General features: G+C 54.8%; 70 protein-coding genes, 1 tRNA gene and 1 other RNA gene. 47 read left to right on the top strand and 25 right to left on the bottom strand.

The window, feature by feature from the left end:
- Nucleotide 1: 1 nt before the first annotated feature.
- Together ssrA and smpB are read right to left on the bottom strand one after the other, a co-directional pair.
- Nucleotides 2–364: a transfer-messenger RNA gene (gene ssrA / locus ENI00_RS04220) on the bottom strand.
- Nucleotides 365–434: 70 nt separating this feature from the next.
- Nucleotides 435–917: an SsrA-binding protein SmpB gene (smpB, locus tag ENI00_RS04215; RefSeq protein WP_304099238.1), complete on the bottom strand. Its 483-nt coding sequence runs from the start codon at nt 915–917 to the stop codon at nt 435–437.
- A 256-nt stretch (nt 918–1,173) separates the two neighbouring features.
- Between smpB and ENI00_RS04210 the strand changes: the two genes are divergently transcribed.
- The 3 genes from ENI00_RS04210 to ENI00_RS04200 are packed head-to-tail and all read left to right on the top strand — an operon-like array spanning nt 1,174 to nt 3,404.
- The gene (locus ENI00_RS04210) at nt 1,174–2,625 is read left to right on the top strand and encodes a sodium-dependent transporter (protein WP_414674209.1); all 1,452 of its coding nucleotides are present in this window, start codon (nt 1,174–1,176) and stop codon (nt 2,623–2,625) included.
- Between the two features lie 36 nt (nt 2,626–2,661).
- The gene (locus ENI00_RS04205) at nt 2,662–3,105 is read left to right on the top strand and encodes a type II toxin-antitoxin system RatA family toxin (protein WP_304099234.1); all 444 of its coding nucleotides are present in this window, start codon (nt 2,662–2,664) and stop codon (nt 3,103–3,105) included.
- Entirely contained in the window at nt 3,105–3,404 is a 300-nt protein-coding gene (locus tag ENI00_RS04200; protein WP_304099232.1) for an RnfH family protein, read from the top strand. The genes ENI00_RS04205 and ENI00_RS04200 overlap by 1 nt, the downstream gene beginning before the upstream one ends.
- Here ENI00_RS04200 and ENI00_RS04195 read toward each other — a convergent pair.
- Nucleotides 3,398–3,724 carry an outer membrane protein assembly factor BamE gene (locus ENI00_RS04195; protein WP_304099230.1) on the bottom strand — a complete coding sequence of 109 codons (327 nt, stop codon included), beginning with the start codon at nt 3,722–3,724 and terminating at the stop codon, nt 3,398–3,400. The two genes, ENI00_RS04200 and ENI00_RS04195, sit on opposite strands and share 7 nt — an antisense overlap.
- Before the next feature lie 122 nt (nt 3,725–3,846).
- Here ENI00_RS04195 and fur point away from each other — a divergent pair, with 122 nt between their 5' ends.
- The gene (gene fur / locus ENI00_RS04190; protein ID WP_304099228.1) at nt 3,847–4,257 is read left to right on the top strand and encodes a ferric iron uptake transcriptional regulator; all 411 of its coding nucleotides are present in this window, start codon (nt 3,847–3,849) and stop codon (nt 4,255–4,257) included.
- A gap of 103 nt (nt 4,258–4,360) precedes the next feature.
- On the opposite strand, the gene recN is transcribed toward fur, so the two are convergent.
- Nucleotides 4,361–6,040 carry a DNA repair protein RecN gene (recN, locus tag ENI00_RS04185; protein WP_304099224.1) on the bottom strand — a complete coding sequence of 560 codons (1,680 nt, stop codon included), beginning with the start codon at nt 6,038–6,040 and terminating at the stop codon, nt 4,361–4,363.
- Nucleotides 6,041–6,284: 244 nt separating this feature from the next.
- On the opposite strand from recN, the gene grpE reads away from it, so the two are divergent.
- The 7 genes from grpE to greA all read left to right on the top strand — a co-directional run bounded on the left by grpE (nt 6,285) and on the right by greA (nt 16,116).
- Nucleotides 6,285–6,887, top strand: a complete 603-nt coding sequence (grpE, locus tag ENI00_RS04180; protein WP_304099222.1) for a nucleotide exchange factor GrpE — start codon at nt 6,285–6,287, stop codon at nt 6,885–6,887.
- A gap of 102 nt (nt 6,888–6,989) precedes the next feature.
- Entirely contained in the window at nt 6,990–8,915 is a 1,926-nt protein-coding gene (gene dnaK, locus ENI00_RS04175) for a molecular chaperone DnaK (protein WP_304099219.1), read from the top strand.
- 77 nt (nt 8,916–8,992) lie between these two features.
- Nucleotides 8,993–10,126 carry a molecular chaperone DnaJ gene (dnaJ, locus tag ENI00_RS04170; protein ID WP_304099216.1) on the top strand — a complete coding sequence of 378 codons (1,134 nt, stop codon included), beginning with the start codon at nt 8,993–8,995 and terminating at the stop codon, nt 10,124–10,126.
- A gap of 24 nt (nt 10,127–10,150) precedes the next feature.
- Entirely contained in the window at nt 10,151–10,951 is an 801-nt protein-coding gene (dapB, locus tag ENI00_RS04165; RefSeq protein WP_304099214.1) for a 4-hydroxy-tetrahydrodipicolinate reductase, read from the top strand.
- 244 nt (nt 10,952–11,195) lie between these two features.
- A complete protein-coding gene (carA, locus tag ENI00_RS04160) occupies nt 11,196–12,326 on the top strand; it encodes a glutamine-hydrolyzing carbamoyl-phosphate synthase small subunit (RefSeq protein ID WP_304099211.1) in 1,131 nt (376 codons plus the stop codon).
- A gap of 87 nt (nt 12,327–12,413) precedes the next feature.
- Nucleotides 12,414–15,644 carry a carbamoyl-phosphate synthase large subunit gene (gene carB / locus ENI00_RS04155; protein WP_304099208.1) on the top strand — a complete coding sequence of 1,077 codons (3,231 nt, stop codon included), beginning with the start codon at nt 12,414–12,416 and terminating at the stop codon, nt 15,642–15,644.
- A 10-nt stretch (nt 15,645–15,654) separates the two neighbouring features.
- Nucleotides 15,655–16,116, top strand: a complete 462-nt coding sequence (greA, locus tag ENI00_RS04150; protein ID WP_304099249.1) for a transcription elongation factor GreA — start codon at nt 15,655–15,657, stop codon at nt 16,114–16,116.
- 71 nt (nt 16,117–16,187) lie between these two features.
- Here the strand turns inward: greA and yhbY are convergent, their stop codons facing one another.
- Nucleotides 16,188–16,499: a ribosome assembly RNA-binding protein YhbY gene (gene yhbY / locus ENI00_RS04145; RefSeq protein ID WP_304099204.1), complete on the bottom strand. Its 312-nt coding sequence runs from the start codon at nt 16,497–16,499 to the stop codon at nt 16,188–16,190.
- Nucleotides 16,500–16,818: 319 nt separating this feature from the next.
- On the opposite strand from yhbY, the gene ftsH reads away from it, so the two are divergent.
- The 13 genes from ftsH to pnp all read left to right on the top strand — a co-directional run bounded on the left by ftsH (nt 16,819) and on the right by pnp (nt 31,421).
- A complete protein-coding gene (gene ftsH / locus ENI00_RS04140; RefSeq protein ID WP_304099201.1) occupies nt 16,819–18,762 on the top strand; it encodes an ATP-dependent zinc metalloprotease FtsH in 1,944 nt (647 codons plus the stop codon).
- A 126-nt stretch (nt 18,763–18,888) separates the two neighbouring features.
- A complete protein-coding gene (folP, locus tag ENI00_RS04135) occupies nt 18,889–19,719 on the top strand; it encodes a dihydropteroate synthase (protein ID WP_304099199.1) in 831 nt (276 codons plus the stop codon).
- The gene (gene glmM, locus ENI00_RS04130; RefSeq protein WP_304099197.1) at nt 19,719–21,062 is read left to right on the top strand and encodes a phosphoglucosamine mutase; all 1,344 of its coding nucleotides are present in this window, start codon (nt 19,719–19,721) and stop codon (nt 21,060–21,062) included. Before folP ends, glmM begins: the two co-directional genes overlap by 1 nt.
- 76 nt (nt 21,063–21,138) lie before the next feature.
- Nucleotides 21,139–21,897 carry a triose-phosphate isomerase gene (gene tpiA / locus ENI00_RS04125; protein ID WP_304099195.1) on the top strand — a complete coding sequence of 253 codons (759 nt, stop codon included), beginning with the start codon at nt 21,139–21,141 and terminating at the stop codon, nt 21,895–21,897.
- Between the two features lie 24 nt (nt 21,898–21,921).
- Entirely contained in the window at nt 21,922–22,302 is a 381-nt protein-coding gene (gene secG, locus ENI00_RS04120; protein ID WP_304099191.1) for a preprotein translocase subunit SecG, read from the top strand.
- Between the two features lie 7 nt (nt 22,303–22,309).
- Nucleotides 22,310–22,394: transfer RNA gene (locus ENI00_RS04115), tRNA-Leu, on the top strand.
- Nucleotides 22,395–22,714: 320 nt separating this feature from the next.
- The gene (gene rimP / locus ENI00_RS04110) at nt 22,715–23,176 is read left to right on the top strand and encodes a ribosome maturation factor RimP (protein ID WP_304099189.1); all 462 of its coding nucleotides are present in this window, start codon (nt 22,715–22,717) and stop codon (nt 23,174–23,176) included.
- 55 nt (nt 23,177–23,231) lie between these two features.
- A complete protein-coding gene (gene nusA, locus ENI00_RS04105; RefSeq protein WP_304099186.1) occupies nt 23,232–24,725 on the top strand; it encodes a transcription termination factor NusA in 1,494 nt (497 codons plus the stop codon).
- Between the two features lie 17 nt (nt 24,726–24,742).
- Nucleotides 24,743–27,304, top strand: a complete 2,562-nt coding sequence (gene infB / locus ENI00_RS04100) for a translation initiation factor IF-2 (RefSeq protein ID WP_304099184.1) — start codon at nt 24,743–24,745, stop codon at nt 27,302–27,304.
- Nucleotides 27,304–27,726: a 30S ribosome-binding factor RbfA gene (gene rbfA / locus ENI00_RS04095; protein ID WP_304099181.1), complete on the top strand. Its 423-nt coding sequence runs from the start codon at nt 27,304–27,306 to the stop codon at nt 27,724–27,726. Before infB ends, rbfA begins: the two co-directional genes overlap by 1 nt.
- Nucleotides 27,723–28,652, top strand: coding sequence for a tRNA pseudouridine(55) synthase TruB (gene truB / locus ENI00_RS04090; RefSeq protein ID WP_304099180.1), 930 nt, complete (start codon nt 27,723–27,725; stop codon nt 28,650–28,652). Before rbfA ends, truB begins: the two co-directional genes overlap by 4 nt.
- Nucleotides 28,653–28,728: 76 nt before the next feature.
- A complete protein-coding gene (rpsO, locus tag ENI00_RS04085) occupies nt 28,729–28,998 on the top strand; it encodes a 30S ribosomal protein S15 (RefSeq protein ID WP_304099177.1) in 270 nt (89 codons plus the stop codon).
- Between the two features lie 308 nt (nt 28,999–29,306).
- On the top strand, nt 29,307–31,421 hold the full coding sequence (pnp, locus tag ENI00_RS04080) for a polyribonucleotide nucleotidyltransferase (RefSeq protein ID WP_304099247.1): 2,115 nt from the start codon (nt 29,307–29,309) through the stop codon (nt 31,419–31,421).
- A gap of 52 nt (nt 31,422–31,473) precedes the next feature.
- Here the strand turns inward: pnp and ENI00_RS04075 are convergent, their stop codons facing one another.
- The 8 genes from ENI00_RS04075 to ENI00_RS04040 all read right to left on the bottom strand — a co-directional run bounded on the left by ENI00_RS04075 (nt 31,474) and on the right by ENI00_RS04040 (nt 39,985).
- The gene (locus ENI00_RS04075) at nt 31,474–32,382 is read right to left on the bottom strand and encodes an alpha/beta hydrolase (protein ID WP_304099175.1); all 909 of its coding nucleotides are present in this window, start codon (nt 32,380–32,382) and stop codon (nt 31,474–31,476) included.
- Nucleotides 32,352–34,217 (bottom strand): DUF4105 domain-containing protein, encoded by a 1,866-nt coding sequence (locus tag ENI00_RS04070; RefSeq protein ID WP_304099172.1) that lies wholly within the window; start codon nt 34,215–34,217, stop codon nt 32,352–32,354. The genes ENI00_RS04075 and ENI00_RS04070 overlap by 31 nt, the downstream gene beginning before the upstream one ends.
- Before the next feature lie 87 nt (nt 34,218–34,304).
- On the bottom strand, nt 34,305–34,769 hold the full coding sequence (locus ENI00_RS04065; protein WP_304099170.1) for a DUF3015 domain-containing protein: 465 nt from the start codon (nt 34,767–34,769) through the stop codon (nt 34,305–34,307).
- A 274-nt stretch (nt 34,770–35,043) separates the two neighbouring features.
- The gene (locus ENI00_RS04060) at nt 35,044–35,745 is read right to left on the bottom strand and encodes an ABC transporter ATP-binding protein (protein WP_304099244.1); all 702 of its coding nucleotides are present in this window, start codon (nt 35,743–35,745) and stop codon (nt 35,044–35,046) included.
- A gap of 9 nt (nt 35,746–35,754) precedes the next feature.
- Nucleotides 35,755–36,510 (bottom strand): high-affinity branched-chain amino acid ABC transporter ATP-binding protein LivG, encoded by a 756-nt coding sequence (gene livG, locus ENI00_RS04055; RefSeq protein WP_304099168.1) that lies wholly within the window; start codon nt 36,508–36,510, stop codon nt 35,755–35,757.
- A 6-nt stretch (nt 36,511–36,516) separates the two neighbouring features.
- Nucleotides 36,517–37,788, bottom strand: a complete 1,272-nt coding sequence (locus tag ENI00_RS04050; RefSeq protein WP_304099166.1) for a high-affinity branched-chain amino acid ABC transporter permease LivM — start codon at nt 37,786–37,788, stop codon at nt 36,517–36,519.
- Nucleotides 37,788–38,711, bottom strand: coding sequence for a high-affinity branched-chain amino acid ABC transporter permease LivH (livH, locus tag ENI00_RS04045; RefSeq protein WP_304099164.1), 924 nt, complete (start codon nt 38,709–38,711; stop codon nt 37,788–37,790). Before livH ends, ENI00_RS04050 begins: the two co-directional genes overlap by 1 nt.
- 161 nt (nt 38,712–38,872) lie before the next feature.
- On the bottom strand, nt 38,873–39,985 hold the full coding sequence (locus ENI00_RS04040; RefSeq protein ID WP_304099162.1) for a branched-chain amino acid ABC transporter substrate-binding protein: 1,113 nt from the start codon (nt 39,983–39,985) through the stop codon (nt 38,873–38,875).
- Nucleotides 39,986–40,333: 348 nt separating this feature from the next.
- On the opposite strand from ENI00_RS04040, the gene ENI00_RS04035 reads away from it, so the two are divergent.
- Nucleotides 40,334–40,834 (top strand): MarR family winged helix-turn-helix transcriptional regulator, encoded by a 501-nt coding sequence (locus ENI00_RS04035; RefSeq protein ID WP_304099159.1) that lies wholly within the window; start codon nt 40,334–40,336, stop codon nt 40,832–40,834.
- A gap of 22 nt (nt 40,835–40,856) precedes the next feature.
- Here the strand turns inward: ENI00_RS04035 and lon are convergent, their stop codons facing one another.
- Nucleotides 40,857–43,307, bottom strand: a complete 2,451-nt coding sequence (gene lon, locus ENI00_RS04030) for an endopeptidase La (protein ID WP_304099155.1) — start codon at nt 43,305–43,307, stop codon at nt 40,857–40,859.
- 165 nt (nt 43,308–43,472) lie between these two features.
- Here lon and trxA point away from each other — a divergent pair, with 165 nt between their 5' ends.
- Nucleotides 43,473–44,348 carry a thioredoxin gene (trxA, locus tag ENI00_RS04025; RefSeq protein ID WP_304099152.1) on the top strand — a complete coding sequence of 292 codons (876 nt, stop codon included), beginning with the start codon at nt 43,473–43,475 and terminating at the stop codon, nt 44,346–44,348.
- Nucleotides 44,349–44,426: 78 nt separating this feature from the next.
- Here the strand turns inward: trxA and ENI00_RS04020 are convergent, their stop codons facing one another.
- The gene (locus ENI00_RS04020) at nt 44,427–45,791 is read right to left on the bottom strand and encodes a KamA family radical SAM protein (protein ID WP_304099150.1); all 1,365 of its coding nucleotides are present in this window, start codon (nt 45,789–45,791) and stop codon (nt 44,427–44,429) included.
- 641 nt (nt 45,792–46,432) lie between these two features.
- On the opposite strand from ENI00_RS04020, the gene aceE reads away from it, so the two are divergent.
- Both aceE and aceF read left to right on the top strand, forming a co-directional pair.
- A complete protein-coding gene (gene aceE / locus ENI00_RS04015; protein WP_304099147.1) occupies nt 46,433–49,096 on the top strand; it encodes a pyruvate dehydrogenase (acetyl-transferring), homodimeric type in 2,664 nt (887 codons plus the stop codon).
- 10 nt (nt 49,097–49,106) lie between these two features.
- Nucleotides 49,107–50,813: a dihydrolipoyllysine-residue acetyltransferase gene (aceF, locus tag ENI00_RS04010; RefSeq protein ID WP_304099142.1), complete on the top strand. Its 1,707-nt coding sequence runs from the start codon at nt 49,107–49,109 to the stop codon at nt 50,811–50,813.
- Between the two features lie 389 nt (nt 50,814–51,202).
- On the opposite strand, the gene ENI00_RS04005 is transcribed toward aceF, so the two are convergent.
- Nucleotides 51,203–52,393 carry a DcaP family trimeric outer membrane transporter gene (locus ENI00_RS04005; protein ID WP_304099139.1) on the bottom strand — a complete coding sequence of 397 codons (1,191 nt, stop codon included), beginning with the start codon at nt 52,391–52,393 and terminating at the stop codon, nt 51,203–51,205.
- Nucleotides 52,394–52,563: 170 nt separating this feature from the next.
- On the opposite strand from ENI00_RS04005, the gene ENI00_RS04000 reads away from it, so the two are divergent.
- The 6 genes from ENI00_RS04000 (at nt 52,564) to astB (ending at nt 60,317) form a co-directional block, all read left to right on the top strand.
- Nucleotides 52,564–54,015, top strand: a complete 1,452-nt coding sequence (locus ENI00_RS04000; RefSeq protein ID WP_304099135.1) for an exonuclease domain-containing protein — start codon at nt 52,564–52,566, stop codon at nt 54,013–54,015.
- 98 nt (nt 54,016–54,113) lie between these two features.
- Entirely contained in the window at nt 54,114–55,328 is a 1,215-nt protein-coding gene (locus ENI00_RS03995; protein WP_304099132.1) for an aspartate aminotransferase family protein, read from the top strand.
- 8 nt (nt 55,329–55,336) lie between these two features.
- A complete protein-coding gene (locus ENI00_RS03990) occupies nt 55,337–56,365 on the top strand; it encodes an arginine N-succinyltransferase (protein WP_304099131.1) in 1,029 nt (342 codons plus the stop codon).
- Nucleotides 56,359–57,423, top strand: a complete 1,065-nt coding sequence (gene astA, locus ENI00_RS03985; protein ID WP_304099129.1) for an arginine N-succinyltransferase — start codon at nt 56,359–56,361, stop codon at nt 57,421–57,423. The genes ENI00_RS03990 and astA overlap by 7 nt, the downstream gene beginning before the upstream one ends.
- Nucleotides 57,424–57,460: 37 nt before the next feature.
- The gene (astD, locus tag ENI00_RS03980; RefSeq protein WP_304099126.1) at nt 57,461–58,939 is read left to right on the top strand and encodes a succinylglutamate-semialdehyde dehydrogenase; all 1,479 of its coding nucleotides are present in this window, start codon (nt 57,461–57,463) and stop codon (nt 58,937–58,939) included.
- A gap of 37 nt (nt 58,940–58,976) precedes the next feature.
- Complete coding sequence (astB, locus tag ENI00_RS03975) at nt 58,977–60,317, top strand: N-succinylarginine dihydrolase (RefSeq protein WP_304099123.1); 1,341 nt, start codon at nt 58,977–58,979, stop codon at nt 60,315–60,317.
- 61 nt (nt 60,318–60,378) lie between these two features.
- Here the strand turns inward: astB and ENI00_RS03970 are convergent, their stop codons facing one another.
- Nucleotides 60,379–61,023 carry a TetR/AcrR family transcriptional regulator gene (locus ENI00_RS03970; protein WP_304099120.1) on the bottom strand — a complete coding sequence of 215 codons (645 nt, stop codon included), beginning with the start codon at nt 61,021–61,023 and terminating at the stop codon, nt 60,379–60,381.
- Between the two features lie 179 nt (nt 61,024–61,202).
- Between ENI00_RS03970 and ENI00_RS03965 the strand changes: the two genes are divergently transcribed.
- Together ENI00_RS03965 and ENI00_RS03960 are read left to right on the top strand one after the other, a co-directional pair.
- Nucleotides 61,203–62,294: an efflux RND transporter periplasmic adaptor subunit gene (locus ENI00_RS03965; protein ID WP_304099118.1), complete on the top strand. Its 1,092-nt coding sequence runs from the start codon at nt 61,203–61,205 to the stop codon at nt 62,292–62,294.
- Nucleotides 62,294–65,320: an efflux RND transporter permease subunit gene (locus tag ENI00_RS03960; protein WP_304099115.1), complete on the top strand. Its 3,027-nt coding sequence runs from the start codon at nt 62,294–62,296 to the stop codon at nt 65,318–65,320. Before ENI00_RS03965 ends, ENI00_RS03960 begins: the two co-directional genes overlap by 1 nt.
- Before the next feature lie 28 nt (nt 65,321–65,348).
- Here ENI00_RS03960 and astE read toward each other — a convergent pair whose 3' ends face one another.
- The 6 genes from astE to ENI00_RS03930 form a co-directional block, all read right to left on the bottom strand.
- Complete coding sequence (gene astE / locus ENI00_RS03955; RefSeq protein ID WP_304099112.1) at nt 65,349–66,380, bottom strand: succinylglutamate desuccinylase; 1,032 nt, start codon at nt 66,378–66,380, stop codon at nt 65,349–65,351.
- 17 nt (nt 66,381–66,397) lie between these two features.
- The gene (locus tag ENI00_RS03950) at nt 66,398–67,120 is read right to left on the bottom strand and encodes an ABC transporter permease (protein ID WP_304099111.1); all 723 of its coding nucleotides are present in this window, start codon (nt 67,118–67,120) and stop codon (nt 66,398–66,400) included.
- A gap of 2 nt (nt 67,121–67,122) precedes the next feature.
- Nucleotides 67,123–67,827, bottom strand: a complete 705-nt coding sequence (locus ENI00_RS03945; RefSeq protein ID WP_304099109.1) for an ABC transporter permease — start codon at nt 67,825–67,827, stop codon at nt 67,123–67,125.
- Nucleotides 67,828–67,883: 56 nt separating this feature from the next.
- On the bottom strand, nt 67,884–68,660 hold the full coding sequence (locus tag ENI00_RS03940; RefSeq protein ID WP_304099106.1) for a transporter substrate-binding domain-containing protein: 777 nt from the start codon (nt 68,658–68,660) through the stop codon (nt 67,884–67,886).
- A gap of 84 nt (nt 68,661–68,744) precedes the next feature.
- Nucleotides 68,745–69,515: an ABC transporter ATP-binding protein gene (locus ENI00_RS03935; RefSeq protein WP_304099103.1), complete on the bottom strand. Its 771-nt coding sequence runs from the start codon at nt 69,513–69,515 to the stop codon at nt 68,745–68,747.
- Between the two features lie 155 nt (nt 69,516–69,670).
- Nucleotides 69,671–70,429, bottom strand: coding sequence for an FCD domain-containing protein (locus tag ENI00_RS03930; protein WP_304099100.1), 759 nt, complete (start codon nt 70,427–70,429; stop codon nt 69,671–69,673).
- A gap of 374 nt (nt 70,430–70,803) precedes the next feature.
- Between ENI00_RS03930 and dctP the strand changes: the two genes are divergently transcribed.
- The 9 genes from dctP to ENI00_RS03885 all read left to right on the top strand — a co-directional run bounded on the left by dctP (nt 70,804) and on the right by ENI00_RS03885 (nt 80,233).
- Nucleotides 70,804–71,829, top strand: coding sequence for a TRAP transporter substrate-binding protein DctP (dctP, locus tag ENI00_RS03925; protein ID WP_304099241.1), 1,026 nt, complete (start codon nt 70,804–70,806; stop codon nt 71,827–71,829).
- A 106-nt stretch (nt 71,830–71,935) separates the two neighbouring features.
- A complete protein-coding gene (locus ENI00_RS03920; RefSeq protein WP_304099096.1) occupies nt 71,936–72,640 on the top strand; it encodes a TRAP transporter small permease subunit in 705 nt (234 codons plus the stop codon).
- Complete coding sequence (locus ENI00_RS03915; RefSeq protein ID WP_304099094.1) at nt 72,637–74,172, top strand: TRAP transporter large permease; 1,536 nt, start codon at nt 72,637–72,639, stop codon at nt 74,170–74,172. Before ENI00_RS03920 ends, ENI00_RS03915 begins: the two co-directional genes overlap by 4 nt.
- Before the next feature lie 19 nt (nt 74,173–74,191).
- Nucleotides 74,192–74,617, top strand: a complete 426-nt coding sequence (locus ENI00_RS03910; protein WP_304099091.1) for a GlcG/HbpS family heme-binding protein — start codon at nt 74,192–74,194, stop codon at nt 74,615–74,617.
- A gap of 38 nt (nt 74,618–74,655) precedes the next feature.
- Nucleotides 74,656–76,131 carry an FAD-linked oxidase C-terminal domain-containing protein gene (locus tag ENI00_RS03905; RefSeq protein ID WP_304099089.1) on the top strand — a complete coding sequence of 492 codons (1,476 nt, stop codon included), beginning with the start codon at nt 74,656–74,658 and terminating at the stop codon, nt 76,129–76,131.
- Nucleotides 76,124–77,200 (top strand): glycolate oxidase subunit GlcE, encoded by a 1,077-nt coding sequence (gene glcE, locus ENI00_RS03900; RefSeq protein ID WP_304099087.1) that lies wholly within the window; start codon nt 76,124–76,126, stop codon nt 77,198–77,200. The genes ENI00_RS03905 and glcE overlap by 8 nt, the downstream gene beginning before the upstream one ends.
- A gap of 18 nt (nt 77,201–77,218) precedes the next feature.
- Nucleotides 77,219–78,427: a glycolate oxidase subunit GlcF gene (gene glcF / locus ENI00_RS03895; protein WP_304099085.1), complete on the top strand. Its 1,209-nt coding sequence runs from the start codon at nt 77,219–77,221 to the stop codon at nt 78,425–78,427.
- Between the two features lie 85 nt (nt 78,428–78,512).
- On the top strand, nt 78,513–78,956 hold the full coding sequence (locus ENI00_RS03890) for a DUF4124 domain-containing protein (RefSeq protein WP_304099083.1): 444 nt from the start codon (nt 78,513–78,515) through the stop codon (nt 78,954–78,956).
- 71 nt (nt 78,957–79,027) lie between these two features.
- Entirely contained in the window at nt 79,028–80,233 is a 1,206-nt protein-coding gene (locus ENI00_RS03885; protein WP_304099079.1) for a multidrug effflux MFS transporter, read from the top strand.
- On the opposite strand, the gene ENI00_RS03880 is transcribed toward ENI00_RS03885, so the two are convergent.
- Complete coding sequence (locus ENI00_RS03880; RefSeq protein ID WP_304099076.1) at nt 80,230–81,969, bottom strand: SulP family inorganic anion transporter; 1,740 nt, start codon at nt 81,967–81,969, stop codon at nt 80,230–80,232. The two genes, ENI00_RS03885 and ENI00_RS03880, sit on opposite strands and share 4 nt — an antisense overlap.
- 221 nt (nt 81,970–82,190) lie before the next feature.
- On the opposite strand from ENI00_RS03880, the gene ENI00_RS03875 reads away from it, so the two are divergent.
- Nucleotides 82,191–83,771, top strand: coding sequence for an FAD-binding domain-containing protein (locus ENI00_RS03875; protein ID WP_304099074.1), 1,581 nt, complete (start codon nt 82,191–82,193; stop codon nt 83,769–83,771).
- 103 nt (nt 83,772–83,874) lie between these two features.
- On the opposite strand, the gene ENI00_RS03870 is transcribed toward ENI00_RS03875, so the two are convergent.
- Entirely contained in the window at nt 83,875–85,008 is a 1,134-nt protein-coding gene (locus tag ENI00_RS03870) for a Fic family protein (RefSeq protein WP_304099071.1), read from the bottom strand.
- A gap of 80 nt (nt 85,009–85,088) precedes the next feature.
- Here ENI00_RS03870 and ENI00_RS03865 point away from each other — a divergent pair.
- On the top strand, nt 85,089–85,305 hold a 217-nt coding region (locus tag ENI00_RS03865; protein WP_304099068.1), incomplete at its 3' end, for a hypothetical protein.

The raw sequence follows: 85,305 nt of genomic DNA, 5'->3' as shown, positions 1-85,305 counted from the left end.
TTGGTGGAGACGGCGGGGATCGAACCCGCGTCCGCCAGCACTATGCCTTGAGATCTACATGTTTATGTCCTTCTATTGATTTAACCTCGAGCGACCCGAAGGCCAGGGTGCAAGAGGCGAGTTCTTTAAATCTTAGCCGTTAGCCAGTGAACTCTGGATAACGGAGCATCCCGTAAGCGATGACGTCCTGAGATGTAGCTCTGGGCTACGGGCGACCCAGTCAGGACGACTAGCAGCTTACGCTGCTAGTGAGTAGTTTTCGTCGTTTGCGACTATTGCGTTGCAGCTTTGGATTAACGAGATTGGCTGCCATCTCGACATGCACCCAAGGGTTCGCCACCAGCGTCGAAGCCATGTCGTCCCCTTATGAACAGTATATGCGGCCCCAGTCTGCAAACTCAAGGCCTAGCCAGCTTTGTTTTGGGATTGCAGCTTCAAGAGGCGTTGTTTTCCCGCATAATGCGTTGCTTCTGGCGATCCCAGTCGCGCTCTTTCTCGGTTGCGCGCTTGTCGAACAGTTTTTTGCCTTTCACCAGAGCGATTTCGCATTTTACTTTATTGTGCTTCCAATACATCGCCATGGGCACGCAGGTTTGGCCGGCCTGACTTGTTTCTCCGATCAGCTTGGCCAGTTCTTTGGCGTGTAGCAGCAGCTTGCGGGTGCGGGTAGGATCGGCGATAACATGGGTGGAGGCTTCGGTGAGGGGCTGGAAATGCCCGCCTAGCAGGAAGGCCTCACCGTCTTTCAGCAAAACATAAGCGTCTGTTATCTGCGCTTTGCCAGCCCGCAGTGATTTTACTTCCCAGCCAAGCAAAACCATCCCCGCCTCGAAGCGTTCTTCTATGTGGTATTCGTGTTTCGCCTTTTTGTTCAGGGCGATGGTACTGCTCGGCGTACCGGGCTTTTTATTGCTCATGGATCAAGTATCCGGGTTCGGACGAATGAACGAGCCGACCGGAATCGGGTCGGCAAAACGCGTATTGTAGCCCAGTATTGCAGGGCCGGTCACGAAATGGCCTTCGGCGGCTTGTTCGGGTCGTACGTATGCAAGCCCTTCGGCTACAATGACGGGCCAGACACTTTCAGGGTCGAGAATGCCTAAGCCGTACCGTACACATATCGGGTCATTTGCCCGTAAATCAACCTTTTTCTGGGCCTCAGTTGGTGCAACTGTGGGTCTGGCTAATCTTTGGCAATTTCCTTATCTGGCGAGCGTGCACGGTGGCGGGTTGTTTATTCTGCTGTATCTCGGCTGTGTGCTCTTGGTGACATTGCCTTTGATGGTTACTGAAGCCTCTATTGGCCGGTATGCGCGCCATGGAATTGTGCTGGCAATGGATAGTTTGACTCGCAGTGCCAAAAGCTCAAGGGGGTGGATGGCCGCCGGGCGGCTTAGCATAGTGGCGGCCTTTCTGGTGCTGTCGTTTACGGCTGTTTTCGGTGCCATCGCTCTGGCCTATGTGTTTTTTGGCGCTTTGGGGCGGTTCTCCGGTGTTGGTCAAACGGAGGCCACCGAAATTCTTGCAAAGATGGTGTCTGACCCAAAGGCTTATCGCGTGTTTATGGGTTGGCATTTGTTCTTTCTGGTCACCGTATTGTGGGTCTCTGGGCAAGGTGTGGTCGGAGGGCTTGAGCGAGCATTCAGAATTGTTGTGCCGGGCACGCTGATACTCTTGCTCGCATTGTTCGGGCTTGCGGTTTGGTATGGTCGCATTGACGGCGCTATCAGTCAGATTCTCGAGATGCACCCGGAGGATCTTACCTGGGCCAGTCTCAGTGCCGCGTTGTTCCATGCGTTTTTTACCTTGGGCCTGGGAATGGGAGTCTGGGCGGTTCTGGGCGCCTATACGGCACCGGAAACACAGCTAAAGCGATCCATTCTGGCCGCTGTACTGATGGATACGCTGGTTGCAATTCTGGCCGGGCTGATGATTTTTGCCATGGCAACGGAAAACAGCGCTTTTGACGGCGAGCGAGGGCTCAGCTTGTTGTTTATTTCGCTGCCCGTGACGCTTGCGGAGTTACCGGCAAGCCAGTTCGTTATCGCGGCCTTTTTTGTAGTGGTCGTGATGATTGTCTGGGCGACGGCGTTGGCGCTGTTGGAACCTGTTGTTGGCTGGTTTCGCGAATGGACCGGCGCCCCGCGTGGGCGGTCTGTTGCGTTGGTGGGACTGGCAGTTTGGCTCGCAGGGTTGGCCTCCTTATGTTCGTTCAACGTGTGGGCGGATTACCGGGCCGGTGGCGCAACAATTTTTCGATGGCTGGAACTGCTAACGGGCGGATTGATGATTCCCGTTGTGGCGATTCTCATCGCACTTTTTACCGGTTGGTGTCTGACGCACAATCTCTCAAAAACCATGCTTGGCGGCGCCCCGAAGCTTTTCGGAACAATCTGGTTCTGGGTTATGCGTCTGGTGTTACCTCTGGTTGTTGCCTATATCGGTATACATTACACCGCAGTTTCTTTGATAAACCTGTGCGATAGCGGCAGCCAGGCGCTGTGGTGTGAGCCGGAGGAAGATCTGGCCCCGGCAGGGCAAGCGCTTACAATTAACGGCAACACACCGCCATTGCAGTCTGAAAATGCCCCTGAAGACGACAATATCCTTTATCATAGCGCTTGATTGCCGCCACGTTTGCAAGCAGGACAACCGGTTCCAATGCCCCATCAGATTGATAAGACAGCCCTGGTTATGCACTCAGCCGAGCGCATGTTCAACTTGGTGAATGACGTTGCCCGTTACCCCGAATTCCTTCCCTGGTGTGCAAGTGCAGAAGTTCACCAACAGGGTCCGGATCAGATTATGGCGTCGCTGGAAATAGCCAAGGCAGGAGTGCGGCACACACTGACTACTCGCAATCAGTTGCAGATGCCGGAAGCGATAGAAATGAATCTGGTTGATGGTCCCTTCCGCAACCTCACGGGCCTTTGGCGCTTCAAGGCGCTGGGTGAAAATGCCTGTAAGGTGACTCTGACGTTGGAGTTTGAATTCTCGGGTTCGCTGTCGCGTATGACCTTCGGGCCGGTGTTCAATCAGGCTGCAACCTCCATGGTAGATGTCTTTTGTCGTCGCGCAGATGATCTCTACAAAGGCGATGCCTGATGCCTCAGGTTGAAGTGGCGTACGCGCGGCCAGACAAGCAGCAGATCCTCTGTGTACGCGTGCAGGAAGGCGCAACCGCTATCACAGCCGTCAAGTTATCCGGGATTGCCGTCATCTTCCCGGAAATTGATGTGGACACGATCGATATGGGAATATTCGGGAAAATTATCAAAAATCCTGCGGATCATAAGCTGCGTGACGGGGATCGGGTAGAGTTGTATCGCCCGCTCCGGATTGACCCGAAACAGGCGCGCCTGAACCGGGCCAACAGGAAATCCGCGCCACGCTCAGATCAGTAGGCTGGCGTTTCGTCCAATAGTTGGGCTTCATAGTGGGAGTAAAGGTTGTCGTCGTAATACACGATGAGGCGTTGCTCTTCGATATCACCGCCTCGGCGTTGGAACGTGTAAACATAGTATTCGCGAGAGCTGTCAACCGGATTCAGCATGAGTGGGCTGCCAAGCAGTGCCCGCACCTGGCTGCGAGGCATACCCTCGTTGAGTTTGGTCAGCTCTTCATCGGTAACTATGTTGCCTTGCTGGACGTTGATCTTGTAAACGCCCGGGAAAGCACAGCCGGACAGAATAAGGGTGAGAATGAGAGCTGTGAGCTTTTGCATCGCCGGAGGAAATCCTCTATCTTGAAATCGCCTGCCAAGGGCAGGTGTGGCACGGGTTAACCGTAAAATGGCGGCTTCATCATACCGGAAGCCGTGAGGCACACCAAAGAGTGAATGGTAACATGGCATCTGAAAACGCCGAACTGCGAAAAGTCGGTCTCAAAGTCACTCTGCCAAGAGTGAAGATTTTTAACATTCTGGAAAACGCCAAGGACCATCACCTTAGCGCTGAGGACGTCTATAAGCGGCTTCTGGATCAGGGAGATGACGTAGGGCTGGCCACCGTATATCGGGTGCTCACACAGTTTGAGACGGCAGGTCTGGTGCTGCGGCATAATTTTGAAGGCGGCCATGCGGTGTTCGAGATGGCACGCGAAGATCACCACGATCATATGGTGTGTACTCAGACGGGGCAGGTGATCGAGTTTGTTGACGACGTAATCGAAGAACGCCAGCAAAAAATAGCGAAAGAACACGGCTATGAGATTGTAGAGCACAGCCTGATTCTTTACGTTAAGCCCATCAAGTCTTAAGCATCAAGCAGCTCCCCCCCGTTAGTGCAAAAAAAGGGGCAGGCCATTAAGCCTGCCCCAACAGCTCTCAGGGGCGAGAGGGGGAATGGTGACTGCCACCACGTCAGTGGTGGGTTGCCTGTCCTTTGGAAAACATCTCTGTAGCGTGGGCAATGGTGTGGTCAGTCATATCTACGCCACCCAGCATTCTTGCAACTTCGCTGATTCTTCCTTGGTCGTCCAGCGATTCGATTTTTGAGTAGGTTGTGTCTTGCAGGGTGAACTTGCTGACAAACAGATGCTGGTGACACTGGGCCGCAACTTGTGGCAAGTGGGTTACACAGATAACCTGGCCGTTGTCGCCCAAAGCCCTCAGCAGTTTGCCTACTACCTCTGCGGTGCCGCCGCCAATACCGACGTCAACCTCGTCAAAAATCAGGGTTGGCGTTGTCGATGTCTGCGCAACGACTACCTGTATCGCAAGGCTGATTCTTGATAGTTCACCACCGGAAGCAACCTTGGCCAGTGGCCTTGCCGGTTGCCCGGGATTTGCGCTGACCAGAAACTCAATTTCTTCCAGGCCGTGAGACGCTGGATCGCCCTGATTGTTGCGATTCAGGTGCGTGACAAACTGCATTGTTGGCATGCTCAATTGGGCCAACTCGCCCGCAATACGCTGGTCCAGTTCCACGGCGGCCTTGGCCCGGATTTCAGAAAGCTGACCGGCCAGTTCGTCAAAGCCTTTGCGCTGGCTGTCCAGTTCCGCTTCCAATTTCTCCAGGCTGCCCTCTCCGCCATCAAGCTCCGCCAACTCCTCGCGTAACCGTTGTTGGAATTCCGGTAGCTCCTCAGGGTTGATGCGGTGCTTGCGCGCCATTTGGTAAATGGCGCTGAGCCGTTCCTCGACGTCTGTTAAGCGTGCGGGGTCTGCTTCATAGTCATCAACAAAATGCCGGAGGTTATCGCCGGCTTCAGTGATCTGAATCTGGGCTTCACTGAGCATCTGAATGGTGTCGGCCAGTGCAGGAATCGCGACCGGAAGCTGTTCCAGTTGCTGCAGCGCTTGGCGAATCAGGTACGCTGCGCTGGTTTCATCTTCGGTACACAGAAGCGCTGCCTGATGGCTGCTATGCAGAATTGTATCGGCCTGGCTCAGCTGCGCCTGTTCTTGCTCCAGTTGCGTTTGTTCGCCAGTCTCAAGCGCCAAGCGATCCAGCTCTTCTACCTGATAACGCAGTAATTGCAGTCTTGCTTCGGATTCTTCTGCGTTCTGCTGGCGCTGGCTCAGTTTTGTTCGAATCTGGTTCCAGGCTTTCCACGCCTCGCGGGTCTGTCCGGCTAGGTCTTCTGCGCCTGCGAATTCATCAATCAGTTTGCGATGCGTTTCTTTGCGCAAAAGTGACTGATGTTGGTGCTGGCTGTGAATGTCCATCAACAGTCCGCCCAGGTCTTTCAGGTGGGCGAGGGGGCAGGGCTGGCCGTTGATGTAAGCCCGTGATCGCCCGTCTTTGCTGATGACCCGGCGCAGAATGCAGTCGCTGTCGTCATCCAGTTCATGGTTTTCCAGCCATTGGAGGGCCTCGGATATGCCCGAGACATCAAAGGTGGCGGTTATGTCCGCGCGCTTCGCGCCATGGCGTACAGCCCCTGCATCGGCGCGGCCACCCATCGCAAGCCCCAATGCATCCAGCACAATGGATTTCCCCGCGCCCGTTTCGCCCGTGAGCGCCGTCATGCCTTTGTTGAATTGCAGTTCTACTCTTTCGGCAATTGCGTAATTGGAAACTGTGAGCTGTGTGAGCATGCAGATAACCTCCGCCTTCAAAATATACTGTTCGTGCATACAGTTACTGTTAATATATACAGTGATTTTCCGGTTTGCAAACACTTGAGCGTGATTTTTTCAGGGATGCGCGCTTTGATGGTTGAAACCTGAGTGCTGAACCCCATATTCATTCGCAATAACATTCTTTCGGCTCTGCGGGGCCGAAGCCTATGTTCAATTGGCCGCGTTGAAGCCGGCCACCGAAGATCTGGCAGGAGTAGTCATGAGCACTGAGGAAAACCGCAATGAGCAAGCAGAAGAGTTGAAAGATGCCGCTGAGGCGTCGGTAGAAGAAGTGCTTGCGGGCGAACAGGACACGGAGCAAGGCGAGGTTACTGAGCTGGATTCGCTAAAAGCGCAGGTTCAGGAGTTTCAGGAGCAGATGCTGCGCACCCAGGCCGAAATGCAGAACATTCGCCGCCGGGCTGAGATGGACGTTGAGAAGGCGCACAAGTTTGCGCTGGAAAAGTTTGTCAAAGAGTTGTTGCCGGTTGCAGATAGCCTTGAGAAGGCAGTTGAGAGCACTGAGGGTCAGGAGAATGCTGGTGATCTGGTCGCATCGATCCGGCAGGGCGTGGGTATGACGCTGAGCTTGCTCGAGTCGAGCCTGAAGAAATTCAACGTTGAACCGTTGAATCCGGTTGGCGAACCGTTCAATCCCCAGCAGCACGAAGCCATGTCGATGGTTCCGGCACCGAATGCTGAGCCAAACAGCGTGGTGGCTGTGGTGCAGAAAGGCTATCTGCTGAATGGCCGTGTGGTTCGCCCGGCAATGGTGATGGTCGCGAAGGCTCAGGATGCACCAAAAATTGATGAGCAGGCTTGAAAAATCAGGTTAAGCGCCAATATAGCCATTAAACAGCAGTAGCCGGAGTAGACGTGTCCGGGCAACTATTCAGTACAGCATTCAGAAGAACGGAGTGATTCAATGAGCAAGATTATCGGTATTGACCTTGGAACGACCAACTCATGCGTAGCCATCATGGATGGCGACAAAGTTCGGGTTATTGAAAACGCGGAGGGCGATCGTACCACCCCGTCAATCATCGCTTACACCGATGACAGTGAAATTCTGGTAGGCCAGTCGGCCAAGCGCCAGGCGGTCACCAATCCGAACAACACGATCTATGCCATCAAGCGTCTGATCGGTCGCCGTTTTAAAGATGACGTTGTTCAGAAAGACATTAAAATGGTGCCCTACAAAATTGCCGAAGCGGATAACGGTGATGCGTGGGTAGAAGTGAAAGGCCAAAAAATGGCACCGCCGCAGGTGTCTGCAGAAATTTTGAAGAAGATGAAGAAGACGGCGGAAGACTATCTGGGCGAGAAAGTGACCGAGGCGGTTATTACCGTGCCGGCTTACTTTAACGACAGCCAACGTCAAGCGACCAAAGACGCTGGCAGAATAGCCGGCCTAGACGTAAAGCGCATCATAAACGAGCCGACGGCTGCGGCCCTGGCTTATGGTCTGGACAAGAAAACCGGTGATCGCACCATAGCGGTATACGACTTGGGTGGCGGAACCTTCGACCTTTCCATTATCGAAATTGCGGACGTTGACGGTGAGCATCAGTTCGAAGTTCTGGCAACTAACGGTGACACGTTCCTGGGTGGTGAAGACTTCGATATGAAAATTATCGAATTCCTGGCTGACCAGTTCAAGAAAGACAGTGGTATTGATTTGCGGGGCGATTCCCTGGCCATGCAGCGCCTGAAAGAAGCGGGCGAGAAGGCCAAGATCGAGCTGTCCAGCAGTCAGCAGACCGACGTAAATCTGCCGTACGTTACCGCAGATGCCAGCGGTCCTAAGCACATGAACGTGAAGCTGACCCGCGCCAAGCTTGAATCGCTTGTCGAAGATCTGGTTCAGCGCAGCCTTGAGCCATGTAAAGTGGCGCTTAAAGATGCGGGCATGAAGGCGAGTGAAATCGACGAGGTTATCCTGGTGGGTGGTCAGACCCGCATGCCGCTGGTGCAGGAAAAAGTTAAAGAGTTCTTCGGCAAAGAAGCCCGTAAGGACGTAAACCCGGACGAAGCCGTTGCCATGGGTGCAGCGATTCAGGCGGCCGTGCTCTCGGGTGATATAAAAGATGTGTTGTTGCTCGACGTGACTCCGTTGACCCTGGGTATTGAGACCATGGGTGGTGTTGCTACGCCGCTCATCGACAAGAACACGACGATTCCGACCAAGAAGTCGCAGACGTTCTCGACCGCGGACGATAGCCAGACGGCCGTAACCATTCACGTGGTTCAGGGCGAGCGAAAGCAGGCGACGCAAAACAAGTCGCTGGGTCGTTTTGATCTAGCCGATATTCCGCCCGCACCGCGCGGCGTCCCGCAAATCGAAGTGACCTTCGATATCGATGCTAACGGTATTCTGAACGTTTCTGCGAAAGACAAGGCGACGGGTAAAGAGCAGTCCATTGTGATCAAGGCGTCTTCTGGCCTGAACGACGATGAAATCGAGAAAATGGTTCAGGATGCTGAGGCTAACGCCGACGAAGATCGCAAGTTTGAAGAGCTAGTCCAAGCTCGCAACCAGGGCGATGCCATGGTTCACGCCGTACGCAAGACTCTGAAAGACGCAGGCGACAAAGTCAGCGACAGTGAGAAAGAGTCTATTGAAGCGTCGATCAAGGATCTGGAAGAGGCATTGACCGGTTCTGACAAGGACGACATCGAAGCCAAAACCCAGAAGTTGACGGAAGTGTCGGGCGAACTGGCACAAAAGATGTACGCGGATCAGGACGGTCAGGCGCAGCAAGCTGACGGTCAGGAAGGCGCGCAGTCGCAAACTGCTGACGATGCAGTGGACGCCGAGTTCGAAGAAGTCAAAGACGACGAAAAGAAGTAAATCTGACGTACATCAGGTAGTTGGAAAACGCGGATCAGCTCCGCGTTTTCCGCGTTTAAAAAACAGGGTTTTAAAGCATGGCCAAGCGCGATTATTACGACATTCTCGGACTTTCCCGGGACGCGGATGAGAAAGAAGTCAAGCGGGCGTATCGGAAGCTCGCGATGAAGTACCATCCCGACCGTAATCCGGAAGACAAAGACGCCGAGAACAAGTTTAAAGAGGCCAGTGAAGCCTATGAAATACTGGCGGACCAGTCCAAGCGAGCGGCTTATGACCAGTTCGGTCATGCCGGCGTGGATGGTCAGGCCGGAGGTGGCTTCGGCGGTGGCAGTGGCAACTTCTCTGACATTTTTGGCGATGTGTTTGGCGACATTTTTGGCGGTGGCGGTGGCGGCGGCCGTGGACGCAACACTCGTGGTTCTGACCTGCGTTACACGCTGGAGCTGGATCTGGAAGAGGCGGTTAAGGGAAGAACCGTAGAGATCACAATCCCCGGACACCGGGAATGTGGCACGTGTGACGGCAGTGGCGCTGAAAAGGGCTCTCGTCCTGAAGCCTGCAGCACCTGTAAGGGTATGGGGCAGGTGCGAATGCAGCAGGGCTTCTTTACCGTGCAGCAGGCTTGCCCTACCTGTCGGGGCGCCGGCCAGATTATCAAAAATCCCTGTAAGGTTTGCCACGGTCAAGGCAGAGTTCAGGAAGAAAAGACGCTTTCCGTCAAAGTGCCCCCGGGCGTGGATACCGGCGATCGTATTCGCCTCTCTGGTGAGGGCGAGATGGGCGTCGAGGGCGGCCCCTCCGGCGATCTGTACGTGCAGATGTCGGTTCGTGAGCACTCGATCTTCACGCGCGATGGTCGCAACCTGTATTGCGAAGTGCCGATCAGCATCATCGATGCCACGCTGGGCGGCGAGTTGGAAGTGCCGACGCTGGATGGGCGCGTGAAGCTTCGTATTCCCGAGGAAACCCAGACTGGTAAACTCTTCCGGCTGCGCAACAAGGGCGTCAGCCCGGTTCGCGGAGGCCCCTCCGGCGATTTGTTGTGTCGTGTGACGGTTGAAACGCCGGTCCATCTGACCAAGCGCCAGAAAGAACTGTTAGAGGAGTTTCAGACAACCCTGGATGGTAGCAACGGCACGAACCACGCGCCAAAGAAAACGTCCTGGTTTGAGGGTGCCAAGAGCTTCTTCGACGAAATGAAATTCTGACCAGCTGCATATAGGGAGCAAGCCATGAGGGTAGCAGTCATTGGCGCCGCCGGGCGCATGGGTAAAGTGCTCATCGAAGCGGTTGATGGCACAGAAGGGTTGGACCTCGGTGCGGCCGTCGTTGAGCCTGATAGTAGTCTTATTGGCGCCGATGCCGGCGAGATGAGCAGCATCGGTAAAACCGGCGTCAAAATGGCAGGTACCCTTGAGGACGTGAAAGACGATTTTGATCTGCTTATTGACTTCACGTTCCCGGATCTGACGCTGGAAAATGCCGAATTCTGCAAAGCAAATGGCAAAATGCTGGTCATTGGTACCACCGGTATGTCAGACGCCGAAAAAGCACAATTGGCTCTTGTGGCAGAATCCACACCGATCATGTTTGCGCCCAACATGAGCGTCGGCGTCAACGTGATGCTCAACCTTCTTCGTACCGCGGCAGCGACGCTGGGGGACGACTACGACGTCGAAATCATCGAAGCTCACCATCGCCACAAAAAAGACGCGCCCTCGGGTACAGCCCTGCGCATGGGCGAAGTGGTTGCCGACGCGCTTGGCCGAGATCTTAAGGAATGCGCCGTTTATGGCCGTGAGGGCTTCACGGGCGAGCGCACCCGTAAAGAAATCGGTTTCGAAACTATCCGTGCCGGTGACGTGGTGGGCGATCACACCGTGCTTTTCGCCACTGAAGGCGAGCGCATCGAGATTACCCACAAGGCGAGCAGCCGTATGACCTTCGCCAAAGGTGCCATGCGGGCCTCGCTGTGGCTGGCGGATAAGCCTTCCGGTTTGTACGATATGCAGGATGTTCTATCGTTGAAGTAGTGTCCCGTGAACATTTTACATGGACAAAAAGCCGCATATTCCATACAATAAGGCGGTTTAACTGCACCAAGCGTAGGCTTCGAAAAGCCCAAGGAACAAAAGACAGTTCCTGGATAACAAAAAGCGGGACGGGGTTTTTACTCCCTCTCGCTTTTTTGCGACCTGGATTTGCGCTTGCGTTCCTGTTCGTGGAAAACCGATACGTCGTGAAAAACCGATACGCCACTCGATGAGGATACAAGCCTTGAGCACACCTGCAATTCTTGCACTCGCAGACGGAAGCCTGTTTTACGGCACCGCTATTGGCGCTAACGGCGAAACCAGCGGTGAAGTGGTGTTTAACACCGCCATGACCGGCTATCAGGAAATACTGACCGACCCATCATACGCCCGCCAACTCGTTACCCTGACCTATCCCCACATTGGTAACACGGGAGTCAATGAAGAGGATGTCGAGTCCGGCCGCATTCAGGCCGCCGGTCTGATTATTCGCGACCTGCCTCTGATGGCCAGCAACTGGCGCAGCACCGGGTCGCTGGATGAGTATCTGCGAAGCAACAATGTTGTCGGAATGGCTGATATAGATACCCGGCGCCTGACACGGATTCTCCGAGACAAAGGCTCGCAGAACGGCGCCATTGTGGCGGGTGCCGATGCGACCGCTGAGCGCGCTCTGGAGTTGGCCAAGGCGTTTCCGGGGCTTAAAGGCATGGATCTGGCCAAAGAAGTGACCTGCGACAAAATCTATAACTGGACCCAGGGAGAGTGGACGCTCGACAAAGGCTACGGTGAGGCGGGCGAAACCAGGTTCAAGGTTGTGGCGTGGGACTACGGCGTCAAGTTCAACATCCTGCGCATGCTCGCGTCCCGCGGCTGCGATATTACCGTTGTGCCGGCGCAAACCTCGGCTTCGGATGTGCTGGCGATGAATCCGGACGGCATATTTCTGTCCAACGGCCCGGGTGACCCTGAGCCCTGTGATTACGCAATCAAGGCAATTCAGGAAGTGCTGGAAACGGAGATTCCGGTGTTTGGTATATGTCTGGGGCACCAGCTTCTGGCACTGGCCAGCGGCGCGAAAAGTATGAAAATGAACCACGGTCACCATGGCGCCAATCACCCGGTTCAGCGTCTTGAAAACGGCACCGTCATGATTACAAGTCAGAATCACGGTTTTGCAGTGGATGAGGCTTCCTTGCCTGCGGTGCTGGAAGTGACCTACAAGTCACTGTTTGATGGCACTTTGCAAGGCGTTCGTCGCACTGACAAACCAGCGTTCAGCTTTCAGGGGCACCCTGAGGCGAGCCCTGGTCCCTGCGATGTAGCCCCCCTGTTTGATGAGTTTATCCGCCTGATGGAAGTCCGAACGGGGTAGCTGGCATACGCACAGTTGCACCATCCCAGGCACGCGCTGCTTTTTGCGCTACAAGAATTTAAATGCTGCTGACAGGTTTACCAAGACATGCCAAAACGGACCGATATTAAAAGCATCCTGATTCTAGGCGCAGGCCCGATTGTGATCGGGCAGGCGTGCGAATTTGACTATTCCGGAGCGCAAGCGTGTAAAGCCCTGCGCGAAGAGGGTTATCGGGTCATCCTGGTTAACTCGAATCCGGCCACCATCATGACGGATCCGGTGATGGCGGATGCCACCTACATTGAGCCAATTACCTGGCAGACCGTCGCCAAAATCATCGAAAAAGAAAAGCCCGATGCTTTGTTGCCTACCATGGGCGGCCAAACAGCACTGAATTGCGCGCTGGACCTCGAAAAGCACGGGGTTCTGGCTGAGCACGGCGTGGAAATGATCGGCGCCAACGCCGACACTATTGATAAAGCCGAAGATCGAAGCCGTTTTGACAAGGCCATGAAGGCCATCGGCCTCGAGTGTCCTCGTGCCTCTATTGCCCACACCATGGCAGAAGCCTGGACAGTCGCTGAAGACATCGGCTTTCCATGCATCATTCGGCCGTCGTTTACCATGGGTGGATCTGGCGGTGGTATTGCTTATAACCGGGACGAGTTTGAAGAAATCTGTACCCGAGGCCTGGATCTTTCTCCTACCAGCGAATTGCTCATCGACGAGTCGCTGATCGGCTGGAAAGAGTATGAGATGGAAGTGGTCCGCGATAAGGCAGATAACTGCATTATTGTTTGCGCGATCGAGAATTTCGACGCCATGGGCGTGCACACCGGTGATTCCATCACGGTTGCGCCAGCTCAGACGCTTACCGATAAAGAATACCAGATCATGCGCAACGCCTCTCTGGCAGTGCTGCGCGAGATTGGGGTGGAAACCGGCGGCTCCAACGTACAGTTTGGTATCAATCCGGACAACGGCCGCATGGTTGTCATTGAGATGAACCCAAGGGTTTCGCGCTCATCGGCATTGGCCTCCAAGGCAACCGGTTTCCCGATTGCCAAAGTGGCGGCCAAGCTGGCGGTTGGCTACACGCTGGACGAACTGCGTAATGAGATAACCGGCGGTGTGACGCCTGTGTCGTTCGAGCCCAGTATCGACTATGTGGTTACCAAGATTCCCCGGTTTACCTTTGAAAAATTTCCGCAAGCCGACGCTCGCCTGACCACCCAGATGAAATCGGTGGGTGAAGTCATGGCCATTGGCCGCACGTTCCAGGAATCTCTGCAAAAAGCCCTTCGGGGTCTGGAAGTGGGTTCGGACGGTTTTGACGAGCAGCTTGAAGAGTTCACCTCGGAAAGTTCCCGTGAAACCCTCACCCGCGAGCTCAGTGTTCCCGGTGCCGAGCGTATCTGGTACATAGGTGACGCCTTCCGGGCTGGCCTGAGCGTTGATGACGTTTTCGAATACACCAAGGTGGATCCCTGGTATCTGGTGCAGATCGAAGATCTGATCCGAGAGGAACAGGCTTTGAAATTCGCCGGTAAGGCGGATATGGATCATGCCACCCTTTTCCGCCTCAAGCGCAAAGGTTTCTCCGATGCCCGGTTAGCCAAACTGTTGGGCATAACCGAAGTGAGCCTGCGCAAACTGCGGCATGAGCTGAACATTCGTCCGGTTTACAAACGGGTCGATACCTGCGCCGCAGAGTTTGCCTCTGACACCGCTTACATGTACTCCACCTATGAAGAGGAGTGTGAGGCGAATGCCACCGACCGCGAGAAAATCGTGGTTATCGGGGGTGGTCCTAACAGGATCGGCCAGGGTATCGAATTTGATTACTGCTGCGTGCATGCCGCGCTCGCCATGCGCGAGGACGGTTATGAAACCATCATGATCAACTGCAACCCTGAGACAGTATCAACAGATTACGACACCTCAGACCGATTGTATTTTGAGCCGGTTACGCTTGAGGACGTGTTGGAAATCATCAACGTTGAAAAGCCCAAGGGCGTTATCGTTCAATACGGTGGCCAGACCCCTCTGAAACTGGCCCGTGGCCTGGAGGCGGCAGGCGTGCCCATTATCGGCACCAGCCCGGATGCGATTGACCGTGCGGAGGATCGTGAGCGGTTTCAGCAGATGATTAATCGCCTGGGGCTCAAACAGCCGGAAAACGCGACGGTGCGCAGCCATGAGGAAGGTATTCTGGCGGCCCGTGAAATCGGTTATCCGTTGGTGGTGCGCCCGTCTTATGTGCTGGGCGGTCGAGCCATGGAAATCGTGTACGCAGAGGAAGAGCTGACGCGTTACATGCGCAGCGCTGTACTGGTCTCAAACGACAGTCCAGTGTTGCTGGATCATTTCTTAAATGCCGCCATCGAGGTGGATATTGATGCCATTTGCGACGGCAAGGACGTGGTCATTGGTGGCATCATGCAGCATATTGAGCAGGCCGGCATTCACTCCGGTGATTCGGCTTGTTCCTTGCCGCCCTACACGCTGCCGCCCGACGTCCAGGACGCTATGCGTGAGGCCGTCAGGAAAATGGCCATCGAGCTGGGGGTTGTGGGACTGATGAATGTTCAGTTGGCCTGGCAGGATGACGAGATTTACGTGATTGAAGTTAACCCGCGCGCTTCGCGGACAGTGCCCTTCGTATCCAAAGCGATCGGCGTGTCGTTGGCCAAGGTGGCTGCACGGGTCATGGCCGGGACTTCTCTTGCGGATCAGGGTTTTACAAAAGAAGTGATACCCAGCTACTACGCTGTGAAAGAGTCGGTATTCCCGTTCAATAAATTCCCGTCGGTTGATCCGATTCTGGGTCCGGAGATGAAGTCCACAGGCGAGGTTATGGGGCTTGGCGACAGCTTTGATGAGGCTTTTGCCAAGGCTTCACTGGCCATTGGAGAGCGGTTGCCCTCCACAGGGAGGGCGTTCATGTCGGTTCGCGATGTGGATAAAGCCGGCGCCATTCAGGTCGCCCGGGATCTGGTAGACACAGGCTTCAAGCTTGTAGCCACCACCGGCACCGCGAAGGCCCTTCGCGAAGCGGGTATTGAGGTGGAGCGAGTTAACAAGGTGGGCGAGGGGCGTCCCCACATAGTGGACGCTATCAAGAATGGACAGGTTCAACTGATTATTAACACAACAGAGGGTCGCAAAGCGGTGTCAGATTCGGCACAGATTCGCCAATCGGCTTTGCAGACCAAAGTAGCTTATACAACAACGCTGGCCGGCGGCGAAGCTTTCTGTCGGGCCATCAAGTTCGGCCCGGAGCGCACAGTACGCCGCCTGCAAGACCTTCACGCAGGGAAGTATGATCATGAGTGAAAGAGTACCTATGACAAAGTTGGGCGAGTCCCGTCTTCGTGAGGAGCTTCGGACGCTGAAATCCGAGGACCGGCCCCGGGTTATTGCCGCGATTTCGGATGCACGCGAGCATGGTGACCTGAAAGAAAATGCCGAATACCACGCGGCCCGTGAGCAACAGAGCTTCATTGAGGGGCGGATTCAGGAAATTGAAGGCAAACTTTCCGACGCTCAAGTGATCGACGTTACTGCGATGGAAAACACGGGCCGGGTTATCTTCGGAACCACCGTTCACCTGATGAACATGGATACGGATGAGCAGGTGGTCTACAAGATCGTTGGTGAAGACGAGGCAGACATCAAGCAAGGCAAGCTGTCCATTTCATCACCGATTGCCCGCGCGCTGGTCGGCAAGAGTGAAGACGATGTGGTCGCTATTCGCGTGCCATCGGGCACCGTGGAGTACGAGATCGAAAAGGTGGAGTACATCTGACTCTGTTTTAGCGCTGCAAACAAAAAACCGGCTGTGTTTAGCGCAGCCGGTTTTTTTATGTTCAGGGGGCGTCAGTGTTTGTGGCGCAGAAGGTTGGACAGCTTTGGGTTGGGCTTCTTTGACCGGCGCATAATCACCGCAATTTTTCCGATGGTTTGCACAATTTCTGCGCCACTGGATTCGCAGAGGGCGGTGATCGCTTCCTGGCGCGCTTCACGGTCCTGGTTAGCCACCTTGACCTTGATAAGCTCGTGGTCGTTCAGGGCGCGCTCCAGTTCTTCCTGAAGGCTCTCCGTCAGGCCCTTGTCACCCACAATAATGACGGGTTTCAGGTTGTGGGCGATAGCCCGGTACTCCCGGCGTTGCTCCGGTGAAAGGCTCATGATGTAATCTCTTTATCGGTGCGATTAACAAAAGGTCAGCGGCATATTCGCTGGCGACGACGTATAATTTGCGGATTGTAACAGACAACCTCGTGTAACCGATCACCCTGCGGGAGTTGTAATTTTCGAGATGGGGCCCACATACAAGTAACAAGAGGATTTGTCTGGCGTTCAAGAGCGTCTGCAGATTGATCCGCAGCTACGTTTTTCTGCGGCTGGTACGAATAGGCCGTTTCTGGTGGATAGACGTACAATTGGTGTAAGGTGTCAGTAAAGGGCGGTGCTTCAGGCCTGCTTTTCAATTCACAGGTGATGATCCTTGAACGATATGGCAAAAAATCTGGTTCTTTGGCTAATAATAGCCGCAGTACTGTTGATGGTGTTTCAGAATTTCTCTCCCACCACCAGCGGTCAGCAAGTCAATTATTCCCAATTCGTTGAAATGGTCCAGCAGGGTCAGGTCAACAAAGTCACCATTGATGGTCTCGAAATTCAGGGCACCCGCGGCGACGGTTCCCAGTTCGAGACAATTCGCCCGCAGGTGTCAGACAATAAGCTGATGGACGATCTGCTGGCGAACAAGGTAGAAGTGATTGGTAAAGAGCCGGAGCGTCAGAGCTTGTGGACTCAGTTGTTGGTCGCGGCGTTCCCGATCCTGATCATAATCGCGTTGTTTGTGTTCTTCATGCGCCAGATGCAGGGCGGCGGCGGTGGCAAAGGCCCCATGTCGTTTGGCAAGAGCAAAGCAAAGCTGATGAGTGAGGATCAGATCAAGACCACCTTTGCCGATGTGGCCGGTGTTGATGAGGCCAAAGAAGATGTGAAGGAGTTGGTCGACTTCCTCCGGGATCCCAGCAAATTCCAGCGTCTGGGCGGCAGTATTCCCAAGGGCGTTTTGATGGTGGGGCAGCCGGGTACCGGTAAAACACTGCTTGCCAAGGCTATCGCTGGTGAGGCAAAGGTTCCGTTCTTCTCGATTTCCGGTTCCGACTTTGTTGAGATGTTCGTAGGCGTTGGTGCATCCCGTGTGCGGGACATGTTCGAGCAAGCCAAGAAGCAGAGCCCCTGCATTATCTTCATCGACGAGATCGATGCGGTCGGTCGCCATCGTGGTGCCGGCATGGGTGGTGGTCACGATGAGCGTGAGCAGACATTGAACGCGCTACTGGTTGAAATGGACGGCTTTGAAGGTAACGAGGGCGTTATCGTTATTGCTGCGACCAACCGCCCGGACGTACTTGATCCGGCACTTTTGCGCCCTGGCCGTTTTGACCGTCAGGTCGTGGTTGGGTTGCCCGACATCATCGGTCGTGAACAGATTCTCAAAGTTCACATGAAGAAAGTCCCCCTGGATGAAAATGTCGAGCCCGCATTTATTGCGCGTGGCACGCCAGGCTTCTCCGGTGCGGATCTTGCAAACCTGGTTAACGAAGCAGCGCTGTTTGCGGCTCGTCGAAATATGCGCCTTGTCTCCATGGAAGAGTTTGAGCTTGCGAAAGACAAGATCATGATGGGCTCTGAGCGTAAGTCCATGGTTATGAGCGAAAAAGAAAAGCTCAATACGGCTTATCACGAGTCAGGTCACGCTATTGTTGGTCGATTGACCCCCGAACATGACCCGGTTTACAAAGTCAGCATTATTCCACGTGGCCGTGCTCTCGGCGTGACGATGTTCCTCCCTGAGGAAGATCGATACAGCCACAGCAAGCGCTTTTTGATCAGTTCTATTTGCAGCCTATTTGGTGGCCGTATTGCCGAAGAGCTGACGCTGGGTTTTGACGGTGTCACTACCGGTGCATCGAATGACATCGAGCGCGCTACCAGCATTGCCCGTAACATGGTTACTCGCTGGGGGCTGTCTGAGAAACTCGGGCCATTGCAGTACGATACTGACAGTGAAGAACCGTTCCTCGGACGCTCAGCCGGTCAGGCTCAAACGGTTTACTCGCCCGAAACGGCACAGCGTATTGATGAAGAAGTTCGCAACATCATCGATACCTGTTATGAGAAAGCCACGCAGATTCTGGTGGACAACCGGGATAAGCTGGACAACATGGCCGGGGCGTTGATGAAGTATGAAACCATTGATCGTCATCAGATTGACGACATCATGGAAGGCCGCACACCGCGTCCGCCGAAAGGCTGGGACGACAGAGGTTCCGCCGGTGGTGTCAAGGCCGAGGATCCGGAGCAGGCTCCCGCAGCAAAGCCTTCTGATGATGGCCAAAGGCCAGATGTTGGTCGGCCGGCGGGAGAGCGTTAACGCTCCCGGATTCAACTGATCTGAGTCGTTTTATGTTGCATCGCGCCGCCCTGATTATGGGCGGCGTTTGCTTTTATTCGGCGTGGTTTTTCAGCTTTTGGTGTGCGTGCGCGGGAAAGGTTTGTTATGGAAATGACGTTTGGCCGGCGAATGCTGGATATGTCTCACTGCCATGTAATGGGCGTTCTTAACGTTACGCCGGATTCGTTTTCCGACGGTGGCCAATACAACCGGCTGGATGCAGCGCTTTTCCGCGCCCGCGAAATGGTCAAACACGGCGCTGCGTTTATTGATGTGGGTGGGGAGTCTACTCGCCCGGGCGCCGCCAGCGTTTCAGTTCAGCAAGAGCTGGATCGGGTCTGCCCTGCAGTAGAGGCTATTGCCCGGGAATTGGATGTGATCGTATCGGTAGATACCAGCACGCCCGAGGTGATGGCTCAGGCGGTGGGGTTGGGCGCAGGGCTGATCAACGACGTGCGCGCGCTGCAAAGAGACGGCGCATTGGTCGCGGCAGCAAGTGCAGGTGTGCCGGTGTGTATCATGCACATCCAGGGTGAGCCTGAGACCATGCAGAACCGGCCCGAGTATCAGAATATACTGCGCGAGGTCAGTGAATTTCTTACCCTGAGGATCCGTGCTGCGGAACAAGCCGGCATCCCCACGCAGAATATCATTCTGGACCCCGGGTTCGGGTTCGGGAAAAATATCGAGCATAATCTGCGGCTTCTTGCTTCGCTCGAGCAGTTGCAGGTTCTTGGACATCCCCTTTTAGTGGGGCTGTCGAGGAAATCCATGCTTGGCCAGATCACGGGCAGGGACGTTGATGAAAGGTTGCCGGCGAGCCTTGCGGCCGCGACAATATCGGCTATGAAGGGTGCAAGCATTATTCGCGTGCACGATGTCAGGGAAACCGTTGATGCCGTCAAGGTAGTGATGGCCGTAAAGGAGACAGTTTGATGGCCGGAAGAAAGTATTTTGGTACGGATGGAATACGTGGCAGGGTAGGTGAACACCCGATTACCCCGGAATTCATGCTGCACCTCGGATGGGCTGCGGGTCAGGCCTTCAAGAAGGCGGGTCAGCGTAACAGCGTACTGATTGGCAAGGATACCCGGTTGTCGGGTTACATGTTCGAGTCTGCTTTGGAGGCCGGGTTGTCGGCGGCCGGGGTGGATGTAAAGCTGTTGGGCCCTATGCCAACACCGGCCATTGCCTATCTGACTCGCACGTTTCGCGCTTCGGCGGGAATCGTTATCAGCGCCTCTCACAATCCGCACCATGACAACGGCATCAAGTTTTTCTCCGCCGACGGCACCAAGCTCGACGACGCCCTGGAGGCCGAGATTGAGCGCTGGTTGGATAAGCCTATAGAGGTTTGTGGCGCCGGCGAGCTGGGAAAGGCGTCGAGGGTGGAAGATGCGCCGGGGCGCTACGTCGAGTTCTGCAAAAGTACGGTTCCGAACCAGTTCACATTGGATAACCTGAAAATTGTTCTGGATTGCGCTCATGGGGCGACGTATCACGTTGCCCCGAAAGTGTTCCGTGAGCTGGGCGCGCAAGTGTCTGTTATCGGAGCGGAGCCGGACGGGCTCAACATCAATCTGGATGTCGGTTCTACGCATTTGGGTAGGCTCAAGCAGGCTGTTATTGATAAGGGTGCAGACTTGGGCATTGCCTTTGATGGCGATGGCGACCGGGTACTTATGATTGATCGCGACGGTTCAGAGGTCGACGGTGATGAGTTGTTGTATGTGATCGCGTCCCAGCGATTTGCCGAAGATCGCCTCAAGGGCGGCGTGGTTGGCACGCTAATGACCAATCTGGGTGTTGAGCTGGCCCTCACAGAAATGGGCATTACATTCGAGCGTGTGAATGTCGGAGACCGTTATGTGATGGAGCGCCTGCTGGCTAACAACTGGGTTCTGGGCGGAGAGGGTTCTGGTCACATGGTCATCCGCGATTGCACCAGCACGGGCGACGGCATTGTGTCTGCGCTTCAGGTGCTGCTGTCGATCGGGAAATCGGGTAAAACTCTCGCCGAATTGCGACAGGGTATGAGCAAGTTGCCCCAAACAATGATCAACGTGCGCGTTGCCCAACGGTTTGACCCGTTCAGTCGCGCCGATATTGTTTCGGCGGTTCGCAAGGCGGAATTGGAGTTGGGCAGTTCTGGCAGAATCCTGCTGCGGGCCTCAGGAACAGAGCCTCTCATCCGGGTAATGGCAGAAGGCCAGAGTGCGGGCGATATTCGTCGCGTTGCAGAAGCGCTCGCCAAGATTGTGGAAAACTCAACGCCCTGATTTTGTTGGTTTCGGGCGGTTGTCTGTTACGAGGGACTGCTGTATAGTGCGCCCTCCCTTACATATGGGAACTGTTATGCGACGCAAGATTGTAGCCGGCAACTGGAAAATGAACGGGTCGAAAGACCTCTCGGAAAAGTTGGTTGGTTACGTGCGGTCTGAGTCTGTATCTCTTGATAAAGGCGTAGAGGTTGTTATCATTCCTCCCGCCATTTATATCGGAGATGTGGTGAGAGAAGCTCAGGGCAACATCTCAGTAGGCATTCAAAATGTAGCCCGGTGGCAGTCTGGCGCCTACACGGGGGAAGTGTCCTCGGAGATGGCGAAAGATTCAGGGTGTTGCTTTGCGCTTGTAGGCCATTCCGAGCGCCGTCAGCTTTTTGGTGAAACCGACAAAATGGTTGCCGAAAAGGTTTCGATTGTTGTTGGTAGCGGTTTAACAGCGATCGTGTGTGTGGGTGAAACGCTTGAAGAGCGAGAATCCGGGCGGGCTGAAGTGGTCGTTGCGGGTCAGGTGCGCGAAGGCTTGTCATCAGTCAAGCAGGGTGATTGGCAAAATATCGTATTAGCCTACGAGCCAGTTTGGGCGATAGGCACCGGTAAAACAGCAACATCTGATGACGCCCAGGCAATGCACGCTGCCATACGCGATGTTTTGAGAGATATGGGTGCACCGGCTGATGAGATTGCTTTGCTTTACGGTGGCAGTGTAAAGGCCGATAATGCAGCGGATCTTTTTTCAGAGCCGGATGTAGACGGCGGTTTAATTGGCGGCGCATCGTTGGTCGCAAAAGAATTTATGAGTATCTGCCGGTCTTTGTCGGCAGGCACCTAAAATTAAAGGTTCGCGAGAGTCGATATGGATTGGATAGAAACACTGGTAGTCGTTGTGCACGTGGTAATCGCGGTGGCGCTGGTGGGTCTGGTGCTGATCCAGCAGGGTAAAGGTGCAGACGCTGGCGCAGCCTTCGGTGGTGGCGGCGCGTCTCAAACCGTATTCGGCAGTCAGGGCAGTGGCAATTTTCTGACCCGCATGACAACGTTGCTCGCACTGGTATTTTTTGTAACGAGTTTCTCGCTGGCGGTGTTTGCCAAGCAGCGTGCAGAGGTTGCAGGTGAGGCAGGTATTCCGGTCGTTCAGGAATCCAGTCAGGTGCCGGCCCCAGACGCTGCTGACAATGGCGAAGGCGTCAAAAGCGAAACCGGGGACGGGAAGTCTGATCTTCCTGCACTCGAGTGAGGAGTTTGCCCAAGTGGTGGAACTGGTAGACACGCTATCTTGAGGGGGTAGTGGCGAAAGCCGTGCCGGTTCGAGTCCGGCCTTGGGCACCAATTACGAAGTAAAGCGGCTTGGATTTTCCAGGCCGTTTTTTTGGTCAGTCCTTGACCAGCCCGTTCAGCGTCTCTATACTCCGGCCGATATTGGAGTCTGACATTCTTTATTGTCGGGTTTTTGGCAGGCAAGGTGCCTGTCAGCAGGAAGCGGTATACCGGTTTGCTTCTTGCGAGTTCTCGCAACAAAAAGCCTCGGTTACCGGGGTTTTTTGACTAAGGGGCCTGACGCAGCGGCCCTTGGTGCGTAAAAAGGGCTGATTGAACAGCCCTTTTTTTGTTTTTAATGCCGGTAAATTTCACAACGGAGACCGCCTAACTTGTCAGGCAAGCTTAAACAACTGGAAGACATTCTTCGGCCTGTAGTGGAAGGTTTGGGATATGAGTTCTGGGGCATCGAGTACCGCTCCCAGGGCTATCAATCGCTTCTTCGAGTCTTCATAGACGATGTCGAAAACGGCATTGGCGTCGATGATTGCGAAAAAGTCAGCCGTCAGATCAGCGGCGTGATGGACGTCGAAGATCCTATCCAAACCGAGTACACACTGGAGGTTTCTTCCCCAGGCATGGATCGTCCCCTTTTTCGGCCTGAACAATATCAGGAGTTTGTGGGGCATCAGGTACAAATCCGTTTGCGAATGGCGTTTGAAGGCCGTCGCAAGTTTCAAGGGCTTATCAAGGGTGTGGAAGGCGATGATGTGGTTGTGGTCGTTGACGATCACGAATATCTGTTGCCTTTCGATAGCATCGACAAAGCTCAAATCATTCCGGTATTCGAGTGAGCCAATTGAATAACTCAGTAGATGCACAGTTTTATTTCCAGAGCAGGGCAATCCAATGAGTAAAGAGATCTTGCTGGTCGTTGAGGCCGTCTCGAACGAAAAAGGCGTCGAGAAGGAAGTCATTTTCGAAGCGATCGAGTTGGCGCTGGCCACCGCTGCCAAAAAACGTTACGACGATGAAGAGTCAGACGTGCGCGTATCGATCGACCGTCGCACGGGTGAGTATGAAACCTTCCGCCGTTGGCTGATTGTTGATAACGATGCTGTGCCAGCACTGGGCACCGAGCTGACGTTTCAGGAAGCCGAGGAAATTGATCCTGCGCTGAAGCCGGGCGATACTTACGAAGAGAAGGCAGAATCTGTTGCGTTCGGCCGTATCGGCGCACAGGCTGCGAAGCAAATCATTTTCCAGAAAGTCCGTGAAGCCGAACGCAGCAAAATCGTCGACAGCTATCGTGATCGCGTAGGCGAATTGGTTTCCGGTACTGTGAAGAAGGTGACTCGCGATAACGTCATCGTAGATCTGGGCGCGAACGCCGAAGCCTTGCTGCCAAGAGAGAACCTGATCCCCCGTGAAACCTTCCGCATGGGCGACAGGGTGCGCTCTTTGCTGCTGGAGATTCGCACTGATCACCGTGGCCCTCAACTGATTCTGAGTCGCTCTTCATCACAGATGCTGATTGAGTTGTTTCGTATTGAAGTGCCAGAAATTGCAGAAGAACTGATTGAGATTCGGGGCGCAGCCCGGGATCCCGGCTCCCGCGCAAAGATTGCGGTGAAGACTAATGACCGTCGTATCGATCCGGTTGGCGCCTGCGTTGGTATGCGCGGCTCCCGGGTTCAGGCTGTATCCAATGAACTGGGCGGCGAGCGTGTCGACATAGTGTTGTGGGACGACAACCCCGCGCAACTGGTTATAAACGCAATGGCGCCAGCAGAAGTGGCCTCCATCGTGATGGATGAAGACGGCCACACAATGCAAGTCGCTGTTGCAGAGGATAATCTGGCGCAGGCTATTGGGCGTAACGGGCAGAACGTGCGCCTGGCGACCGAGCTTACCGGCTGGACCCTGAACGTGATGACCGAAGAAGAAGCCGGTGAGCGCCAGGAGCAGGAGTATAATACGTTGGTTGAGCACTTTACCGCTCACCTCGACGTGGATGAAGAATTCGCCGGCGTGCTGATTGATGAGGGCTTTACGTCCATCGAAGAAGTCGCTTATGTACCTATGGATGAGATGCTGGCAATTGAAGGTTTTGATGAAGATACCGTCACTGAATTACGTCGCCGTGCCAAGGATGCTCTGTTGAATCAGGCCCTGGCCAGTGAAGAAGCCCTCGACGGCGCCGAGCCGGCCGAAGATCTTCTGGGTATGGACGGAATGGATCGCAGCCTGGCGTTCAAGCTCGCAGGTATGGGTGTGCGGACCATGGAAGATCTGGCGGAGCAGTCGGTAGACGACTTGCTCGATATCGAAGGTATGGATGAAGAGCGTGCAGGTCAGCTGATTATGACTGCACGCGCCCCCTGGTTTGAAGACCAGGCTTAATTCGGGAGGAGACCAATATGGCTGAAGTAACGGTAAAACAACTGGCCGAAGATGTAGGCGCTCCCGTGGATCGTTTGCTGAAGCAGATCGTGGAGGCAGGCTTGAAGGCCCGCTCGGAAAGCGACGCTGTATCCAGCGATGAGAAACAGCAGTTGCTGGCCTATTTGAGAAAAACCCACGGTGAAGCAGACGCTGAGCCGCGCAAGATTACGTTGAAGCGCAAAACCACGACCACGCTCAAGGCAGGTAAGGCAAAAAGCGTCAATGTGGAGGTGCGTAAACGTCGCACCTACATAAAACGCGACGAGCCGACGGCCGAGTCGGAAGCCGATGCTCCGGAAGTGATTCATGAAGAGCAGAGCGCAGAGCAACCGCAGGCAGAACCGGTCGTAAGTGCCGCAGTTGATCAGACCCCTGAGGTTGGTGCTGAGGCGCCGGCTGAAGCAGCAAAGGCAGAAGAGCCCGTTGCTGAAGACAAGGTGGTTACCGAGAAAGCTGAGCCGAAAAAAGCGCCAGAGCCGAAGCCTGTTACCGTTCCGGAAGATATGCCGATTCCGCCACCGGCAGATGGCGAAGGCAAGGATCGGAAGCCGAAGAAAAAGAAAGAAAAAGTTCGTGAACGTGGCGACGAAACGGACGATGGCAAGCCCAAGAAGAAGCAGGCCGGCCACCGTGGCCCGCGTGGTCGCTCCGCAGACGAACCGCTGGTGATTTCGGACGACGACGATGACACCACGTTGCGCAAACCACTGCGTGCGAAAAAGAAACCCAAAGAGAAGCGTCATGGCTTCGAGAGGCCGACCAAACCAATGGTCAGAGAAGTAGAAGTTCCCGAAATTATTACCGTTGGCGATCTTGCCCAGCGGATGGCCGTCAAATCCGGTGATGTCATCAAAACGTTGATGGGCATGGGCGTGATGGCAACCATCAATCAGCCGCTTGATCAGGCAACATCAACTCTGGTGGTTGAAGAGTTGGGCCATAAGGCCAAGCCGATCAGCGACGATGCCTTCGAAGAAGGTGTGCTCAGCGAATTCAGCGTTGAGGGTCAGGTCAAGTCCAAACGTGCTCCGGTCGTAAGTGTAATGGGGCATGTTGACCATGGTAAAACATCGCTGCTGGATCATATCCGGCGCACCAAGGTGGCCTCAGGCGAATCAGGTGGTATTACTCAGCACATTGGGGCATACCACGTAGAAACCGACCACGGCATGATCTCGTTCCTGGATACGCCGGGCCACGCGGCTTTCACCTCAATGCGCGCCCGTGGCGCTCAGTGCACCGATATCGTTATCCTTGTGGTTGCGTCAGACGATGGCGTGATGCCGCAAACCAAAGAAGCGGTTCAGCATGCCCGCTCTGCGGGCGTGCCGATCGTTGTTGCCATCACCAAGATGGACAAAGAACAGGCAGACCCCGACCGCGTGAAGAACGAGCTCGCGGCAATCGACGTTATCCCGGAAGACTGGGGTGGCGACGTTCAGTTTGTACCGATCTCCGCTCACTCAGGTGAGGGCGTCGACAATCTGCTGGAAGCCGTGTTGCTGCAGGCTGAGATTCTTGAGCTGCAAGCATCGCCGGACGCGCCTGCTCAGGGCGTTGTGGTTGAATCCAGCCTCGAACGTGGTCGTGGCCCCGTTGCGACAGTGCTGGTGCAGAATGGTACGTTGCGCCAGGGCGATATGGTTGTTGCAGGCGCCTGCTTCGGCAAAGTGCGTGCAATGACTGACGAAGCTGGCAAACAAGTAAAAGAAGCGGGACCGTCTATTCCTGTTGAGATCCTTGGCCTCAATGGCACGCCGAATGCGGGCGACGAGTTTTTCGCAGTCGCCGATGAGCGCAAAGCCAAAGAGCTGGCGGAGTTCCGTCACGTTCGTGAGCGCGAGCAGCGGTTGCAGCGCCAGCAAGCTGCCAAGCTTGAGAACCTGTTTGAAAACATGGGCAAGGATGAAGTTAAAGCCCTTAACGTTGTTCTTAAAACAGACGTTCGCGGCTCCCTTGAGGCGATTACCAAGTCGCTGATGGATCTGGGTAACGAAGAAGTTCAGGTCAAGATTGTGTCTTCTGGTGTTGGTGGTATTGCCGAGACGGACGTAAGCCTTGCGATGGCAACCAGCGCCGTGATTTTCGGCTTCAACGTGCGTGCTGACACTGCGTCTAAACGTCTGGTTGAGCAGGAAGGCCTGGATCTTCGCTATTACAGCATCATCTACAACCTGTTAGACGATGTGAAAGCTGCGCTGACTGGCATGTTGGCACCGGAATTCCGCGAAGACATCATCGGTATTGCAGACGTTCGCGATGTGTTCCGTTCACCGAAGTTTGGCCAGGTTGCTGGCTGCATGGTGATCGAGGGCAATGTCTATCGGAACAAGCCGATCCGTGTACTGCGTGATAACGTGGTTATCTTTGAGGGTGAGCTGGAATCCCTGCGCCGCTTCAAGGATGACGTGCCAGAAGTTCGCAACGGCATGGAATGCGGTATCGGTGTGAAAGGCTACGATGTGAAGGTCGGTGACCAGATCGAAGTCTTCGACCGTGTCAGAGTCGAGCGTAAACTCGAATCTACGGGGGCCTGATGCCTAGAGAGTTCAGTCGTATTGATCGCATTGGCGATCAGATGCAGCGAGAGCTTGCCCAGCTGATTCAGCGCGAGGTCAAGGATCCGCGGTTAGGCATGGTAACGGTCAATGCAGTCAAGGTCAGCAAAGACCTTGGCTACGCTGATATTTATGTCTCGCTGCTGACCACGGAGGAGCTCACGGCTGAGTCTCCGGAGGTCAAGGACTCGATCTCGGTACTGAACAGGGCTGCGGGGTTTCTTCGCGGCCAAGTGGGAAGAGCGATGAAGCTGCGGGTCATACCGCAGCTTCGGTTCCACTTTGATGCGCTGCAGGGCTACAGTCGCAGAATGGACAGTCTTATCCGTGAAGCGGTTGGTGATAAAACAGCTGTTGAGCAGAACGATAACAACCCGAATGATCCGGAGTCGACCGTTTGAGCCGCAGACGCAAAGGCCGTGATGTTAATGGCATTCTGGTGATCGACAAGCCGTTGGGTATTACCTCCAACGGTATCCTTCAGGAGGTCAAACGTCTTTACGGCGCAGCCAAGGCGGGTCATACCGGTGCACTGGATCCGCTGGCGACCGGCGTGCTTCCTCTTTGCTTTGGTGAAGCGACCAAGTTTTCGCAGATGATGCTGGACAGCGATAAAGCATACATTGCAACCGCGCGGCTCGGCGAGCGCACAGAAACCGGTGACAGCGAAGGCGAAGTGGTTGAAAAAAGACCCGTGCCGGCTGGCTTGTCCCCAGACGTGCTTGAACCAATGCTCGAGCAGTTCCGGGGCAATATCCAGCAAATCCCCTCTATGTATTCCGCGCTCAAGCACAATGGACGTCCGCTTTATGAATATGCCCGTGAGGGTATTGAAGTGGAGCGCCCGGCGCGCCCTGTCACCATTTACGAGTTGCGCTTGCTTGACGTGCGTGAAAACGAAATAGACATCGCCGTAAAGTGCACCAAAGGTACGTACATCCGCTCACTCGTTGAAGACATAGGCGAGGTTCTGGGCTGCGGAGCTCATGTGATCGAACTGAGACGCACGCTGGCCGCCGGCTTCACTCTTGCCAACGTGCACGCAGTGCCGGATCTTGAGGCAATGCGGGAGCGTGGCGAAAGCCTGGATAGCCTCCTTGTTGCGCCGGATGCAGCGCTTTCCATGTTTCCTGAGCACCGTTTGTCAGGACAGCCATTGGTGTCGATATTGAACGGGCAACCGGTTAGAATACCGGGCCGGGCCTACGAGGGCTTCGTGCGAATTTATGGCAACGAAGGGTTTGTAGGGTTGGCAGAAGCATTGCCGGAAGGCGAGGAAACCGAACTGGTGCCTCGTCGTCTGGTAAGTAGCAGCGGCAAACACTAGTTTACCGCTGCTTAGCCGGGCTGTAGAGATGCGCGGTTCGGCCGGATTTAACAGCATCGCAAACATGAGGTGATTTATGGCATTAGATGCCAATGAAAAAGCACAGATCGTTCAGGATTATCAGCAGGCTGATGGTGATACGGGTTCCCCGGAAGTGCAGGTTGCACTGCTGAGCGCCAACATCAACAAACTGCAGGGTCACTTCAAGATCAACAAGCAGGATCATCATTCCCGCCGTGGTCTGATCCGGATGGTAAACCAGCGTCGTAAACTGCTGGACTACCTCCGCCGGAAGAACGGCGATCGTTACCTGGAGCTGATCAAGCGCCTGGGACTACGTCGCTAAGTCCGGTCTTGCGACCTGACGGCTGCTCCGTATTTTTCGGTTGCAGCCACCAGCCGGTGGGCTCCCAAGGGGGCCAGCCGGTTGTGTTTTTCATCACCGCATCATGTATTTCAGTGAATCCGGAGTTTCCTGTCGTATTGGAAAGCCGAAATTTGATAGCAGGTTGTTGAAAGCCCGGGCGTTACGCAGTTTATGCGTGACAAAGGCCTGGCCGGGGTTTTGCAACAGCCTGTTAGCTTTCAGGCAGAGCACTTTCAGGGTCACACTTTCATCATTCTGAACAGATAACGCAGGAGTTCGTTGTGGATCTGCAACCGCGTAAAAAATCATTTGAATTGGGCGGCGAAACCGTCACTCTGGAAACGGGCCGTATCGCTCGCCAGGCTACAGGTTCCGTTCTGGTCACCGTGGGTGATATTTCGGTTCTGGGTACTGTTGTCGGTGCCAAAACAGCCAAGCCGGGCCAGCCGTTCTTCCCGCTGACCGTTAACTACTTTGAAAAAACCTATGCCGTTGGCAAAATCCCGGGTGGTTTTTTCAAGCGTGAAGGTCGTCCTTCAGAGAAAGAAACACTTACATCCCGTCTGATCGACCGTCCGATTCGTCCGCTGTTCCCGAACGGCTACATGAACGAAACGCAGGTTATCTGCACGGTTATGTCGTCCAGCAAGAACCAGGATCCGGATATCGCCGCTATGCTGGCCGCTTCGGCCGCCTTGGCGATTTCTGGTATTCCTTTCGCGGGTCCAATCGGCGCTAGCCGTGTTGGTTACACCAACGAGAAAGGCTACTTCCTGAACCCAAGCTTCGAAGACCTGAAAACCTCCCTGCTGGACATGATCGTTGCCGGTACTGAGGACGCGGTTCTGATGGTTGAGTCAGAAGCCAAGGGCCTGAGCGAAGATCAGATGTTGGGCGGCGTTCTGTTCGCTCATCAGGAAATGCAGACGGCGGTTGCAGCAATCAAGGAATTTGCCGCTGAAAACGGCAAGCCTCGTTGGGATTGGCAGCCAGACGCTGAAAACACCGAACTACTGGGTGCGATCAGGTCCGAATTTGCCGGTGCTATCGAAGAAGCCTATGGCATTCACGACAAGATGGCTCGCTATGCGCGTCTTGGCGAAATCAAAACGGCCGCAGTTGAGAAGCTTGCGGGCGAAGAGGAAGGCCAGCCTTCTGCAGACGACGTCAAAAAGAACTTCGGCAAGATCGAGAAGTCAGTCGTTCGCCAGCAAGTGATTGATGGCAAGCCACGTATCGACGGGCGTGATAACAAAACCGTTCGTCCGATCGAAATTGAAGTGGGCATTCTGCCCAGCGTTCACGGTTCTGCGTTGTTCACCCGTGGCGAGACTCAGGCGATTGTTACGACGACGCTGGGCACCTCCCGCGACGTGCAGACAATCGACGCGCTGGAAGGCGAGCGTAAGGATCCGTTCCTGTTCCATTACAACTTCCCTCCTTATTCGGTAGGTGAAGCTGGCCGTGTTGGCACCCCTGGCCGTCGCGAAGTGGGTCACGGTCGTTTGGCCAAGCGCGGTGTGATGGCGGTTATGCCGACCATGGATGAGTTCCCGTATGCCATTCGTGCGGTTTCCGAGATCACGGAATCCAACGGCTCCAGCTCCATGGCGTCGGTTTGTGGTTCCAGCCTCGCGCTGATGGATGCGGGTGTTCCGCTGAAAGCGGCCGTAGCCGGTATTGCCATGGGTCTGGTTAAGGAAGGCGACAAGTTTGCCATTCTGACCGACATTCTGGGTGACGAAGACCATCTGGGTGACATGGATTTCAAGGTTGCCGGTACCAAAGACGGCATTACTGCTCTGCAGATGGACATCAAAATCCAGGGCATTACCGACGAGATCATGGAACTTGCGTTGGAACAGGCTCACGGAGCCCGTCAGCACATTCTGGGTGAGATGAACAAGGTTATCTCCGAGTCGCGCACTGAGCTTTCTCCGCGTGCTCCGAGCATTACCACCATCAAGATCAACCCTGAGAAGATCCGCGACGTTATCGGTAAGGGCGGTTCCATGATCCGCTCAATCTGTGACGAGACCGGTGCGTCTATTGATCTGGATGATGACGGTAACGTAAAAATCTACGCAGACAACATGGAAGCGGCCCAGGCGGCGGTTAACCGTGTTAAGGAAATCACTGCCGAGATCGAAGTGGGTGCTATCTACAAGGGTCGCGTTGAGCGGATTGTGGATTTTGGTGCTTTTGTTAACATCCTGCCTGGCAAGGATGGTCTGGTGCACATTTCCCAGATCTCCGATCGCCGGATCGAGAACGTAACTGACGAGTTGAAAGAAGGTCAGGAAGTTCTGGTCAAGGTTCTGGATGTGGACAATCGTGGCCGTGTGAAGCTGTCCATGAAGGAAGTGAAAGAAGGCGAGCAGCCGACTGATTTTTCTGACTGATCGCTAGCAGCTACTAAAGACCCGCCTTTCCTCTGGATTGGCGGGTTTTTTATTATTCCCGCCTTAGAAACTCCAGCACAGAGTGTTTGTAAGCAGGAATGATGAATGTTGCCGCATGGGGTGTATCCGTTTGCAGAAATTCCTTTGGCTCGCCGGCGGCTTCATAAAGTGCCTGGCCGTGGTGGAAGGGAATGATGCCATCGCGGACGCTGTGGATGAGCATGAGGGGGACGGGACTGATGTTCGCAATCTGGTCGATACCTTCGTATTCGTCCGGGATGGTCCAGCTCAGGGGGATCTGGAATGGCCAGGTGAGCCAGAAGCTCCCGAGCTTTTCACGCGCGATCCGGCGGTAGCCGGAAAAAGTACCGTCAAGGATCACACCGCTGAGTTCAGGTTTTTCGTTGCGTTGAACCCATTCGCTTGCGAGATTCAGTCCTAGGGCGCCCCCAAGGCTTTGGCCAAGGAGGAAAACGGGCGTGCTCAGAGCATCAGGCTGGCTGACCAGCCAGCGCAGGCCGGTTTCGGAATCGTGCAGGGCGCCTTCTATATCCGGCGCGCCGGTGGATTTTCCGTAGCCCCGGTAATCGATCGTGAACACGTTGTAGCCTTCAGCAGGCAGCCACGCGACGTTGAGCAGGTGACTGCTGATGTTCTGGGCATTGCCGTGGAGGAAATAAACGGTGCCGTTGGACTGGCCCTCAGCCGGTAACCACCAGCCATGAAGGGTTTCGCCATCAGTTGTGTCCAGATAAACGTTCTCGTATTCGAGATTGAGGCGATCGGGCGTTATGTAGGTGGTCTGGTCGGGAAAGAAGAACAGGCTGCTGCAACCGCTTTGCAGGAGCGCAGCGGCAAAGACGCCCAGTGCCAGTAAGGGCGTTTTCAGCCTGGAAGCTTTCGTTCCTGAAGCTCTGAGCCACGAAATCCTCAGAAATATGCGTGCAGCCCTGCTTGCCATGTGCTCTGGTACCTGTCGTAGTGATCTACACGGGTGAATTCGGCGAACAGGCTGAACTCGCGGCCAATGTGCCAACTGGCTTTGGTATACAGCTCATCCTGCCGATACTGACTGCCGGCGATCCAGGCTTTGGTTTTTACTCCGCCCGCGAAACTGAATCGGTTGCTCTGGTGCAGCACTCCAATATCGGCCCCGGGCGCCAGGTCGTAACCACGGCGCAGGTCATCGTCGATTTCCGCATCTGCGGTGGCAATGACAAAGGCCTGAGTTCGTAGGCCAAGGCTCCAGCTACCGCCTGCACCGCCCTCCAGATACGGGGCCAAAACCCGTTTTTCCCCGGTATCGGTGCGACGGGCGCCAAAGCCAACTTGCCAGGATAACGGTGAAAAGAATGCATTCCTTGGGCTCAGGGAGCGGATTTCCACGCCGGTGAGCTGTTCTATTTGCAGCTCGTTGTTGTCGGTGTAATAGCGCGCATCCAGGCGAAGAAACTGCAGTTGTGCGCCACGGCGATACCCGGCAGGCGGGTCGAGAATGTCATGGTAGGCGGGCCGGAACGTCAATTGCGTAAATTCCCGGTGCGCCTGCTGCCCAACGCCTAAGCTTACCCTAAACGTATCATGGCCTTGATCGTCACGAACTGTCGGCTCTGGTGGTTGTTCAAGTGGTGCAATGCCATCAATCTTACTGCGAGCCCGCAACAGGTTGTATGAGAGTGGCGCCGCAATCTCCCTTGGCCAACTGTCTGCTTCGCTTCGGTAGCGCACGTAATCGTAAGTGGCATCGAGCACATGAGCCCGTTCTTCGGGTGGAAGCGCGAGCACCTCGTCGCTGTCGGGTTTTACGTAACCATCGGCTATGGCGGCGGCAAGCGTCTGGCTGGATGGGGGTAGCGCCGACAGACTATGGGCCACGGCGCTGGCCGCCGATGCGCGATAGTGCACGTTCTTTACCAGATTTTTGTCGACTACCCAGCGAACGGTGTCAGACGGAATGGCGTGAGTGGTTACCTCGTCCAGTAGATTGGTTCCGGGGCGGGCGATGTCGATCAGCGCAAGCAGTCGGTAGGCGCAATTTTCATCGAAAAAATAGTAGTCGAAATTTATATCCCGAATTTCCCACGCATGGGCCAGCATGAGCTCCACTTCCTGTTGGCCGAGATTCAGGGTGTACTCCCAAAGATCCCGATGTTCGATATCCGAGTAGAGGCGGATTTTTTCGTAATAAGGCTGCACCGTTGTGATGCCCGGGTAGCCGCCGAAAATGCCTCTGTAGGCGAACAGTAATTCGCTGTCATGGGCAGCGGCATCAGCGGCGTATGAAATAGTACTGGCAAGCAGCAGGTTGGTTTGCTGATCTTTCTGCGGCGGGTCCAGCCTCAGGAATGTGTGGCCGAACATCGATGATGGGCTGTTCAGGTAAGAGGCGGCAAAAACCAGCGTAACGCTTTGCGTGTTCAGGGTTTCTGTCCATTCTTTGTAAGCTGGGCAATCTGCTTTTTTTGCTGGCAGATCAAGATGCTCGCGGAGCCAGGTGTCTCTTGCCGGAAAGCGGCATCGTGCGTGTTCGTTCCCATCTCCTGGTTGCTGGATGGCCTTCAGGGTTGCCTCCAATTCCGCTTTCGGAGAGGTTTTGCCGTCTGCGCTCAGAAAAAACGCAGAATCATCGGCTTCACTGGTATAACCACCGCCAAATCGGTCGGGCTGGTAGTGAATGAGGGTGAGCCAGGCCGGGTCAAGGTGCAGCGGATTGTCTGCAACCCGCGCTTGAGCCTGCAGAGGTAAACTGATGATGAGCCAAAGCATCACTGGCCCAATACGAAGCGAGTTGCCCATGGGTAAATGCAGGTTCCAATCAGATCGGGAATGATAAATGGGAAAGCGCGCCATCCTTGGCGCGGGTGCATCCCTGCTATTGGGCTATCAGGCCGCTACGTATTTGCTCAGCGACTCATTCTTTTCCAGCAGGGCGACGATGGCGTCTACTGCTTCACCGGACGTGGTGTCGGACGTTGGAAAAATGGCCGCGAAGTTATCCTGCAGTACCTTGCTGAAAGCGCCGCGGTCTGCTGCTTCAACGCCCAGCAGAACGGCCAGGGTGTCCAGGTTTTCGCCGTTACCGCGAGACATATCACGGGCGACCTTGTCGATGTTGCTGTCCATGTACATGGCCATGGATTGCACTGACTCGTTGGTCTGGCAGCCAAGGGTACCCGTGGTCATGCCGAATGTCTGGTTGCCGAACGAACCGTTGGTTGTTGCAGCCAGTACGTGGGGAGCAATGCCGGATTGTCCTTTCCAGATCATGGCGCCCACGCCACAGCCCGGTTGGGCAAAGGCCATAGAAGAAGCACCCAGAAGAATTGCACCTGCGATCAATTTTTTCATTATCCACTCCTTTGTATATTTTTCAGTCGTCGCAAAATCAACATAGCCGATCCTGATGCAGGCTATGCAGTAACGGCCCTGACGTATTCCTGTGGAAACAAGTGCAAAGACCGATACAATCAGTATAGTGCAGATTCGATAATGGCAAGTCTACATTTCTGTGACTATTTGATTTTAACAGATTATTTAACGGGCCTCGGTAGCCAAGAGTATAAAGCCGGAGGTATAAAAAAACCGGAGCAGGCTCCGGTTTCAAGGTATTGCGACGGCGAATTCAGCCCCCCAGATACGCGTTTTGTACGTCCGGATTTTTAAGCAAGTTCTTGCCGGTATCGTGAAGTCTGATTTTGCCGGTTTCCAGCACATAGCCGCGATCGGCGAGGTGCAGTGCCTGGTGCGCGTTTTGCTCAACCAGAAATACAGTAATGCCTTCGTCGCGAAGGTGACCGATGATCTCGAAGATCTGTTTGATAATCAAAGGGGCAAGGCCCAGTGATGGCTCATCGAGAATAATCATGTTTGGTCGGCTCATCAGAGCCCGCCCTATGGCCAGCATCTGTTGCTCACCGCCAGACATGGTGCCCGCACGCTGCTGTTCACGTTCTTTCAGGCGCGGAAACAACTCGTAAACGTAAGCCTGGCTTTGGCGGATCTCGGATTTGGTGTTGAAAAAACCACCCATGTGCAGGTTTTCCTCTACCGTCAGGCCGGAAAATATGCGTCGACCTTCGGGTACGATTGCCAGTCCTGAGCGCATAATCTGGGCGGTGGGCTCTCTGGTGATGTCCCGGCCTTCCAGGATTATGCGACCTGACGTGGCCTGTGGCGCGCCGCAAACGGTCATCAGCAGAGTGGTCTTTCCGGCACCGTTAGCGCCTATTAGCGAGACGATTTCACCCCGCTTAACCTCAACAGAAACCCCGTGCAAAGCCTCGATTTTACCGTAATGAGTATGGACATCTTCCAGTACAAGCATTGTCATTTCTCATTCCTCGCCCAGGTAGGCTTTGATCACGTCGTCGTTCTGGCGAATTTCTTCCGGTGTGCCACAGGCCAGGGGGCGACCCTGATTGATGACGTTTATCCGATCGGAAATATCCATTACCAGGCTCATGTCGTGCTCAATCAGCACCACCGAAACGTTGTAGTCCTCCTTCAGGCTCACGATCAGCTGATTGAGTTCTTGGGTTTCCGCCGGATTAAGGCCAGCGGCTGGTTCATCGAGCATCAGCAGCTTGGGTTCGGTGACCATGCAGCGAGCTATTTCAAGCCGGCGCTGCTGGCCGTATGACAGGTTGCCCGCATCCCGATTGGCAGATTCCAAAAGCCCCACACGTTCCAGCCAGTAAGCGGCGCGATCCAGTGCTTTCTGTTCGCGTGCTCTGTAATTGGGCGTGCCTAAAAGCCCGGCCAGCATGTTGGTGTTGAGATGGCGGTGCTGGGCTACCAGCAGATTTTCCACTACGGACATCTGAGTGAACAGGCGAACATGCTGGAAGGTTCTCACCATCCCCAGCCGGGAAATCCGGTAATCGGGCTTGCCTTGTACTTCCTTGCCTTCGAAAAGGATTTTGCCGCCGGTAGGCTTGTAAAAGCCGCTCATGCAGTTGAATACGGTGGTTTTCCCGGCGCCGTTGGGGCCAATAATGGAAACAATCTCCCGCTCCTGAACGTTCAGTGACACCTGATCTACCGCCAACAGGCCGCCAAAGCGCATGGACAGATTCTGTACTTCAAGCATTGTCTGTCACTCCTGCCGGTTCAGTTTGATATGAATACGGCGCATAGGTAACAGACCTTGCGGTCGCCAGACCATCATTAACACCATGGCGGCGCCGAAAATCAGCATGCGGTATTCCGAAAACTCCCGTGCCAGCTCCGGCAGGATGGTCACCGCAATAGCCGCCAATATGACGCCGAGCTGCGATCCCATACCACCCAGAACCACAATCGCCAGAATGATGGCAGACTCAAGGAACACGAACGATTCCGGGCTGATGAAGCCCTGCTTGGAGGCGAACACGGTGCCGGCAAAGCCTGCAAAGAAAGCGCCAATGGTGAAGGCAGAGAGTTTAACGGCCGTGCGGCTGAGGCCCAACGAGCGAGCGGCGATTTCATCTTCGCGCAGAGCTTCCCAGGCTCGACCAACCGGCATGCGCATGAAGCGGCGAATGATCAGCGCGGTAATAACGGCCAGCACCAGAGCGATCAGGTACAAGAAAATGACTTTGTGTTCGCCGCTGTACGCAATGCCAAACGTCTCGTGGAAAGACGTGTTGCCTTCGCCTTTTACGCGTCGGCCGAACTCCATACCGAACAGCGTCGGTTCGGGGATACCGCCTATGCCATTGGGCCCACCGGTCAACGATGTCCAGTTATTAAGCAAAATACGAATAATCTCGCCGAAACCGAGGGTGACGATCGCCAGATAATCCCCCCGCAGTCGCAATACCGGGAAGCCTAGTAATAACCCGAACGTGCCGGCGAGCAGCGCACCCAGAGGCAGAGCCATCCAGAACGAAATGCCTGTGTACTGTGACAGCAGGGCGAAGGTGTAGGCGCCAACCGCGTAGAACGCCACATACCCAAGATCCAGCAGGCCCGCGAGGCCAACAACCACGTTAAGCCCGAGGGCCAGCATAATGTAAATCAGCACCAGCGTGGCCAGATCCACTGAGCCCCGCGACACAACAAATGGCCAGAACAGTGCAAGCACCACGATGCCGGTCAGTATCCAGGATTCAAGCTTTACCCGCTTGGATTGCTCCATGGGCTCTTTGTCTGCAAGCGGGTTGAGTTTCGGCAGTTTACCCAGCAGGCCCGAGAACGAGTCCCGGAACGCCTGAAAAACAAACACTGCTCCGGCGGCCAGGAAAATGGCAACAATGGTCGACGTTTTCGCCCCGGTAAGGGTAATGTTGACGCCTTGGGCCTCCAGGTTAAGCCCGAGGATTGGGAAAGAGATAATCAGTGTGACAATTGCGCAGAACACCGCGTGTCTGTAATTGTTGGAAGCCATCAGATTTTCTCAACCTCCGGTTTGCCAAGCAGGCCGGTAGGTTTGAACAGTAGGATGAGTATCAGCAAACCGAAAGAGACGACGTCTTTGTATTCGCCGCTGAGGTAGCCGGAAGTCATGCTTTCGGAGACGCCAAGAATCAGACCGCCGAGCATGGCGCCCGGAATGCTGCCAATGCCGCCGAGCACAGCTGCGGTAAAGGCCTTAAGCCCCGCGATAAAGCCGAACAGAGGATCAACCGAGCCGTAGTACATGCCCAGAAGCAAGCCAGCCACGGCGGCCAGTGCCGCACCGATTATGAAGGTGGCGGATATAATGCGGTTGGTATCAATGCCCAACAAGCTGGCCATGCCAAGGTCCTGTGAAACGGCCCGGCAGGCACGCCCGGTGCGGGAGCGCGAAATGAACAGTGAAAGTACGGTCATGCAGATCAGCGTGGTCACAAAAATTGTGATCTGCATATAAGACAGCGACATCTCGAAATGCCCGTCAGAGCCAAATTTGAATCCACCTTCAATAAGCAGGGGGAAACCAATGTTGCGTGAGCCTTGAGCGAGATGAACATAATTCTGCAAGAAAATAGACATACCGATTGCAGAAATCAGCGGAATCAGACGATGACGTCCCCGCACAGGGCGGTAAGCCACTCGTTCCACGGCCCAGCCCATGGTGCTGGAAACGATGATAGCGCACACAAGCGCAACGATAAGAATCAGCGGAAGCCAGGCAAGGCCGAGCGCAGTCAGGCCAGTAATGGCGATAAGCGCGGTATAAGCGCCGATCATATAGATCTCGCCGTGGGCAAAGTTGATCATGCCGATAATGCCGTAAACCATCGTGTAACCGATGGCGATCAGGGCATAGGCGCTCCCGATCGTCAGCCCGTTTATGAGCTGCTGGGAGAAATACAGGAGGTCTTGCATTGTTGTTTGACTCCGGAGGCCTGTTCCCTCCCCTGAGACACTCCAAACGCTGGGTAGCCGGGCTGGAAGTGAGGCAGGATCAAAAGGGTCCTAGAAAAACACCTTCTCCCGGATCGCGGTGAGAAGGTGTTCTCATGATTACTGTCTGTTAATGACTTGGCCTAGTTTACCGGAGTTTTGCTGCCATCTGAATGCCATTCGTATACAACAAACTCAAATGACTTCATGTCACCCGCTTTGTCGTACTCGACCGTTCCGATAGGCGTCTCAAACGTGCCGCTGCGCAGCGCTGCAGCAACGTCGAATGGGTCTTTGGATTGTGCAGCTTCGATACCGTCAGCAACCAGTTGAACGGCTGCGTAAGACGTCAGCACGAACGGGCCTGAAGGGTCTTCACCTTTGTCTTCGAACGCTTTTACCAAATCCTTGTTTTCTTCTTTTTCGTCGAAACTAGGTGGCAGAGTTACCAGAAGCCCTTCCGCTGCTTCACCGGCAATGGTGTTGATATCTTTGTTGCCAACGCCCTCAGGGCCCATGAATTTCGTATCCAGATCAGCCTGGCGCGCCTGGCGCAGAATCAGGCCCAGTTCTGGGTGGTAGCCGCCGAAATAAACAAAGTCCACATTGGCCTGCTTGAGCTTGGTGACCAGGGATGAGAAGTCTTTGGCGCCTGCGGTAACACCTTCAAACATCGCAATCTCGACGCCTTTTTCTTTCAAGGTGTCACGCACTGCGGTTGCGATGCCTTCACCATATTGCTGCTTATCGTGCACGATTGCGACGCGTTTGGGGTTCTGGCTCGCGATGTAGTTGGCTGCAACAGGGCCCTGCATGCTGTCGAGACCGATGGTGCGGAAGACCAGCTCGTAGCCGCGCTCGGTGATCTCGGGACTGGTTGAGGCGGGCGTGATCATCAGAATGCCTTCGTCCTCATAAATGTCTGAGGCGGGCTGGGTAGAGCTGGAGCACAGGTGGCCGATAACATAACGGACGCCGTCGTTAACCATCCGGTTGGCCACCGTAACGGCCTGCTTGGGGTCGCATACGTCGTCGTATTCGACGCCAACGAGCTTCTCGCCCATTACCCCACCGTTGGCGTTGATTTGCTCAATTGCCATACGGGCGCCGGAAAATTGCATGTCGCCGTACTGGGCAACTGGGCCGGTCATTGGGCCTGCAATACCGATTTTGATGTCTGCGGTTGCCTGGCCGGCGCCCATGAGGGCAACGGACGTGCTAACAGCGATTACGAGTTTTTTCAGTGAAGTTGTCATTGTGTCTGTCCTGTTTTGGTTCAGGGTTATTCTTATGTTCTCAGAAAGCTAAACAAACACTACACATCCAGACTTGTCAAGCTAGCCCGAGGCTTCTTTAAGTTTTAAACATCCGCCGGTCTGATCCCGGGGGTTTTCTGTATTTTTCTCAAGATGCTCCGGGGACGCCAGTGTGCGGAAGCTTTCATAGTCACGCAACTGCTTGGGGCTGATATTGCTCTACATATCGCTCCCGGTTCATTTACAGGGGAGATTGGGGGAAATGCGACTTGCATTCGAGAGTGCGAAGACCTCTAATCGTTAGTGGTGTAAACAAACGGCCGAAAGGCGTCAGCGGGGCAGTACACAGTGAATAATTATGAACATGTTCTGGTAGCGCTGAGGCGGGTGATCCGGGCAACGGATCTTCATTCCAAACGTCTTAGCAAGAACGCGGGGCTCACCGGCCCGCAGCTGTTAATCATGCGAACAATCCGTGATCTGGGTGAGGTTACCATCGGCACGATTGCCGACAAAGTCAGCCTGAGTCAGGCCACGGTTACCACTATTCTTGATCGGCTTGAGCATCGAAAACTGGTTTATCGGGTTCGCAGTACGCAGGATAAACGCAAAGTTCATGCGCACCTAACCGAGGATGGTGCAGATATACTCTCCCGTGCGCCGAATCCTTTACAGGAAGACTTCATCAAAAAATTCCAGAGCCTTCATGAATGGGAGCAGAACATGATTCTGGCGTCTCTTCAGCGGGTTGCGAACATGATGGATGCGGACCACATAGATGCATCACCGGTGCTGGATGTTGGCCCCATGTTGAAGGACGATGGCTGGAAAGAGAAAGAAAAAGCATAAGCTTTTCTTTCTCTTTTTCGCGTCAGTGAACGGACGACCCCGTCTTCGGCTTATGGCCAAAGCACACCTGAAACACATCGTTGTAATGCCGGGCGAAGTTGACGGTCAGGCCGTCCCTGAGATAGTCCGGTAGCTCCTCATAATCTCCGCGGTTCGCTTCTGGCAAAATAAGATTGCTGATTTTTTGCCGACGGGCTGCGATGACTTTCTCGCGTATACCGCCTACGGGAAGAACCTGTCCGGTGAGGGTCAATTCTCCGGTCATTGCGGTGTTTTGCTGAGGCACTTCACTGCGGGCAATAGACAACAGGGCCGTTGCCATAGTGACGCCGGCACTCGGGCCGTCTTTGGGTGTTGCGCCCTCTGGCACATGAAGATGTATGAACGATTTGTCGAAAAATCCGGGATCGCCCTTGTAGCGTTTCAGGTTAGAACTGACATAGCTGTGCGCGATTTCTGCCGATTCTTTCATCACATCGCCAAGCTGCCCGGTTAACTTGAAACCGCGTTGAGTGTTGTGCACCCGGGTGGCTTCTATACTGAGGGTTACGCCGCCCATGGCCGTCCAGGCGAGACCCGTGACCACGCCGGTACCCTTGAGTGATTTTTCTTTTCGGAAGGCCGGTTGGCCCAGGTATTCCTGCAGATCGGATATGCCCACTCTCACAGGGTCATTCGGGGCTTCCAGTAGTTTCACGATGCCCTTGCGCATGATCTTGTGCAGCAGCTTTTCCAGGCTCCGCACACCGGCTTCACGAGCATAGCCTTCAATAACCTGACGAATAGCGGCATCGGTAATGTTGAACTGCTTTTTCAGAAGCCCGGCCCGTTTCAAAAGGCGGGGAAGCAGGTGGTGTTTGGCGATCGTCAGCTTTTCTTCCCCGATATAGCCAGACAAGCGGATAACATCCATGCGATCCAGAAGCGGTCTCGGAATGGTGTCTAGCTGGTTGGCCGTGCAAATAAACAGTACCTTTGACAGATCCAGGCGAACATCGAGGTAGTGGTCCAGAAACTCCTTGTTTTGCTCCGGGTCGAGTGTTTCGAGAAGAGCCGAGGCCGGATCGCCGTGGTAAGAGGCGCCAATTTTGTCGATCTCGTCCAGCATGATGACGGGGTTGGCAACTTTGGTGTCTTTCAGAGCCTGTACAAACTTGCCCGGCATCGCTCCGATGTAAGTACGCCTGTGGCCCTTGATCTCGGCTTCGTCACGCATGCCACCAACGCTGAAGCGATAGAATTTACGCCCGAGCGCGTCCGCGACGGAATGGCCTATTGATGTTTTGCCCACGCCCGGCGGGCCAACAAGCAGAAGAATGGACCCGCTGATTTCGCCCTTGAACGTACCCTCTGCCAGGAATTCGATAATCCGGTCTTTTACATCGCCAAGGCCGTCGTGATCGCGGTTCAGTGTGCTGCGGGCCTTGGCCAAATCAAATTGATCTTCGGAGTGCACGCCCCAGGGTACATGAGTCAGCCAGTCCAGATAATTGCGGGTGACGCCATACTCCGGCGAGCCCTGTTCCAGAATCTGCAACTTCTGCAATTCCTCCGCGAATCGTTCCTGCACGGCCTCTGGGGGCTTGAGCTCGGCCATTCGGGTTTCAAAGCGCTCGGCGTCTGCCGTTTTGTCGTCTTTCGACATCCCAAGCTCGCGCTGGATAACTTTGAGCTGTTCTTTCAGGAAGAAATCACGTTGATGCTTTTGCACCTTCTCGTTCACTTCTTCGCTGATTTCAGACTGCAGGCGCGCCACCTCCAGCTCTTTGCGCATCAACAAAAGCACTTTTTCCATGCGCCTCAGCAACGGCACCGTGTTCAGGATATCCTGCAGTTCCTTGCCGGGAACGCTGGTCATGGAGGCGCCAAAATCTGTCAGCGGTGAACTGTCTTCAGGGCCAAAACGCGAGAGGTATTGCTTTACTTCCTCGCCATACAGCGGGTTGGTACGAAGGAGTTCTTTGATCGCACTAATGATTGCCAGGGTATAGGCCTTGGTTTCATCCGCATCTTCCTGAGGCTCTTGCGGGTACTCTACCTCCACCAGATACGGAGGCTTGCGGCGCAACCACTGCACAATGCGAAAACGCTGCAAACCCTGCGCAATAAACTGAACATTACCGTCTTTGTTTTGCGCGTGATGGATGCGCACTGCGCAGCCAACGGTGGCCAGCTCACTGCTCTGGGGCACCCTCTGCCCGGGCTGCTGATCATCCACAAAGCAGATGCCGAGCATTTTGTGATCGGTTTCGCTAACGCGCTTGAGTGTTTCCTGCCACGGGTTCTGGTTGACCACGACGGGTTGCACCTGTGCCGGAAAAAAAGGCCGGTTCGAGACAGGCAGTACATACATCCGTTTGGGCATGGATTGCTGGGGGAGGGCAAGATCCTTGCTGTGTTCGTTCTTGCCGATGTATTCGGTAAGGTCTTCTTCGAACTCTGCCAGCGAGTCGCTGTCTTTGTCGTGGTTCATGCCGTATCTGCTTCCTGATAGGAGAAGTGTCTCTTTACTAACTAGAGCCTAAAGTCCCATTTTCAAGCATAGTTGCGACTAATGCGTTGATTTGACGCTCTTGAATTCCGGCCCCGCGTGCCCCATCTAGGCTTTAACTCTTAATGAACATTTCAGGTGCCCGACATGAGCAGTTCTCCCCATATATTTGAAGCCACCATGGAAAACTTCCAGCAGGAGGTCATGGATGCATCCTCGGTTGCACCCGTCATTGTGGATGTATGGGCTGAGTGGTGCGCGCCCTGTAAGCAGCTTATGCCCGTGTTGGAAAAATTGGCACAGGAGTATCAGGGGGCATTCCGGCTTGCGAAGGTTAATGCGGATGAGCAGCAGGAGCTCACAGCCAGTTTGGGCGTACGCAGCCTGCCCACGATTATTCTGGTGAAAGATGGCCAGGCGGTTGATGGTTTTAGCGAAGCGCTGCCAGAAAGTGAAATTCGCAAGGTGCTGGAGAAGCATGTGGGTTTGCCCGCAGCGCTTCCTGAGGAAGATTCTTACGATAAAGCCCATCGAATATGGGAAGAGGGCGATATCGACGGAGCGCTGGAAATCCTCTCCGATATGAACCGCGAAGACCCTGAGAACCTCAAAGTGCTGATTGATCTGGCTCAGTTGAAAGCTGAATCCGGAGATCTTGAAACCGCTGAGCAGGTGCTTGAAAGCCTGCCACCAGAGGAAAAACTGCAGCACCAGGCAAAGCAGTTGGCGGCCAGAATAAAGTTTTTGAAGCAGTCTGCAGAGCTTCCGCCCGCAAAGGATCTGGAGATGGCGCTGGAACAGAATCCGAAAGACCCCAACGCCTTGCACCTGCTGGCACTTCATAGAGTGTTGCAGGAAAACAATGCCGATGCGATGGAGTTACTGGTTCGTCTGATGCAGGCAGATAGCAAATACAAAGATGAGGTGGCCAAAACCACGCTGGTTGAGTTATTTGAGAAGCTGGGCAACAGCAATCCGGACGTGCGTATTTATAGGCGCAAGCTTTATACGCTGATGCATTGATCGTAAATCAGTCAGAAACAAAAACGGGGGCGCCTCTCGGCGCCCCCGTTTTTGTTCAGCGATTGAAGTCGGAAGGCTTCAGCTATTTCCCTTCTTCATTTGCTCAAACCCATCTTCAAAGAAAAACGTCTCCTCACCAAAGGCTGGCTCCAACTCGTGCAGCCAGGTTGCGGTTTCGCTGTACTTGGCAAAGAACGGGCGCTGAACCCAGTCCGGATTGCGGCCCTGTAGAAAGCGCAGTACAAAAACTTTCTCGCCGCTCACATCGGCTATCCCTTGTATCTCCACTTTGCCTGGCCCGGCACTCATGCTGGGGCCACGAGCGGTGCGAGCCAGACCGCTGACTTTTTTCATGGCTTCGCGATAAATCTCAAAAGCTTCCGCCAGCGGCACTTCAAAGTAGTTCTTGGCGCCTGTGTCACGCTCTACAAACATGTAGTAGGGGATGATGCCAAGCTGCACTTCTTTTTTCCAAAGCCTGGCCCAGGCGTCTGCACTGTCGTTCACATGTTTGATCAGCGGGCCCTGTGCACGAATCTCCGCTCCGGTTGCGCGGATGCGGCGGATAGCCTCTTCGGCGATGTCGGTCGTGATTTCCTGCCAGTGGTTGTAATGCGCCATAATCGCAACGTGCTTGCCTGCGTCCACAAGTCTTGCGAACAGATCAATCAGCTCGTTCGCATCCTTGTCCGTCACAAAACGGTATGGCCAGAAGGTCAGGGCCTTGGTGCCGATGCGGATAGTTTGAATATGATCGAACTCTGGCTGCAATAGCGGCTCAAGGTACTGAGCCAGGCTCTTGGTTTTCATCACCATGGGGTCACCACCGGTCACCAGCAAATCGGTTACTTCGGTGTGCTCCTGCAAGTAACCGTGCAGCTTGTCGGCCTCGGTACTCGACATTTTCAGGTCTTTATCGCCCACGAACTGCGCCCAGCGGAAGCAGAAGGTGCAATAGGAGTGGCATGTCTGGCCTTGTGCAGGGAAGAACAGCACCGTCTCGCGGTACTTGTGTTGCACGCCGTCGAGCACTTCACCTTCCAGTTCCGGCATATTCATTTCCATCTGGCCAGCCGGGTGGGGGTTTAGCTCATCACGGATTTCTTTTGCGACGGCCTGAATCTCTTTTTTATCGGCGCCGTCCCGGTGCATGTGAGCCATGCGCTCAAAGTGTTCATCTTTGAGCATGCCTTTCTGCGGGAATACCAATTGATAGATGGGGTCGTTGGGTACCTTGTCCCAATTGATCAGTTCGTTGATCACATACTCGTTCACCCGGAAGGGCAACACGCTTGCGACCACCTTCATTTCAAACAGGGTGTCTTCCGGCAGGCTCTGGATAACCTCAATCTTGTCTAGTTGGCGGTCTGTGTAAACCTTGAAGCGTCGTTCCTCGAATTCCGTGGTGGGAATTCGGTTGGGAAAGGTAACGATGGAGTTCATGGTTCGCCCTCTGTGGTTGAAAGTCTGAAAATGCAGAAGGGCGAAAATGACACCGCTCCAATGGTCAAAAAATCGGCAGAGGAGTATACATAAATTGCTGTTTAGTTTCAGATCTAATAAAAGAAGCGGCAGAGACGATCGTAAATTTTTCTGGTTTGGTTTTTAAGCTATTGAAGATGTTGGGAATGTGTAAATTTTAACCGCTATTTCCCATGCCTATAATGCTTAGCCCAATAAGGATAAGAGGCGAACTGCTGGCTCTAAGACGTTGGTCGGGGTCAGGTTGTTTGACGGTGGAAAAAAGGGCATTATTACGTAACTAATCGTAATTATCTTTGTGGTTTGTCGGAAGGTCTCGGGTTTCGATCCAAATTTATGGGTAATGCGTAGTAAAAACACTACGAGAATTTGATTATATTTGGTGCGACCGGGGAGTTTCAAGGCAGAAGTTGGTGGTTCAGCAAGGACGGGTGGTGAAAGCTGTTCTATGCTTGATGAACACAAGCAGTGCCGTTAGCCGGCACTGCGTCCGGCAGACTATCCATAGTAAAACAGCTGCATTATGCAGCTTACTGATATCGCAAGCGCGGATGCCAAACTCGGCACCTGCTGCATTTTTTTGATGTGAAGGGGGAGGTTTGATGTACCAGGATGATGATCCCATTGAAACCGGTGAATGGCTTGATGCGCTCGAGTCACTGATCGAAAACGAAGGTATTGACCGGGTAAAGTACATTCTGGAGCGGCTCTCTGAGCGCGCAAGCCGGGATGGCACCGAGCTGCCTTATTCGATCACGACACCGTTCCGGAACACAATTCCGGCTGCACAGGAAGCTCGTATGCCGGGTGACCTGTTTATGGAACGCCGGATTCGTTCTTTGATTCGCTGGAACGCCATGGCGATGGTCGTACGTGCAAACAAGCGTCCGGGTGATCTTGGTGGCCATGTTTCCACCTTCTCGTCTGCAGCAACGCTTTACGACGTAGGTTTTAACTATTTCTTCCACGGTGGTGATGAAAAGCGTGAGTCCGACCTGGTCTATTTCCAGGGTCACGCGTCACCGGGTAATTATGCGCGCTCCTTTTTGGAGGGGCGATTCACCGAAGCGCAGCTCGATAAATATCGTGAGGAGGTGGATGGCGACGGGCTGTCTTCCTATCCGCATCCTTGGCTGATGCCGGATTACTGGCAGTTCCCCACGGTATCCATGGGGCTTGGGCCAATTCAGGCCATTTATCAGGCCCACATAATGAAGTATCTGGATGGCCGCGAACTCATTGAAATGGGTAATCGTAAAGTCTGGTGTTTTGTGGGTGATGGCGAAACCGACGAACCTGAAACCCTGGGGTGTATTTCCAAGGCCGGCCGCGAAAATCTCGATAACCTGGTGTTTGTGGTGAACTGTAACCTGCAGCGCCTGGACGGACCGGTGCGCGGTAACGGCAAGATTATCCAGGAGCTGGAGGGAGCATTCCGTGGTGCCGGCTGGAACGTTATCAAAGTGGTTTGGGGCCGGGTGTGGGACACTCTGTTTGATCAGGATGAGAACGGCGTTATGCAGCGGGCCATGGATGAAATCTGTGACGGTGATTTGCAGAACTTTACCCACAATGGCCCCGCGCATACCCGCAAGCATTTCTTCGGCAAGTACCCCCAGATGGCCAAGCTGGTCGAAGGCTGGTCAGATGACGACATCAACAAGCTGAATCGCGGTGGTCACGATCCTTATAAGGTTTATGCTGCCTATCAAAAGGCCGCAACCGAGACCAACGGTAAGCCAACGGTAATTCTTGCTCACACCATCAAAGGCTATGGCTTTGGCGCGGCGGGTGAGTCCCAGAATACGGCGCACTCTCTGAAAAAACTGGATCTTGATACTCTGAAGGCGTTCCGTGACCGCTTTGCGATCCCGCTAAAAGACGAAGAGCTCGAGAGCGCACCCTACTACCGCCCGGCGCCCGATAGCCCCGAGTTGGTATACATGAAGAAGCGTCGCCAAGAGTTGGGAGGTTTCTATCCCCGGCGCCGTAAGGACAGTCAGCCCCTGAAAATTCCCGAGCTGAATATTTTCAAGCAGGTTCTGGACGGCTCAAACGGCCGGGAAATCTCCCTGACCATGGTATTTGTTCGCCTGCTGAACGCGCTGGTCAAAGACAAGCGCATTGGTAAGCGTGTCGTGCCGATCGTTCCGGATGAAGCCCGCACGTTTGGTATGGAGGGCATGTTCCGGCAACTCGGCATTTATACCGCCGAAGGCCAGAAATACGTGCCTCAGGATCGTGATCAGATTATGTATTACCGTGAGGACAAAAAAGGCCAGATTCTGCAAGAAGGTATTAACGAGGGCGGCGCCATGGCCGCGTGGATGGCGGCTGCAACCTCCTACAGCACCAACAATTTCCCGCTGATTCCGTTCTACGCGTTTTATTCCATGTTTGGTTTTCAGCGCGTTGGCGACCTGGCCTGGGCTTCCGGCGACATGCAGGCGCGGGGCTTCCTGATTGGCGGTACCGCGGGCAGGACTACTCTCAACGGTGAAGGCCTGCAGCACCAGGATGGCCACAGCCACATTCTGGCCAACACCATCCCGAACTGCAGAGCTTATGACCCGTCTTACGGTTATGAAATGGCGGTGATCATTCACCATGGCATGAAGGAAATGTTTGAAGAAAACAAAAACGTTTTCTACTACATCACCATGGAAAATGAGAACTACGAACACCCCGCTATGCCCAAGGGATGTGAAGACGGCATCATCAAAGGCATGTACAAGTTCGAGTCGGTAGAAGTGAAAGGCGCCAAGAAAAAGTTGCGCGTGCAGTTGTTGAGCGCCGGCGCCATCATGAACGAGGTTCGCGCAGCGGCTCAAATGCTGAAAGATGACTGGGGCGTGGCGTCGGATGTGTGGAGCGTGACCAGCTATAACGAACTGGCCCGTGATGGGCAGCACGTTGAGCGCTGGAACCTGCTACACCCGGACGACAAAGGCCGTACCGCTTACGTCACCAAGTGTTTGGAAGCCCAAACCGGCCCGGTTGTGTCCGCCACGGACTACATCAAGCTGCACTCCGATCAGTTGCGTGGATTTATCCCGAAAACGTTCCTTACCCTCGGAACAGACGGCTTCGGCCGCAGTGATACGCGGGAGAAGTTGCGCAGTTTCTTTGAGGTGGATCGTTATCACGTAACCGTAACCGCCTTGTCTGCTCTGGCCAAAGACGGCGAGATCAAGGAAGAGCAGGTTCTCGACGCCATGCGCAAGTACGGAATCGATCGCAACAAACCGAACCCGGCGCAAAGCTAAGGAGGCCGTTATGAGTGAACAGGAAATCAAGGTTCCCGATCTCGGCGGGGCAGACGAAGTTGAGGTTATCGAGCTTCTGGTCAGCGCTGGCGATTCGGTTGAAGCAGAAGATCCGATTCTGACCATTGAGACCGACAAAGCCTCCGTAGAATTGCCATCCCCTGGCGCCGGCAAAATCATTAAGCTCACCGTAAAGGTGGGCGACAAGGTGAAAGAAGGCGACGTTGTTGGCTTGATGGACGCTAGCGAGGGATCTGACAGCGACGCGGGCGGCTCTGATGAAAGCTCCGATGAAGGCTCAAGTGATGAGCCGGAACCGAAAGCCGAGGAAAAGCCGCAGGCCAAATCCAGCGCCAAAAGCCAGGATGAACCGGCCGAGAGCAAACCCGCGCCGGCGAAAAAATCCGGTGGCTCTCGCAAGGAAATCGTTTTGGTTCCGCCGCTGGATGGCATGGAAAACGTGCCGGTTATCGAGATCAACGTGTCCGAAGGCGATACCGTTGAGGCTGACGATGCCTTGGTAACCGTTGAGTCCGACAAGGCCTCTATGGAAATCCCGTCGCCTTATGGCGGCAAAGTCGTCAAGATTCTGGTGACCGAAGGCGACAAGTTGTCTGAAGGCGATAAGCTTTTGGAATTGACCGTTGCCGGCGAAGGCGCAGAAGAAAACGAAGAACAGGACGAAGAGCAGGGCGCAGCGCCTGCTGATTCCGAGCAGGAAGCAAAGCCTGAGCCGGATGACAAGGCTCAGCCAAAAGAACCTGAGGCGCAGCCGCAGGGCTCAACTTACGAGCCGCCTGCGCCGGGAGCCAAGATTCATGCTGGCCCCGCGGTGCGCAAACTTGCCCGGGAGCTGGGCGCAGACATGACCCGCATCAAAGGGTCTGGCCCCAAAAGCCGGATTCTTAAAGACGATGTGCAAGCGTATGTGAAAAATCAGCTGCAACAGACCCAGCAGGGCAGCACCGTTGCGACCGGATCTGGTATTCCTGGCGTTAAGCTGCCGGACTTCAGCCAGTTTGGTGACATTGAGAAAGAAGCGATGTCGCGGATGATGGCGGTCACCGCAACTAACATGCAGCGCAACTGGCTAAACGTGCCCCACGTGACCCAGTTTGAGGATGCGGACATCACCGATATGGAGGCATTTCGCAAATCGCTGAAAGCCGCCGGTGAGAAAAAAGGCGCGAAGATGACGCCGCTACCTTTCATCCTGAAAGCCTGTGCAACGGCGTTGGCAGAGTTGTCGCAGTTCAATGTGTCTCTGGACATGGAACGCAAAGAGGTCATTCGCAAGCACTACATTCACATTGGTATTGCTGTGGACACGCCGAACGGATTGATGGTTCCGGTGATTCGCGATGTCGACAAGAAGGGTCTTTGGGAGCTGGCAGCAGAAAGTGCGGAGCTTGCCCAGAAAGCCCGGGACAAGAAGCTGAAGCCTGCAGAAATGCAGGGTGCCTGTTTCACCATTACAAGCCTCGGCGGTATCGGCGGCACGGCGTTCACGCCCATTGTGAATGCTCCGGAAGTCGCGATTTTGGGTGTTTCCAAGGCCGCCATGAAGCCGGTGTGGGATGGCAGTGCGTTTCAGCCAAGGCTGATGCTGCCACTGTCGTTGTCTTACGATCATCGTGCGGTAAACGGGGCGGACGCAGCGCGGTTTACGGCCGCGCTGAGTCAGTTGCTTGGGGACATTCGCTCGCTTCTTCTCTGATGTTCGGTGACTAGCCGCTCTGCAGGTTGTGGGGCGGCCTTTTGATGTGCGTCAGAAATTTCCTGTAAGCGGACACGAAAAACACGTTAAAGCGTCAAGTCAGACCATCTTGATTTATTATGTGGACATTAACTGCATGAAAAGATGTAGTTATCGCCGATCAAGAGGTTGAGATGAAATAATCAGATGCCATCAAACGCTTGGCGACCCTCCAAAGGTGTGTACGTCTACACTCTTTCCCGCCTATACGGCTGTTCCGCAACAGCTGGTCTTTGTCCTTCTCCATGGTTTATCCGTGAGCTTTGTATCTCCAACTGAATATCGTTCATCGTTTTCCAAAAAAAACCCTGGCAAATGCCAGGGTTTCGGTTTTTAAACTTCTGACTGGTTCAGAAGCTGTACTGGGCGGCAAACATCAGTCGACTTGCGTCGCCATCGTCACCGTTAACGTCATCAACCATGTAGTAGCCGTATTGAACGCCCATGGTCACAGCTTTCGCAGGAGACCACTGGTAGTTAATTATCGCACTGGTGTTGGTCTCTTGTTTGCTACCAATGTTAGCTGAGGCGGGGAGATCACGCAGCGCGTCATCCCAGTCTACGTCTACCATGCCAACGCCGGTGTTTATTGAACGGCCGCCCCCAAGGTCAAAGGACGCGCCGAGCGACGCACTGTACCCGCTGATCAGTTCAAGGTTACCCGAGCTGTCCACATAAGCGTCCTGTACAGCATAATTTTCGCCGGAACGATATAAGTAGATGTCGCCACCGGTTACGTAGTTGATAACGCCATGCAGTGAGACTGTGTCCGTGACTGCCACGGTAAGCGCGCCAAATGCGCCGTAACCGATCGCGCTGTCGTCCTGTGTGCCAGTATCGTAATCAATCTGGCGCACGAATGCGGCGGTCGAGTAGGAAACAGCGCCAGCGCTGTCCTCTAGGCGTGCGGTTACAATGGGCAGACTTGTTTTTTGCTCTATGTTTGAGCCAGCAGGCGTGATAAGGCCTGCGAAATTAAAGGGTTGTTCGAGGGAAACGGAAAACGGGCCGCTGGTGTAACGCAGCTGAGATGTCCGGAACTGGCTGCCTGCGTTGCCCGGCATGCCGTCAAATTCGAGCGTTGGGACGTAGCCAACAAAACTGAGGTAGTTTGACCAGTTGCGGCCAGCCATAACCCCCTTGTATTCGCCATAGGCATGGCGAATGCGCAGTGTACCTCCACCATTACCACGAAAATCGCCTTCAACGACTATTTTGACACCCTGTGGCGTCATTGCTTGCACGCCAAGGCGGCTCTGGAAGGCGTCAGCGCCAAAAAAGCCCGTCGCCTCGTTGTTTTCGGCTGAACCGGTGTTCACCTTACTGAAGTCGCCGGCACGGGTTGACGTCGAAATATCCTCGTTAATGTCGTAGCTGGCGTTAAGGCGGGCATAACCGTAAACATCAATCTCGTAGCCCTCCAGATCATTCTTATGGTTTACATCGCCCAGGATTTTCATCGCGCTTGCCTGACCAGCCATTCCAAAAACGGTCACAGCAGCTGCCACACGAATGGCCATTCTCAGTTTGTTGCTTTGCATTGTTGTCGTCTCCACACATTAGACAATTATTTTTGTAGGACCCACGACCAAGATAGTTACCATTTCGTGACAATTCAAATAAATTTTCACCTTGGTTAGACAAAGGTCTAGGAAAGCTTTTTGTTTTGATACAGGTATCTGCACTTCTTTTGGCGTATTAACATTGATTCATGGCATCTAAAAATAGTGATTTGAAGCTAACCACATTTGCGTTTCTCGATATTGAGACTACCGGTGGAAGTGTGTCCCACGACCGCGTTACCGAGATTGGCATCCGGTTCTGGCGCGCGGGTGAAACGGTAGGTGAGTGGCAAACGTTGCTGAACCCCGGCACGCGAATATCGCCGTTTATCGAGCAGCTGACGGGCATCTCCAATGCCATGGTTTCCGATGCGCCTGCGTTTGAGAGCGTGGCGGATACCCTGGAGGAAAAACTGCGAGATACGGTGTTCGTTGCTCACAACGCCCGCTTTGATTACGGTTTTATTAAATCGGAGTTCCGCCGGTTGGGGCGGCTGTTTTCCGCTCCGGTGCTTTGCACCGTGAAGCTCTCCCGGCGACTTTACCCCGAGTTTCGCCGCCACAATATGGATGCGCTGATTGAGCGCCACGGGCTTGAGCAGGTGCAGCGGCATCGGGCCATGGGGGATGTGTCTGCCATGCTCGCGTTTTTTACTCATGCTCTTGCCCAGAAGGGTTATGAGCAAACAGGCGAGGCTATTGCTGCGCTGATGCAGCGCCCCAGCATTCCTTCAAACCTACCTCTGGATACGCTGAATAATCTTCCGCGCGCACCGGGCGTATACCGGTTTTACGGCGAAAACGACGTGCTTTTGTACGTTGGCAAGAGCGCAAACATCGCCCAGCGAGTGGCGTCGCATTTTTCCGGGGATCACAACACCAGCCGCGGTCTCAGAATTTCCGAAAGCCTGCGGCGCGTGGAATGCACGGAAACCGCCGGTGAGCTCGGGGCCTTGTTGCTGGAACTTCAGCAGATCAAAACGTTGAGCCCGCTTTTCAACCGTCGTTCCCGTGCCGCTAAAAAACTGGTGAGCATTGAATTGGCTCTGAACGATTCCGGTTATTTGCAGGCGCGGTTAGTTCGGGAGGTAGAGCCGCATCGGCTGGGTTATTACTTCGGATTGTTTCGCAGCAAGCGCGATGCGGAACGGGCGCTCAGCGGTATTGCGGCGAAAAATGAGTTATGCAATCGGTTGTTGGGCCTGGAACCGGAACACGAAGGCCCCTGTTTTCAGCGTGCGCTGGGTCGCTGCAAAGGCGCCTGTGAGGGCACAGAGGATGTTGCACGCTATAACCTTCGGGTGCAGATTGCGTTTCACGAGCTGCGCTTGCGAACCTGGCCCTGGCCCGGACCGGTGGCGATTGTGGAGCGGCGCGACGGGCGGGATCAGCCTGACATTCTGGTTGTCTACAACTGGATGCACGTTGCCACGTTGCATGATGAAAACGAGCTGCGCGAGCTTTCATTGCGAGGCCAGTCGGTCACCTTTGATCTGGATTCCTACAAGCTGCTGGTAAAGGCGCTGATGGGGCGCACAGAAACCGCGCATTCAATAATCGAGCTGCCGGCGGTTGGCGAGCCGGATGTGCTTATGCCCTGAGTGGCGTATCATAAGTTATTGATCCGCACACCTACTTACTTGCCCGCGCAGGCAATTTTACTATTTTGTAGGCCTAACTGTTTTCCTGAGAGAGATCTATGAACAAAGAACCTGTCAGCCGCGAGCTTTTTGATGACGTCATGGTGCCCAATTACGCCCCCGGTTCGATTATTCCGGTGCGAGGCGAGGGTTCCCGAATCTGGGATCAGGAGGGGCGCGAGTTTATAGATCTTCAGGGCGGCATTGCCGTGAATTGCCTGGGGCATTCACACCCTGGGCTGATTGGGGCTCTGCAGGAACAATCAGAGAAAATCTGGCACCTTTCCAACGTGATGACCAACGAGCCGGCTTTGCGCCTGGCGAAAACCTTGTGTGATCTTACCTTTGCGGAGCGGGTGTTTTTTGCCAACTCCGGAGGCGAGGCCAACGAAGCGGCTTTCAAACTGGTGCGCCGGTATGCGTGGGAACACTCCGGGCCAGAAAAGCACGAGATCATTTCCTTTAAGGGCGCCTTCCATGGCCGCACGCTGTTTACCGTGAGTGTTGGCGGCCAGCCCAAATACCTCGAAGGATTTGAGCCGGCGCCGGGCGGCATTCACCACGCCGACTTCAATGATCTGGAATCCGTCAGAAAATTGATCTCGAAGGAAAAAACCTGCGCGGTGGTGGTTGAGCCGATTCAGGGCGAAAGCGGTGTGGTACCCGGTGACCTCGAGTTTCTGAAAGGTTTGCGTCAGCTCTGCGACGATCACGATGCACTGCTTGTTTTCGATGAAGTTCAGTCTGGTGTGGGCCGCACCGGCCATCTTTATGCGTACCAGATGTACGGAGTTGTGCCGGACATTCTAACCAGCGCCAAAGGCCTGGGCGGTGGGTTTCCGGTAGCGGCCATGCTAACCACCGCAAACATTGCGGCCAGTCTTGGCGTAGGCACCCACGGCAGCACATACGGCGGCAACGCGCTGGCTTGCGCGGTTGCCCAGAAGGTGATCGACACGGTGAGCCAGCCAGAGATCCTCAAGGGTGTGAAGGTCCGTTCTGATCATCTGCGCAAAGGCATGATGGATTTAGGCGAGCGTTACGGAATATTCAGCGAGGTTCGCGGAGCGGGTCTTTTGCTGGGCTGCGTGCTGACCGAAAAATGGCAGGGAAGAGCCAAGGAATTCCTGAACGCAGGCCTGGATGAGGGAGTGATGGTGCTGATCGCAGGCCCCAATGTGATTCGACTGGCGCCTTCGCTGATTATTCCGGATGCCGATATTGATGAGGCGCTTGAGCGCTTTGAGGCGGCCGTGAAGACACTCACAGCCTAGGAGCTTTTATGTGGCTGGTACGCCCGGCCTTACCGGATGACGTAAACCAGATACTTGAGATTGCAGGCACGGCCGGCACTGAAGCCGCTCGCCTGTCATCCACGTTGCCCAGGCAACAGGCCGCGCTTGCGGAAAAAATAGAGCACTCGCTGACGTCTCTCGCCGGTAAAATGACCGCCGGTGACAGGCCTCAGCGGTTTCTGTTTGTGCTGGAAGATACGGTCACAGGCAAGGTTCACGGCACGGCGGGCATTGACGCCCGGGCAGGCAATGGCCAGCCGTTCTACAACTATCGCCGCGATGCGCTCATTCACGCGTCTCATGAACTTGGCATTTCCAGCCGGGTGGAGGTTCTGTATCCCAGCCACGCACTGACCGATCACACGCTACTGTGTTCATTTTCGATTACGCCCGAGTTGCGCAACACCGACGCCTTTGAGCTGTTATCGAGAGCCCGGATTCTTTTCATCGCCAGCCATCGCAGATGGTTCAGCGCGCACGCCGTGGTCGAAATTCAGGGTGTTCAATGTCCGGATGGCAGCGTCCCGTTCTGGAACAGTCTGGGGCGCCATTTTTTTGATATGGATTTTGAAACGGCGGACCAGCACTCAGGCACGCTCAGCAAAACGTTTATTGCGGAGCTCATGCCGCCCAATCCTGTTTATGTCACCCTGCTTTCAGATGCGGCCCAGGCAGCGCTTGGCAAACCCCATGAATTGACCGTGCCGAATTTTGAGCTGCTGCACAGGGAAGGCTTTCAGGCGGGGTGTTATCTGGATATTTTTGATGCCGGCCCCGTGCTCGAAGCACGAACCGATGCTCTGCATACGCTGGTTACCAGCCAATCCAGAACCCTTCACGGAACCACCGAAGACGGTGGCGATACCTGCCTGATATGCGCCGGTGACGGCGCCGGATTCCGGTGTACCCTGGCCCGTGTTGCCGACACGCTCGAGGGTCCGGTCAAGGTGTCTGTGGGTATTTGGGAGGTGCTGGGCAAAACAGCGGGTGATGAGGTGAGGGTAGCGCCATGTTAGTCATCCGCCCGCTTCAGGAAGACAATCTTGAAGACCTTTACGCAATGGCGCAAAAGGCCGGCAAGGGGCTTACCACGCTGCCTGCTGATCGTGATTTGTTGCAGCGCAAGATCAACCTCGCCCGGGAAACCTTCAGCCAGCGCTGTGCACCGGAAGCGGGCCTGTATCTGTTCGCGCTGGAAGATACGGAAACCGGAAAAGCCGTGGGTATCAGCGGTATTCAGGCGCGGGTGGGGCTGGATGAGGTGTTTTACAACTACCGCCTGAGCGTTACCGTAAACGCGTCCAAAGAACTGGGCGTTCATGTGCGCACACCCACGTTGCATCTCTCGAATGATATGACAGACACCAGCGAGATATGCTCACTGCTGCTTTCCGACGACTACCACGGCGGTGGTAACGGGCTTCTTTTATCCCGCTGTCGATTTATGTACCTGGATGAGTTTCGCTCACACTTTTCTGAAAAAATATTTGCGGAAATGCGCGGTGTATCAAACGAGCAGGGTCTTAGCCCGCTTTGGGACGCATTGGGCCGCAAGTTTTTTGATATGGAGTTTACCGAGGCCGACAGATTGTCAGGGCTGGGCAATAAAGCGTTCATCGCCGAGCTGATGCCCAAATACCCTATTTGCCTGCCTATGCTGCCGGATTCAGCGCGCGCGGTTATCGGCCGGGTTCATGACAATACCGCGCCGGCGCTCAGGATGCTCCAGGCCGAGGGGTTCAACTTCAACGGCCTTGTGGACATTTTTGACGGCGGCCCGGTGGTTGAGGCGTTTATAGACACAATCCGCACGGTTCGCGACAGCAGAAATCGCCACGCCATGGTAACTCGAAAGGCAATGGATCTGGATGTGCCGGCGGCTGAGAGGGTGATGGTGTCTAACCGCTCGTTCCGTAATTTCAGGGTGACCACCGTGCCCGCCAGTTGTGTTGGCATAGACACCATCAGCTTGCCACCGGAAGTGGCAGAAGCGTTACAGGTTGAATCGGGTGATCCGGTGCGGCTGGCGCCCCTGAAGGACAGAGCAAAGTCGGCGGTAAAAGCAGCACGCTGAAAATCGTACAATTCCAGTAACGGGAAGGTTTAGTGATATGGCAAATCTGACAGGTGAGCTTTTTATTGGCGGGCTATGGCTTCGGGGCCACGGTGCCGCGTTTGAGTCTGTACAACCCGTTACCGGTGATGTCATCTGGGAAGGAGCCGGCGGCAGCCTGGAAGATGTGGATGCCGCGGTGCGTGGGGCCCGGGATGCCTTCGTACAATGGCGCCGTAAAAGCCTTGCTGAGCGCCAAGCCGTGGTTGAGGCCTTTGGTGAGTTGCTGGAAGCTAACAAGGAAGAGCTTGCCCATCAGATTGGTTTGGAGACCGGCAAGCCCCTTTGGGAATCGCGCACGGAAGTGGCGGCCATGATCGGCAAAATCGGTATTTCTGTGAAAGCCTATAATAGCCGTACCGGACACTCCGAGTCGGATACGGCAGGTGGCCACGCCGTCCTGCGGCATCGCCCACATGGAGTGGTTGCGGTGTTCGGGCCCTATAACTTCCCCGGTCATCTTCCGAACGGCCACATTGTGCCGGCCTTGCTGGCGGGCAACGTGGTTATATTCAAACCCAGCGAACTGACGCCCGGCGTGGCAGAACTTACGATCAAACTTTGGGAAAAAGCTGGCCTGCCCGACGGCGTGATTAATCTGATTCAAGGGGCATCCGATACCGGTAAGTCGCTGGCCGGCCACCCAATGATTGATGGATTGTTCTTTACCGGCAGCTCCACGGTTGGTCACTTGCTGCACGAGCAACTTGGCGGCCAGCCGGAGAAAATTCTTGCCTTGGAGATGGGGGGTAATAACCCGCTGATCGTACAGGACATTTCGGATGTTGATGGTGCGGTACATCATGCCTTGCAGTCGGCTTTCCTGTCGGCTGGCCAACGTTGCACCTGCGCCCGTCGGTTGCTGGTTCCGAAAGGCAAAAAAGGCGATGAGTTTCTGGAGCGTCTGGTGGCGGTGACGGCGCGCATCCAGGTGGGGGAGTTTGATGCCGAACCGCAACCTTTCATGGGTTCGGTCATTTCCCTTAAAGCCGCCGAAAGTCTGCTCGCGGCCCAGGCCGACATGCTGAAGCAAGGTGCGAAATCCTTGTTGAAAATGAAACAGATCAAGCCAGACACAAGCCTTCTATCACCGGGCATTGTGGATGTCACCGGGTTGGAGTTGCCCGATGAGGAGTTCTTCGGCCCGCTGTTGACGGTATACCGCTATAAAAGTTTTGACGATGCTCTGGAGCTCGTTAACAACACTCGCTATGGGCTTTCCGCCGGCATTCTTTCTGATGACCGCAAGCTTTATGAGCGCTTGGTTGAGGAAGCGCGTGCGGGTATCGTCAACTGGAATCGTCCCCTTACCGGCGCCAGCAGTGCGGCACCTTTCGGCGGCGTGGGCGCCAGCGGTAACCATCGCGCAAGCGCCTATTACGCGGCCGATTATTGCGCCTGGCCCATGGCGTCCCTGGAGGCTGACAAAAGTGAGGCGCCAAAGAGCCTGGCGCCGGGCCTGAATTTTGATGCCTGAGTTTTCTTCTAAAGTCGGACAGACGGAACCCGAAGTCATGGCAAAGCATGCGGTAGAAGCGAATTTTGATGGCCTGGTTGGCCCTACCCACAATTACGCGGGCTTGTCCTGGGGTAATGTGGCGTCTAAATCCAATGTGAACGCAGTGTCAAACCCTCGGGAAGCGGCGCTTCAAGGGTTGGCAAAAATGAAGCGTCTGGCCGATCGTGGTTACGTTCAGGGCATTCTTCCTCCCCACGAGCGCCCTCATATTCCTTCTCTCAAAGCACTCGGGTTCAGCGGCACGGATGCGCAGATACTGGCGCAGGCTGCAAAATCCAGTCCCTCCGTTCTTGCGGCTGTCTCTTCTGCTTCTTCGATGTGGACGGCCAATGCGGCAACCGTTTCACCCAGCTCCGATACCACAGATCATCGGGTGCACTTTACCCCTGCCAATCTGAGTGCCAAGTTTCATCGTTCCATTGAACATACCGTGACCGGCCGTTCGCTGAAATCTATCTTCGCGGATGAGGCCTATTTTGCCCATCATCCTGCGCTGCCTTTGGGCAGCCATTTTGGTGACGAAGGCGCGGCCAACCACACCCGGCTTTGCGGCCGCTATGGCGAGCCAGGGGTAGAGCTGTTTGTTTATGGTCAGGTTGCGTTTAACGAACGCGCACCGGCGCCGAAACGATATCCCGCCAGGCAAACTCTGGAAGCCTCTCAAGCCATCGCCCGACTGCACGGGCTGAGAGACAAAAACCTGGTATTTGCCCAGCAGAACCCGGCGTCTATTGATGCCGGCGTGTTCCATAATGACGTTATTGCGGTGGGCAACGGCAACACCCTGTTCTATCACAGCATGGCGTTCCTGAACGAAGAGCAAATACTGGCAGACATCCGTTCACGCCTGATCGGGGCTGATTTTGAGGCCGTTCGTGTGAGCAGCGAAGACGTGCCACTTAACGACGCAGTGGCCTCATATCTGTTCAACAGCCAACTGCTGAACACGCCGGATGGCATGCTGCTGGCCGTTCCGGGTGAGTGCCGGGAAGTGGCCTCGGTGAGCCAGTATCTGGATAAGCTGTTGGCCGCCGGTGGGCCGATTACCGCAGTGGAAGTGTTTGATGTGAAGCAATCCATGCGCAACGGCGGTGGCCCCGCGTGCCTGCGGTTGCGCGTGGTTCTGAACGATGAAGAGCTGCAGGCGATGCATCGCGGTGTGATTCTAACGGATCGTCTTTACGAGCGTCTCACAACCTGGGTGGGAGCCCATTATCGTGACCGGTTGGCGCGGGAAGATCTTGCTGATCCGATGCTGCTGGATGAAGTTCGCAAGGCGCTGGATGAGTTAACGGGCATTCTGGCGCTGGGCTCGATTTACGATTTTCAGCTTTAGGCAGCTTTAGGCAGCTTTAGGCAGCTTTAGGCAGCTTTTGGCAGGACAGGAGAGACGTCCGTCAGGAAGGCGCAGCGGCGAGAGATGACGTCAGCATATCCATCGTGTGTCGGATCAGGCTATCAGCCGGGAAGCTGTCACCGGTTTCGCTCACTTCTGATTGGCACAGCAGTACCGCGCCGTGCAGCGCACCACGAAGGTAAAGAGCGGTCTGTTCCGGGTTAAGAATGCGCTGGCGGCTCATGGTGCCGTCTTCCAGCCCCAGTTCAATGGCCTCTGTCATAAAGCTCATCAGCTCTGATTTCGAGCACAGCATTTCCCTGGCCTGGGTTTCGTCTGCATCTGCCATAGCCGTTGAGGCTTTGGTGAGTGCGGAGAAGTAGTCCGGTTCGTCCAGGTAGAAACGATAATAGGATTCTCCCATCGCGCGTATCTGCGCCAGTCCGGTATTTGCGGTTTGTCGAGCCTGTCGAAAGCGTTCGGAAAGACTGTGTCCAGCCCTCAACATAATCCCTCTTTGAATAGCGGCTTTATCCGTAAAGTACACATACAGCAGAGCGCGGCTCAGGCTGGCCGTGCGTGCAATGTCATCCATGGATGTGCGCTCGTAACCCTTCTGGGAGAAAGCCCGCTCTGCGGCGTTCAGAATCGCGTCGTAACGGGCCTGTTTCTCCTGTTCACGTCGCGTTTTTAGTGGTTCGGTCATTGGGCTTTCTCGCTAGAGTTCTTCCGGGGTTACTTGGCTCGGTGGCCCTTATGCCAGTGGAGGATAAAAGCCGATTATTGACATAATGTCAAACAATGACATTATGTCGCAATCATTAAACGGGATTTCCGCAGGGAGCGGCATCCACACAAACATGAGCATGGATGAAAGGACACCTTATGACACAGTTCCGTATCCCTTTTCGCAATCTTGTTGCCCTTGTTTTGCTCCTTGTTGGCGGCCTTTTTCTTTCCGGTTGCGACGCCGCAGGCGCACCGGAGACACCCAGCGAGCAGGCGGTATCAGTGCGTGTTTCAGGTGTTACTGGTGGCCAGGCCCAGGAAATAACCCTGCGCTTTTCGGGCATTGTAAGATCAACGCAAAGGGCAACGCTGACGTTTCAGGTCGGCGGTGCCCTGAAAGAACGGGCGGTAGAGCTGGGCGAGAAGGTTGCCGCCGGAGATGTGCTTGCGCGTGTGTACAACCCCGCGCTGGAGCCCGCGCGGGATTCGGCGGGAGCCAGGCTGGACGAGCTGAATACCCAGTATGACCAGGCTAAACGGGAGTGGGAACGATCCACACGGCTGCGTAAAAGTGGGGTGATTTCCGAGCAGAATCTGGAGCAGATAGCCGCCAGCCGCGATGCCCTGAAAGCGAGCGTTGCCACAGCTCGGGCCGAACTGGTCGAGGCCAGTCAGATGCTACAAGAGAGTCTGTTGCGAGCGCCGTTTGCCGGGCGTGTTGAAGCATTGCTGGTCGAGAAAGATGAATTTGTGGCTGCGGGTCAGCCGGTAATACGTTTGTCTTCTACCAAGGGTAAGGAAGTGGAAATCCGGGTGCCAGCTTACCTGTTGGCGCATGTATCAGTGGGTCAAGAAGTACCGGTATGGTCGGTGCAAAATCGCAACGACGCACCGGTCATTGGCTCTGTGGTTGAGATCGCCCAGGCGGGCGCAATTCGCGGCGAACTGCACTCGATTCTGGTCAGTTTGCCAGTGAAAACTCTTGAGCCAGGCGAGCCCGTTGAAGTGGGTATTACGCCCATTCACCAATCGGCAATCACCGTTCCACTCTTGTCGGTGGTTCGTAACGCAGGGGGTATTACCGTTTTCCGGGTGCGCAACGGTGTGGCCCGTCGGGTCCCGATAGACGTTGAGCGCGTGGTAGGAGAGCGGGTTGTGGTGCGCGCGGGCGAATTGAAACCAGGAGACCAAGTGGTTTACGCAGGTATAACCCGCCTCGTGGATGGCGATGCCGTGGAGGTGCGTTGATGAGGCGCCGGCTGCTCAATTTCCAACGCTTGCTGGGCATGGTGGTTACGATGCTCTGTTTGCTTGGCGTGGCGGCATACAGCACCATGCCGCGCCAGGAAGACCCTTCATTTCCGTACCGGGCGGGGCTGATTTCGGTGAGTTATCCCGGGGCGAGCGCCGACGCTGTGGAGCGGCTGGTACTCCGGCCTTTGGTAGAAGAATTACGCCAGGTAGACGAGGTGGATTATTCCCAGAGCACCGCTCGTACCGGCGTGGCGCTTGTCAGGCTGCGCCTCGACGACGATATTTACGACACCGATGCGGCCTGGGATCGCATTCGTCAGGCGATGGAACGTGCAAAGCAGGATTTCCCGGACGACGTAGGCCAGATGGTGCTGGACGACCGGCTGATTGATAACCCTGTTGTTGTACTGGCCATTGGCGGTTCGCCGTCGGTGAGTGAGCTGTCGGACGTGGCTGAACGGCTCAAACAAAATCTCTCCAATCTTGCCGGTATGTCTCGCATTGAACTGCAAGGCGACGCGGACGAACAGATCACCCTGGCGCTGGACGATGCGGCACTTTACCGGCTGGGCATTTCTCCGGCCCGGATTCTGGAAACCCTGGCGCAGCGCAATCAGACCACGCCCGGTGGTTTCGTGGTTGTGGATGGCCGCCGGTTCTCGGTGTTGCCCAACACGGAGTTTGCAGATATTGAGGCTATTCGCGCCACGCCTATTGAGCTTCCTGATGGCTCTCAGGTGCCGCTGGCGGCGGCGGCCGATGTATGGCGTGGTCCCGCCGAGCCGCGTCAGCCGGAAACCTGGTTTGACGGTGAGCGGGTCGTATTGCTGGCGCTGATTATGGAGGAGGGCACAACGGATGCCATTCGTTTCGGAGAGCGGGTACGGGAGCGCATTGATCAGATACGGGCCGAGTTCCAGCCCTATGAAATTCGCGAGATGTTCTTTCAACCCGACAAGGTTTCGGATCGCCTGGACAACCTCGCCTGGAGCCTGGTGCTGTCTGTTCTGATTATTGTTGCGGTCGTGTTTATTGGTATGGGCATTCGAATGGGCTTGTTGGTGGCTTCTATTCTGCCCATGGTGGCGCTGATCAGCGTTGGGCTCTACGATCTTGGCGGGGGCGTTCTGCACCAGATTGCGGTGATCGGTATGGTGATCTCCCTGGGTATTCTGATCGACAACGCGATTGTGATTGTTGAAAACATTCAGGGGCATCTGGACGAGGGCATGCGCCGCCTGGACGCCGCGGGCAAAGCCGTCAGCGAGCTTGCGGGCCCGCTCGGGGCGTCTACCGGCACGACGCTTGCCGCCTTTGCGCCGCTGCTGCTCGCCAAAGGCGGGACGGCCGACTTTACCCGGGGCGTGCCCGTAATGATCATGCTTACGTTATCGGTCAGTTATTTGCTGGCGATTTCAGTGGTTCCTTTGCTGGCCGCGCGGTTCCTCAAGCGTCGCCGCAATGCCGAGGCCGACCGGTTGATTGGTCTGGCGCGCTTTCTCGGGAGCCTGGTCTATCGCCATCCGAGGCGACTGATCGCAGCCGGCGCTTTGCTGGTTGTTGGTAGTCTGGCGCTGACGCCGTTTATGGCGCAGCAGTTCTTCCCCAATGCCGATCGGCCCCGGGTTATTGTTGAACTTTACATGCCCGAAGGCACCGATCAGGCGCGAACGGCAGAGGCCGCCGCCAGTCTGGAGCAGGCCATACTCACCCAGGCAGATGCGCTCGAAATTCACCGTTTTGTCGGTTTTACCGGGCCCGCGTTCTACTACAATCTCCAGCGCGCGCCCCAGGCGCCGAACAGAAGCCGGCTAGTGATAACCACGCCAACGCTCGAAGACACCACCGGTATGATTCGCTGGATTCGCGCGTATGTGAACGAACAGATGCCGGAATTAAATGTAAACGTTGGCATTCTCGGGCAGGGCCCGCCAAGAATTGCGCCGGTTGAGGTGCGCGTGTATCACGCCGATGAGAAAGTGCGTTCCCAAGCGGTAGAGCAGGTGTTCAGCGCGCTGCGCCGGGTGGAGGGTACGGTGGATGTGCATCACGATCTGGACATTGGCGTGCCCAGCATAGCTATTAACGTAGACGACGCCACCGCGGCACGTTTTGGGCTTACCCGGGCCGATGTGGCTCAGAGTCTCTATGGTCAGAGCTTCGGGGTTGTTGCTGAGCGTTATCGCCAGGAAAAAGACCCTATTCCGCTGGTGCTCCGGTCACAGGAAGGCACATCACTGCCTTTGGAACGCCTGCTTTCCGTGAACATCTACAACAAACAGGGCCAGGCGGTTCCGCTGTCGGCCGTCGCGAGCGTAGACACCACGTGGGAGCCGGCTGTGCGTTATTTGCGTAACGGCACTCGGCTGAATACCGTAACCGCCAACCTGCTGACGGGGTATAGCTTCAGCCAGGTGCTAGAGGGTCTGAATCACGCGCTGGAAGACAACCCTCTGCCAGACGGTACGCGCATCGAAATGGGCGGTGACGCTGAAGGCTCCGGCGACGCAAACGGCGCGTTGCTCACCGCGGCACCGATTGGCGTGCTGTTACTGCTCTTCTTCTTGCTGCTGCAATTCAATTCGTTCCGACGCGTCGGTATTATTCTGCTGACCGTGCCTCTGGCAACGGTGGGTATCTTTCCGGGTTTGGTGCTGTCGGGCTCACCCTTCGGATTTCAATCGTTGCTGGGTGTGATCGCGCTCGTGGGCATTGTGGTGAACAACGCCATCGTCCTGCTTGATGTCATGGACAGAGAGCTGGAGAACGGCGAGAACATTCATGAAGCCATGCGCAAAGCCGTTGTGCAAAGGACCCGGCCAATCCTGTTGACCACGGCAACCACCGTGGCCGGCCTGCTGCCTTTGGCGTTCTCCAGTTCCACACTCTGGCCGCCCATGGCCTGGGCGATTATTTCAGGGTTGCTGGCCTCAACGTTGCTGACCCTGCTGGTGATTCCAGCGGTGTGCACGCAACTGATCAAGAGCGGAGTCGCTGAGCCTGAAAACGCACCGGCCTAATGGTGGGAGATGATGGGAACGGTCCGGTCTAACGGGGCCTGATCATCAGGCCTACGCGCTGGCCAACCGGTACATCCCGGTTCGGGAACACAATGGCCTCGGGTGACAGTCCCACCCGATAACAGGCACGGTCATCCTCCCAGATGACGGTGCCTGGCGGATATTCGGTAAAGTTGGCCACCTCATCCGGAATATGAAACTGAAAGTTGTTTCCGGTATTCAGAATTTCGTGCACCACTTCAAACACGGTGAGTGCGGTGGTCGGTGCTTGCTCTGCAGGGCTTGCCTCGCCACAAAAACGACGCCGCAGTGCCGTTTTGATTCCCTCAAAACGCCTCAGATCGTTCTTGCCGAACGGTTGGACTTTGCCCAATTCCACGGTAAAGCTTTCAGCGCCCAGCGCAGAGGATGAAAACGATGAAAAGGTACTTCCCGCCTTGTGCTGCAGCAACAACGTTCCTACTTCGGCTTCCCGCAGAAAATCACACTGCGCCTCCGGCACTGGCCGGCCCTGCACAAACGGATAAAGCGCAAACTTCTCGCGATGGGACGGCCTTATGGCCGTGTGCAAATCGTAATGGGATAAGGCTTGTGGGTGTGCTTTGGCAAACTGACGGCAAGTGTTCTCAAGAAACCGCGCCCGGGCTGCTTCGGGCAGCCCCTCATACTCTGGCTTGCCGTGGGCTCCGCCAAACAAGCGGTTTAAATTTGCATCCAAAAACCGCTGCCCGGCCGCCATGGCCGGCGGGTTCCCCAGAATCAGTAGCAGTGGGCAGGCCAGTGGCCATTCTCCGTCCAGCAGCTCGCTTACCAAGGTGTTCAGAACCTCAATGGGCGCGGTTTCATTGCCATGAACGCCGGCGGAAACAATCAATGCCTCTTGGTTTGGATTGTTGCGACTGGCTGGCGGCGTGAAACGCAACACACCGACACTGTCCCGGCGTATGCAGGTGCCGTCAGCAAGTGTGGTTTCAGTGCCGGGTAGAGTGGTAGAGGGGTTGGCCAACGTGTGCGACAGCCAATCGAGGCTGGATTCAAAAAGATCCTGATAAGCGTCCATAGGATCCCCCGACGGATTCAGGAGCCCACGGGCCGCTGATGCCTTAACAAGTGATTTTCAAGTTTGCGGAACACAAACACCATCGTAAACGTGAGCGCCATGTAGCAAAACGCCACGAAGATGAACGCATCGAACGGTGCATAAAACCGTGAGTAAATATTACGTGCCGCACCCGTGAGATCCACAATCGTAACCACGCTCGCAATGGCACTGGAGTGCAGCATGAAAATGACTTCGTTGGAGTATGCCTGAACCGCACGTCTTGCCGCGCTGGGCAATACAAGCCGTCGCATTCGCATAAACCAACTCATGCCGTAGGCCTTCGCGGCCTCAATCTCGCCGTGGGGCGTCGACACAATCGCACCTCGAATGATCTCCGTGGTGTAGGCGCAGGTGTTTAATGCAAACGCCAATAGAGCCGGGTAGAAGGGCTCCCGGAAGATCGCCCACCAGAATGTTTCCTGAATGCCAGGTATCTGGGCGACACCATAGTAAATAATGTAAAGCTGAATCAGCAGCGGCGTGCCACGAAACAGATAGGTGTAAAACCACACAGGGCCGGATATGAACGGGTTTTTGACCGTGCGCAGTATGGCCAGGGGAACGGCAAACATAAGCCCGATAATCAGAGACAGGAAGACCAATTGAACGGTGGTCACCATACCGTTCCAGTATTCCAGGATCGTCATGGCGGTAAAAATGTCGTTCTTGTCGAGCCAGGCGGCAAGGAAGTCAGGCATCACTAGTTCTCCTGAATCACGCCAGCGTTGGCTCGTTTATCGAGCCACTTTATAAACAGTTCCGAGCCCGCGGTGAGGGCCAGATAGACAAACGCCACCGGAATGAAAAAGTGGAACGGCATGCGCTCCGCTTTGGCCGCTTCCTCTGCGACACGCACCATGTCGGTGAGACCGATGATGGAAACCAGCGCCGTGGTTTTAAGCAGCACCTGCCAGTTATTGCCAATCCCCGGCAGCGCGTGGCGCATCATCTGTGGAATCATCACTCGGCGAAACGTGTGCCACTGGCTAAAGCCATAAGCGCGTGCGGCTTCAACCTGCCCGGTTTCAACGGCCAGAAAAGCGCCTCGGAACGTTTCGGTCATGTAGGCGCCAAAAATAAGCCCGATCGTTACGGTACCTGCAATAAACGGATCAAACTGAAAGAAAAAATCGACTTCGTAGGTGGCCCAGATGTAGTCCGAGATCATGTTTACGCCCACCTGGCCGCCGTAGTAGAACAGCAGCATCATTACCAGGTCGGGGACGCCCCGAATCAAGGTAGTATAGGTGGTGGCAATGCCAACAGCTACACGGCTGTTCGACAGCTTTGCAGCCGCACCGATTAGCCCGAGGGCTAATGCGAGGGCAAGAGACAGGAAGGCAAGTTCTATGGTGACAACTGCTCCGCTCAGCAGTTCCGGGCCATAGCCTTTGAGATCAAACATGGACGTGTCCGGTAGTCAGGGGCAGTCGCAAAGGCTACCCCTGAGGCTGGTGTTTTTCAGATCTTTACGTCGTAAGCGAAGTACTTCTGCATGATGGTGTCATAGGTACCATCTTCTTTCAGGGTGCGAAGGGCAGAGTTCACTTCCCGAGCAACATCTGCGTCGCGCTTGCGCATGGCAACACCAACGCCTTTACCCAGCTTTACGGCCTCACCAACTTCCTTGAAACCATCTTTGGTCAGAACGGTCTGTTCGCCTACCGGGTAATCGACAAACACGACATCCAGGCGTTGGCCCTCGAGATCCAGAACCATATCATCGGCAGTGGTGTAACGCTTGATGGTGACTACACCACTCATTTTTTCGGTCACAAAGGTATCCATAGTGGTGCCACGCTGAACACCGACGGTTTTGCCTTTCATGGCGCTCATGTCAGTAACGTCGGTGTCAAAACTCTCGGGGCCAAACCATCCGCCCGGAGTGTTGTAGTATGGCTCAGAGAACAGAATCCGCTCCGCACGCTCTGCGGTGATCGACATGGACGACATGATCAGATCGAACTTGCGAGCGAGCAGGCCGGGGATCATGCCGTCCCATGCCTGGATCACGAACTCGCAAGTTGCGTTCATCTGCTCACACATCGCGTCAGCCAGCTCCACTTCGAAACCGGTCAGCTCGCCATTTTCACCTTTGTACTCGAAAGGCTCATAAGGCACGTCGAATGCGATGCGCAGGCTTCTGGGGGCGGAACTCCCGATGCTTGTGTCCTGGGCTTGAACACCTCCAGCCATAAAGGCGAGAGCACAGCTTGCTGCAATAATCAGGTTTTTCATGTGTCATTTCTCCAATGGGCCGCCTCATGGGCGTTATTTTTGTGGAAAATTTATATATGACAATCGTCAAGATAGCACTGCACGTCAGAACTTGGGAGCCAGAAACTGCCTCATGCGTTCCGAATCGGGATTATCAAATACCTTCGCAGGAGTGCCCTGTTCTTCGATGACGCCCTGGTGCAAAAACAACACCTGAGACGACACATCCTTTGCAAATGCCATTTCGTGAGTAACCACGATCATTGTGCGGCCTTCCTCGGCCAGGCTCTGCATAACTTTCAGCACTTCTCCAACCAGTTCCGGGTCTAGCGCTGACGTTGGTTCGTCAAACAGCATCACTTCTGGCTCCATTGCCAGAGCCCGGGCAATGGCTGCGCGCTGCTGCTGGCCACCGGACATTTGGGCTGGATAATAGTCTTTGCGTTCATAGATGCCCACTTTATTCAGGTAGGCCTCGGCACGCTCGATAGCTTCTTTTTTGGGAACCTTGAGCACGTTGATAGGTGCTTCAGTAATGTTTTCCAGCACGGTCATGTGTGACCACAGGTTAAAGCTCTGGAACACCATGGAAAGCTTGGCGCGAATCAGTTCTACTTGCTTGTTATCCGCCGGGATGCGTTCGCCTTTTCGGTTGCTGGTAAACCGGATAGGGTCGCCGTGAACAATAATGTCACCGGAGGTAGGTGTTTCCAGCAGGTTAATGCATCGAAGGAAGGTACTCTTGCCAGAGCCGGAGCTGCCAATCAGTGAAATCACATCGCCTTTACAGGTTTCGAGTGAGATACCTTTGAGTACTTCAAGCTCGGCAAACGTTTTGTAAATATCCTTGCAGATCAAAGGCGCTTGGTCCGCCATGCGTGGCTCCTGAAGCTATTATTCTAAGGCAACGGTTTTACGGGCTGTGGAAGGCGAAATCAATACCTTTTACACACAGATTTACGGTTTTTCAGCGCCAAATTGCGTAGCTTATTGTGGCGGAATGAGTGTTCGATGCAAGCGTTTTGCCGATTTCAGCGGTTGGCATGATGGTGGCTGCTGAGTGCTTCATGTTCAACCGGAATACGAATAAGTGTACTGCCTTCCTGCTCCATGTCGCGCATGGATTTGCTCACGAAGCGCACGTGGGCCATAGCAATTTTCTGGGCGCTGGTCGGTCTTCCGGAGATAATGGCTTCGTAAAGCTGGCGGTGCTGAAGAACAATCTTCTTGCGCATCTCGGCGCGCGGATTGAGATTGGCTACGGATGCCTGCACGGTCATCAGCATCATGTTTTTGAGACTGTTAAGCACGTGAACCAGAATCGGATTGTGGGAGGCCTCCACAATGGCCTGATGAAAGCCGTGATCCGGGCGCGCGTTGCTCAGCGGGTCGGTGTCTTCCAGATCGCGGAAGGCTTTGGTTATCCGGTGCCGATCCTGGCTGGTTGCCCGCTGCGCGGCCAGACAGGCTGCTTGTCCTTCCAACTGTTCACGAACCTCCAGTAAATCGTAAAGCGTGCGCGGGTGACCTTCGAAAAGGCGCATCAAGGGGCCTTGTTCGCGAAGATCACCAGACCCGGGCACCATTGTGGAAACAAAGGAGCCTTTCCCGTGGCGGGTTTCGATGACACCGCGCCCTTGCAGTTCGTGGAGCGCTTCGCGGATAACCGATCTCGACACCCGCAGACTCGCTGCCAGTTGCCGTTCTGACGGTATTTTATGTTCTGGCGCCAGCCCGCCATCGAGGATGAGCCGCTCCAGCCGATAGGAGATTTCCTGTGAAATAGCCATTTTATTGCCTGTGAGGTCACTGGTCTGACCAGCGCCTGTTGTCTTTGTTGTTATTTAGTAGTTGCTTCTGATTGCATGCAAGCCCACTGAATATGGCTGATTCCGGGGGATTCGTCCATTTTTCCAAATTTAAAAACTGGTAGGACCAGTTGTCTCTTTGCTGGACTAAACCGGTGGCGCCTACGAATATCCTGTCTGATGCCGGGTATTTATGCCGGTGTTGCTCTGACCTCTATAAAAACAATTTCAGCGGAGATGTCTCAATGAAACCGAGCAAGACCCTTACCAATAATCGCGAAATCGGCGCGGCTTCGCAGCCCCGACGCTTTCTCAAATCCGCCGTCCTTGGCACCGCCTTCGCCGGCGCGCTGATGATGGCCGCCGGCCAGGCTTACGCCGCAACAACCTGGAAAATTCAGTCGGTCTGGGATGCGGGTACTGTCGGCTACGACCTGTTTGAAGAGTGGTGCAACAGCATCAAGGAAAAAAGCGGCGGAGAGCTTATTTTCAAACCTTTCCCGGCCAAAGCCGTTGCCGCCGATAACAACGCGCTGTTCGAAGCTGTGCGCAATGGTGTTTTGCAGGGCATGAACCCGTTCACCCTCTATTGGTCTGGCAAAATCCCCGCCTCGGTGTTTCTGTCGTCCTACCCTGCGGGCCCGGATCAGCCGCACCAGTGGGATACCATGTTCTACTCTCTGGGAATGCTGGAAAAGACCCGGGAAATTTATAAGAAATACGGTCTTTTTTACGTTGGCCCTATTCAGCATGACTCCAATATTATTCACTCCAAGAAGCCGGTTAACAGTCTGGACGATCTGAAAGGCATGAAGATTCGCGTGCCGGGTGGCATGGTTGCGGAAGTCTTCCAGCAGTTTGGTGTGTCAACGGTCAGCTTGCCGGGCTCCGATATTTTTCCGGCGCTTGAGAAAGGCACCATCGATGCAGCGGACTATGTGGGTCCTGCTGTGAATTACGAATTGGGCTTTTCCCAGGTTACCGACTACATCATATTCGGGCCTCCTGGCGTTATGTCTATCTACCAGCCGGTGGATCTGATGGATCTTACCGTTAACTTGCGGAACTGGAACAACCTGGATCCGAAACTGCAAAAACTGGTGGAAGAAGAGGTTCGAAATTATTCACAGCGCCATTATCTCACCATTCAGAAGCGCAACATCGAAGCCATGGAAAAGTTCAAAAAAGATGGCGATACGGTAACCCGGCTTAGCCAGGCAGATCTTGCCGAGTTCCGCCGTGCGGCTATTCCTATCTGGTACAAGTGGGCCAACAAGGACGAAGACGCCCGCGCAATATTTGATATGCAGCTTAAGTACATGATGAACGATACCGTTGGTTATGTGACGGAAGCCGATCTTGAAGGCGTGGAAGGCAGGTAAAACCGCGTTATCTGACAACAATAAAAAACACGGTAGGGAAGGGCAGGGACTGCTCCGGAAAAGAGGCGGTTCTCCTTCCCTGTTTTGTGGCTGAGGTAGTAACAACATGTCTGACCTAGAAGGCTTCGGATTCGTAATGCCGCACTGGTTTTATTGGGGCTGGCTGGCGGTGATGCCGCTGATTATGATGGCTTGGGATAGATGGGCCCGTGCCAGGGGCGCTGCACCTGCAGAGCCTGAAATGACGCCCGGCGAGTTACAGGCGGAAGCAGACGACCCTCTGATTTATCTTAAATTCGAAGGCAACTGGTTTACCCGCGCCATCGATTGGACCAGCGAAATGTCGGGCGAGATTGTGTCTTTCTGGACAATCAACGCGGTTGTTTTCTATTTTTTCGAAGTGATCATGCGCTATCTGTTCAATCAGCCGACGGTCTGGGTACATGAGGCCAGTTTCCTGTTGCTTGGCATGCAATATGTGCTTGCAGGCGGCTTTGCGTTGTTGCATGGCGCCCACGTGCGTGTGGATGTGGTGTACAACCTTTTGCCGGTGCGCGGCCGTGTTGGCATGGACATTTTCACTTCGATGTTTTTCTTCGTGTTCGCGTTTGTGCTGATGACCACGTCCTGGACCTTTTTTGAGAACTCCTACTCCATGAACGAAACCACGGTTGAGACCTGGGGCATTGAGTATTGGCCGGTCAAAGGCATGATGCTGCTCGGCTCCGCGCTGCTTCTGCTTGCGGGTATTTCCAAACTTATCAAGGACATTGTTCTGTTTGTCCGTCTTGGCCAGGAGCGTGTTGCATGACCACTAACACAGCAACGACGTCAGGCTCGGGCCTGATGAGTAAGTTCGGCACCTGGTTGATGATCCTGGCGACCGTAGGGTTCGGGTTGATCATCTGTGTCGAGATGATCAACATTCTTTTCTACGATCCGTTCAGCGACGACAAATTCCTGTTCAAGCTGGCGGGCAGCTTGTCCAGTGTTGAAATTGGCCCCTTGACGTACCTGATGTTTGGCTCGCTGTTTGTGGCGTTGATGATGGGCTTGCCGCTGGCCTTCGTGACGGGTGGCCTCGGGGTGCTGTTTGTTTATCTGGTCGGCGACTCGATGATGCTGAACATCGTGCCCAGCCGAATTTTCCCGATGATGACCAACTCCGATCTGGCGGCGATTCCCCTGTTTATTTTCATGGCGTCCATGCTCGAGCGTGCCGGGCTGATCGAGGAAATGTTCAGCGTGGTCTACAAATGGATGGGTGGGCTCAGCGGTGGGTTGGCGACAGCAACCATACTGGCCTCCACCCTTTTGGCGGCGATGGTCGGGGTAATCGGCGCGGCGGTTGTCACCATGGGCATCATAGCTCTGCCTGCCATGCTCAAACGGGGCTACGATCATAAGATTGCCATAGGCTCCATTATGGCCGGTGGCACTCTGGGTATTCTTATCCCGCCGTCTATCCTGGCCATTCTGTATGCGGTTGTGGCCCAACAGTCGGTGGGTGAACTCTATCTGGGCTCGGTGATTCCGGGGCTGATGCTCTCAAGCCTGTATATCGCCTATGTTCTGATTCGCAGCTGGTTAAATCCGAAGCTGGGGCCCCCGATACCGATAGACGAGCGCATTTCCTTGCGCGAAAAACTGCGTCTGCTGAGAGGTCTTGTTGCGCCTTTGATTCTGGTGGCTCTGGTTCTTGGGTTGTTGTTCGGCGGCATCGCAACACCGGTTGAAGCGGCAGGTATCGGCTCGTTCGGTGCCATTGTGGTCGCGATGATGCATCGCAAGTTTACCATCGGTGGCCTGCGAGAGGCTTCGATAACCACGGCCAAGGCAACCGCCATGGTGTTGTGGATTATGTTCGGCGCGTCGGTGTTTGTCGGGTTTTACATTCTTCAGGGTGGTCAGCAGTTTGTAACAGACGCCATTCTGGGCACGGGTATGTCCTCCTACGGCATTCTCTTTTTGTTGATGGTGCTGCTGGTGGTACTGGGCATGTTCCTCGATTGGGTTGGTATTCTGCTACTGGCCGTTCCGATTTTCATTCCGATCGTCAAGGCCCTGACGTTTGACGGGCTTTTCGGTTTCGCGCCGGTACAGGGGGACGACGTGGTGCTTTGGTTCGGGGTTTTGTATCTGGTTAACATGCAGATGTCGTTCCTCAGTCCGCCCTTTGGCTATGCCCTGTTTTACATACGTGGCGTGTGCCCGCCGGAAATATCCATGGGCACTATTTTCAAATCGGCCCTGGTGTTCCTGGCCATTCAGGCGTTCGGATTAATGGTCTGCATCATTGTTCCAGGCGTTGTAACATGGCTACCCGGACTTGTTTACGGTTAATGAAAAGGAGAAACGTTTTATGTTGACGATAAAAAGACTTGATGTTGCGGAAGCTCGCCTGTTGATTGAGGGCGCGGCCGTCAAGGCGCGGGAGATTGGTGTGCCCATGTGTATTGCCATTGTGGATGAGTCGGGCAATCTGATCGCTTTCGAGCGCATGGACGGCGGCAAAATTACCAGCGTCACCATTGCACAAGACAAGGCTTTTACCGCTGCGGCCGCAAAGAAAGCGACCCATGAATACAACGCCGTCAATGTGCCTGGTAGCCTGGCTTTCGGTATCCACACCGAAGTGGGTGGGCGAATAAGCTCCGTTGGTGGTGGTTTACCGGTGGTTGTTGGTGGCGAGGTGGTGGGCGGTATCGGGATCAGTTCCGGAACGCCGCAGCAAGATATGGATTGCGCTCAAGCGGGCATCGACCACCTGGAAACCCAGCGCGGTTGAGATAGGCGAGTCGAAATTGACAGGTTGAGGGAAACCTTATGACAACCAGACCGAACATCAGCAAAGCAGACCTGGCGGAACAGTTCCGGACCTTTGTTGATGCGGACTTCGTTATCACCGATAACGAAACCATAAAGCCCTACGAATGCGATGGCATGTCGATGTACTGCGAGATGCCGTTGCTGGTAGTGCTGCCTGAAACCGTCACGCAAGTGCAGCGGATTATGCGAATTTGCCACGAGCACGGGGTTCCGGTGGTTGCGCGGGGCGCAGGCACCGGCCTCAGTGCCGGCGCCATGCCCAACAAGGAAGGCGTGGTGCTCTCGCTGGCCAAGTTCAATCGCATTTTACATATCGACCCGTTAGCGCGAACGGCCAGCCTTCAGCCGGGCGTTCGCAACCTCGCCATCAGTGAGGAGGCGGCTCAATATGGCTTGTACTACGGCCCGGATCCTTCGTCACAGATTGCCTGCACTATTGGCGGCAACGTCGCCGAAAACTCAGGCGGTGTGCACTGCCTGAAATACGGTTTAACGGTACACAATATTTTCAGTGTAGAAATGGTGACCGCCGAAGGCGATGTCGTGACGGTTGGAAGTGACGGTCTCGATAACGGTGGCATGGACCTGTTGGCGTTGCTGACCGGTTCTGAAGGCCTGCTTGGTGTGGTCACAGAAGTGAAAGTAAAACTGCTGCCCAAGCCCGAAGTGGCGCGGGTTGTAATGGCCGGTTTTGACAGCGTTCAGAACGCCGGTGATGCGGTTGGCGGCATCATTGCCCACGGCATTATTCCAGCCGGACTGGAAATGATGGACGGCTATGCGATTGTTGCCGCCGATGACTTTGCCGGAGCGGGTTATCCGCGTGAGGCAAAAGCGTTGCTGCTGTGTGAGGTAGACGGCACGGAAGAGGAGGTGCTCGAGCACATTGTTGCCGCTGAGGCGGTTTTCCGAAAACTCGGCGCCACGTCTGTGCGCACCTCCCAAAGCGAAGAGGAGCGGGTATTGCTCTGGCTCGGCCGTAAGTCCGCGTTCCCGGCGGTGGGCCGCATCTCTCCGGATTATTACTGCATGGACGGCACGATTCCCCGCCGTCACATCGCCCACGTGTTGATTGAAATGCAGAAAATGTCTGAAAAGTTCGGTCTGCGTGTGGCCAACGTGTTTCACGCTGGTGATGGCAACCTCCATCCCCTGATTCTGTTTGATGCAAACGTTCCGGGCGAGTTCGAGCGAACGGAGGCCTTTGGTGCCAGTATTCTGAACATGTGCGTGGAAGTGGGTGGCTGCATTACCGGCGAACACGGTGTGGGCGTGGAAAAGATTCGACAGATGGCGATTCAGTTCAACGACCTGGAGTTGCAACAGTTCCACGATGTGAAAGCAGCCTTCGACCCTGCGGGCATTCTCAACCCCGGCAAGGGCGTACCTGCGCTCAAGTTTTGTCAGGAATACCGCGCGCTCGAATACAAACAACACCAGCATGAACACACGGAAGCTGCACAACATGCCTGATATCTCGCAACAACTGCAGGAGCAAGTGCTTCAGGCCCGCTCTGGCAAGGAGAAGCTCAGCATTGTCGGTGGCGGCACCAAGGCGTTTATGGGAAGGGCACCGAGCTCGGATGCCGGTGCTCTTAACGTACTCAACGTAGGTGAGCACACCGGGATTGTCGCCTACCACCCGGTCGAACTGGTCATGACCGTTCGTGCAGGAACGCCCCTGAGTGACATTGAAGCCGCTCTGGCCGAGCAGGGTCAGGCGTTGCATTTTGAACCGCCCCATTTTGGCGCCGAGTCCACCATTGGCGGCACGTTCGCCTGCAACCTTTCCGGGCCCGGCCGGCCCTGGGCGGGATCGGTGCGAGACCAGGTGCTCGGCATACGCTTGCTCAACGGCAAAGGTGAACACCTGCGCTTTGGCGGTGAAGTGATGAAAAACGTAGCCGGCTACGATGTGTCCCGCCTGCAAGCAGGCGCTCTGGGCACCCTGGGCGTCATGACGGAAATCAGCCTGAAAGTGATGCCTGGCCCAGCCGCTAGCCTGACCTTGGTGCAAGACATGGCAATGGACGAGGTGCTGCACTACATGAACAGCCGCGCCGCAGAACCCAAGCCCATCACTGCCGCCTGCTGGGTCGATGGCAAAGTGTATCTCCGTCTTTCCGGTGCCAAATCGGCGGTTGAAGCAACCGCTGAAAAGTGGAGCGGCGATGTCATGGAAAAAGGCGAGGCTTTCTGGCGCTCAGTGCAGGATATGCAACACGAATTCTTCGCCGATAAGGACGAGCCTCTTTGGCGCTTCTCCGTGGGCTCCACGGCTGCCACCCCCAAAATTGAGGGCCAGTGGTTTATCGACTGGGCCGGCTCCCAGCGTTGGTTTCGGGGAACGGCGGAGCTTGGCGATTTGGAACCCCTGGCTCGGACCGCAGGCGGCCAGGTAAGCCTGTTCCGGGGCGGCGACCGCAGCGCAGAAGTAATGCACAGCCAACCCAATGCGCTTAAAACGATTCAGCAGCGAGTGAAAAACTCGTTCGACCCCGACGGAATATTCAATCCGGGTCGACTTTATAGCTGGTTGTAAGTTCAAAACAGGTAAAACATGCAAACAAATCTGGTACAACAATTTGCCAATACAACGGAAGGACAGGAGGCAGAAGCCATCCTGCGGGCCTGCGTGCACTGCGGATTCTGCACGGCAACCTGCCCAACCTACCAGGAGCTGAACGACGAGCGCGACGGCCCCCGTGGGCGCATCTACCTCATGAAAATGTTTCTTGAAGGCGCCGAAGTTACCGAAAAAACCCGCGAACACCTCGACCGGTGCCTAACCTGTCGCAGCTGCGAAACCACCTGTCCCTCTGGCGTCCAATACGGTCGCCTGGTGGACATCAGCCGGGGCCTTATTGACAAAGAACTGCCCCGGTCCCCCAAAGACAAATGGCTGCGCTGGGCTCTGGCGCGGGTATTGCCTAACCGGGTTTTGTTTGGATTCATGCTCCGCCTGGGGCAGACATTTGCCCCCATATTGCCGGGCAAGCTGCGCGCCAAAGTGCCGCCCAGAAAGCAGGCAAGCCCTTGGCCGGCTGCGAGTCATAACCGCATAGTTCTGGCCCTGGCCGGCTGCGTACAGCCATCTGCCACGCCCAACACCAACGCAGCGGCTGCCAGGGTGCTGGATAAACTCGGCATTACCATGGTCGAAGCCCCGGAAGCCGGGTGCTGCGGTGCGGTGAACTATCACCTCTCGGAGCATAAAAAGGGTCTGGAACGTATGCGTCAGAATATTGATGCCTGGTGGCCAGCAATTGAATCCGGCGCAGAGGCCCTTGTGATGACAGCGTCTGGCTGTGGAGCCATGGTTCAGGATTACGGCCACTTGCTGAGAGACGACCCCGTATACGCAGCGAAGGCTCAGAAAGTCAGCGAGCTGTGTACGGATCTGGGCGCCTTCCTGCTGAAGCAGGATCTTGAAAGCCTCAAGGTTCAGCAAAGCACCGACAAAATAGCGTTTCATTGCCCTTGTACACTGCAGCACGCCATGAAGCAGAGCGGCGTGGTGGAGCAAGTGCTGATCAAAGCGGGCATCAACCTGGCCATTACCAAAGACAAGCATCTGTGCTGCGGTTCGGCGGGCACTTACTCTGTGTTGCAGCCGGAACTCAGTCAGAAATTGCTGGGCAACAAGCTCAAGGCTTTAACAATAGATCATCCGGATCGCATCGTAACGGCCAACATTGGCTGCCAGATGCATCTTGAGACCAAATCCCAGGTGCCCGTACAACACTGGATCGAGCTGCTCGATCAGTAAACTGCGAGGCAATGCCTCCTTACACTCCTTCTGGTAACCGTTATACTGCCTCGGCAATTAACGTCACCACAGGGAGTGGATGGTTATGCCAAGGATGCTGGCAACTGCGTTTCTGATCGTTGTTTTATCATCACCGGCCAACGCCGAGATTTATTCCTGGACGGACGCCAACGGCGTCGTTCATTTCACCGATACTCCACCACCGGATGAAACTCACCGGCTCGTTGAAGTCGCCGCGCCCGTGACCGTGCCAATGGCGAATAATCTTCGCCAGCACAGGCGCGTTTCAAAAATACACGAGCAGGTGCAGAGCCTGCTGTCATCTGATCGCAAACGCGCTTCGCCGCGTAACCATAAGGGCGCAAACGCAATGGCGAAACAGGCCAAAGCCTGTTCCAACTATCGGCGCAAACTGGCGCAGGTTCAGTCACAACTCAGGGCAGGCTACGGTAATAACAAAGGTAATAGCCTGCGCCAAAAACGTCGCAAGCTGAGTCAGTCGCTCAGTCAAGAGTGTATTTTGCGTTGATGCTGTAGACTGTCGTGTAGTGAGCTCACTAACAATCTAAGGTATTTCATGTTCTGCTTGGTTATTCCGGTTTGAGCACAAAATCGTTATCTCATCCGCAACTTGCCATCCTTCTGGGGATGACCGTTGCTCTGGGGCCGTTGGCGCTCGACGCCTATCTACCTGCATTTCCGAAAATTGCGGATGATTTGGGTGTGGGCCATGGTGGCGTAGGGCTGACATTGAGCGCCTATGTGATGGCTTTGGGGCTCGCACAACTGCTCGGTGGCCCCTTGTCTGATCGTTATGGGCGGCAGCAGGTTCTATTCACAGGGTTGGCGGTATTTTCCTTTGCTGCGTTTATGATTGCTCAGGCACAAACACTCCCGGAAATGCTTGGTTGGCGGATTGTTCAGGGTGTTGGCGGCGCTTTTTGTGCGGTATCCGTTCCTGCCATCGTTCGTGACCAGTCCAGCGGGCAGGATGCAGCTCGTATGTTCGGGCTTATTGGCCTTGTGATGTTTGTAGCACCGGCAGCGGCACCCTCAATTGGCTCCATGTTGCTTTACTTCAGTGAGTGGCATGCAATCTTCCTGATGTTGGCGGGCTACGGAGCTTTGCTGGCGATCATCTTGCACTTCGTGCTTTTTCGCCGTTTACCGTCTAGACAGAAAGATAAAACCCCGGTTTCAACACTGGTTACCAATTACGCGTTGGTACTCCGTCACCGGGTAACCATGCGGTTTGTCGGGATTCAGGCTTTGTGTTTCAGTGCGATGCTTGTTTTTATCACCCACGCATCGTTTATTTATCAGGAGTGGTTTGGCCTCTCCAACGTTACCTTTTCGGCGTTGTTCGCCGCCAACGTAGTGACCATGGCCAGCCTGAACCTGTTCAATCGGCGTTTGCTCAATCGCTACCCATCCGTGCGGATACTGCGAGTGTGCGTATTTCTTCAGGCCACAGCGGTTACCGCTCTGGTTGTCAGCGCTTGGGCAGAAGCGCCCTATTGGGTTGTTGCCGCCTGTATTATTTTATCGGTCGGGTTCATGGGGGCAATTATTCCCAATAACATGGCCAATGCGCTGGAGTTCTTTCCCCACCTTGGGGGCACGGCAGCGGCTATGCTGGGCGCTGCGCAGTTCACGATTGCAGGCGCAGTAAGCGCGTTGTCGGCGCCTTTGGCTGGTGGAACCTTATTGCCTATTGTGTTGGCTATGGCTGTTTGTATATACGGTGCAGCCATATTGGCGGCAGGCGGGCCGACAGCGGTCGAGAGAGAGTCGGGTTTTGCCTAGCGTCGTCGGGCCTTCGCGGCATTGCTTTGCTTGGCGATGGCTGCACGTGAACTAATGCCTTGATCAATGTACAACACCGCATCCGTTATCTGGGGGAACATATGCTCGCTCAACACGTACTCGCGCAAAGCCGTAGAGTGAGTGAGGGTATCTCGCACCGGGCCTATCAGGCTGACCAAGTAAAGCTGGACACCCTGTTCCCGCAGGTTTTCGATCACGCTTTCCAGCATGATCAATGACGTGCTGTCGATGCTACTCATGGCCTGAGCATCCATTATGACGGCTTTCAGAGCTCCCTCAGGGCGCCGCTTGATCATGCTGTACAGTCGCGATTTGAAAAAATCCTTGTTGGCGAAATACAGAGGCGCATCGAATCGGAAAATCAGTAAATCTTTCCTTACGCTAATGCTTTCGAAGCGATGGATGTTGCGATAAAGATCCTCGCCATCGATTTTCCCCAGCTCAGTCATGTGCGGCGTAGTACTGTTGTAAATAACCAGCATCAGCGATACCGCAACACCCACCAATAATCCCTGTTGAACACCCAACAGCAGTGTGATCACAAACGTGACCAGCAGAATCAGAAATTCCTTTCGGTCCTGCCGGAACAGAATTTTCATTTCTTTGTATTTGAATAACCCCAGTACCGACATCACGATAATGGCAGACAGAACCGCTTTGGGTAGGGGATAGTCGGTAAACAACGGCGTAAGAAAGACCACCGTGATGGCAATCAGAGCGGAGGAAATGATTGCCGACACTTGGGTCAGCGCGCCCGAATCGCGTAGCGCTGCACTGCGTGAAAAGCTGGCAGAAACCGGGAAGCTTCGGAACATGGCGCCCAGGGCGTTTGCCAACCCAAGCGCGATCAGTTCCTGGTTTGGCTGCACGCTACGCTTGTCTTTTGGCGATTCCTGCGACTTGCATATTGACATGGTGCCCACGAATCCCATCAGGGCAACGGTGAATGCCACGGGCAACAATTCGCCTAGCCTGGCGAAGTCTATATCCGGAACTCGCAGGGCCGGAAAACCGGCCGGTACCGAGTTAATAACGTCAACACCCGCTTGCCCCGCATGAAACAATCCCGACAGCAGCATAGTGCCAACCAGCAAAATCAGCGCGTTAGGCGATTTTGGTACGAGTCGTTTGCAAAAAAAGATAAACAGCAGGCTTGCGACAGCAATACCAATGGTAACGCCGTGCCAGTCGCTTATGTGTATCAGTAGTTGATAGGCAAGATCCAGCACGTTGGCACTTTCCACGTGGAGGCCCGTCAGGCTCTGGAGCTGACTGCCAATGATGATAACGGCTGCAGCGGAGGTATAACCAACAACCACCGGATAGGAAAGAAAATTGACGATAAACCCGAAACGCAAAAGCCCGAACAGAAACTGAATCAGACCAACCAGAAGCGTCAACTCAATCGCAAGCTTGAGGTATTGGTCCGAACCTGGCTCGGCAAGCACGCTGAGCCCAGAGAGAATAAGTATCGCATCCAAGGCTACAGGCCCGATGGAAATCTTGTTGGAGGTTCCCAGCAAAGCGTATAGCAGCGGTGGAAAGATAGAGGCGTAGAGGCCGAACTCCGGTGGCAAGCCCGCGAGCACGGCATAGCCCATGCTTTGCGGAATCAGCATAACACCGATAACGAGGCCAGATACCACATCCTGTCGCAACGTATGGGCGGTGTATCCCTGTAGCCAAAGCAGGCCGGGCAATAATTTGTAGAGCATAAAGGCAATTTTTCGCTTGAGGGCTGGCCTGCAAGTGTGTGGAAATCGCAGGGCTGAATCAAGAAGTATCAGCCGGGCTGGCGGTTGCGCCGAGTGATACGCTGATTGGCAGGGCGCCAATCGCAAAGGCAGAGGAAAATGATTACAAGCCTATACGTTCTTGAAATATAAATAGGTTTTGTAATATAAGTATTTGAATCGGCTGCTAACGAAAGCGGAACATGGATTACGGGAATGAATCGGTGCAGATATTCTGGTTAAAACGCAATCTGAGACTTCAGGACTCAGAGCCCTTTTTTGAAAGTATGCGAACCTTTCGCAAGAACGGGAAAGTGCTGCCGCTTTATTGCCACGAGCCCAGGCTGATTCAGCAACCTGATGTCTCAAGGCAGCACCAGTTATTTGTTCACGAAACGCTTGAAGAACTTGATGCCGAGCTCCAGTCGATTGGCGGCAAGCTGCTGCAGGCTGTGGGCGAAACCGTTGATATCCTTGATCAGATCCATCGCGTTCATCCGTTAACCAAAATATGGACCCACCAGGAAACTACTCAGCACAGCCAGTTTGAGCGGGACAAAGCCGTTAATGCCTGGTGTGCTGTCCAGGGTGTGGAGCTGATAGAAACTGGCCAAAATGGCATCGTCAGAGGGTTTCAGCAGCCTGAATCCTTTGCGGATTACTTCGCACTCTCCAGGTTAGCCACACTTCGCGACCCGACCGGGAAGGATCTTTCCGAGCGTTTTGCGCCCCTGCCGTTTCTGTCTTGTGAGCAAAAGGCCATACCAGCGGCTGCGGGCACAGACAAACCGTTGAGGCAAAAAGGTGGGCGCTCACAGGCGGTCAGCAACCTGAACCGGTTCTTCCAGATTCAGCCGTTAAAAAAGTACCCGTTTCAAATATCGAGTCCGAATACGGCCTGGGAGGGCTGCTCCCGCATATCAACCTATCTCGCCTACGGCATTGTTTCAGACAGGGAGGCCTTTCAAGCGGTGGATCGCGTGGTCACTGAGGCCCATGGACGAATGAATGCGGACCAGTTTGAAAAATTCCAGAAAAATGCACGCTTCTTTTTGGATCGGTTGAGCTGGCGACGTAAGTACATGCAAACCTTTGAGGGCAGCCCAGAGCTGGAATTTCAGTGCATGCTTCCTCAGTTCGACGGAGTTCGAGAGGCAGACTATCAACGAAAGAATTTAGGAGAGAGCTTTGGAGAACGTTCTGTAGAGAATGCTGACGCGCACTTTGATGCCTGGAAACAAGGGCGAACCGGTTTCCCCTATATTGATGCGGCGATGCGGTGCCTGAATCAAACCGGCTGGATCAATATGCGCCTTCGGGCAACCCTGGTCTCATTTGCCACCCTGAACCTATGGATACCAACCACCAAAGTGGCGGAGTACCTAGCGACAGAATTCCTCGACTACGAGCCAGGCATTCATCATGTGATTCATCAGTTGATCGCGGGAACAACGACATTCAGCGGGTTGATGGTTTATGACCCCGTAAAACAGGGCAAAGATCATGATATTGGTGGGTGCTTTATTCGAAAGTGGGTTCCGGAACTTGCCGGCCTGAGCGCCAGTGATATTCACAATCTGGCGGAAACCCGGCGCCAAACGGCGCAGAGCCGCGAGCGTTTCAGTTACCTGATGTACCCCGAGGCTATTGTTGATCACCGGCAAACGGCAAAAAGAGCGAAAGACCGAATCAGAGAATTGAGGAACAACGATCAGGGTCGCAAGGGCGGTTCTGTTGAACAGGAGATTGGAAGGGAGGAAGGTTCGCAGCCGTCGCTATTTTGAGGCTATAGCGGTGGTGGGTGACTCATGCGCGAAATCACGGATTTGTCCCGCTCGAACAGGCTGGTTATCTGATCTAGGCTGAGCCAAGCGGTTTGTTGTTCCGTCATGACATATCCTTGTCGTTGTTATCAAACCGTACAGTATAGCGAGTGCTGCGCCCGCCGCCGGGCAGCTTATCAATGCAGCCATTTTCCAGCAGTTCGGCCAAATCGCGAGTGGCTGTGGCTTTACTGACTTTGGTGAGCGACTGGTATTTTCGTGCATTGATGCCGTGTTCAAATTCTTTACCTGCGGTATCCAGCAAGCGATTCAGCACTTTGATCTGGCGGCGGTTGAACACTGTGGTTGCGTGGCGCTGCCAGAACAGAGTCTTCGCTAACACCCGCTCCACGCGTAGCAGTGCCTGCTGCAGCGCTTCTTCCAAGGTGCCCAGAAACCAGACCAGCCAGGGTGTTATGTCGAGGTCGCCACTCTGAGCTTGCTCCAGTTGCTCATAGTAAGCGTTGCGACGTGCCATGATCGCAGCACTCAGGGAATAAAAGCGTATTGACTGCCGCTCGGCCTGAGCCAGCGCGCGATCAGTCACTGCACGGGTGGTGCGGCCATTGCCGTCATCAAACGGGTGCAAGGTAATCAGCCAAAGGTGGGCAATACCAGCGCGCAACAGAGAATCAAGGCCCGCAGGCGGTGCATTAAACCACGCCAGAAAGTCATTAACTTGAGCCTCCAGCCCCTCGCGGGGTGGCGCTTCAAAATGTACTTTGGGCCGATCAATGCGGCCAGACACAACCTGCATGGGTTGATTGCCGCGCCAATCACCCACACGGATTTTGGTCAGTAAACCAGGCCCCTCGGGGAACAGCCGTGCTTGCCAGTGACACAGCTGTTGGCTGGTAAGCGGCTTGTCTGGTTCGTGGGTGGCTTCCAGCAGCAAAGTCACCAACGAGTCTGATTCGGGGGTGCCGCGCTCTGCCATTCCGGCTCGCTCAAGCCCTAACTGGCGAGCCACAGACGAACGCACCGAGCCGACATCCAGGTGCTCTCCCTCGATTTCACTGGTGCGGATGGCGTTCTGAACCAACGCATCCATTTCCACGTCCAGATCGGCCTGCTTCGGTGCCAGCTCTGTGCGGCCTAACAGGCGCCCTTGCAGCAGACGCACGGTATCCAGCTGAGGGCGAAGTGCGGTTTCGTCCCAGAAAAAATGAGGCCAGTTTGGTTGTTGCCAGATGTACATGAGCCGAATCGGTTGCCTATTCAATTCATTGTATGAGCCGATTAGTGTAACTATTCGGCTCAGGGAGTACAAACTATCGCTTGAGCATGCTGGCAGGTTTGTTTTTAAACATTGGAGGCCTCTTTTTCGACTTCAGCCAACTGATTCTCTGCTTTCGATACGGAGAGTTCACCGGAGAGGAGTTTGGGGAGAGGAGTCATGAATCTGCTTACATTTCGTTCTTCAGAAACAACAAAACCCGCACGAGGCGGGTTTCATCTGAATTCTTATGGTGCCCGGAGGCGGAATCGAACCACC

The sequence above is a fragment of the Marinobacter antarcticus genome (assembly GCF_011049865.1).
GTDB lineage: Bacteria > Pseudomonadota > Gammaproteobacteria > Pseudomonadales > Oleiphilaceae > Marinobacter > Marinobacter antarcticus_A.
The sequence above is the reverse complement of the archived record's forward strand: the minus strand, read 5'-3'. Positions and strand labels throughout refer to the sequence as shown.

Excerpts from the sequence above, each read along its gene's own strand:
- smpB (WP_304099238.1), bottom strand. The coding sequence starts at position 917 with ATGAGCAATAAAAAGCCCGGTACGCCGAGCAGTACCATCGCCCTGAAC.
- ENI00_RS04205 (WP_304099234.1), top strand. The coding sequence starts at position 2,662 with ATGCCCCATCAGATTGATAAGACAGCCCTGGTTATGCACTCAGCCGAG.
- ENI00_RS04200 (WP_304099232.1), top strand. The coding sequence starts at position 3,105 with ATGCCTCAGGTTGAAGTGGCGTACGCGCGGCCAGACAAGCAGCAGATC.
- ENI00_RS04195 (WP_304099230.1), bottom strand. The coding sequence starts at position 3,724 with ATGCAAAAGCTCACAGCTCTCATTCTCACCCTTATTCTGTCCGGCTGT.
- fur (WP_304099228.1), top strand. The coding sequence starts at position 3,847 with ATGGCATCTGAAAACGCCGAACTGCGAAAAGTCGGTCTCAAAGTCACT.
- recN (WP_304099224.1), bottom strand. The coding sequence starts at position 6,040 with ATGCTCACACAGCTCACAGTTTCCAATTACGCAATTGCCGAAAGAGTA.
- grpE (WP_304099222.1), top strand. The coding sequence starts at position 6,285 with ATGAGCACTGAGGAAAACCGCAATGAGCAAGCAGAAGAGTTGAAAGAT.
- dnaK (WP_304099219.1), top strand. The coding sequence starts at position 6,990 with ATGAGCAAGATTATCGGTATTGACCTTGGAACGACCAACTCATGCGTA.
- dnaJ (WP_304099216.1), top strand. The coding sequence starts at position 8,993 with ATGGCCAAGCGCGATTATTACGACATTCTCGGACTTTCCCGGGACGCG.
- dapB (WP_304099214.1), top strand. The coding sequence starts at position 10,151 with ATGAGGGTAGCAGTCATTGGCGCCGCCGGGCGCATGGGTAAAGTGCTC.
- carB (WP_304099208.1), top strand. The coding sequence starts at position 12,414 with ATGCCAAAACGGACCGATATTAAAAGCATCCTGATTCTAGGCGCAGGC.
- greA (WP_304099249.1), top strand. The coding sequence starts at position 15,655 with ATGACAAAGTTGGGCGAGTCCCGTCTTCGTGAGGAGCTTCGGACGCTG.
- yhbY (WP_304099204.1), bottom strand. The coding sequence starts at position 16,499 with ATGAGCCTTTCACCGGAGCAACGCCGGGAGTACCGGGCTATCGCCCAC.
- folP (WP_304099199.1), top strand. The coding sequence starts at position 18,889 with ATGGAAATGACGTTTGGCCGGCGAATGCTGGATATGTCTCACTGCCAT.
- glmM (WP_304099197.1), top strand. The coding sequence starts at position 19,719 with ATGGCCGGAAGAAAGTATTTTGGTACGGATGGAATACGTGGCAGGGTA.
- tpiA (WP_304099195.1), top strand. The coding sequence starts at position 21,139 with ATGCGACGCAAGATTGTAGCCGGCAACTGGAAAATGAACGGGTCGAAA.
- secG (WP_304099191.1), top strand. The coding sequence starts at position 21,922 with ATGGATTGGATAGAAACACTGGTAGTCGTTGTGCACGTGGTAATCGCG.
- nusA (WP_304099186.1), top strand. The coding sequence starts at position 23,232 with ATGAGTAAAGAGATCTTGCTGGTCGTTGAGGCCGTCTCGAACGAAAAA.
- infB (WP_304099184.1), top strand. The coding sequence starts at position 24,743 with ATGGCTGAAGTAACGGTAAAACAACTGGCCGAAGATGTAGGCGCTCCC.
- rbfA (WP_304099181.1), top strand. The coding sequence starts at position 27,304 with ATGCCTAGAGAGTTCAGTCGTATTGATCGCATTGGCGATCAGATGCAG.
- rpsO (WP_304099177.1), top strand. The coding sequence starts at position 28,729 with ATGGCATTAGATGCCAATGAAAAAGCACAGATCGTTCAGGATTATCAG.
- ENI00_RS04075 (WP_304099175.1), bottom strand. The coding sequence starts at position 32,382 with ATGGCAAGCAGGGCTGCACGCATATTTCTGAGGATTTCGTGGCTCAGA.
- ENI00_RS04070 (WP_304099172.1), bottom strand. The coding sequence starts at position 34,217 with ATGGGCAACTCGCTTCGTATTGGGCCAGTGATGCTTTGGCTCATCATC.
- ENI00_RS04065 (WP_304099170.1), bottom strand. The coding sequence starts at position 34,769 with ATGAAAAAATTGATCGCAGGTGCAATTCTTCTGGGTGCTTCTTCTATG.
- ENI00_RS04060 (WP_304099244.1), bottom strand. The coding sequence starts at position 35,745 with ATGCTTGTACTGGAAGATGTCCATACTCATTACGGTAAAATCGAGGCT.
- livG (WP_304099168.1), bottom strand. The coding sequence starts at position 36,510 with ATGCTTGAAGTACAGAATCTGTCCATGCGCTTTGGCGGCCTGTTGGCG.
- ENI00_RS04050 (WP_304099166.1), bottom strand. The coding sequence starts at position 37,788 with ATGGCTTCCAACAATTACAGACACGCGGTGTTCTGCGCAATTGTCACA.
- livH (WP_304099164.1), bottom strand. The coding sequence starts at position 38,711 with ATGCAAGACCTCCTGTATTTCTCCCAGCAGCTCATAAACGGGCTGACG.
- ENI00_RS04040 (WP_304099162.1), bottom strand. The coding sequence starts at position 39,985 with ATGACAACTTCACTGAAAAAACTCGTAATCGCTGTTAGCACGTCCGTT.
- lon (WP_304099155.1), bottom strand. The coding sequence starts at position 43,307 with ATGAACCACGACAAAGACAGCGACTCGCTGGCAGAGTTCGAAGAAGAC.
- trxA (WP_304099152.1), top strand. The coding sequence starts at position 43,473 with ATGAGCAGTTCTCCCCATATATTTGAAGCCACCATGGAAAACTTCCAG.
- ENI00_RS04020 (WP_304099150.1), bottom strand. The coding sequence starts at position 45,791 with ATGAACTCCATCGTTACCTTTCCCAACCGAATTCCCACCACGGAATTC.
- aceE (WP_304099147.1), top strand. The coding sequence starts at position 46,433 with ATGTACCAGGATGATGATCCCATTGAAACCGGTGAATGGCTTGATGCG.
- aceF (WP_304099142.1), top strand. The coding sequence starts at position 49,107 with ATGAGTGAACAGGAAATCAAGGTTCCCGATCTCGGCGGGGCAGACGAA.
- ENI00_RS04005 (WP_304099139.1), bottom strand. The coding sequence starts at position 52,393 with ATGCAAAGCAACAAACTGAGAATGGCCATTCGTGTGGCAGCTGCTGTG.
- ENI00_RS04000 (WP_304099135.1), top strand. The coding sequence starts at position 52,564 with ATGGCATCTAAAAATAGTGATTTGAAGCTAACCACATTTGCGTTTCTC.
- ENI00_RS03995 (WP_304099132.1), top strand. The coding sequence starts at position 54,114 with ATGAACAAAGAACCTGTCAGCCGCGAGCTTTTTGATGACGTCATGGTG.
- ENI00_RS03990 (WP_304099131.1), top strand. The coding sequence starts at position 55,337 with ATGTGGCTGGTACGCCCGGCCTTACCGGATGACGTAAACCAGATACTT.
- astA (WP_304099129.1), top strand. The coding sequence starts at position 56,359 with ATGTTAGTCATCCGCCCGCTTCAGGAAGACAATCTTGAAGACCTTTAC.
- astD (WP_304099126.1), top strand. The coding sequence starts at position 57,461 with ATGGCAAATCTGACAGGTGAGCTTTTTATTGGCGGGCTATGGCTTCGG.
- astB (WP_304099123.1), top strand. The coding sequence starts at position 58,977 with ATGGCAAAGCATGCGGTAGAAGCGAATTTTGATGGCCTGGTTGGCCCT.
- ENI00_RS03970 (WP_304099120.1), bottom strand. The coding sequence starts at position 61,023 with ATGACCGAACCACTAAAAACGCGACGTGAACAGGAGAAACAGGCCCGT.
- ENI00_RS03965 (WP_304099118.1), top strand. The coding sequence starts at position 61,203 with ATGACACAGTTCCGTATCCCTTTTCGCAATCTTGTTGCCCTTGTTTTG.
- ENI00_RS03960 (WP_304099115.1), top strand. The coding sequence starts at position 62,294 with ATGAGGCGCCGGCTGCTCAATTTCCAACGCTTGCTGGGCATGGTGGTT.
- astE (WP_304099112.1), bottom strand. The coding sequence starts at position 66,380 with ATGGACGCTTATCAGGATCTTTTTGAATCCAGCCTCGATTGGCTGTCG.
- ENI00_RS03950 (WP_304099111.1), bottom strand. The coding sequence starts at position 67,120 with ATGCCTGACTTCCTTGCCGCCTGGCTCGACAAGAACGACATTTTTACC.
- ENI00_RS03945 (WP_304099109.1), bottom strand. The coding sequence starts at position 67,827 with ATGTTTGATCTCAAAGGCTATGGCCCGGAACTGCTGAGCGGAGCAGTT.
- ENI00_RS03940 (WP_304099106.1), bottom strand. The coding sequence starts at position 68,660 with ATGAAAAACCTGATTATTGCAGCAAGCTGTGCTCTCGCCTTTATGGCT.
- ENI00_RS03935 (WP_304099103.1), bottom strand. The coding sequence starts at position 69,515 with ATGGCGGACCAAGCGCCTTTGATCTGCAAGGATATTTACAAAACGTTT.
- ENI00_RS03930 (WP_304099100.1), bottom strand. The coding sequence starts at position 70,429 with ATGGCTATTTCACAGGAAATCTCCTATCGGCTGGAGCGGCTCATCCTC.
- dctP (WP_304099241.1), top strand. The coding sequence starts at position 70,804 with ATGGCCGCCGGCCAGGCTTACGCCGCAACAACCTGGAAAATTCAGTCG.
- ENI00_RS03920 (WP_304099096.1), top strand. The coding sequence starts at position 71,936 with ATGTCTGACCTAGAAGGCTTCGGATTCGTAATGCCGCACTGGTTTTAT.
- ENI00_RS03915 (WP_304099094.1), top strand. The coding sequence starts at position 72,637 with ATGACCACTAACACAGCAACGACGTCAGGCTCGGGCCTGATGAGTAAG.
- ENI00_RS03910 (WP_304099091.1), top strand. The coding sequence starts at position 74,192 with ATGTTGACGATAAAAAGACTTGATGTTGCGGAAGCTCGCCTGTTGATT.
- ENI00_RS03905 (WP_304099089.1), top strand. The coding sequence starts at position 74,656 with ATGACAACCAGACCGAACATCAGCAAAGCAGACCTGGCGGAACAGTTC.
- glcE (WP_304099087.1), top strand. The coding sequence starts at position 76,124 with ATGCCTGATATCTCGCAACAACTGCAGGAGCAAGTGCTTCAGGCCCGC.
- glcF (WP_304099085.1), top strand. The coding sequence starts at position 77,219 with ATGCAAACAAATCTGGTACAACAATTTGCCAATACAACGGAAGGACAG.
- ENI00_RS03890 (WP_304099083.1), top strand. The coding sequence starts at position 78,513 with ATGCCAAGGATGCTGGCAACTGCGTTTCTGATCGTTGTTTTATCATCA.
- ENI00_RS03880 (WP_304099076.1), bottom strand. The coding sequence starts at position 81,969 with ATGCTCTACAAATTATTGCCCGGCCTGCTTTGGCTACAGGGATACACC.
- ENI00_RS03875 (WP_304099074.1), top strand. The coding sequence starts at position 82,191 with ATGGATTACGGGAATGAATCGGTGCAGATATTCTGGTTAAAACGCAAT.
- ENI00_RS03870 (WP_304099071.1), bottom strand. The coding sequence starts at position 85,008 with ATGTACATCTGGCAACAACCAAACTGGCCTCATTTTTTCTGGGACGAA.